Genomic DNA, 115,343 nt, shown 5'->3' on the forward strand with positions numbered 1-115,343 from the left:
GGCGGATGACGCTGATATTCGCGGATTTATTTTTATGATTTTCGTAAACTCGGCGCATGAATCAGACTTTTGCCAAAATTCAGTATTAATACGGTTTCATATTCTGCTCCTGTTAGATAATTTATAATCTAATTCTGTTTTATTGAATGCGGATAAAGGCGGATAACACTGATTTTCGCGGATTTATTTTTATGATTTTCGTAAACCCGGCACATGAATCGGGCTTTTGCCAAAATTCAGTATTAATCCGATTTCATATTCTGCTCCTGTTAGATAATTTATAATCTAATTCTGTTTTATTGAACGCGGATAATGCGGATGACGCTGGTATTCGCGGATTTTATTTTTTATAATTCTCGTAAACTCGGCGCATGAATTGGACTTTTCTTCCAAAATTCAGGACTAATCCGACTTCACATTCTGTTCCTCGCAGATAGTTTATAATCTGATAATGATGTTCTTTTGTTAAGCTTTCTACTGCTTTTAATTCTAAAATTACACTGTCATTTACTATCAGGTCAGCAAAATAGTCCTCAACAATCATGTTTTTATAATAAACCGGAATCCTTTTTTGGGCTTCAACTTTAAAACCGTTGGATTTCAGTTCATAAAAGAGAGCATTTTGATAAACTCTTTCCAAAAAGCCATATCCCAATTCATTATAAACTTCGTAATATAGTTTTAGGATATCTCCAGTCAATTCCTTGTGGAGCAGTTCATTCGTTTCCATAACATTTAAATTTACATGGCTAATATCTTGTATTGTAAAAAATCAAAAAGACATCAAGCAAAACTCAATGTCTTTCTAATAAAGTATAAATGTAAAACTTATTTTTTGATTAATCCCAAATCAACCAAACGTTCGTGCAGGAATTCTCCGGCTGAAATGTCTTCATATAATTTTGGATTTTCTTCATCGATACAGTTTTCAAGGCAGTCCAAACGCATATCGCTTACCGGGTGCATAAAAAACGGAATGGAATAACGGGAAGTTCCCCATAATTCTCTTGGAGGATTGACTACCTGGTGAATAGTAGATTTTAGCTTGTTATTGGTATGTCTTGAAAGCATATCGCCTACATTGATTACCAGTTCGTCTGGTTCTGCAATAGCATCAATCCAGTCGCCATTGTGGTTTTGCACCTGAAGTCCGCGGCCTTGAGCACCCATCAATAAAGTAATCAGGTTAATATCGCCATGTGCTGCGGCACGGATAGCATTTTCCGGCTCTTGCGTAATTGGCGGGTAGTGGATAGGACGTAATATAGAATTTCCTTCTTCAGCATATTTGTCGAAATAGAATTCGTCCAGACCTAAGTGTAATGCCAATGCTCTCAATACATAAATTCCTGTTTTTTCCAGCATCTGGTAGGCTTCTTTTCCTACTTCATTAAATCGAGGTAATTCTTTAACCTCAACATTGTCAGGATATTCTTCAGCCCATCTTGAATTTTTATCTACATACTGGCCAAAGTGCCAGAATTCTTTCAAATCACCTTCTTTTTTCCCTTTAGCGTGTTCTTTTCCAAAGGAAACATAACCACGCTGTCCTCCAATACCAGGGATTTCATAACTGCTTTTGGTTTCTAATGGCAGGGCGAAGAAATTTCTGATTTCGCCATACAGCTCATCTACAAGTTTGTCATCTAAAAAATGACCTTTTAATGCTACGAAGCCTATATCTTCGAAAGCTTTTCCGATTTCATTTACAAATTTTTGTTTACGTTTCGGGTCGTCCGAAAGGAAATCACGCAAGTCAACACTAGGAATATTTTGCATACTCTTTAAAAATATATGTTAATAACTTTGCTAGGCGTCAAGCCTTGTTATCACAAATGTATAGATTATTTTGAGAATTTAATTTCAAAAGTTATTAACAATAGAAAATTCTGTAACATTAAGAGTTTATGCTGTTATTTTTTTATACTTTTGGGCGAGCTAAAAAATTGCGCAAACCTTTTCGTAACTATTATGAATTTCGACAGAAAAAACCTAACCAACGAACAATTATTAGATTTATATAAAAGAATTTTAAAGCCCCGATTGATTGAAGAAAAGATGCTGATTCTTATCCGTCAAGGGAAAGTTTCCAAATGGTTTTCCGGAATCGGGCAGGAGGCAATAGCATGTGGTGTTACTGCTGTTTTGGATAAGGATGAATATATCCTTCCAATGCACAGAAACCTTGGCGTTTTTACAGGAAGAGACATTCCTCTTTACCGATTATTTTCGCAATGGCAGGGAAAGGCCAATGGTTTTACTAAAGGACGCGACCGTTCATTTCACTTCGGAACACAGGAATATAAGATTATAGGAATGATTTCGCATTTGGGTCCTCAGATGGGGATTGCCGATGGAATCGCCCTGGCCAACAAACTAAAAAAGAACGGAAAAGTTACGGCTGTGTTTACGGGAGAAGGCGCTACCAGCGAAGGAGATTTTCATGAAGCTTTGAATATTGCTTCGGTATGGGAATTGCCTGTGATGTTTGTAATTGAAAACAACGGTTACGGACTTTCTACACCAACGAACGAGCAATACCGTTGCGAAAATCTTGCCGATAGAGGCATAGGTTACGGAATGGAGTCGCATATTATTGATGGAAACAATATTTTGGAAGTTTTTACCAAGCTATCAGAACTGAAAGTTTCGATGATTGAAAATCCAAGACCGGTTTTGCTGGAATTTAAAACTTTCAGAATGCGAGGCCATGAAGAGGCCAGTGGCACCAAATATGTACCACAGGAATTAATGGATATGTGGGCTATTAAAGACCCGGTAGATAATTACAGAAAATTTCTTTCAGAAGCGGGAGTGCTTACACAGGAACAAGATGATGAAATCCGTTCTGAAATTAAAAAGGAAATTGATGAGAATTGGGCCATGGTGCAAGCCGAACCTGAAATCACAGCTACTTATGAAGAAGAATTAAATGACGTTTACAAACCATATGATTTTGAAGAAGTTACTCCTTCAGATAAAAAGATAAATATTCGTCTTATTGATGCGATTTCCAATAGCTTGAAACAGTCTATGGAACGCCATGAAAATCTGGTTATCATGGGGCAGGATATTGCCGAATATGGAGGTGCTTTTAAGATTACAGACGGTTTTGTAGCCCAGTTTGGAAAAGAAAGGATTATCAATACACCTATATGTGAAAGTGCCGTGGTATCTGCCGGAATGGGACTTTCAATTAACGGATATAAAGCTATTGTTGAAATGCAGTTTGCTGATTTTGTATCAACAGGTTTTAATCCTATTGTAAACCTTTTGGCTAAATCACACTACCGTTGGCTGGAAAAAGCCGACGTGGTAGTCAGAATGCCTTGCGGTGGAGGTACTCAGGCAGGGCCTTTCCACTCACAGACTAATGAAGCATGGTTTACAAAAACACCGGGATTAAAAGTGGTTTATCCTGCTTTTCCGTATGATGCCAAAGGACTTTTGAATACTTCTATCAATGACCCGAATCCGGTATTGTTTTTTGAACATAAACTATTGTACAGAAGCATTTATCAGGATGTGCCAAAAGATTACTACACGCTTCCACTGGGAAAAGCTTCTTTGCTGAAAGAAGGTAAAGATGTAACAATCATTGCTTTTGGAGCTGCCGTACATTGGGCTTTGGAAACTTTGGCTAAGAATCCGGAAATTTCTGCTGATTTGTTAGATTTAAGAACATTGCAGCCATTAGACACTGAAGCAATTTATGCTTCTGTAAAAAAGACAGGAAAAGCAATTATTCTTCAGGAAGATACGATGTTTGGCGGTGTTGCCAGCGATATTTCTGCCATGATTATGGAAAATTGTTTTGAATATCTTGACGGGCCGGTAAAACGCGTGTCGAGCCTGGATTCTCCAATTCCATTTACGAAAGCATTGGAAGACCAGTTTTTGAGCAGAGGACGTTTTGAAGAAGCTTTGAAAGAGTTGATGGCTTACTAAATTATAGAATAATAGAATTTTAAAAAAATCTCATTCCTTTTAGAATGGGATTTTTTTATGTTTAATAATTTGAAAAATTCAAGATTATGGAAAACCGTAATTTAGTTTTGAAGATTAATTATACAATTGTATAATATAAGAATTGATCTATAATAGAAAATGATATAAAACTTTAGGCTTTGATACGGAAGAGCCGCGATGTTTTATAAAATAGGGAGGGTATATTATATATTGAAAAATTAAAAAATTAGTAAGTGTTTAAAATAAGTTTTAAGTAGATGATAAAAAAAATTGAAATTCAGAATTTTAAAAGTATAATAAATACTACTATTGAAATTACTGATAACATTTTTGTTTTGGCAGGACAAAATGAAGCGGGAAAAAGTTCAATTCTAGAAGCAATTCAAGCTTATGAAGATAAAAGCACAAGTATTGAAAATCTCAATTTTGAAGAACAAGATAAAGGAAATCTTATACAGAAAATTTCTATAACATATATTAATAATAATGATATATTGGAAGGTTTTGAAGAAGAAATTAAAGAGTTGTTGGATGAAAAATACAAAGAGTTTGATTTTGAAAAATTTCCTTTATTAGATAAATTAAAATTTAATAAAATAAAACAATTTACAATTTCTAGAATATTCGATTTAAATAAAGAGCCTGATGATATAGACTATATGAAATCTGAAATAGATAAAAACTCATTGGGTATTATAAAATCTTCAATGGGGTATTATACCATTAAAATTCAAGATGTTGGACAAGTGTACATTAATAAAGATATTCCTTTTCTAGATTTTAAAGAAAAAACAGAAGAAATTATTAATTCATTGTGGAGATGCACACCTATGATAACTCTTTTTAGTGAGTTTAATGATATTTTGCCTGATTCAATTTTGGTTAATGATTTAGAAAATGAAAATGAAGAAGCTAAAGGCTACAATGCTGTACATAAAATACAAGCACTTTTAAAAGAAGATTTTATAAAGCTATCTAAAAAAACTAATGCCCAAAAAAGATCTTCCGTAGATGGTGCGTCAAAGCATATATCTGTGACATTACAAAATGATTGGAAACAGAGGATTGATAATCAAAGTGAGATAAAAATTTTATTTGATTTACAAAATGACTCAAAGGGCCGTCCTATCGTTTTTTTCTATCTAGAATCGAAAGAAGGAGTTTTGCTTGAGCCAAGAAAAAGAAGTAAAGGAATGATATGGTTTCTTTCTTTGTGGCTTGAATTAAAATATAATGAAAATGATAGGCATATGGTATTGTTATTTGATGAACCAGGACTTCATTTGCATGTTAAAGCAAATAGTGACATGTTAAATGTTTTTAAACGTTTGAAAAAAAAAGGACATCAAATCATTTATTCCACACACCTACCATCATTAATTGAAACAGATAAGTTACATAATATTGGTTTAGTTTTAAATACAAATGATAGAGGGACAATAGTTGAAGGACTGACATCATCAAAATTAGATACAACGAATAAAAGGGATGCCTTACAACCAATAGCCGAAGCCATGGGGCTTTATCCTTTAAAAGAATTTTCTGTACTCTCTGAAAAAAATGTATTGCTTGAAGGTATATCAGATTTTTGGTATTTGAGTGCTATGGCAAAAATTTTAAATAAGAATATAAATTATAAGTTTGTGCCGAGTATAGGTATTAAATCGTCAAAAATATTTCCTTTAATTTCTTTTTGTATAGGATATGGATTGAATTGGGTATTAATCATGGACCATGGAGAAAATCCAAAAGCGACAAAGAATGAGTTAAAAGAAGCTATTTTTGGTAATGATGAAGAATTGACAAATAAAAAAATAAAGTTACTTGAATTTAAAGAAATTGAAGATATGTTTACATTGAAAGACTTTCTATTGGTAGATGAAAAGTTTAATATTAATGCGAATAAATTACCTTCAGAAATTATAGGTAGCAGGAAAATAATTTTTTCTAAAGAATTTTTTGAAAAAGTTGATAATAAAAAAATAACAAAATCTAAGCTTGATAAACAGACAATTATGAATTTTGAAGATGTTTTTAATTTTATTGAAAAATCATTTGAAAGCTAGATTTAGAGAAAAGATTTAATGATTTTAGTAGGATTAAAATAAGTTATAAAGTAATAATAAAAGGTGTAGAGAAATCTACACCTTTATTATTTATGATTATTGTTGCTTCTTATTTCAGCTTTATACCCACGCCAATACCTACATTCCATCTTCCATCTGCTGTTGCCGTTTTCGCATTATAATATAGCGGAATCTGTAGGGCTAATTTCCTATAATTGTAGGTAATTCCTATTCCGAGAGTAGGCATTACAAATGAGTTTTTCACTTCCGATTTGTCTTCCTTGAATCTTTGTTCATGAAACGATATAACAAAATACATAGTATAACAATGTATTCATTTAATATTTTTTTGAGTTTGAAATTGCAAATTCAGATTATCTAAAACCACAGGAGAGTTGGGGAATAGTGTGAAAAAAGTCTACACTTTGGGGTTGTTTACAAAATGTTAAATGTCCCTGATTATAGGGGCTTTTCCAAATGGCATGGCACTTGCTAACCGTGTTGTTGTGAGTTCTTTCTTATAACATTCTACGGTTTTCCACAAAAGGAAAATCTTACAAACAGAGAAGAAATCGCCATACACCACCATTAACTAAACTCAATTTTACGACAATGAAAAGCGAAACAATTACTTCAAAAGAATTTTATTCTTCAAAAAAAGAGGTCTGCCAAGAAGAGCAAAGCCTGACAAATTTTATCTTTCAGATAAACAGTCTTGTACTCGAAAAAATGCTCTTTTTTCGTTCTCCGAAAAAAATAAACCTCATGATATTGGCAGGCACGTTCCTATTGATGATTATTGGAACTTATTTAGTATATGAGCTGCAACCGGAGTTTTATCAGTTTAATGTTGAAAGGCTTAATTCTACTATAGGCTTTCCTTTCCTGGTTCTTGCAAGTGCCCTGTTGTTATTTAAGGCAGGTTTTATACTTTATAGTATTTACCTGTATTTTAGATACAAGCCTGTAAAATCGGTTACAGATGAATTATTGCCAACCTGTACGGTAATAGTTCCCGCTTATAACGAAGGTAAACTTGTATGGGATACTTTACTAAGTATAGCGGAAAGCGACTATCCACAGGAAAAACTGCAATTATTGGCAATTGATGATGGAAGCCAGGACGATACGTGGTATTGGATGCAACAGGCCAAAAAGCGTTTAGGAAACCGTTTGTCTATTTACCAACAGCCTGAAAATAAAGGAAAACGTCATGCGCTTTACCGTGGATTTAATATGGGGACAGGAGAAATATTTGTTACGATTGATAGTGATTCTATCGTTAAAACCGATACATTGAGAAATCTTGTGAGTCCTTTTGTGACCAATGAAAATTGCGGTGCAGTTGCAGGAAATGTGAGAGTGCTCAACAATGAAAAAGCCATACTTCCAAAAATGCTTAATGTAAGTTTTGTGATGAGTTTTGAATTTATCCGTTCGGCAGAAAGTAAGGTTGGTACGGTGTTATGTACACCGGGAGCCTTGGCGGCTTATAGAAGCTCAGCCGTATTTGCCTGTTTACCGGAATGGATTAACCAGACTTTTATGGGACAGGCTTCAGATATAGGTGAAGACCGCGCTATGACCAACATGATTCTAAAACAGGGTTATCATGTGCTGTTCCAGAGAAATGCTTATGTGCTTACAAATGTTCCTGAAAAATATGAAGGCTTATCTAAAATGTTTATCAGATGGGGAAGAAGTAATGTGCGTGAAAACCTGATGATGTCGAAATTTGTTTTCAAGAACTTTAGAAAGGAATCGAAAGCAGGGGCAAGATTGATGTTCTTAAATCAGTTTCTGACTCTTGCTATGGCTTATCCATTCCTTTTATTCATGTTGTATTTTATATTAATACATCCGGTACTGTTTTTTAGTTCTACGCTTTTAGGGATATTGATATTTTCGAGCTTTCCGGTGTTCTTTTATGCAAAACGCCATAATTTTTCTGAATCGTTATGGGCGTATTCGTATAGCATTTTATATACGTTTGGATTGTTTTGGATTACACCATATGCTATAGCTACAGCAGGTAAAAGAGGCTGGCTTACGCGCTAATGTATTAAAAATTAAATTTTAACAGCTACTTGAAAAAGTGGCTGTTTTTTTTAATAGTACAATCTAAAATCCAGCAACTTACATGCTGCATAATATTTTTCATGCAATAGTTCTACAATTTCAATTACATTATCTTCATCCTGACAGAAGCTAAAAAAGGCATTGTCTAACGGGTTACTATTTGCTTTGCCGGAGCGTAAACCAAAACCGGAAACAGCTTTGGCTCCGCTAACATCTAAAAAATATTGCGCTTCTTCTTGGTCTAAATCCAAAGATTTGGTATTGGCAAAATGCAGGATTTTCCCTTTCATTTTTCCTTCAAATAGTTCAGCAATTTCTTCAAGGCTGTAGTAATAGTTATTCAGGCAAATAGTATTTCCTTCGCCGGGAACGACTAAATAGATAATTTCATAATTTTTGAAATTATGGTCTTCATACAACAAAGCATTCAGGCTTTCTTCTAATCCTTCTATCGTATCACAGGTTTTGTAAATACTGTCAATGCCTGTTTGAAGAGCCAGTTTTTCTAAACTTTTAAAAGTTGCTGTCGTGCTTTCTGAATCGATATCCGGTACTGCTTCAAGACAGAAGATGAATTTGTCATTATCCATAAAATAGGTGTAGGATATAACAAAGATAGTTTTTTATTTGACGGTTATTAGTTCGTCTTTTTATTTGTTATATATAAATAAAGGTTAAATATCTCGAACAACTGCATGGTTTGTCGTTTTCAGATTCTTTTTATAATAAATGTCCAAATATTTTTAGAGAAAGACAGACAAGCCAGACAATAAAAATATAAGTATTGAAAATGCCGGTAAAAAGATAAAAGAAATTGGTTCTTAATTTATCTTTTCGTTCTTTTTTGAAATATAAAATTCTCAGAAGAATTAATATAGCCCCAAAAATAAGACAAGAGAAAATACTATATATATAAAATATAAATAGTCCTAGACCATGAAATATCAAATCTTTATCAGTGAAATAGTCAAAAAAGCCATACAAAGTCCATATGTTTATCAAGATAAAAGAAAAGATAATGAACTTATAATGTTGTTTGTTTTTAATGTTTTCCATTAGTTAGAGTTTTGTTGATGAACCTATCAAATTTATCCAAAGTTTTATAAAATTTTTAAATAATTCCTTCTCATAAACATTTTCTTATCTTTAAGCCTTAATTTATTTCTTTACTATGAAAAAAACATTCCTCTCGTTAGCTGTTTTGGCTTCTCTTTATTCCTGTAATATGACAGTCAAGACCGATACGGTTGCAGAAGAGTTTTCAGATATTCATTTTGAAAACTATAAAGAACATTTTGTTGATGAGTTATGGAAACTCAATCCGGGCTGGGCTTCTAGCCAGGGTTATCATAAATACGATAGTGTATTGCTGATTCCTGACGATGCCTATGAGCAAAAACAGTTACAGTTTTCTGCCATTCAGCTGGATTCATTAAAAAAATATTCTTTAGAAAATCTGTCAGATAATAACAAGACCGATTACCATATGATTAAAAATCTTCTGGAATCTATTGTTTTTAATATCAAGGAAGTAAAATCAGACGAATGGGACCCTTCTGCCTATAACGTAAGTGGTTCTTTTGCAGAAATGCTGAATGGAAATTACGATTCGCTTGAAGCACGCCTGAAAAACATCAGTCTTAAAATGGATAATATTCCGGCCTATTTTGAAGCGGCGAAGAAGAATATTAAGAATCCTACTCTTGAACATACGCAGTTGGCCATTGCCCAAAATCTGGGTGGTATTTCTGTTTTTGAAACCGACCTCAAAGCTGCTGTTGCAAAAAGCAAATTAGGCAAAGAAGAAAAAGAAGCCATTCTGGCAAAGGTAAAAACATCTGTAAAGGCCATTCAGGACTATGCTGCCTGGTTGCAGAAGCTGGATAATAAATCACCTCGTTCTTTCCGACTTGGAAAAGAACTCTATGCAAAAAAGTTTGATTTTGACATTCAGTCCGGTTATAATGCGGAGCAGATATATCAAAAAGCGATAGAGCAGAAAAAAGAATTGCATGACAAAATGTTTGTTTTGGCCGACAAGCTATGGAGCAAATATTTAGGTAATGCGCCAAAACCTGCCGATAAGCTGGAACTTATCAAACAGGTAATCGACAAAATATCATTACAGCACACCACACCTGAAAAATTCCAATCTGAAATTGAGAAGCAGATTCCTGAACTGACAGCCTACGTCAAGGCCAAAGACCTTATTTATATTGACCCGTCCAAGCCTTTGGTTGTTCGAAAAGAGCCGGATTATATGGCGGGTGTGGCCGGAGCTTCAATCTCAGCACCTGGTCCTTATGACAAAAACGGCAATACCTATTATAATGTTGGAAGCCTTTCCGGTTGGTCTGCGGCTGATGCGGAAAGCTATCTAAGAGAATATAATGACTATATTTTACAGATATTGAATATTCATGAGGCTATTCCTGGGCATTATACTCAATTGGTTTACAGCAATCAATCGCCAAGCCTTATAAAGGCTATTTTAGGAAATGGAGCCATGATTGAAGGTTGGGCAGTTTATACGGAAAGGATGATGTTGGAAAGCGGCTATAAAAATTCAGATGAAATGTGGCTGATGTATTATAAGTGGAATCTGAGAACAATCTGCAATACCATTTTGGACAACAGCGTGCATACCCGAAATATGTCAAAAGAAGAAGGCATTCATCTGCTCACCAAGGAAGCATTCCAGCAGGATGCGGAAGCAGAAGGGAAATGGAAACGCGTAACATTGTCACAAGTACAACTTTGTTCTTATTTTACCGGCTATACAGAAATCTATGATTTTAGAGAACAATTGAAAAAACAGCAAGGCAAGAATTTTAACCTGAAACATTTTCATGAAAAATTCTTAAGCTATGGCAGCGCACCTGTGAAATACATCAAGGAATTGATGCAAAATGAAAAGTAAGCAGCGTTATCTGTCCCTTATCTTTTTGGTTGTTCTTTTTTCGTGTCAAAAAAACAACAAAAAAATAGTAGGCATTCAACCTTATGGAGCATTTCCTAAACAACAGGTTACGCTTATGGCAGAAGTAATTGACAGTTTTTATAATGTAAGAACTGTCATTCTTCCTCATAAGGAGTTATACAAACAAGCCTATGTAAATATAAAATCGCCTCGTTATAGAGCAGACAGTATTATCAGGATACAAAAGCGGAACTTGCCCGATTCTTTGGATTTCGTTGTTGGCCTGACAGTAAAAGATATTTCGACCACAAAGAGAGAAAGTAGTGGAGAAGTTATAAAACCTGCCTCAAAATATACAGATTGGGGTGTGATGGGGCTTGGATTTTGTCCCGGAAAAAGTTGTATTATTTCTACATTTAGGTTGCATCATAAAAATCCGAATGTCCGATTGGAGCGATTAACAAAAATAACCATCCATGAACTCGGACATAATTTAGGGTTGCCGCATTGCAAAAATAAAAAATGCGTAATGACAGATGCTGTTGAAAGTATTGCTACTATTGACAATGAAAGTCTTTCTTTATGTGAGGATTGCAGGCAAGAAATAGGGTTTTAAATATATTATGCTTTGCGGCCCTGCGTCTTTGCGTGAAATAATTGCTCGCAAAGACGCAGGGCCGCAAAGTTTTTTAATATAGACCTATTCGGGAAATCACCTTACTCAAAACTAACGCCTTGTTTTTTAAACTCTTCATAAAGTACGATTCTTGCTTCACTAATGGCTGCTTCAGTTCTATAGATATTGCACCAGAACTGAATTTTTAGCTGGTATTTCGTATCAGAAATAAAGTTGTAAAAAAGCCGGGGCTCTTTTTCAGAATAAATTGTTGGAATCTCTTTGATAGAGCTAACAATTGTTGCTTTTATTTGTTCCTGAGAGATTTCTCCTTGTAATGTAAAACTCATGTCAACTAACTTGGAATTATTAGTATAGGTCCAATTGACGATATTTTGCGACAAAATGTTTCCATTAGGAACAATAACTTCGGCACCATTAGAAGTATCAATTTTAGTGGTTCTCAAACCTATGGTTTTTACTCTTCCGGATTGGGAGCCTACATCAATCACATCACCAATCTGGATGGGCTTGTCAAAAATAAGGATAACACCCGACACAAAATTGTTGACAATATTCTGCAATCCCAAACCAACTCCAACACCCAATGCTCCTAAAACAATAGCAATCTTATCCAAAGGAATTCCGGCGGCAGAAATGGCAAGAAGATAGCCTAAAATAAGGAGCAGAAGCCGTGTAATCAATAGTTTGGAGTGTTGTTTTTTGTTGATGGTTTCTTCGTCTTCATCGTCAATCTCACCAAAAAAGTAAGCCACATATTTCTGGATGATATGGGCAATCCAGACGATTAACAGGAATAACAATATATTACCTACCGTAAAGGAGAAATTACCTATTTTGTTTTGTGTGGTGAGCAGCGATGAGATGGAATCATAAAATATATTGGAAAGATTCAAATTGGAAGCTATGACAATTATCCACAAATAAACAATGAGAAGCATGAATGGTTTTTTGAGGTTTTTTTCAAGATTCCTGAAGTCAAAAATTTTCACAATTCCCCTGCGGATGCGTATGGCATAAATTTGCAGTGTTATCATCTCCAATATAATTTTTAGGAATACGGAAAGGGCTATAACCTGTGTCAATGCAATAACAGCGGCCAGACTTAGCGTATGTGCTAAGGAAACACGGCCAAATACATTAAAAATCACCGCCAATATGTTCAATGTCAGGAACAAGATTTTGGCATATTTTAAAAGACCTTTGATATACATTTCTTCCTGTATGGTTTTCAGATAAGCGAGTCCGAAGCGGATGCTGGCAAGATTGACCAGAATAAAAATACAACGCTGGATTCGGCTTACTTCAAAAAAAAGATCCATAAAGCTGAACATGACAAATAGGGCAACCAGTAAAAGCCAGTTTCGGAAAGCTTTTGAAGACCACACTTTTTTAAACAGTATAGTCAGCGCAATCAGGAGTATCAGGTGTGTAAATTCAATAAAAAGGGCAGGAGCATAGAGGTTAATGGCAATAGCTATATTAAGGATTAACACAATAACCGGTAATATCGCTCCCTGATTCAGATAGCGGAACTGGAAAATTTCCAGCGATTCCATCTGATGTACTCTTTTTAAATACTTTAGGTTAAAACTAATCCACCATAACAATAGTCCACCCAATACCAATAATAGAAAAGTACTGCCAAAGCTGTAACCGAAATAATAAGAAAATGCTTTTTGTTCGGCATTGAATTTTTCATGGAAATAGGTTTGCATTTGCTGCTGATTGTCACCATTGCTGTCCCACAAATGTGGATGTTCATTGCCCAGAAGCGAAACTCCGGATTTGTTCAGTCGTTCGTTAACAAGGATAAGGTCTTTTGAAACCAACATTCTTTTTTCGACGATGCCTTTTTTCCAGTTGTTAAGCGAATCAATATTGGCTCTTAAAAGACTATCTGTTGTAACCCATTTATTTTTTAATTCTTTTAGCTGTGGACGGAATTCTTTGATAAGAAGGCTGTCCCTGATAAGTTTTCTAAAAACTGTATCATTTATAATGGCCTTATTTCCTTTCCGTATTTTGACAATCCTTTCGTCACTTTCGTTTAACCTGGTCCAATAGTTTTCAAATTTTTGCTGCAGTTCTAACAGGATTTTGCCATACATCTGCTGATTGCGGACATTACCGTTATTTTTTGCTCCAAGATTTGAATCAATAAGTTTTAAGGCTTTTTCTGTCTGTTGCATTTCTCCAAGAAGAAATAAAACTCCGGCATCCAGAGCACCCTTACTTTTGGCATTGTCAAGCATTTCGCCTGCTCTTTCAATAGAAACAAGATAGTCGCTGGCAACCAGTTCATCTTCAGCAAACACAGAAGGTTTGTTTTTACTGTCGGTTGGTTGGTTTGTTGCTGTTTTTTCTTTTTCCTGTGCTGTAGCCATTCCTGTCATAAGGAATAAAACAAACAGGAGGAGTAGTGTGGGGTTGTGTGGAAACGATTTAAATAAAGTTTTATTTCTCATGCTAAATACGAAACTAATGATTGTTTTTTGTTTGTATAGAATGGATTCGTTTATTCTAAAATTTCCCGGATTTGTTCCTCTAAATCGGCAAGGTTTTCAAATTTTTTAAATTCGGGTTCTTTCCCCAATGATTCCAGTTCGGCAGTGATTTCCAACAACAATTCTAAAGCGTCTGATTCGTTGCCTTGCTTGTTTTCGTCAAAATCAGTGCCTGCCAGAAGTCCTTCGTTATACATCCCAACACACCATTCTTCAATAAATTCAGATAGTTTTATTTCAGCAGGTCTATATTGTTTCCATTTGTCTTTAGCACAGGCAAGCGCTTTGTTTCGGTCAGACCAAAAACACATCACGGGCATAGGTTTTCCATTTTCATTCTCATAGTTTGTAGAGTCGAGTGTAGCAAACCCTACATTATTTTCAAGTCCGAATACGATTTCTGTCTGGCAGATATTTTTGATGAAATCTTCGTGGCGCTGTTGCAGCTCTAGTACATCCTGAATCATGGTGTGATATTTTGTATATGTAAATGTAGCAATTTTACAGGATTCTAAAACCTGTTGTCTCCGTCTAAAAGATTCCCGATACCACCTAAAATGCTTCCTTCGTCTCTGCTTTTCCCGCCTCCCTGAGGTGCGGCAGCCCAGACTCTTCCTGCAAGTCTGCTAAATGGGAGTGATTGAATGTAGACAATTCCCGGTCCTGTTAGTGTGGCATAAAATAAACCTTCGCCGCCAAAAATAGTATTCTTGATACCGCCAACGAACTGAATATCATAATCAACATTTTGGGTAAATCCAACAATACAGCCGGTATCAACTTTAAGCGTTTCGCCCTGAGCCAGTTCTTTTCGGGCTAATGTTCCTCCGGCATGTACAAATGCCATTCCGTCACCTTCCAGTTTCTGCATGATAAAACCTTCACCACCAAAGAGTCCGCGTCCGAGTTTTCGTGAAAACTCAATACCAACGGTAACACCTTTAGCCGCGCAAAGGAAAGCATCTTTCTGGCAGATAAAACGCCCGCCGTATTCTGTCAGGTCAATAGGTACGATTTTTCCGGGATAAGGAGAGGCAAAACTTACCTTGCGTTTTGCATGATATTGATTGAGAAATACTGTCATAAAAAGGCTTTCTCCTGTAAGAAGTCTTTTTCCGGCAGAAAACAGCTTGCCCATAACGCCCTGGTTTTGGTTGGAACCATCACCAAAAATAGTGTCCATTGCAATGCCATTATCCATCATCATAAAGCTTCCTGCTTCGGCAACTACGGCTTCCTGTGGATCCAGTTCGATTTCCACATATTGCATTTCTTCGCCATAAATCTGATAGTCAATTTCGTGTGATGTCATTTTGTATAGTTTTTTGATTTGATTATTTAATAGGTAGGATTTGCCGTAAAAATGTTACAATTGATTCGTCAAAATTAAAGGTATAAAAAAAGGAGCAAATCAACTTGCTCCTTTTAAATTGTAACTAAAAATTATTTAATACTGATAGCAAAACCACCACCCGGTGCTATTGGCTGCTTCAGTTTGGTCTTTGAGTTTACCTTAACGGTTCGTATGCTATAGCTTTGCGGATTTTTGTCATAGCTGGCCTCTTTTCCGTCGGCATAGATAATAGCCGTAAATGTTTTTCCTTTTGGAAGGTAGTCGAAAGTAACTTCGGCTGTTCTTGGATTTTCATCCGAAATACCACCTACAAACCATTCATTTTTTCCTTTTGCCTTACGTGCAATTGTAATATAATCGCCAGGTTCGGCTTCTAATATATAGGTGTCATCCCAGTCTACAGCCACATCCTTGATAAACTGGAAAGCATCAAGGAATTTGTTATAGGTTTCAGGAAGGTCGGCAGCCATTTGTAACGGACTGTACATCGTAACATACAATGCCAGTTGTTTTGCCAAAGTTGTATGTACAAAAGAATTGTTTTCCGGATTATAAGCACTGATTTTAGTTTGGAAAATGCCCGGTGTATAATCCATAGGTCCGCCCATTAATCGTGTAAATGGCAGGATAGTAGTATGGTCAGGATTATTTCCTCCAAATGATTCGTATTCGGTTCCTCTTGCAGATTCATTACCGATTAAGTTTGGATAAGTTCTGCTTAATCCGGTTGGTCGTACCGCTTCGTGGGCATTTACCATAATTTTATATTCGGCAGCTTTTTTGATGGCATAAAGGTAGTGGTCAATCATGGTTTGGCTGTAATGGAATTCTCCTCTTGGGATAATGTCACCTACATAGCCGCTTTTAACAGAGTTATAGCCATTATCAACCATAAACTGGTAGGCTTTGTCCATATGACGTTCATAATTTGTGACAGAGCCTGATGTTTCATGGTGCATCATCATTTTGACACCTTTTGATGCGGCATAACGGTGAAGTTCCTTTACGTCAAAATCAGGATAAGGCGTCACGAAATCAAAAACATAATCTTTGGATTTTCCAAACCAGTCTTCCCAGCCTTCGTTCCAGCCTTCCACAAGCACGGCATCAAAACCATGCTTGGAAGCAAAATCAATATATTCTTTTACATGGGCTGTGTTGGCAGCATGCTTCCCGTTAGGTTTGGTTTTGGAATAATCGGTTACACCTAATTGTACACTTTCCAAATCAGTATAGGCCCAGGAACTTTTTCCTGTAATCATTTCCCACCAAACGCCTACATATTTCACAGGTTTTATCCAGGAAACATCCTTATATTTTGTAGGTTCGTTCAGGTTAAGGATTAATTTTGATGCCAGTATGTCGGCTGCTTTGTCACTTACCACAATAGTTCTCCATGGCGATTGTGTTGGTGCCTGAAGATAACCTTTGTCTCCAATAGCATCGGGTGTCAGCCACGATTCCAATATCATATTGCTGTCGTCAAGATTAAGCGACATACAGGAGTAATCGACCAATGCTGCTTCGTGGATATTGATATACAATCCGTCCTTGCTTTTCATCATCAATGGCGTTTGCAATCCGGTAGGGGAGAAAGTCGTTTGTGAAGCATTTGGTGTTACAGCTGCCTTCATCTTTCCCCTCACTTCGGAAAGATTTGAAGTTACCGTGCTGTATTCCTGCGTATCATAGTCGCCCGGAAGCCAAAAAGCTTTATGGTCTCCGGCCAGAGCAAACTGTGTTTTCTCTTCTTTGATAACAAAATGGTTTAGGTTTTTCTGTTCCGGAAATTCATATCGGAATCCGAGTCCGTCATTGAACAGACGAAAGCGAATTTTGATAAAGCGTCCGTTTGCAGTTTTCTGGCTCAATGTAACCAAAAGCTCATTATAGTGGTTACGGATGTTTTTTTGTTCCCCAAGAACCGGACTCCATGTTTCATCAAAAGTGTTCTTTTCCGTTTTGTCAATCTGGAAACCATCCAGAAATGAAGTGCCGTTTTTCAGTTCAAGACCTAATTTGCTGGTCTTGATAACTGCTTTTTTCTTGTAAGTCAGTTCATAAGTAGGTTCTCCTTTAGAGGAAAGGCCAAATTTTAATTCAAGATTTTGGTCGGGCGACGTAATCTGTTGGGCATTTATGACACAACATGCCATAAGGAGAAAGGCAGACAGTAGTCTTTTCATAAGATTTTAGTTTGTTAATAATAGTAAATTCTCAAGTCTCTAAAAGCGTTCTTCAAAACTTCCTCACTAAGTATATGATAAACCGAGAGCCTATAGGATAGTATGTTCCTGCCAAAAATACTATAATTTCAAATAAATTGGGGCGTAATAGTGCTGAGTAGCTTATTTTTATCAATCTTGTTCTAAAAGCCGTAAAAAAATGGGCAAAAAGCATTTTTCTAAAATTGTTTTAACAAATACTTAGTGAAGAACTCAAAATAAATCTATAATTTTGAACTTACTTTTTCTGTAGAAATGAGAAAACTGTATTTTATGCTGCTTATTATATTCGGAATCTTCATGATGCCCGAGTCTTCGTACGCCTGCAACAAATCTTCTCAGAAAAAAAACTGCAGTAAGGAAATAACTGCTCACAAAAAACAGAAAGAGAACTGTTGTGATAAAAACAGCACTTCTCATAATTGTAAAGGAAAGTGTAAACATGCTTCCTGTATATGTCCGGTTTCCTGTGTAAATGCAGCTGCTTTTTTTATACTTCCGGAATTTAACAGCAATTTATTTGCCTTAACAGAAAAAAGATTGGGATTTTACCATAAAGAAGCAGGCTTTGCTTCGGGTTTTCATTCCATCTGGCAACCTCCCAAAATAAGCTAATATCCTTTTGTGACAGCCATAAGTCTGTCTAATCGATAACAATAAGCTTAGTAGTATACCTAAAAAATTAATCTAATGAAATCATTATCTAAAATAATGGCAACATTTGCCATGGTATTTGTATTTACTGCCTGTGAGGCACAAATCAAAAACGAGAAAAAAGAAAACGTAAAAATCTATGGTAATTGCAATATGTGCAAAAGCACTATTGAAAAAGCCGGAAATATCAATAAAATAGCCAAAGTCGAATGGAATAAAGATACCAAGATGGCTGCTATTGCCTATGACCAGAAGGCTACCAATCTGGATGCTGTTTTAAAACGCATTGCCCTGGCAGGATATGACAGTGACTCATTCCGAGCTCCCGATGATGTTTATGCAAAACTTCCGGAATGCTGTCAATATGAACGTGCCATAAAGACGACCGCTAAAACGGAAATGGCAAATACCGGACATTCAGGACATGATATGAAGGCAACTGAACAGAAGAACCAGAGTCAGCTGAAAGCTGTTTTTGATAATTATTTTGATGTTAAGGATGCTTTGGTAAAAACGGATGGGAAATTAGCTTCTGAAAAAGCCAAAGGTTTGGTTCAAGCCGTAACTGCAGTAAAGATGAATGAGTTGAATACTGAGGAGCATAATGTCTGGATGAAAGTTCTGAATAACCTGAAAGAGGATGCAGAGCATATTGTAGAAACTACGGATGCAAAACACCAGAGAGACCACTTTATTACCTTGTCAAAAAGCGTGTATGAATTGCTTAAGGTTTCAAAATATGAGGTCCCGGTTTATTATCAATTTTGTCCTATGGCGAATGATGGCAAAGGTGCCAATTGGCTAAGCAAGGAAAATGCAGTTAAGAATCCTTATTATGGTTCGCAGATGCTGACTTGTGGCAAGACAGTTGAAACGATAAAGTAAAAAGTGAAATAATGGATATAAAGAACTATAATCCAGCCAAATTGCTACTGCTGTTAGTTATGCTGACAGCAGGCAGTTTGCATGCACAAAAAGTAGTCCGTTATGACCTTTATGTAAAAGATACTCTGGTAAATTACGCAGGTAAAGAAAAAAGAGCAATTGCTGTCAACGGACAGATTCCGATGCCAACACTTACGTTTACTGAAGGCGATATAGCTGAAATTGTAGTACATAATCAATTAAAAGAAAGTACATCACTGCATTGGCATGGCGTGTTTTTGCCAAACAAGGAAGATGGAGTTCCTTATCTTACGCAGGAGCCTATAGCTCCCGGTGCTGTATATACTTATCGTTTTCCAATCATTCAGAATGGTACGCACTGGTATCATTCGCATTCCGGTTTGCAGGAACAGATTGGAATGTATGGTAATTTTGTGATGAAAAAACGGGAAGACGATAAAACGTTTCGGAAAGGAATAGACGACCTGCCAACGGTTCCTATAATTTTAAGTGAATGGACCAATCTCAATCCGGATAATATTGACAGGATGCTTCATAATGCCAATGATTGGGCTGCGATAAAAAAAGGAGCAACACAATCGTATGTTGAAGCCATAAGAGAAGGCCATTTCAAAACCAAGCTTAAAAACGAATGGAAACGCATGCTTGCCATGGATGTAAGCGACGTTTATTATGATAAAATATTAATCAATGGAGCCAATTCTACCGATTTAAAAAGTTTTGATGGCAAAAAACTTAAAGCAGGCGATAAGGTAAGACTTCGCATTTCAAACGGCGGCGCCTCATCCTATTTCTGGCTTCGCTATGCGGGAGGTAAGATGACTGTAGTGGCCAGTGACGGTAATGATGTTGAACCAATAGAAGTGGATAGATTGATAATTGCAGTATCAGAAACGTATGATGTGGTGGTTACCATACCGGAGGAAGGACTTTCTTATGAGTTTTTAGCCACTACAGAAGACAGGACGCAGTCGGCAAGCTATTTTATTGGGAATGGCGTCAAACAGCTTATTTCTCCGCTTCCCCGGTTAAAATATTTTGATGGAATGAAGATGATGAACGATATGATGAAAATGAACGGCGATTTGGATGATATGGGAATGAACATGAGCCTGAATCAGATGGATATGAATGTAGTGATGTATCCGGAAATTACAGGAGATGCCAAACAAAAGGATACCAAACAAAAAACCGACCACAGTCAGCATGGAATGAACATGGATAATGACCCGAATCGTTATAATGCGAATGCTTTAGCGGATATCGTGACTCTGAATTATGCTATGCTGAAATCGCCTTACAATACGGTTCTGCCAAAAGAAGCCCCGGTAAAGGAATTAAAATTTACCCTTACCGGAAATATGAACCGTTATGTGTGGAGCATGGACAATAAAATTCTTTCGGAAACCGACAAGATTCCAGTTAAAAAGGGAGAAGTATTGCGCATCACTATCTACAATAATTCCATGATGCGCCACCCAATGCACCTGCATGGCTTTGATTTCAGAATAATTAATGGAAAAGGAGAAAACGCACCGCTTAAGAATGTAATGGATATTATGCCGATGGAAACCAATACTATTGAATTTTTAGCCAATGAAGAAGGTGATTGGTTTTTTCACTGCCATATTTTGTACCATATGATGGCTGGGATGAATCGTGTTTTTGCTGTTGGCGATTATGAAAATCCGTATCTCCCAGATAAGGCAAAAGCCTATAAGATGCTGCAAAGAGAAAGTAATATGCCGCATTTTATGGCCCAGAATGATTTTGCAACAAATGGTAATGATGGGGAAGCTATGCTTCAGAACGCGAGATGGTCATTAGGAACGGAGTGGCGATTGGGTTACAACGATATGCATGGGTATGAAGTAGAAACCCATTTGGGCCGCTTTATCGGAAAAATGCAATGGTTTATGCCTTTTATCGGTTTTGACTGGCGTTACAGAAGAATGGGTGAGGATGAACACGAAAAGAACATATTCGGGCAAAAAAACAAGAAAGATAGCCGAAGTGCGGTGAGTTTAGGGTTTGTATACACACTGCCAATGCTCGTGAACTTTCAGGCAGAAGTTTATCATGATGGGATTGCACGATTGCAGTTAATGCGGGAAGATATTCCTATTTCCAAAAGATTGCGTGCCGGTTTTATGGCCAATACTGATTTGGAATATATGGTCGACCTGCGATATGTACTCAATAAAAATATGGGTATCCGTACACATTATGACAGTGATATGGGCTTTGGCGTAGGCTTAGTGCTTAATTATTAATAAATCCAAAATAAAAGGCCTCCAAGATTTTGGAGGCCTTTTTTCTTTATTGCTTATTTTTTCTTAAGCACGAATACTTCTTCAATCTTTTTGCGGTCTTTTTCACTAAGTTTTGCTGTTTTTTTAAGCTTATCAGTGAATTCTGCTACCTCTTCAACAGTGGCCGGACAGCCTAAGTTTTCGCCTTTGGCATTAAAAGAATCGGCTAACAGTTTGCCATTAGCATCATAAATCTGCCAGAAAGGAATACCGCTATTGTCTGCTTTGGATTTTTTCAGGATATCATCGGCCCCCGGATTTTCAAGATGTTTTTTGTCTTTGGATTCCTGCACTACCAAAAACGTAGTTACATAGTTTTTGTCAAAAAATGGCTTGACGGTTTCAGCTTCCATATTGTTTTCCATCTTCTTGCACCATTTGCACCAGGAAGCATGATACATGACGAAAACATTTTTCTTTTCTTTTTTTGCCTGGGTAAATGCTTTTTCAAGGATTTTATCGGCGCTTTCCTGTGCGGACGCTTGAGTTATTGCACCAATAAAAAGCAAACAGAGTAACAGTGATTTTAGTTTCATTGGGTTGAATTGTTTTTAAGAGTTAGCGAAAGTTTATACATAACAAACTTAACGATTCGCTTGCATATTTCAATGTGTGATAATAGTAAATAATTTCTAAATAAATTAGCTGAACAAAAAGTTAAAAACCTTCGGGAGATGTTAAGGATGTCTAACTTTGTGTTTATACAAATCTGAAATAAAAAGATACCGAAAATGGAACAATTACAAGGAAGAAAAGCATTAATAACCGGAGGAAGCCGCGGATTAGGAAAAGCTACGGCTTTAGCTCTTGCAGCCGAAGGTGTTGACATTGCTATTACAGGTAGAAATGAAGAAGCTTTGCTGGAAACTATAGCAGAATTGCAGGCGTATGGTGTAAAGGCAATCTATTCTGTTTTTGATGTAGCCGATTTTGAAGCTGCCAAAAAAGGAATCGCCTATATCCATGAAGCATTTGGTGCTATTGATATACTTATCAATAATGCAGGAACAGCTTCTTTTGGAAGTTTTTTAGAAATGGAACCGGAAAGATGGCAGGAAATCCTAAACGTCAATGTTATGGGCATCTATAATGTGACGCACCAGGTACTTCCGGGAATGATTGCCAGAAATACGGGTGATATTATTAATGTTTCTTCTACGGCCGGGCTTCGAGGTAATGCTAATACAACCGCCTATACGGCATCAAAATTTGCTGTTGCCGGATTTTCGGAAGCATTGATGATGGAAGTAAGAAAGCACAATATCAGGGTTTCAGCCTTAATGCCGAGTACGATTGCTTCTGAAATGTCACTTTCATTGAATCTTACAGATGGTAATCCTGAAAGGGTGCTGCAACCGGAAGATTTTGCTGAATTGGTTGTTGCCCAATTAAAACTGAATAGGAGAGCACTACTCAAGTCTGCTTCGCTTTGGTCTACAAATCCTTAAAATAAAATCCCCTCAATTGAGGGGATTTGTTATTTCTATAAATAGCCTAACAGCCAATAGAGTATAAAAAATAAAATGATGGTTCCAAGGCATCCGCCTCCAAGTTTCTTCGCTCCCCATCCTGCGAGTAGTGTTTTGAAGAATCCGTTCATAGCTTTTGATTTTTATGGTTTACTTAAAGTTAGCTATTTCTTTTCGGGTTCGGTTCAATTTTAAGACAGAATTATTAATATTTTCCGCTAAGTAATTCACCACCAATTGGCACTTTTGTGTCCAATCCCAGCTTTTTCATCATTTCATAAGTTGTACAGATGGCGGCTGTTGTAACTGGAATTCCTATTTCTTTTTCAATCAGGTCTACAGCTTCCAAAGATGGCATTTGTACGCAGGCAGAAGCGACAAGTACATCAACATCTTTTAGATTGAGTCGTTTGTAGATATCTAAAAGATTCATAGGGTTTTGTGCCGCTACTTCTAAATTGTCAGGTATTTCCAAAGCTATAGAATCAACAACTTCAAATCCCTGATGTTCTATATAATCTACAACCAACTGCGTTAGCGGTTTCATATAAGGTGTAATGACGGCTACTTTTTTCGCTCCCAAAACTTTCAATCCGTTGATTAATGCACCGGCACTGGTCACGATTGGAGTAGGGAAGCCGTTCTTTACGGTTTCTTCATGTAGATTTGTCTCGGAAACGCAGTGATAGCCACGTCCCATACTCATAATGGCAACAAGGCAAGCATAACCCATCACGTCTACTTGAGCATCAGAAAGTTCCTGAGCACATTTCAAACTCATTGCGTCCATAGCTTCCAATTCTTCTTTGGTTACTTTTTTCATCCGCATCCTGCTGGAATGGAAAGTGAATCTTTCCGGTGCAATAGTTTCTCTGGAACGGAAGAGGGCCGGTATCTCGGTTTCCATCGTTGTATTGGATGAAGGAACTATCTGGCCTATTTTATATTTTTTCATTTTATTAAGTTATAAAGTCTAAAATTGTAAAGTCGAAAGTCAAACGTTGAAGGTCAAAAGTCTTAAATCTTAAATCAAAAATTATTGAATTTTCTTAATCGTATTCACTAACGTTCCAATTCCTTCTACAGTAGCTTCAACGACATCTCCATCCCACATCCATTCTTGCGGATCTCTTCCGGCGCCTACACCTGCAGGTGTCCCCGTCGCAATGACATCGCCTGCTTCGAGTGTGAAAACAGTACTTAGGTCTTCAATAAGGTCAGGAATTCTGAAAAGCATGTATTTTGTGTTTGAATTTTGCTTTTCAACACCGTTAACTGTCAGCGATAAATTAAGGTTGTGTGGGTCTTCGATTTCATCTTTGGTAACCAGAACAGGTCCCATTGGTGCGAAAGTATCCTGTCCTTTTGAAACAATCCATTGTCCTGCACGACGACAATCCCTGGCGCTGATATCATTGATAACGGTGTAGCCAAAAACATAATCCATAGCATTTTCTTTAGCAATGTATTTTCCTTTTTTGCTGATTATTACTGCCAATTCAACTTCCCAATCCAGTTGTTGCGTCAGTTTTGTGTTGTGAAGGATAGCTTCATCGGTACCAATCACTGCAGTTGGTGGTTTTGAGAAGATAACCGGCTGTTGTGGTAAATCTTTTGACGTATCTAGTGTTCTGGCTGATTCTGCTACATGTTCCGTATAATTCAGTCCAATACCAATAATATTTTTTCTTGGCTTGGTAATTGGAGCCAAAAGCTTTATTTCGTTTAAAGGAAGTGAAGCTGCAGCGATGGCACTTTCTGAAGAGGTTTTCAGAATTTCAGCAATTCTGTTAACTTCTTCCAATCCAAGGTCAATGAGTTCCAACATGGTTTTTGGAAATTCTTCATTGTGTTTGTGTGCAAACGCTTCCAGGTCAAGAACTGTGTCATTGTTGAAAATTCCAAGCTTTGGTTCTGAATTTTTATGCGTGAAAGTAACTAATTTCATTTTTTCGTTATAAGTATGGTTTTATGGTTGTATTTACTTTTCTTTTTTTTGACTTTTAGCTATTAACTATCTGGAATCCTCCGTTTTCTTCATAGGCTCTTTCCTGATATAGCCCTAAAGATTCAATAACCGGAAGGTCGTTAAAAGAGAACAGGCAGGCGTCTTCTGTTTCTGAAAGATTTACGTGTTCATGTACGGCCCACGAAGGAACACAAAAAATATCTCTTTCTTTCCAGTCATAACGTTTTCCGTTAATGACAGAATAGCCTTTGCCCTTGGCACATTGATAGACAAATGAACCGGTGTGTTGGTGTGCTTTTGTATGTTCACCAGCTCTTAGTAATTGCATGGATGCTCCCATGGTCTGCATGACATGGCCTCCGGTAACAGGATTGGAATAATGCATCAATATGCCATCATAAGGTGAGCCATCGTTTACCTGCGCAGCTTCTAATAAGGAAGGATAAACATTCTTCCAGGAATATTTGAATAAAGGAGAATAGGGTTTATCCCATACCTTGTCAGCGGGTAATAATCCTGAACCTCCATAAGTTAGAGGTGAAAAATTAACCGGATACTTTAATTTCTGTTTTCCATCATAAACAGCATAGTCATTAGCTTCCAGCGCATTTACCAAAGGAATATCCAGACCGTCCTGCCAGATACAGGTTTTTCCGCCTTCTGCAACACCATGTTCATGCCATGTGCTGTTGGGTGTAATTACAAAATCATTGACTTCAAATGTAATCTTATTGCCATCAACCACCGTATAGCCACCTTCACCTTCCATAATAAAACGTAGGGCAGAAGCTTTATGACGATGTGCCGATGTGCTTTCTCCCGGACGGGTAACCTGTATTCCGGTATACAACCAGCCAACGGCAGCGCTTACATCCTTTCGCTTGTCATTTACAAGATAAACCACACGGCGCCCGGCTTGTTCCGGAGTCACCAATTCTGATGATTTAAGTACCAGTTCTCTCAGGTTTTCATATTTCCAGAGCATAGGAACAGAGGAAGTACGCGGCTCCCAAGGTTCAATATCATTAGCTACAGTCCATAAGGCGCCGGCTCCCAAAGTTTCTAATTCTTTATAATAGGCCTCAAGTTCGGGAGTATCCTTAACCCGGGCTCTTCCAATTACGTCGTCGTTGAATTTTGATTCCATATTTGTTTGTTTTTCGTCTTCTTTTATCCAACCCTGCCAGGGTTTTGAACTCTGGCAGGGTTATAGAAGAAATTTTTATTCTATTATCAAACCATCAATATCAAACAAATCTTGATTTTGATTATGATACGCTATAAAATTATCTAAATTATAAAAGGCATCAATAACTTCTTTTCTTTTTATTTTGGTTGGTTTCTCAGAAATAATACTTCCGTATGAGGACCATGGATAATCGTTTATATTTTTGCAAAAACCATGATGTACAGGGTTGTTGTGAATGTAATAGATCAGTTTCTGAAAATAATCGTCTGATGTTGTCAATTTCCTGTGAAACGGTTTTTCAAATAAGCTTCCCGTTCTTTTAAAACGTTTGTTTATTGCCTGTGTATATGCATTAAACAGATGCGAGAACTGTTTAGATGCGCTTATTATTCTTGGTTTTTCAACGGTTGAATATTTTAGCTTGCGATTATCAATCTCATTTTGTGGTTTTATATAAACCAAAAGATGGAAATGATTTTTTAGCAGGCACCAGGCATAGGTTTCAGCTACAGGCTCTATATATTTTTCATATAGTCTTAGGAAATGATAATAACAATCAGCATCATAAAACAGATTGATACCATTATTTCCACGATTAAAAATGTGATAGAACTTTTCATGTTCTAATGGCTGTATTTTCATGTTGTATGGCGTTTATTTTTTATTTCGTTTAACCCTGTCAGGGTTCAAAACCCTGGCAGGGTTAAAGTTTATTTTTTAGAAAACTCTTCATGGTTATCTATAAAGGTAATCTTTCTTGTTGGAGCAACATTTACTCTAAGGTCGAAAATATCGAAACGGTTGTAATGTCCCAATATGTCGTGCATTTGTTTTGGCTGGATGCATTTAGACAGGTCAATATCAGCATAGACAATTCCTTCTTCGTCAATTAGCGGCTCACCAACAACTGCCCCATTAGGGCCTATTATGCCAGAGAAAGCGGAGTTTTTTCTGGTAAGTAATTCCTGAACATTGGGTACATCTTCTTTCAAGGCATCCATTATTTCCTGAGAAATTGTAGAACAGGAAACAATCGTAAATAATTTTCCTTCAAAAGAGTGGGCGGCAGCACGTATCTTTATTGCTTCGGCCATATTATAATCGGGTGGAGCAACAGGAAGTGAAATGTAATTGGCTATGTGAATCAATTCGCCTTGCGAAAGTAAAGTAAATCGAGCCAAAGTATTTGTATTTTCTCCACAGGCCAATGTCCCGATTGGACCTATTTCAGTAGGATATACTTTTAAAGAAGAACCATCACCGCTTGTCCATGTAAGTTTTTCAGCCCAGGTAGGTACGAGTTTACGGTGTCTCCCAATAAGTATTCCATTATTGTCTATAATCAGGTTGGTGTTATAAATTTCTCCGTAGCTGTTTCCTCTTTCGTTGATTCCAATTACAACATGCACGTTGTGTTCTTTGGCAGCCTGACATAGCTGTTGTACTTCGGGGCCATCTGTTGTTATGGAGCATTTGTATAAAACTTCATACCACTTACTGCCTTGTACAGGAGTCATAATCCAATTCCAATACGGATAGCCGGCAATAAAAACTTCAGGAAAAGCAACAAGAGAGGCTCCCTTTCCTGCAGCTTCCTTAATGAATGCTATGGCTTTATCTGTCGTGGCCTGTGCATTTAGGAATACCGGGGCGGTTTGTACTGCAGCGGCTTTAAATTTTGGAAATTCCATTTTATTGATGAATTTATGATTTATGATTTACGATTTTGGCTTAAATAGTCTATTATCTATTTTCTGATTTCTGATTTCTGATTTCTGATTTTGAATCTTAGCGTTCAGACAAAAAAGGAGTTATTTTTTGTTTCATGTCTTCAGTAAAAGGTTCAGATTTGATGTTTTCCCTATTGTTACTAATAGCTACATTCACGAGTGTAACTTCGCCTTCAAGACAGGTTTTTCCCTGTTGGTCTTCAAAACGGAATCCGCAAACCATTGAAGCACTGCCCAGATTTTTTACCCATAGATATTTGGTCAAAATTTCTCCCAATCGGGCCGCTTTCCTGAATTGTACTTTTAAATCGACTGTTGGAATACCATTGGTTTCGTGTATGGTAGCAAACGGACGTTCCAAAGCTTCTTCAAACCAATCTTCGACTAAGGCGTTCAGCATTTCGAGAAAACGAGGATAAAAGACTATTCCTGCATAATCAACATGCTGAAAACGTATTTTTTCCTCTTTAATAAAATAATTGCTCATAATTAAAATGGCTTTAAGGTATTTTTAAAAGCTTGCGGCAGCCGCTTTTTTCCAGAAAGAACGGAAATTTTCCGGTACCGTATTTTCATTTAACAAACAGCCATTTTCCAGTTCCGGATAGGTTTCTGCAAATGTCTGAATTTTGGTTCTGTCAACTCTCATGCTGACTACATGTCGGTCAACTTCATCCGGATGGCAGATTCCTGCAGAAGCCATGAGTTCCATAGCGCTTTTAACCGTTTCATGCTGAAAACGAGCTACTCGAATACTCTTTTCTTCGGGTACCAATCCTTTAACGAGTCTCGGGTCTTGAGTAGCGACCCCAGTAGGACATGTATTAGCGTGGCATTCCAAAGCCTGAATACAGCCTAAGGCGAACATCATTCCTCTGGCAGAGTTGCAAAGGTCTGCACCTGTTGCTAATGTCTTGATGATGTCAAAACCTGTAATAATCTTACCGCTGCATATGATTTTAATTTGATTTTTAATACCGAATCCAACGAGACAATCATATACAAAGGCCAATGCGTCTCTTAAAGGCATACCTACGTGATCAGAGTATTCCTGCGGAGCTGCACCGGTACCACCTTCGCCGCCATCAACTGTAATAAAATCAAAATAAGTTTCCGTTTCTACCATGGCTTTACAGATAGCGATAAATTCTGATTTGTTTCCAATACAGATTTTCATGCCAATTGGCTTTCCGCCAGAACCTTTTCGCAGTAGTTTGATGAAATCCATCAATTCCAAAGGTGTTGAAAAAGCAGAGTGCGTAGGAGGCGAAATAATGTCTTTTCCTTTGCTTACCAAACGTATGGCCGCAATTTCATCGGTTACTTTTTCTTTTGGTAATATCCCTCCATGTCCTGGTTTGGCACCTTGAGAGAATTTAATTTCAATCATTTTTACATTATCAAGAACGGCTCTTTTGGCATATTGTTCGTAAGAGAAATTACCATCATCGTCACGGCAACTGAAATAGCCTGTCCCGATATTCCAAACTACATCGCCGCCTTCCAAATGATATGGAGAAAGGCCACCTTCACCAGTGTTATGATAAAATCCGCCTTGTTTGGCACCGGCATTAAGTGCCTGTATCGCGTTACGGCTTAGGGAGCCAAAACTCATGGCGCTGATATTGTATAAACTGGCATCGTAAGGCTTTTCACATTGTGAAGACCCGATTCTGATTCTTGGATTACTATCGACCTTTGAGAAAGGAATAGCCTTGATGCTATGGTTAATCCATTGGTAACCTACTTCGTAGATATCTAACTGGGTACCAAAAGGGTTGGAGTCTGTCTCTTTTTTGCTTCGCTGGTAAACAAGGCTTCTTTCCAAACGGTTGAATGGCTTTCCGTCCAGGTCCTTTTCAATAAAGTATTGGCGAACACCCGGACCCAGAGATTCCAAAAGATAGCGCATTCTTCCAACAAGTGGAAAGTTTCTGCGGATTGTTTTTTTAGACTGGAACATGTCATACAATCCCATGATAATCAAAGGGATGAATATTAGTAATAGGAAGCTGGCTTTCCAGTTGATATAGGTCATTATACCGATAATGGCCAATATCGTGATGCTTAATACTACAAATGCTTTTCTCATTAGTTTTGTTTGTTTTTAAAAGAAATTATCAAGGATAATATTAGTGAATTTTCCTCAATTTCCCTTGCCAAAAGCCTTTAATTTGTATCGTTGGATTTTTCCTGTTTCTGTCTTTGGGAGCTGTTCCAGAAAACGGATTTCTCTTGGGTATTTATAAGGTGCGGCATTTTCTTTAAACCAGTCCTGTAAGCTCCTGACATACTCATCGCAAGCCTTTGATTTATCGGCTAAAACAACATAGGCACATACCAGCATACCGCGGTTTTCATCAGGTAGTCCTACTACTGCACATTCTGATATATCCTCATGTTTCAGCAATACACTTTCAACTTCTATAGCCGCAATGTTGTAACCGGAAGAAATAATCATGTCATCGCCGCGGGCTACAAACCAATAGTAACCATCTTCGTCTTTACGGAAAATGTCACCGGTAAGATTCCAGCCATCCTGTACGTATTCTTTTTGCTTGTCGGTACGGTTCAGGTATTTGCATCCGGTAATTCCTCTTACGGCTAATCTTCCCGGTTCATTGACACCCAATTCATTGCCCTTACGGTCTACGATACGGGCTTCATAACCCCGTATTGGCAATCCTGTAGCACCTTTTTTCATATTCTCTTCGTTAGAAGAAATGAAAATGTGCAGCATTTCTGTTGCCCCAATACCGTCAATAATTTTCAGGCCGGTGGCTTCATACCAATCTTCCCAGACTTTTTCAGGCAAAGTTTCGCCTGCTGATACACATTTGCGTAGTGATGAAATATCGTAGTCTTTGACTTTAGTGGCCAATACTCTCCAGGCTGTTGGGGCCGTGAATACAATAGAAACCTTATGGTTTTGTATGGCTTCCAGTAATAGTTCCGGACTCGGTTTTTCAATCAGGAATGTGGATGCTCCGAAATAAAAAGGGAAAAGAACAAGTCCTCCCAAACCAAAAGTAAAACCCAAAGGCGGACTACCGGTAAAAATATCTTCCGGAACGGGTTGTAAGGAATATTTTGGGAAAGCTTCACAGATAAGGAGTATGTCTTTGTGATAATGCGAGGTCATTTTCGGGTTTCCGGTAGTGCCGGACGTAAAACCAATTAGGGCAACCGAATCTGCTTTTGTTGGGAAATTCTCAAATTCCTTAGGTTTGTTATGCATTAGTGTTTCCAGCTTTGACAGGCTTTGTTCTGTACCGTCAAACGTGATGACCTGTTTGAGAAAAGTAGATTTCACTGAAGCTAATGCTTCTTCCAAACGATAATCGCAAAAAGCATGTGATATTTCGGCACTGTCAATCATGACTTCAAGTTCTTTTTCACGCAGCAAAGGCATTGTTGCGACCACGATACCGCCAGCCTTGAGCACGGCAAACCAGCAAGCCACAAACATTGGATTGTTGGCAGAACGTATCAGTACACGATTGCCTGAAACCAAACCCAAATCGTCAACCAGCACATGTGCAATCTGGTTCGCTTTTTCATATAAATCCTGATATGTCCAGTTTTTTTCAAAAGTGCGCATGGCAATATGATGGCCACGACCTTCTCTGACATGCGAATCCAATAATCTATCTACGCAGTTAAGTGCTTCCGGAAGCTGAAAATCCGGATGATTGTAAATATAATCCGGTTGCAGTTTTTGTGATGGCAGGTGCTTTTGTGCGAAATTATCTTGAAACATTTTTAATTACAATTTTCAAATTATAAACTATCAATTATCAACTATTTTTTATGGCTTTCCGGTTTTAACGCTTTCTTCATTCCTTCCACAGCTTTTCTTTCACTTAATTTATAAGGATAAAGATGTGAGATTCCCGCTTCATAGGCTTTGGGAATATCTCCGGCAGGATATTGTTCATAGGCCTGGGCGTTCCTTACAAAACCTGGGTCGAGTAGGAGTGGTCTTCCCAAAGCAACCAAATCAGCCCTTCTGTTGAGTATGATGGTATTAATTTGGTCGATATCCTGTATGGTTCCGGCAGTAATTACCGGAATTCCTGTAGAGTTTCTTACAGCGTCAGAAAATGGGGTCTGGTACATTCTTCCATAGGCGGGTTTTTGATGACTCACGGTATATCCCGAGGACACGTCAATACAATCGGCTCCGGCTTGTTGAAATGCTTTTGCTATTTCCAACACGTCTTCCGGTGTAATACCGCCATTAGCCCAGTCATTAGCTGAAATCCTTACAGAAATAGGACGGTTTTTATCAAAGTTTTCTCTTACAGCTTTGAATACTTCTAATGGAAATTTTAACCTATTGGTTACGGTTCCGCCATATTCATCCTTGCGGTTATTGGTTAGCGGTGAGAGAAATGAGGCTAACAGGTAGCCATGGTTGGCCTGTAATTCTATCATGTCAAATCCGGCCAGTTCTGCATTTTTTGCTGCATTGCGGAACTGCATAATGACATTCTCCATATCCTGCCTGTCCATTTCTTTTGGCACCGGCATCTTACTGTTGTAAGGTATAGCAGAAGGAGCGAGGAGTTTCCATGGAGTTTCAATTGGTTCATCATGACCTTCCCACGGGCGTTTTACAGCACCTCTTCGACCAGAGTGACCGAGTTGTATTCCTATTTTGCTTTTACTGTTCTGATGAATAAAATCAGTTATTTTTTTCCAGCTATCTATTTGTTGTTGAGAACTTATAAGCGGACAACCTAAAGTAATTTTTCCTTCTTCACTTACAGCAACGGATTCTGTTAAAATAAGTCCTACGCCACCTGTCGCACGGCTACCATAATGCACCAGATGCCAGTCAGAAACCAATCCGTCCTGGGCAGCATATTGCTCCATAGGAGCCATAACTATTCTGTTTTGCAGTTGCATTTGGCGAAGTTGATACGGAGTAAATGCCGGTGGTGTTTTAGTTTCAGTATTACCAATAGATTTATTAAAATCTTTTAGAACGGCATCTGTAAAAGAAGCATCTCTTATAGCAAGATTTTCCAGAGTAACTTTCTTAGAACGAGTCATAACTCCAAAGGCAAAAGGAAGAAAATCCTGTTGGATATGTCTGTCCATATCTTCAAACCATTCTAACGATACCTTGGCTGCATGCTGTATCATTTCCACGCGTTTGCGGCGACTTTGTTCGTACATTTGGAAAGCTTGCGGAATATCTTTTGGATGAGCGGTAATGGCATCGGCCAGGGCAATAGCACATTCCATTGCCAATTTGGTTCCTGAACCAATGGAATAGTGGGCTGTAGCTTTGGCATCGCCAAGGAGCACGATATTATCTTTATGCCAGACTGTATTGGTAATAATCGGAAAATTTCTCCAATGCGAACGATTGGAAATCAGCCCATGTCCGTCCAATTCTTCTTTGAAATGTTCAGAAAGCTTTTGTATGGTGCCTTCTTCATCTTCTGTCACGAAACCTGCTTTTTGCCATGTTTCAGGCGAAGTTTCAAATATCCAGGTGCTTTTTCCTTCCTCATACTGATAGGTGTGGGCTACGATAGGACCATAGGGTGTATTTCGGAAAAAATAAGTAAAAGCATCTAACGGACGGGTAGAGCCCATCCATACAAATTTATTTTTTTGGAGTGAGGAAGTGGTTCCGAAATCTGTAGCCTGCTTGTCGCGAAATAGGCTGTTAATGCCATCGCTGGCTACAATTACATCAGAGTCTTTAAATGCGGACAAATCTTCTACTACATGTTCAAAATGTAAAACAACACCTTCTTCCCGGCATCTTTGCTGCAATAGCTGTAATAATGTTTTTCTGGAACAGCCACAGAATCCATTTCCTGTAATACGTATTTTTTGGCCGTCGCGTGCAATATCCAAATCGTCCCAATAGGCAAACCGGCTTCGAATCAATTCATAGGATTTAGGGTCTCGCGACAGAAATTCACTTAGAGTTTCGTCTGAAAACACTACACCAAAACCAAAAGCATCATCTGCCTTGTTACGTTCATAGACGTCTATTTGAAATTCCGGATTGGCCTTTTTGGCTAGTATAGAAAAGTAGAGTCCTCCGGGACCGCCACCTATTACGGATATTTTCATTTTTATATTTTTTTAACCTACCCTGCCAGGGTTATAAACCCTGGCAGGGTGGGTTTCGTTTTGTTATTGTCTTTTAATTGCGAATATTTCTCCCAGTTTTGAGTAGTTCGATCCGGCGAGCCTTGCTACAGGCTTGTAGTTTTCCATATTAATCTTATGGTCGTCAAGCAATACCTTTTCGTCAAAATGAAACATCACGACCCTACCTATAACAACTGTAGCGCCGCCATATTTGTGTCCTTCAAGAGAATAATGGTGAACAAGCCTGCATTCAAAAGAAATGGGACTTTCCTTGACTCTTGGTGGACTTACTTTAACAGAAGGAACCGGAGTAAGGCCGGCCAGTTCAAATTCATCAATATCTGCGTGTACAGTCTGCGCGGTAGTATTCATGGCCTCAACAATATCTTCTGTAACCAGATTTACAACAAATTCTCCGGTAGCTAACGTATTGGCAAGGGTATCTTTTTTCTGCTGGTTGGAGTGGGCCGTTGCAAACATGACATGTGGTGGGTCGTCTCCAACAACATTAAAAAATGAAAAGGGAGCCAGATTATTAATACCATCTTCGCTTATGGTTGAAATCCATCCGATAGGCCTCGGAATAACAGCTCCGCTGATTAGTTTGTAGATGGCTTTTTGATCGAGTTCGTCAGGATTGAATTCCATTTTATTTGTGTTTGTACAAATTAAAGGAAATTTTTAGAATTATTTTTGAGGGTGTGTATTTTTAAGAGGGTAAAATTAGGAATAGTGTAAAAATAGAGAATTTCAAATTTGAAATTATGAATTTAGATAAATATAGGCTTTTATGTTGTTTTGTATTTTATTTGGTTTTTTTTAACATAAATGTGGAAATCCGTAAGGAAGTATGTTAATTCAATGGTAGTATTGGTAGAAGAAAAAACGGACAAAATATTGTTTTTCTCAGCTCTATTTTTAACCAACTACCACAAAAAAATGAAGCAAAAAGTACTCTTATTATTATTTTTTATTCCCTATTATCTCTTTTCCCAGGAATACATCTACAAAGAATTCGGACTCAATGAAGGTTTGCCCAGTCTGCAGGTTTACAATATATATCAGGACAAAAATGGCATTGTCTGGTTTGCTACTGATAGAGGAGTTGCCAATTACAACGGATATGAAATCAGATCGTTTGGTGTTAAGGACGGACTGTTGTCTAATGTTGTCCTGAGTTTTTATCCGCAAACAAATGGCAGGGTATATTGTTCTACTTTTGACAATACCTTATTTTATTTTGATGCTGATTTTAAAGGTTTCAAACCCTATAAATACAATTCTATCCTTACTAACACATTACGGCATAACCAGACGATACAAAGTGTTTATTTTGATAAAGAAGAAAACCTGCATGTAAGCTCCATTTTTAAATTGGGAAGGCTGGTTATCAATAACAAAGGTGCTATTGTTGAAAACATAAAAAGGAAAGCTTTACCTTCTTTCATAAAGGGAGAGGTTACCTATGTGGTTTACGAAAAACACGATAAAACGTTGTTTTACTATGTCACAGACGATATATCCAAACTAAGTCCGAAGTCGGTAAGTATGTTGAGCAGGGATGGAAAGGTTGAAATTATTGAATTGCCGGATTCAGAGTACTTGGTTTATAGAAATGAAAATGATATATCAGTACGGGATAAAAGCGGAAAGCTGATAACAAAAATTGAGAATAGTTTTCGCCCATTGGTAATAAAAGCGATTGACAGTTCTCATTTTTTTATCGGTTATCTATTTGGAGGCGGTACTATTGTCGATGTAAAAGGCAATGTAACGGCTTCATTTTTAAAAGACCAGTCTGTTACTAATTTTTTGATTGACAGAGAAGGCGGATATTGGTTTACGACTTTATATTCGGGTATATTTTATATCAAAGAGCCTAAGATTCGAATTTTTCGACAGAACAGTATCGATATGCCTATTTATTCTCTTACTAAAAATAGCAATAATGAACTTTTTGTAGGTTATGACAATGGCAGGATTTTAAAAATTGACCGGGATAATAATTCAATTGTCTATACCAATTCAAATAATATGAGACGATCCTTCATGGAGCATGATTCTCATACAGGCTATTCTTTATTGTTTTATCAGGATCAATTTGTCAAAAACAAAAAACAAGTCAAGGTTGAACCTCATCAGGCTTATGTTCTTAAATTTTCGGAACCTGCAGAAAAAGGAGTACTTGTTTCCCAACTTGGAGGAATTTATCAGGTTGATCTGAATGAGAACCAGCCGGAACGATTGATCTCACTTCCTTTCAGGGCGCAAGATGCTTGTTATTGGAAAGACGATATTTATATAGGCTCTCCACAAGGCGTGTATGTTTATACGCCTGAAGGAAAATTAAAAGCACTCAAAAACCAGAACAAGCTTTTTGGCTATAGAATAGACGATATTGATTATAATGAAAAGCGGAACGAACTCTATTTTGCCTCTTTAGGGCAAGGACTTATTATTTACGACAAAACAACCGAAAAAGTAAAAGCCATTACCAGAAAGGATGGCTTATTCAGCGATATTGTCAATGAGGTCCATATAGAAAATGAGAATGAAATCTGGGTGTGTACCAACTCCGGATTAAATAAAATTACTTTTGGTGCCAATGGAAAATTTGAGCTTACTGGTTTAAAAAGCTCCAACGGACTGCTTAATGATGGTATCAGTGATGTGGAAATCATAAACGGCAGGGTTTGGATTGCTTCAAAAAAAGGATTGGCCTATGCGCCAAAAGAATTGTTTGATGCAAGGGAGAACAATACAAATTATCTTTTAAGGGTAAAACAAGTACTTGTAAATGAAAAAGAAAGAGGTCTTGAATCTTTAAATGGCTTGTCTTATGATGAAAATAGGATTGAATTTAATTTTGAAGCGGTTTCATTAAAAAATGAGGGTAGACTGTTGTATAATTACAAATTAGAAGGCCTGGATAAAAAATGGTACAGTACCAAAAACAGAAAGATTACTTTTTCTTCACTACCACACGGAGATTACGTATTTAAGATTGCGGCACAGGACCCGAACATCATGCAGAATGCGGGTTTTCTTGAAATTCCGATACATATAAATGCACCTTTTTGGAAAAAAGCTTGGTTTATTGTACTCTCTGTTGTTGTTGCAGTATGTATTGTTTATTTCTTTTTCAAACTCCGTGTACTTTCTTATAATAAAGATATTTCCAGGGAACTGCTTCGTATTTTGGTCAAAAAAATAAAAAGAAAAGAAAACTATTTTGTCTTTAAAGAAGCAGGAAAAGATATCCGTATAAAAACCGATACGATTTTATATGTAAAATCATCCGGCAATTACATAGAGCTGGTAACTGAAAACAAAACCTATGTTGTACGTTGTAAAATAGGGGATTTTATTGATGTGACACCGGATTCATTAGAATACCTTAGAATTCATCGCTCTTATATTGTAAGGATTGATAAAGTAGACACCAAGTCTAAAACCGAAGTAATTATAAGAGGAGAAAAGCTTCCCGTAAGCGCATCTTATAACGATGCGATTGATAATCTTGTTTTTTGATAAAATAATTCGTCACAAGAAGATAATAATTCGTCCCAGGGCTTTTTTTGTCGGTCACTATTTCGATACCAATACGTCACAAATTACTATAAATAAGCATTTTATGATTTTGTTAAGAATAGTTTTGTCTCAGCTTTAATTCATGACTCAGGCGAATTCCTCCTAAAGATTTTTCCTGTTAAATGAATCATAAGCACAAACGAAACCCAAAACATTCATTAACTTAAATTGTAAAAAAATGAGAAAAAATTTAAAAAGCATTGGGCTGATTTTAGTGTTTATTTGTTCTTTGATTTATGTATCCTGTCACAAAGACGAAGTCTTCAGCGACGAGGAACAGTTGGCTGCCCGCGATACAGGATCTAAAAATGTAAGTTGCAATGGAAAAAGAATTCTACGGTTTAACACGCTGACTGATTTGCAACAGGCACATAGGCAACTATACCAGCAATATGAAAGCAATAATCAGGACGAACAGGTTCTTGCTAATTATGAAACTACCATTAACTTTTATTCATTACGAAAAAAGGCAGAGGATATGGCTGATGGTATTATTCCGGATGACCCTAATTTTGATGAGACAAAATTTACATTCGATCCTATTCTTGAAACATTGCTTAATCAGGATGGAATGATTATTATTGGTGACAGACTCTACATATGGGATACTGGCTGCCTTATTCAGAGTATTCCTTTTTCATGTGCCAATTATGACAATTTATTAGCTTTCTTTAACGCTGCAAGGACAAACTCTACGGATGCCATGCATTCAATTTTTGTGGACTATAACATGCAAAATATAAATACATGCGATGATACAAATTATGATTTTGAAACTATTTCTGAGAACGGGGGAAAGGTAGAACCTAATAGAGTAAAAACAAAAAGTAAAAACGGTTGCGGATATGAAGTAGTTATAAATAGCGATTTCGTTGCTTGCAACGGACAATGGAATACTTTTAAAATTTCTACCCAATTTATTAAGCCAATTGATGCAAATGATCCGCTAAATTTCTTTTATGTTTCAAGTGCTTTTGGAGATTTGAACGGACTAGAAATTAGCAGTTCTTTAGCAGGACCATATAATAATATTCCACTAACCTTTCAAGACCAAAATTATGGCTATCTGGTACCACTCCAAGAAGATTTTTATGTGCGTATACCAGCAGGAGATATCAATATTTTTACGATTAGTATTTTATCTTCAATAGAGCTTTTGCAAGGGAATTCCTGTCCTTCTTTTGATGCAGTAAATATTGATAATAGTTGTCCTTTTACTATAAAAGCCAATAAAAATTATGCTAATTCATCAGAGGCTTCCTGGACTTTTAGCATTACTGTACCGGCAACACCTGGCTGTGAGATTGGTGAAGGTAAAATATTATGGAATTTTGGAGATGGGACAATTGTTACGGGTGGTCTTACAGAAACGCATGTTTATTCCATGCCTTGTAGTATGCAGCATCTAACTGTTACTGCTACTATAGGAGGTCTGGCATGTGGTGTAACCGGCAAATTGCTGACAAAAGACAATATTCCTTATGGTAATCCGTGTATGAGAGAAAATTATAAATTCCCTACATATAAGAGTAATGTAAACGGAAAAAAATTGAAGCTTTCTGCAAAGATGAAAAGGAATGCTTCTGGGAAAACCGCTCTGAAACATGTATTTAAGTGGAGTGTACTTGGTAATAAAACAATTAAAAGCGTCGGGGCTATTTATAACCCGACTGCGAACAATGGCAGCTGTATGGAAGTCAATATAGCTTCTGTGATAGGACCAAAAACAACAAATGGAAAGAAACGCAACAAACAGAAAGAAAGGTTCTCAAGTTATTATCATATCAATGCTATGAATCCTTACAAGGTAATTTTTACGCATTCAAATGGATTTAACCATACGCTTACTGCAGACGATTTATATTGCAGCCAGTAAATTTTGATAAAGCTTTAAAATAAAACCGTCTCAAAATGAGACGGTTTTTATTTTGTGCATGTTATATAGCTTTTTAAAATGCCAATCTTGTCCTTAACACCTCCAATTGTTCATCCGTAAAATCAATATGGGTTACAAAGCGCACTAAATGCTTGCCAAATGATACACAATACACTTCATTTTGCTTCAATTTTTCTACAAAATCTGTAGAAGTAATATTTTGAGGCAATTGCGCCAGAATAATATTTGTGCTTACAGGATAGACTTTCTCAACCCAGGAATTTCCAGCTAACATTTTCCCTATTTCCTTTGCTCTGCGATGGTCATCTTTTAATAAGGCGATGTGATTATCCAGGGCATAAATACCTGCTGCAGCCAATGCTCCGGCTTGTCTCCAGCCGCCACCCATGGCTTTTCGATAACGTCTGGCCTGGTCAATAAAAGATTTTTTACCCAATAGTAATGAACCTACAGGACAACCAAGTCCTTTTGAAAGGCATATAGAAATGCTGTCAAAAGTTTTTCCGTAGTCTAACGGAGTTTGATCGGATTCTATCAGGGCATTGAAGAGTCTTGCCCCGTCTAAATGTAAGATAATGCCATTAGCATGACATACTTCTTTGATTTTTTTGATTTCATTAAAATCATAAATGCTTCCACCTCCTTTATTTACAGTATTTTCAAGAGATACCATTCGTGTAATGGGTTGGTGTACGTCATTGGCATTATTGATGTTTTCTTCTACCATTTTAGCGGTTATCCTTCCCAGATCACCTTCCAAAGGTCTGACAGAAGAGAATGCGTTCATGGCTATACCGCCACCTTCATACAAATAGATGTGGGAAAGTTTATCGCAAATTACCTCATCGCCCGGGCGTGTATGTACTTTTATTGCCAGTTGGTTGGTCATGGTGCCAGTTGGACAAAACAAAGCGGCTTCCATTCCAAACATCTTTGCGGCTTTTTCTTCTAAGGCATTTACTGACGGGTCTTCTCCATAGACATCATCCCCTAAAGGGGCTTTATTCATTGCCTCTTGCATTTGTGGAGTAGGTAGTGTAAGCGTATCGCTTCTTAAATCGATTTTCATTAGGCTGTTATTAATTACTATTTAAATTGTTTTTATTGGCAAGGAACTTTATTGTTTAACAAATACTAAGACTAATTTGTCATCTTTATAAAAATTGAGTGTTTCTTCTGCAACATCAAATCGTAATGTTGTTTCAGAAAGATAGTGTCGCATTTTTGTTTCAGTAGCTGCAGCATCTTTATCTATGCATGCCATTTTTGTTCCGGCTAAAGCTGAAAAAGTAATCTGGTCTTTCACAGTACTAAAAGTACCAAAGAAATTGTTACAACCACTATTTCCGGTTATTTTTTTGCTTTTTGCATCAAATTGAAGCCCTGCTTTTCCATAGTCCTTTCCAACATTATCCATTTGTATCAGTTTCCATTTTTTACCGTCAATAGCAGCCCAAATTTCATCTTCCGTAGGAATCGTAAAAGCCAGGATAACCTTTTTTGTTTTCGGATCCTTAAAATGTACTGCAGTACCTTGTGTGTGGATTTCAAATTTTTTGTTTTCCATAGCAGTTTTAAATTCCTGTTCCAGTTGCATGCTTTCCTGGTCACAAGCCATTAAGGTACCCATTAACAGATTTATTTGTATTTGATTGCCTTTTAGTTGGTAGCCTGCATTGAAACGGTTACAGCCGCTTTTGCCATAAATAGCATTTTTAGCCTTATCGATAGTGAGGTATACTTTGTCCTTATTAATGTTTTTGCCGTTTATCTGGCTTAAAATCATTTTTTTGTCCAGATAGGTTTCGTTGGCAGTTTTGACCTGTTTCTTATTGACCAGTTTTTTTAAGCGATAGGTATAGGCAGAAGCATCAGCAGGAATATTGCCTTGTCTTTTGGTTTTGATCACCTTTAACTTGTATTCATATCCGGGCTGGTAATCAAAACCTTCTATAGTACTGTAAAAATTACTCCATTCTTTGGCCTTACCTTCTTTTACCTGCATACAATTCATGGGAGCGACACCTTCACAAGGAACCGTGTTTTCTTTTATTTTCATTGTAATGGTTTTTTGAGCGAAGGATATCGCACTGATACTAAAGAAAAGTATTGCAAACTGTAATTTCATTTTTTTCATTTTTATAGGATTTATTTTTTATCGCAATGACACAAATTATGCCAACTTTATTTTTGATACATAAAAATTGTTTCTGTTTTATTCTTACTGTGTAATAGGGATTGCATAAAAATAATTTTCCCAATAGGTTGAATTATATCTGTAATACCAATTAGGTTTGTTTTCAATCATTAAATAAATTGTAGCTTTTGTACCGGTTGGTACTCTGATTACGGAACTTCCGGTAATATATCCAATTTCATAAACACCACGACTACTGAGGCCATACATAGGACCGCCATAACAGGTGTTGTTGCCTGCGGGACCTAAATGGCTGAAGTTAGTCTGTGATATTGATGTATTGCTGGTGGTCGATGAGAGGTAGGCTCTTTGCCAAAAAGCGACATTAATACTTACATTTGGGCTGACATCTCTTTTTCTTCCCAGTTCAACAAATGTTAGACCGGTATTTACGATCCAGTCGCCTTCGGTTAAGGTAATACTAAAGCCGGTATAGCGGTAGGGTGTTGCGGTATTGCCATCAGAATATACATTGGTTGCTGTAGCGCTACCTCTTATATTTGGCCTCATCACAGGGTGGTCTACCCATTTTCCGTTGCCTGCGGCATCGCTCAATAATACATGATTTTCATCATGTGCACCATCAGCAATAGTCAGCGCACCCGGTGTACTGCTAACTATATGTAATTTAGTACTTGGTGAAACGGTACCAATCCCAACATTACCCGTAATTTCATCAATGACAAAATCGTCAGTTTGTTCTGCTGTAGGCGCTCCTGTTGCGGGGTTATTATGAGCCGCATCAACATGTAGTGCTCCTTGCGGATTTTTAGTATTTATTCCGGTTTGTTGTGCAAAGTTATTGAGGCTAAAGCCTGTAAGCAATGCTATTAGAAAGATGTGCCGTGTACTCATTTTTTGTTTGTTTAGCTGCCTGAATATTTGGCGTCGGTAATTATATTGTTTTAGTTAATAGGAATAGCATAAAAATAATTTTCCGGGGCATAGGGATCAAACCTGTAATATCCAACAGGCTGGTTCTGTAGTCTCAAATTGATGATACTAATTGGTGAACCTGTAACCTGGATAATTGAACTGCCTGTGACATAACTTCTTCTGTTGGCATCAGTATCTGGAGTAAAGGTTACAGAGCCTGTCAATACGCCTACGTATGAGGTATTAGAACCGCCCGGTCCCAAATGGCTGAAGTTAGTTTGTGTTATCGCACCGGTTAAGGAAGTAGACAAATAAGCATTTTGTATAAATGTAGCACTGCCCAGACTATCAAAAACCAACCCTACATTGACTATCCATTTTCCGGGTTTTAGCGCAATCATTAATGTAGAAAAAACGGGAGGATTTGATGCCCCTGTTGGCGTTACCGGTAAACTGCTCAGAGGAAAAGTACCCAATACAGATGACATTGTAACCGGAGGAGTTACCCAGGTAGCTACACCATTGGCATCTGAAGTGAGTAGTTTGTTGACCCCTTGAGTGCCATCGGTTATAGTTATGGACGGAATGGCCGTTTCATTATTAATATGCAGTTTGGTTATTGGCGAAACAGTTCCAATACCTACATTTCCGGTATTTTCATCAACAATAAAATCATCGGTTTGTTGCGTTGTAGGTGTTCCCGTGGCAGGAGTATTGTTTGCCGGGTCAACATGTAATGCACCCAACGGGGTTTTGGTATTAATGCCCGTTTGTGAAAAACTATGAAGGCTAAGACCGATGAATAGCAAGCATAAGTAAATGTTTAGTGTTTTCATGCCTTTAATGTTTAACAATTGGTAATAAATAGTGCTGTTAAATACTGCTTTTTGAGATTAGTTAACAGGCACTGCATAAAAATAATTTTGTGATGCATTTGTCCTGTAGGTATAGCTAAATCTCTCCAGCATAAGGAAAATGCGCAAGGTCGATGTACCGTTAACCTGTATAATGGAGGTTCCTGATATAAAAGCTGTTTTTGGCGTTGCAGGTGTATAGTTTAAAAAAGCGCCTTGCAATACGCCGGCGAAAGAGGTGTTGTTACCAGCCGGTCCTAAATGGGCAAAACCATTTTGCGCCGGCGCACCGGAGTTATTTGTTGACAGCCACGCATGTCCCCAGCCTTGTATGGTACCCGTAGGCAAATTTTCGAGAGTAATACCTGCATTTACTAACCATCTGCCAGGTTCAAGATCTAAATAGAGACCGGAATATATCGGATTGGTTGATCCGCCATTATTTGTGCCTGTCAGGATTATTGTTTGGGCAGGAGAGGGAAAAGTACCCATTTTTGCATCTTTGGTAACAGCTGGAGTTATCCATGTGCCTGTTCCGTTGATATCACTAACGAATAGTCTGTTGGCAGCCTGTGTGCCGTCCTGGATACGTAGAGCACCAGAGGTAGTGCTTTTAATGTGTAATTTGGTATTAGGTGTTATTGTACCAATACCCACATTGCCACTATTAGTAATAATAAAATCATCTGTTTGTTCCACTGTTGGCAGTCCCAATGTTGGGTTGTTTATAGCAGAATCAACATGTAATATGCCTTGTGGATTTTTAGTATTTATACCTGTTTGCTGTGCAAAGCTATTTAGGCCTATAAACAATAGTGTTAAATAAGCGTTTTGGATGTTCATGTTTTTAGTTTTAACGGTTTAACCATTGAAATTAATTAACAAGTACGGCGTAAAATAAATTGAGTGGCTTCGCAGGGAAATTATACTTTCTATGTAAATGTGTTGTTGTCTGCAAAATTTCAAGGCACAAACAAGTGCATTGGAATTAGTAACAAAATTTAAATACAGGAAGGAATATGACATATTACTTTATGCTCCAGACCCTACTTAAGGATCTGGAATCACTCTTACATTTGATTCTGCGATATCAGAAATAACCTGACATCTATACTATTAACATTGCTTGACAGCAACCTGCCTGATTTTTCTATGCCGTTAAATACGTTAGGCACATAGGAATAAACAGTTAATATAGACTGATATCGGGTTTGACATCTGCATTATCAGCTAGTAATTAAAAAATAGTCTGTTTGTCATGCTTTAGATAAGACCTGGTGGGAGTGTTGTTCGGCCAAATCAGCATACAAGTTTTGGTATTCTTACCTGTTTTGTTAAGCAAAGGTTATATTACCGTTGCTAACGTGTGGAATACTATTTATGTATTCTTTTTTATTATATATTGCAAAACTAACAAATAAATTTTATTTTGGCTTAAGTTAGGGTGTAAAATCCACAATATGTTATAAAATATCGATTAACAGATACTATTAATGGTTGAAGTGCACTTTTCTGGATTTTATTTTTCAAAGACAATAAAAATTCTTTTGCGTAAAAAACTTTGATAATTATTAATTTAACTACTTAAAGCTTTAAAATGTTAGCCTCAGAACTGCAAAAATTTACCGTTATACTATTATTTGGCAGTTTGGTTCTGCAATCATTTATTGTACTTGCCAATCCAATGAATGTGAACAAAAAAGCCAATTTGTTTTTTGGACTATTTCTTTTCCTTTGGTCCAGCTTTTGGTTCTTCGATGTTATTGCCTTATGTGGTTTAAACACAGGATTTGTGTTAACTCAAATCATTTATATTCTGCAGATATTTACGCCGCTATTTCTCTATTTTAGTGTGGTTTTCTTTATCAATCCAAATTATGTTTTCAAAAAGGCTGACCTGGCTTGCCTGATTTTACCGGTTATCTATATTACTTTGATGTTGGATCCGCCTCATAATATAGTATATAGCATGATTCCCATTTCACATAATTTACCCTATATTGCTATTGTTTATTTTAAAATACGCCGTCACCAGAAACGAATAGAAACGATTTCTTCCAATACAGAAAATAGTAGTTTGCAATGGCTGATTAAGATAACTTCTCTATTATTTGTAACCATTATCATTACAGAAGGTTATGAACTCTATAATATCTTTATTGAAAAACGGCAGGAGCATTTGGTAATGGATTTGTTGTTTTTGATAATAGTCTACTTAACATCGTATTATTCATTAAGGCAAAAAGAAATCTATCCGCTGGATGAAGCCCAACGTAAGGAACTATTGGAAATAGAACTAAAAGATGAGGGACAGGAAGAAAAGAAGAAATTACTTTCTGATAATGAACTGGAAAACCTAAAATTGAAATTGACAGACCTGATGGAAACAGAAAAGCCCTATCTGGATGGCGAACTAAACCTGATTAAATTGGCAGGACTTTTAGGTATTAGCGCTCATCAATTGTCCTATTTGATTAATCAGGGATTTGATGAAAATTTTTTCCAATTCGTAAACGGCTACAGAGTAAGACATGCCCAAAAGTTATTATCTGAAAAGAAAAACCAATTTTCTTTATTAGGAATTGCCTATGAATCCGGATTTAATTCCAAAACTTCTTTTAATACCATTTTTAAAAAGATGACACAGCAAACACCTTCGGAATTTAGAAAAGGCTTGAAGTAGTTTTAGTTGATAGTTGATAGTTGAAAGTTGAAAGTCTATAGTTGAAAGTCTATAGTTGAAAAGCAATAATGACTTATTGTGCTCGTTATTGCCTTAAAATCTTTTCCATTGCTTTTCCTTTAGCCAATTCATCTACCAGTTTGTCCAGATAACGAATTTGTTGCATCAGTTTATCTTCGATATCTTCAACACGGTAACCGCAGATGACTCCTGTGATTTTTGAAACGTTAGGGTTGATTTGTGGAGCTTTGGCAAAAAAAGTTTCAAAATCTGTCTTTTGCTCGATTACTTGTTGGAGACTTTTTTTGTCATATCCCGTCAGCCAAAAAATAACAGTGTCTAATTCTTCTTTGGTACGCCCTTTTTTCTCAACTTTTTGAATATAGTGCGGATAAACACTTGCAAAAGACATTTTATATATTCTGGTATTGTTCATTATTAGTTATTTTGAGTTGTATGCAAATTACAAAAATGCCAATAATATATAACTCCATCCTATTTTAAAGTGTTAATTTGTATCTTGCATAAAAGAATAGGAATACGAGATGGTAAAAAAATATGCCCGGTTTTTTATCTTTTTTTATGCTACCATTTGTCAGGCCCAAATGGCAGATACCGTTGCTGTGCAAAAGCCTGAAAAGAGTATAGAAAAATACGACAACCATATTAAACTACGTCTGGGACTTAGCAATAGCTTTAATTCGTTTCGTATAAAAGACAAAACCAGCCATCTGGATTTTACTTTGTCACCCAATCAACGGCTGCGTTCAACACTAACACTAATTTATAAGTTTATTGAAATAGATTTGGGCTATACGCCAGAGTTTCTTCGCTTCAATAAAGATGATGCTCTTAGAGGACATACGAAGTTTTATAATTTTGGAACACGACTCTATTTTGGTTCCTGGATGCAAGAGTTACAATATGTAAAAACGAAAGGGTTTTATATAGACAGGAAAGATATTGGAATAGAAAATAATATACTGTTTCCTCATTTTCGGGTACAAAAGATAGGGGGAAGTACCTCTTATGTCTTTAATCCGGATTTTTCGTTTCGGGCAATTTTTCTACAAAGTGAATGGCAGCAAAAAAGTGCGGGCAGTTTTGTGCCCAGCATGAGCTACTATTTTACGCAAATTAAAAACAACGAACCCAGCAAGGACCATATTTTTGATATCGCTGTTGGCCCTGGATATTATTACAACTGGATTATACGCAACAAATGGCTTGTATCAGCAGGTGCCTATGCGGGATTGGGATTTAATAGCACAAGAACGGTTTACAATGACAATAAACCCGATGAAGTTATAGATGGTCTTTCTTTTCAAACGCAATTTAGGTTAACATTAGGCTATAATACAGAACGTTTTTTTGCCGGAGCCGCTACAAGCCTGAATTCATTTTCGTACAACTCTGATGCCCAAATACATGTGGCAGACCAACAACAGTTCTTGGAATTTTATGTTGGATATCGTTTTAAAGCACCTAAACGTATCAATCGTTTATTTGGGAAAGAATAAGCTGCTGAAAATTGAAATGATTGCATATTGAATGATTTAATAAGGATTCTTTAAATTAACTTTCCAAAAAGTGGGTTTTTATGATTTTTTTAAGATATATTTACGCTTTGTAAATATACCCCCATGAAAAAACTATATTACGCCCTCTTGGTGTTTTGCTTTTGGCAAAGCATGAAGGGTCAAGGGCTATATATTCCCGATGCTAATTTTAAGGCAAAACTGCTGGCTGCTGATGCCAGTAATGAGATTGCCAGGAACAGGCAGGGACAATACTTCCGTATTGATAGTAATGAAAATGGAGAGATTGAAGCTGCAGAAGCTTTGGCAGTTAGTTATATCAATGTATCGTCTTCTTCAATTGCCAATTTAAAGGGGATTGAATATTTTACGGCAATCACTACCTTACTATGCAATGATAACCAATTAAGTTCTGTTCCAACCTCAGATTTACCTTCATTGACATCATTACAATGTGCAAACAACAAAATTGTTTCATTAGACTTATCAGCCTGCTCAAAACTATACAGTCTTTCCTGTGCCAACAACAAACTCGAAAGTCTGGTACTGAATAATCCAGGGCTGAATTTTATTGACTGCCGGCATAACGCTTTGATTTCGCTAAATATAAACAATTCTCCTAACCTGGAGTATCTGTATTGTTCTTATAATTCCCTAACGGATTTGAATCTTTCAGTGAACAGTCGTCTTCGTGATTTGGAATGCTCTTTTAACCGATTGAGTATTCTTAATCTAACCGGACTGGCCAGGCTACGTGATTTGGAATGTCAGAATAATCAACTGGCAATCTTGCAATTAGCCGGAAACTTTGTCAAAAAACTTTATTGCCATAACAACCGATTGGCACAATTGGACCTATCGGCCCAAACAACGTTAGAAGAACTCAATTGCTCTAATAATGTCCTGACTGCTTTAGATTTTACAGGACTTACTAAATTAAAACGGCTGTTGCTGCATAATAATCGATTGGTTTCGCTCAGTAATCTGGTTGACCATCCGGAATTGGTAAGTGTAATTGCAGACAATAATAAACTGTTGTCAATGACAGTTTCCGGTCCGGCAATAACAGAGCTAAGTCTTGCGAACAACCAGTTAGGATATCTAAAGGTTTATGGTTGTCCGGAGCTGGGTATCGGGAGGTTTAACTTTAGAAGTAATCCATTGGCCAGTTTAGATTTACGAGGCTTTGAAGGGCTTGATTCTTTACCATGCAGTAATTACGGACTTAGCAATGCATTAACGGTTCTTGCAGATAAAGAACTAAGGTCGGTTAGTTTTGATGGTAACAGGCTGTCATCTCTGGATATTGCCCAATGTCCGGGTGTTGAAGTGTTGGAGTTTGGTTCCAACCCATTACTTACTTCGCTTTTTATAAAAAACGGAAAGGATAATACGGCTTTTTTTGAGCATTCGTTATCCACTGTGCCCCGTCTTCGCTATATCTGTGCCGATGAAGATGAGATAGATATGATAGAAGCAAGGTTGGCAGCACTGCCAGGTCTTGAATGCGGAGTCAATTCTTATTGCTCTTTTACACCGGGCGGAAATTATAATGCCGTGAAGGGCAGTACAACTTTTGATAATGACATGAATGGCTGTGATGCAGAGGATACTGTTGTTTGCTTTGCCGGTTATAAATTAATTCGTGGAACAACTGAAACGGTATATTTTTCAGATAGGAGCGGGCAATATAATTTGCCACTACTGGATGGTAACACAACCATTATTCCTCTTCTCGCTAACCCGGATTATTTTGATGTTTCGCCACCAAGTATGACGTATTCATTTCCTGACCAATCCTCAGGTTCTTTAGAGCAGCTTTTTTGCCTGAAATCAAAAGGAGAATATCCTGACGTTGAAATCACCTTATTGCCTTTAAATGATGCAGTGCCTGGGAATGTAGCCAATTATGCTATTTCATATAGAAATAAAGGAACCAGAACACAATCCGGAAATATTCAATTGGAATTTGATGCTACAATAATTCACCCTGAAATAACCACATCAACAGCACAGAATCCTGGACGTTTGATATGGTCTTTTTCTAACTTAAAACCTTTTGAGTCACGCACTATTGCACTGCGTTTTATATTGAATAGGCCAACCGATAATCCTTCCCTTAATAGCGGAGACATTCTTAATTATAAAGTTACAATAACTACACCTTCATTAGACGCTGTGCCAGAAGACAATACGATTGTCTTACGACAGAAAGTAGTTAATTCTTTTGACCCTAATGACAAAACCTGTCTTCAGGGACTTTCGGTTTCTTCTTCCATAATTGGGCAATATGTGCATTATATTATACGCTTTGAGAACACCGGCAATTTTGTCGCAAAAGATATTGTAGTAAAAGACCTTATCGATACGGAACGTTTTGATATAAGTACGCTTTCAACCATAGAAAGCAGCCATAATTTTAGTACCAAGATTAGCAATACCAATAAGATTGAATTTGTTTTTAAAGATATCAATCTCCCTTTTTATGACCATATTAATGATGGTTATATCGCTTTTAAAATTAAGACTAAGCCGTCTTTGGCTCCGGGCGATAGTTTTAGCAATGCCGCCGGTATTTATTTTGATTTTAATTTGCCGGTTATGACAGAAAGAGTAACCACCACAATCGAATCGCTTAGTGACAAGGATTATGAATTTTCAAACCGTTTTATGATTTTTCCAAATCCTTCAAGTGATTTCATAACGATTACAAATAAGGATGAAATTCTGATAAAATCTGTGACCGTATATAATATAATGGGGCAACCGGTAAGGACGTTCAGTAGTACTTTCGACACCAAAGTATTGGACATATCTAATCTGGCTTCAGGAAATTATGTTATCAGAATTTATTCAGATGAAGGAACTGCAACGGCTAAGTTTGTAAAATACTAACCAGTCAAAGTAGGGGGAATGTTGTATATTTGTTCGGAAAGGATTTGTCTTTTTCCAATCAATTACCTACTGAACAATGAAAAAATATCCCGCTTTTCTTTTGGTTGCCTGGTGGGCAGCTACCTCTTGCAACATAGCCCATAATACTACTACTGCAAAATTATCACACATCGAAGTTCAGGGCCATCGTGGAGACAGAGGGCATTTTCCTGAAAACAGCCTGGAAGCTTTTCGTAGTGCTATTGACAAAGGCGCTGACGTAATTGAACTTGATGTTGTTATTTCCGGAGATAAAAAGGTGGTGGTTTCTCACGAACCTTTTATGTCTTCTGAATATGTATTGCTCCCTAACGGGATGCCTGTTACCCGTGAAAAGGAAAGGTCTTATAATTTATATCAGATGCCTTATGACAGTATTCGTAAGTTTGATATTGGTTCCAAAGGAAATACGCATTTTCCGGAACAGCAAAAATTCAAAGCCTATAAGCCTTTGTTTTCAGAACTGATTGACGATATGGAAGCGTATACAGCTAAACACAGACCAGGCAAACCTATTCGTTATAATATTGAAATCAAGTCAGGGGCAGACCAATACGACAAATCCCAACCGCAACCGGACGTATTTGTTGCAATGGTGATGGAAATTGTTAAGAAAAAAGAAATACAAAACAGAAGTAATATCCAGTCTTTTGACCCGGCTATACTAAATGCTTTGTATAAAAAATATCCTGATGTGACTATCGCGATTTTAGCGGGCGATAAGGGGCTTGCAAAGAATTTGTCAAAATTGGATTTCAAGCCGCAGATATATAGTCCGCATTACGGACAAGTCAATCAAGCTTTGGTTGATTCAGTCAGGAAACTCAATATGAGATTAATCCCGTGGACTGTAAATGACGAAAAAGACATCGATAAAATGATTGAATTAAAGGTTGATGGCATCATTACAGATTATCCGGAAAAGGTTATTAAAAGACTTTAAATAAAATTAATCAATTATTTTATTTTCAGGAACATAATGTAATTGTATTTGATTTAAAAAAAGTCTAATAAACTTATGTAGCTAATAGATTTAATACTTTGCGACATTGCGTCTTTGCGTGAAAATAATTCTCCTTAGCACAACAAGCATCATTATTTTTCCGCTATTTTTTGATACCAGCACAAAAGCGTTTATTTTTATAACTAAATTAGAAGCTCATAAATTAGCAAGATGTATAAAATACTATCGCTTGACGGAGGCGGAAGCTGGTCATTACTTCAGTTACTCACCTTAAAAGACAGATATCCCGACAAGACTGGCCATGCAATTCTCAAAGAATTTGATATGGTGATTGCTAATTCCGGAGGCAGCATTATTCTTGCGGCTTTGGTAGAAGACTGGCCCTTAGACAAGGCTATTGCACTCTTCAAAGACCAAAAAATCAGAGAAAAAATTTTTAGTAAAAATTCGTTTTGGGAACGTTTTTTTCCCGTAGACTATATCAAAAGTATAGGGCCAAAATACAGTTCCAAAAGAAAAGGAAAGGCGTTTCGCGAACTGTTTACGGAATCTGCCAAAAGACAAATGAACGAACTTCCTGATTTCATTGGCAAACCCGATTTAAAGCTAATCGTCTGTACCTATGACGCCTTAAATAATCGGGCGAAATTTTTCAGGTCATATGGCGGCGGTCCTTATTATGATTCGGTAAAGCTCACACAGGCCATTCACGGTTCTTCAAATGCGCCAATACAATATTTCGATTTTCCGGCCCGTTTCAAAGCAAAGAATTCCGAAGTTTTTTTTGAATTATGGGATGGCGCTTTAGGTGGATTTAATAACCCTATTGCTGCCGGAGTCATTGAAGCCATAAAATCAGGCGTGCCAAGAGATTCTATAACCCTGGTTTCTTTAGGAACTTCCAATAAATCGATGTCGAATGACGATAAAAAGACGTTTTATGACATCAAACAGACAACTATCAAACAGCGCCGAAAAAAATATAAATTCTGGCTGTGGAAGCCGCAATTGCAGTTTTTTAAAATGTCGATTGTAAATCAGGCAAAAACCATATTATATGAACCGCCTGACTGGTCCAACTATGTAGCCTTTATGTTTTTATTTGGAGAAGATTATAAAGAAGGATTAGACGCCGCTGCATTAAAACGGTTTATAAGACTTTCGCCTATGATTCATACCGATAAAAATACGCTTCCCGAAATGGAAGAATTGCTGAATACGCTGTATCGTATGGACATGAATCTGACAAAAGACGAAGAAATCCAAAAACTGGAAGAATGTTATGCGGGCTGGAAAGAAGGTAAAATACCTAACCAGCCTATAGAATACTCAATAACCAGAGAAAATGAGCTGTTGCCAACCTTTGGACACATAAGATATAATGATGGCATAAACGATTGGAAAATTTGAGTTTTATGCATAAACAAAAATAATTGCTTTGACTATCCATGATATATATTGACCGATTGATTGTAATTTTTCTGTTAGGAGGCTTTGCCATGCTAACTATGCTTGTTATTTTCAATCCTTTAAAAGTCAACAGGAAAGCGAATGTATGGCTGGGATTATTTTTGTTTTTGTGGGGAACTTTCTGGATAGATGAAGCTGCCGAGATTTTGGGAATAGCATCCATTGGCAAGCCTTTTTTATTTGTTTTGAATTTTCTGCAGTTTTTTACTCCGTTGACATTTTATTATAGTGCGGTTCATTTTACAAATCCTGCATTTTCTTTTTCCTTAAAAGAATTGAGACATTTACCATTGGCCGCTCTGTTCCTGGCCTTGTTATCGTTATCGTACTTTTATGACAAGGCAGATAAAGACATCCTGAGGGCGTGGTTAACCGTAATTATGCTGGTACAAAGTTTATTCTATGCACTGTATTCCTGTGAGATAATCAACAGGCATCAAAGGAAAATCCAGCAATTTTCTTCAGATACTTACCCAATCAGTCTAAACTGGCTTAAATACATTGCCTATACCATATTGGCTTCCGGAATTATAATCACGGTATACAATATTATATTTATTGCAGAAAGGCCGGGCACTTATCTGAACTTTGCTTTCCTTATAGCAATTTATTTTATAGCCTACTATTCTTTAAAACAGCAGGAAGTGTATCCGGTAGGAACACAACAGGCTGATACTGTTTTTTCATTTCAGGAAGAAAGCAAAACTAATGAAGGCCCAAAAATCAAGCTGCTTGGCAATGAAGAAACCGAACTCATAAAACAACGTTTGTTAGGAGTTATGGAATCTGAAGCTCCTTATCTTGATGGTGATTTGAATTTGATAAAACTCGCACAATTGATGGAAGTAACACCACATCAGCTTTCGTATGTTATCAACACCGGATTTAATGAAAACTTTTTTCAGTTTATCAATAAATACAGAATTGAAAAAGCAAAGGAATTGTTAGCCGATAACAGGAATAATAACCTGTCAATTTTAGGCATTGCCTTTGAATCGGGATTTAATTCCAAGACCTCATTTAATATAACTTTTAAAAAATTTACGGACCTCACACCTTCAGAATTCAGAAAAAAGAGTTCTGATTTATAAATTGGAACTTTTTATTTTTCAACTGCTTATTTTACAGTTGATTATAAAGTGTTCAAAAAGAGTTCGTTTCTATAAATCCAAACATTTTTACAAGGGCAAGAGTATACTTTTGGCATAAAAAGTGAATCATGCTACGAAAAAATGACGAGACAGTTGCATCTGGAAATGAAACCGGTTATGCTGTTGTTACCGGAGCCAGCCAAGGCTTGGGCAGGGCATTTGCCTATGAACTGGCTAAAAATAATATACCGCTGATTTTGATGAGTCTGCCGGGACAGGAACTTTCGGAATTGTCTTCAGAAATTTCAGAACAATATGGTGTAAAGGTATTTTTTTATGAAACCGACCTTTCCGTCAAAAAAAATGTATTGGATTTTGCAGCCTGGGTCAATGCAAACTTTTCAGTATTTATGCTGATAAACAATGCCGGAACAGGCGGAACCCAAAAATTTGATGAGGCCACAGCAGAATATATCAGCAAAATTATTGAGGTAAATGTAATGGCAACCTCATTGCTGACTCATCAATTACTACCCAATCTGAAAAAAAAGGAAAAGGCTTATATCCTAAACGTATCGAGCATGGCAGCATTTTGCCCTATTGGCTACAAAACGGTTTATCCGGCTTCTAAGGCATTCGTACATTCTTTCTCCAGAGGATTGTATGAAGAACTAAAACATACCAGCGTTTTTGTCAGCGTTGTAAATCCGGGTGCTATGAAAACAAGTCCGGAAATCACACGCCGAATCGAAAAACAAGGCTTTTTAGGAAAACTAACGTTACTCAATCCGGATGCTGTAGCAAGATATTGTATCCGCCAACTCCTAAAACGGGATACGGTAATCATGGTTAACCGTATGAGCTGGCTAATGCTTGTCATGCTTCCAATCTGGATAAAACTACCCTTATTGACACGGTCTATAAAAAGAGAGCTAAATCCGCAAGTATGAAAACAGTTTTTATCACGGGAGCGAATGGACTGCTAGGAACAAATTTAGTTCATGAAATGCTGGCACTAGGCTGGCAGGTCAGGGCATTAGTCCGCAACCCTAAAAATTATAAGGGAGAATTACACTCTCATTTGAAATTGGTGAAAGGTGACTTGCAAGAAGACCTATACACACATATGGAAGTATGTGAAGTAGTTATTCATATTGCTGCCGAAACCAGACAGCATCTCTTACGTTATTCAGACTATCAGAAAATAAATTGTGATGCTACTATAAGCCTGTTCCATTCTGCGCTTGTGTCTGGTTCTGTTAAAAAATTTGTTTTTGTAAGTTCTGCAAACACGTTAGGACATGGTGATTTATTTGAATTGGGTTCAGAAGATAAGGCTGTGCGTTATCCGTTTAAAGATTCGTATTATGCCAAAAGCAAACTGGAAGCCGAAAATTTCCTCTTACAAAACAAAGACAGTATGGATGTGATTATTATAAACCCAACATTTATGCTTGGCGCTTATGATACCAAACCCAGTTCCGGTAAAATAATACTGATGGGATGGAAAAAACACATACTGTTTTATCCACCGGGTGGTAAAAACTTTGTGGACGTAAAAGACGTGGCAAGAGGTATTATAGCCGGTACTGAGAAAGGAAAAAACGGAGAAAAATATCTTTTGGCCAATAATAACCTCTCTTATAAGGCATTTTTTGAATTGCTTTGCGAATATTCCAACCAACACCCAATAATGATACCACTGCCTAAATGGTTACTTCATTTGTTAGGTTATAGCGGTAACTGCGCAAGATTCTTCGGATTGGAAACAAGCATAAGCCTGACTAACATGCGTATTCTTTGCCAGAATAATTTCTTTTCAAATAAAAAATCAGTTCAGGAACTTGGAATTAAATACACACCTATAGATGCTGCCATACACGATGCCGTGACTTATTTTAAATCAGAGAATGTTTTGAGGTAATTGCTGTGCAAACATAGCGACTTAGCGTCTTTGCGTGATAAATAACTGACCATAAACTAAATTAATATCGAATTTTATCTAAATTTCTTAGGATAGTTAGGAATATTCAACCCCAAAACAATATTATGTGTAGTAATTTGCACACCATCTTTAGCCTTAATTTTTACAACACCGCTACCGCCACGCTTTTCCTGAGGATATTTTTTAAAATGAGCAGTCAATAATTTGTCATCCTCAAAATTGATTTCATCGGTATAATATTCATTAGCAACATCCGGTTCCTTTATAGAGATATGGATATGTGCCGGCAAAACATCATTTGGATAGGGAGCAGGACGTATCGTTTTGATAGTATATTTTCCGTTTTTATCGGTTTTTACCCAACCCCGAATATGGCCGTGGCGTTTTACTCTTTCATCCATTTTTTGTGTAGGTGAATAATATCCGGCATTATCAGTCTGCCAGTAGTAAATAATAACATTTGGGGCAGGTGTCTTTTGGTCCAATTGAAAAACAGTTCCGCTAACAATCAGCTTTTGGCCCTTTTCATTCCACCCGGGGCTTGTATCTGTAGCATGCAATTCTTTGGGCATTCCTATATACATCAGTTCGCAACCATCACAACCACCGCCAACAATGGGATTGTTTTTAGGGAGTAATTTTTCATTTGCCTTTTGTCCGTTACAACTCATAAACACCAACTGCAAAAAAATCAGTTTAAAGAAAATCCGTTTTTTCATAATCAAATATTTTATGCAAAATGATAATGAAAACAGTTGATTTCCAACTAAAATAGTGTAAGCGGAGTTTATTTTAGGCTAAGCTGATGTGCTGAAAAGTGAAGCTTAAAATTCTTGGCATAATTACGGCTCAACCTCAAAACAGTATCATCTGTAAGGGTAATGTCATAATCACCGTTTTGTCTTGATTGGACAGATATAATCTTATTTACGTTCACCATATATGATTTGTGTATACGTACAAACTGTTTGTTGTCTAATTGTACTTCCAAGGATTTTAAGGTTCCGCTATACAGATGTTTTTTGGAAAGCTGATAAATGTTGACATAAGGAGAATTGGCAGAAAAATAGAATATATCGTTTACTGCCACTACTGTTTTTCTGTTAGTGCTGTCTGAAATTAAAATAGAATTGATATAAGCTTTTTTCTCATTTGAAGGAGATAATGGTGAAGTTTGGATTTTCTGATTCGATAAAGAGAAAGCCATTAGCATAAACCCATAAATAATAATCGTTTTTATCAAATAGGCCGATATGCCAAAATTTAAAGTCTGCCAATACGAAAACGTATGGGAATAGAATATTTTTGAGACAATCCAAATCAAGGCAGGATATGATAACAGATGCAATACAACTGCCCCGCCAATAAGTACTATTTTAATTGCGATTTTATCTTTCTTTTGGGTCAGTTTTAAAAATAATGTCAGCAAAGGAAGAAACAAAATCCAATAGGAACTGAACAGTAACGATTCTGACAGGTAGAACGCGCTGTTTTGGGATAGAGTAGACAGGTAATCTATAAGCACGTTTACAGTGATAAACAAGACTAAACAGGCCGTGAAAACAGTTCTCATTTTCAGCCTGCTGTTAAAAACAGTATGGGTTGCCTGAAGTATCAAAATAGCCCTTATTTATACTTTACAAAATAACTTAAAAGTTAGCAATGGACAATTTTAAAGAATGGATTTTTTCAATTTATCGAAGAAAGACCAACTGTTAAGGTATGCTAAAATCGGTTAAGGTCTAGCAGAAAATGGCTAACTTTAATATGCAACCTGAACGAAACACTTGAAAAAAGGATGCATAACTGATTACTTTAAACTTTAAAATCTAAATTATGAAAAAGGCAAGCCTTATAATTTGCACGATTTGTTTCGCCTTAATTGGCACAAAAAGCCAGGCACAGGAATTTTATATCCGGGGTGGCTTAGGTTTTGTTACCGAATCCGGAAAAACAGAATTTAACAATGCCGACCCGAATGGGCTGACAATGATTCAGCAGTCAACAGATATTACCGTAAATCCTGATGGAACCATGAGGATAAAATCTCTGAATGGAACTTTGGGAGGTGGATTTAAAGGAAATATTACGGCAGGATATATGTTTAATAACTATATAGGAGCCGAAATAGGTTTCAATTACTTTTCAGGATATGATAAAACTATAGGAAAATTAACCAGTCCGCAGCTCCAGTCGGAAGAAGTAGCCTATTTAAGAGGGTTGGACATTATCCCCGCCATTTATATTACCCCGGGTTTGAGCAAATTGAATCCGTACGCAAGAATTGGAGCCATTATACCCACAGCCGGAAAACTTTTTATTGAAACTACGGCCAATCAAACCAATGGTGGCGGTCAGGGAACCGACATTCACGTAGAAGCCAAATCAGAGGTTGAATCGAAATTTAGTGTTGGTTTTGTAGGCGCATTAGGTGTTACCTATCCTGTTGCACCAAGATTGCAGGTTTTTGGCGAAGTAGAGTTTAAAAATTTGAGCATCAAGAGTAAATCGGCAGAAATTACAGAATACAGAACTACGGCGGTTACTAACGGAAATGCCGTATTGGTTCCGGGACAGCAATTGGCAGACCTTCCTGTAAATGAAAAGAAATTCGTTTTTTCTGACAGTTATACACAAGGACCGGCAGACCCTGATTCTCCACGCAGATTGCCAACGCAGTATGTAAATGCCAGTGGAATAGGAGTAAACATAGGTATACGTTATAGTTTCGGAAAATGAAAAAGCTAGTTGCATATTGTATCGTTCTGCTTTTTGCAGGAATACATACAGGACAGGCACAATCTGTTACCGGACGGTGGAAAACCTTTGATGATGAAACCGGAGCTGCCAAGTCTATTGTCGAAATTTATGAAAAGAACGACAAGATTTACGGCAAAGTAGTTGAAATACTTGAAAAAGGAAAAGAAGACAAGACCTGCGAAAAATGCAAAGGCAGTAAAAAAGACAAACCAATAAAAGGATTGGTCATTATTGAAGGATTGTCTAAAAATGACGATACGTGGGAAGGCGGCACTATTTTGGACCCAAAAAACGGGAAAGAATACAAATGCCATATCAATCTTGAAAATAAAGACAAACTAAAAGTCCGCGGTTATATTGGCTTTTCTCTATTGGGAAGAACCCAATATTGGACCCGCGTTGAAAAATAAAAAAAGGCTCCCAAACGGGAGCTTTTTTATGAATGCTTTCTTCTTTTCTTTTTTCTCAAAATAGGAGCAGAAGGATATTTTCGTTTTGGAGTCAGGTTGTTAAAAATTAAGGCAATAAACAACAAAATAAGAGCGCCACTTAGCACAGGGAAGATAACATAACCATATCCAAGTGCTTTTATTTGCGGACCACCGGTAACCGCAATCAATGCCGTTGCACCACCGGGCGGATGCAATGTTTTTGTGATTTGCATCAATACGATAGATAACGAAACGGCAAGGGGAGCAGCTATCCATAAAACATCCGGAACCAGTTTTTGTACCGTAACGCCAATTAGTGCCGAAACGACATGGCCTCCTATCAGATTACGGGGTTGCGCCAATGGACTTTGAATTACACCATAGACCAAAACACAGGAAGCTCCAAAGGAACCTATCAGAAATACAAAATCATTTTCATTGAACGACCCATACTGCAAATAGGCAATGAGTCCCATCCCAACAAATGAACCAATAAATGCCCAAAAATGTTCCCTGAAATCAACAAGCGTTTCTTTATAGAGAACATATTTGGTTTTGCGGTAGGTGCGATGTATCTTTTTGATTGGCATTAGGCGGTTGTTTTGGCAGCGTAAGTATATACGGTATATGGGCAAAGCCTTTGGGCTACATATTTAGAAACTAAAGAAACAACCAATATAGGCCAGAATAAAACATAACTGCCTACTAATCCGCAAACCAAAAACAGGGCAGTGAAAGGCGCGCTTATACTGGCGCTAAGCATTGCGGCCATTCCTATAACCATAAAATTTAATGGAATTACTCCGGCATCAAAGAAACGATTGGACACGAAAGCCAGTAAAAGACCAAGAAGCGCTCCAATAAATATACTTGGAGCAAAAACGCCGCCATCGCCACCAGACGAAAGCGTAACGGAAGTAATAATTGGCTTTAAAACAATACAGGCTGCCAGGGTTAAAAGTACCGAAATGGAAGGAGTTGAACTTGAGTTAGCTATGTTTTCTTTTACGGCATGATAGCCATCACCAAACAATTGTGGGAAAAGAAATAATCCGACTCCAACTACCAATGCCCCAAATACTACCCTGTAATACGGAGTCTTTATTTTTAAAAACCAGGCCTTGATTCGCAATACGCATTTGGTGAGATAAACCGAATTCATACCTGCAATAATTCCTAATAAAATAAAATAAGGAATGGCATGATAGTTCCATGTTGAAATGCCAACGGCAAAGAGAGGCTTTTCATCCATAAAAAATAAAAACAACCACGTCACGCTTATCGCAATAACGGTTGTAAACAGGAATGACCTGGATAATTTTTTTGAAATGACTTCATAAGCAAACAAAAGACCGGCTATTGGACTTGCAAATAAAGCGGCAACACCTGCAGAAACTCCCGCACAGATTAATTCTGTCTTATACCTTTTCAAAAAGCTTTCTTTAGAATGTGCAATGGAACCAACTGCGGCAGAAGCCACGACGGTAGAAACTTCAATTCCTGTAGAACCGCCAAAAGCTACGGTGATTAGTCCGTTAATGAAATGGGAAGGGATTTTATAGGCAGGAAGGCTTTTACCCGGTTTGGTACTTTCAAATACTTCTTTGATTCCTTTGTTTTCCTTGTTCCTAAAAAGATAAATCCGTAAAAAATAAATTACAGAAAGTCCAAAAAACGGAAGTACCAAAAGCAGGAAATTATACTTTTCGGCTTTGCCGAAAAAAACGCCTTCATAATGTTCTGTTACATGTTTTAGTGAAATGGCCAGAAATGAGGCCAAAAAACCAACCAGTACTGCTGCAAGAGCAAGCTTAAGCCATTTTAGTCCAAACAGTTTTTTACGAGTTTGCATCTTATCTTCAGGATTTATGCAAAGATAGTTCATCAATTGGTTTTCTACTTTTAATTTAACTTTTTTAGAGAAGTTTCCGGTTCAAAAAAATTGAGAAAAATAATGGTTGCAGCTACCCATTTAAGGCAATGTTTAGTATATTTACCATCATTCAATCCATCTGTAATTAATACAATTATGAGCTATTACCAAGTCAAGAGTCTGGAACAATATTTCAAACATTATAACAAATCCATAAGAGAGCCCAGAAAATTTTGGGACAAAATTGCTGATGAGAATTTCACCTGGTACCAAAAATGGGATAAGGTTGTTGAATTCGATATGCAAGAGGCTGATGTCAAGTGGTTTTTAAATGCTAAAGTTAATATTACCAAAAACTGTATAGACAGGCATCTGGCCAAAAGAGGAAACAAAACGGCTATTATTTTTGAGCCCAACGACCCAAAAGAAGAAGCACAGCATATTACCTATAATGAACTATACGACAGGGTTGCAAAAATGGCCAATGTTCTTAGAGAACAGGGAATAAAGAAAGGCGACAGAGTATGCATTTATTTGCCTATGATTCCTGAATTGGCTATTGCCGTTTTAGCATGTGCCCGAATAGGAGCAATACACTCAGTTATTTTTGCCGGATTTTCGGCTTCGGCAGTAACTACTAGAGTAAATGATTCGCAATGTAAAATGGTTATCACATCTGATGGCGCCTACAGAGGAAACAAATCAATCGACCTTAAAGGTATTATTGATGAGGCTTTGGAAAAATGCCCTTCTGTAGAAAAAGTCCTGGTTGTTAAAAGAACAAATGCAGAAATCAACATGAAAACAGGCCGCGATTTGTGGTTACAGCCGCTGTTGGAAGCTGCAATTCCGAACAACGTGGCTGAAATTATGGATGCTGAAGACCCATTGTTTATTCTTTATACTTCGGGTTCAACAGGAAAGCCTAAAGGAATGCTCCACACTACAGCAGGTTATATGGTTTTTGCGGCCTATACTTTTAAAAATATATTCAATTACGAAGAAAACGATATCTATTGGTGTACTGCAGACATAGGCTGGATTACCGGACATTCCTATATTTTATACGGTCCGTTGCTAAATGGGGCAACAACCGTAATTTTTGAAGGAGTGCCGTCTTATCCAGATTTTGGAAGATTCTGGGAAGTCATCGACAAACACAAGGTTACCCAATTTTATACGGCTCCAACAGCCATTCGTTCATTAGCAAAAGAAAACAGTGAGTGGGTTGAAAAGTACGACCTGTCAACATTAAAAGTCATTGGCTCTGTAGGAGAACCGATTAATGAAGAAGCATGGCACTGGTATAACAACCACGTGGGTAAAAAAAGATGCCCGATTGTAGATACCTGGTGGCAGACAGAAACCGGAGGAATCATGATTTCACCGCTGCCTTTTATAACACCAACAAAACCAACTTATGCCACTTTTCCTTTACCGGGAATCCAGGCCGTTTTGATGGATGAAAAACGAAATGAAATTGAAGAAAACCAAATTGTAGGAAGCCTTTGCATTAAATTTCCATGGCCGGGAATGGCACGAACCATTTGGGGTGACCACCAACGATTTAAAGAGACTTATTTTACGGCTTTTCCAGGCAAATATTTCACGGGTGATGGCGCATTGCGTGATGAAGTAGGCTATTACAGAATCACGGGTCGTGTAGACGATGTGGTAATTGTTTCCGGACATAATCTGGGAACAGCTCCTATTGAAGATGCTATTAACGAACACCCTGCTGTGGCTGAATCGGCAATTGTTGGTTTTCCTCATGATATTAAAGGAAATGCTTTGTATGGCTTTATTATTCTTAAAGAATATGGCGAATCCAGAGACAGGGCAAATTTGGCAAACGAAATCAACCAGCACATTTCCGGTCATATCGGACCAATTGCTAAGCTGGATAAAATTCAGTTTGTTTCCGGATTGCCAAAAACACGTTCCGGTAAAATTATGAGAAGAATCCTTAGAAAAATTGCAGAGGGTGATTTCTCAAATTTTGGAGATACAACAACGTTATTGAATCCGGAAATTGTTGAGGAAATCAAAAACGGAAGAGTATAAAATTTATTGAGTTGAATTATAAAAACAGCTTCAAGACAAGTGCTTGAAGCTGTTCTTTTTTAGTTCTTAAGATCCAATGTTCTTACGTCTCCGTTAGGAGTTATAATATGATATAATTTTTTGGTTTCTTCTTTTGGTTTTTTCTTTGTCTTGTAAGAAATGCTGAATTCCATTACATATTGAATGCTTACAGCCGGAGAATCAGAATTCATAATCTTGTCAAAAGAATCCGGGTCTATACCGTCATAATAAAAAGTCTTATTTTTCCTTTGTTCTTTTCGTACCAACACCTTATTGGAATTGTAATAATCATTATAAACGGCATCTGAACTTTCAAAGGCAGTAAAGTTTTTATACTGTTTACCCGGTTGGATACTGTAGAAATTTATTAATAGCTGTGGCTCCGATTCAAAATCTCTTTTTCCGTATTTATCATAAATTTTACTTCTGGATTTTAAAACCTCATTAGCTTCTGCCAACATTTCATCATAGATTTTTTCGGTATCGGTTTTTTTATAATCGACTTTGATGATGTTGTAGATTTCATATTCCGAAGCCATATCAATCAGTTTGTCGAACAAGCTGACATCTTTTAGTTTGACAATAATATTCTTTTTTATCTCAAATCCCTTATCTTCCTGGGTTATATTGACCTGATTGGAGTTAGAAGTTGATTTATAGTCATAAATTTTAGTCTGCGAAATAAAATCAACAAAAATCTCTTCTTCCCGGATTCCCGTTTTTTTCAACGCATTTTTGAAACCATCCAAACGCTTATTGATTTTGGCATTGCAGTCTTTTACAGACAATCCTTCTTCGTTTAGCCCCAAAGTGACCACATAGGAATCCGGTTTTACATTGTTTAAAATTGCAATCCTGAAATTAATACCATCTTCTGTATAGTTAACCTTTTCTGCGTTTTGAAATAAGCCCGCATTTTTATAGTTATACGGATTATTCTGATTGTTATACACCTGGTTGGCGCCATGTTGGGCGTAAGCCATACCAAAGAATAAAATACCTGCAATTGTGAATTTTAATTTCATCTTGATTTTTGTTATTGATTAATGATGCAAGATTACGTTGCCATTCTAAATGGAGTCCGGTAAAACCGCTTTCCTTTGGCTGTAACCTTTTTACAGTAGTTTTACAGCAGATTTACAACAGTTTTTTATACCTTTCGGACTACTTTTGAACTCATTTTTGTTGATGACCGAATTAGACTTTTTCCAACTTTTAAAACAGGAAGTGCTTTTGGCTTACCAGAAGCAGTATCCTTATTTTCAAGGAAACTGGAAAAGTTTTTCTTCACAGGATATTCAGAATCTTATCGAATTGGTTGAAGAGAAAACCAGACAGGGAATTAGTGAAAAATGGATTTACACACATCTTAAAGCCGAAAGCAATTCCAAACTGCCAAGAAAAGACATGCTTGATATTTTAAGCCAATTTTCAGGATTTTCAGGTTGGGATGAATTTGTCTTTACCAATAGGGAAGTGGTTATTGGGCAAAAAGAAAACCATTCCCAAAAGAATAAAAGACATTTTGTTGTTATTGGTTTTTTAGCCGTTTTAATAGTTGCTATTCTCTTTTTTGCTTACTCAGGAAAGAAACAGACACAGAAATTGCAACTAAAGAATGAATTTACAAATGATACCATACAGGCAAAAGAAGTAAAAGCCTATACAATTGAGGACGATAAAAAAATTGAAATACCCATTCGTAATTCTGAAATAGAAGTGGCGCTGAAAGATGAAAATGCAAAAGTTGTCATTCAGAGCCCTTATTACAAAAAACAGGAGATAAAAATAAACAAGACTACAGAAAACACTGAAATCTTATTACAACCTGACGATTATGCCATGATGCTCAAAGCCTTTATGAAATCGGATATTAAAGATTGGGAAACACGAAAAATACAGCTCAATAAAATCTTATCGGATAATCTGGAAGTCATTGTTATGCTTAAAAATGATTTGGGAGCCGAATATTTCAATAAAAATGAGTTTTCGGAAAAACTGATTATTCCTACCGAATCTGTAAAGCGAATGCAGATTCTGGAAATTAAAAACAACAATGAAGGAAAAATTGAATTTATAAGAATCAAACAATGATAAAGTATTTTACAGTCATAGTATTTCTTTTTTACAACTGCACTTTTGCACAGCAAGCTAATAATGCTGCCGTAGAAAACAGTATAAAAGCCAACTTTTCTGTAAAAGTACTTGAAGCTTATGAAGAAAATTCTTTTTCAAAGCTGGAAGATTTTTATGAGCTTTTGGAAATGTATTCTGCTAAAAACACTTCCAATACTTTAAAAAAACAGCTTAAAGAAAGGATTGATGCCTTGTGTAAAGAAAACATTTCGGTTTCAGACTTTTTTACTTCAGATAAAATAAGTGTAGACAGATTACTGGAGAAAGTAGCCTCCAAGGAACTCAAATTTGAAGTCAAAAATATCCAGAAAGTAAAGACGTTTGGCAATTACTGGACTGCATCCTATATACTGACCATTCAAAGAGATACGGAAACTTTACAAAAAAATATATCCCAAAGGATTTATTTCTACCCGGAAGCAAAAACGTTTGGAAATAAAAAGAAAGAAGTCTGGAGTCTTTTTTTAGGAGAGATGGAATAGGAATCAGTTTCCCGAAATTACTTTCTGTCTATGCAGGTTTCCCCATTTTTCCATTGCAATTAATACTTCTTCCAAAGTTTTGCTATACTCTGTCAGTGCGTATTGCACTGTGACAGGTTTCGTATTACAGACTTCTCTACTCACAAGACCATTCATTTCCAGTTCTTGAAGCTCTTTTGACAAAATCCGGGGCGAAATTCCGGCTTCTCTGGATAATTCATTAAACCCTCTTTTTCCATTTCTTAAAACAGAAAGAAGGACCAGTTTCCATTTCCCGCCTACCACATCTAATGTATCTCGGATGGCTAGTTTAGCTTTAGCACATCTATCTTCTGCATGTATTTCCATATACTATTCTTTTTGTAACTACTATCCTTTTTGTAACAGATAACAAATGTATAGTAATTCTTTTAAAATTTGTGATAACAATTTAAAAATAAAATAAGATGAAATTATTAAGAGTAATAACCAGTTTCAAAGGAAAGGAATCCATGAGTTTTCAATTGGGAAATGCAATTGTAGAAAAAATTAAAACTCAACACCCGGAAATAGATACTGTTATACGAAATCTAACAAAAGATGAAATCCCACATCTTAACGAACTCCATTTCAATTCATTTATGACACCTGCAGAGAACCTTTCAGCTGAACTGAAGGATGCGATATCTTATTCAAATGATGCTTTAGAAGAACTGTTACCGGCAGATATACTGGTCATAGATGTGCCTATGTATAATTTGAGCATTCCTTCATCACTTAAAGCATGGATAGACCATATCGTTAGGGTTGGTATAACTTTTCGTTATTCAGAAAATGGAGTGGAGGGATTACTGAAGGATAAAAAGGTATTCCTGGCAATAGCAAGCGGAGGAATTTTTTCTGAAGGACCATTAAAGGAATTTGACCTTACTGAAAAATACATGCGAAATGTATTAGGTTTTCTGGGTATTACAGACATAACTGTTTTTAGGGTTGAAGGCTCTGCAATTCCTCAATTTAAGGATGAAGCTTTACCAAAAGCACTGCAGTCTGTAGCCGCCTATAGTTTATAAAGACAGAGACAATTGGGATATAGCTTAGCAGCCTGTCAATTTTCCGACAGAAAATCTTTATCTTTACAAGAGACAAAATTAAGACCAAATAATGAAGAAAATAGGATTTTTATCGTTTGGGCATTGGGCCAATCATCCGGCTTATAAAACGCGTACGGCTAGCGATACGTTACTCCAATCTATTGACCTTGCTGTTGCAGCCGAAGAAATTGGAGTGGATGGTGCTTATTTTCGCGTACATCATTTTGCAGCGCAGTTAGCCTCACCATTTCCTTTACTTTCGGCTATTGGAGCCAAAACAAGTAAGATAGAAATAGGTACGGGAGTCATTGACATGCGTTATGAAAATCCGCTCTATATGGTGGAAGATGCCGGAGCTGCCGACCTGATTTCGGAAGGACGATTGCAATTAGGAATAAGCAGAGGTTCGCCAGAACAGGTTATTGAAGGCTGGCGCTATTTTGGATATGAACCAAAAGAAGGAGAAAATGATGCCGATATGGGGCGCAGTAAGGCCATGGAATTTTTAGAAAGATTGGATGGCGTAGGTTTTGCCCAACCTAATCCAACTCCGATGTTTCCTAATCCGCCGGGTTTACTGCGTTTGGAACCTTACTCAAAAGGATTGCGTGAACGTATTTGGTGGGGAGCCGCTTCCAATGCAACAGCAGTTTGGGCAGCAGAAAACAGAATGCACCTCCAAAGTTCAACCCTGAAATTTGATGAAAGCGGCAAGCCTTTTCATGTACAGCAAGCCGAACAAATCCGATTGTATAAGGAAGCCTGGAAAAAAGCAGGACATCCGGGTGAACCAAGAGTGTCTGTGAGTCGTTCTATCTTTGCTTTGGTAAATGACCAGGACCGACTTTATTTTGGTCAGGAAGCCAATAGAGTAGACCAGATTGGAATGATTGAACCCGGCAGAAATGCCATTTTTGGAAGGAGCTATGCCGCAGAACCGGATAAACTGATAAAAGAATTGGCCGAAGACGAAGCAATTCAGGAAGCCGACACCTTGCTTTTGACTATTCCCAATACATTAGGTGTTGATTACAATGTGCATGTATTGTCATCTATTTTGGAGCATGTGGCACCGGGATTGGGATGGCGGTAGGCTTACCAGTTAAATCTTATATCATTAATACAAAAATAAAATCCCGGCTTATTTAGGCTGGGATTTTTGTTTGGTACAGATTTAAATCTGATAAAATAATATTAATTGCACCTGAATTACTAAATCTGAGGCATTCCCACACTGCTTTATATTGATTGTTACCCCGGATGAAAAAGTAAATTTTTAACTACACGTGCCTACTTAAAAATACTTTTTATTTTCAAATAGTATTTGATTTATATAGTTTTTACTATCATATGATTTTATTTAAATAAATCATTATCAGTTTTTTATGAAAAAATAACTATACACGTGTATATATACGTTGGTTGTTTTTGCTTTTTATTCACCTTGTTTTTTTCCTTTGTAATGACAGCTATTGTCTATTGCCAAAGCATATTTATCCTATGTTATTTGTATAAAGTGGGCAAGGGCTAATAGAGGTTTCTTGCTTAATTAGAACTGTATGGAACTAATAGATTAATGAATGATTTTGAATATGGGACATAATTTAGCAGTTGAAGAGCACCGGATATTAAAGAGTTTTATAAAACAATTCCTGATTGAAAAAAATGACAGTTTGATTCAGAACCATGCCATTGAACTGACTTATATCACCAAATTGCTCAATAGTGTATTTGATACCTGTTTTGATTTTAAGGTCAGTGTTACTGATGTATACAGAATTTTCGAAGAATATGGCTATGTACATTCCATAGCAGGACCCAAACTGTCCATATGGACGGAAACATCTCACATTGAAGCTAACTCATGTGCTATATATATTACTATTTCGCCTATAACAATATTGGAACTTAAAGCTGTTGCTGCCAGCCGTAAAATTGGGTATACAACCGCAGAAATGTTTCAGATAGAGGAAGCACTAGTTAAACTTAGGGCTTTTTGGGCAACTGCTATTTAAAGTACTGTCCCCCACAGTTTTTATTTTTTAGTTCGCCTTTTTTTATACTTACCCCATCAGTCTTATCATCTTGTTGTTTTGAATATTTTTCAAAACAACCTTATTGTTAATTGTTGTTAGAGATTTATAAATAGAACAAACTTAACCTTAAAATATCAGTGATGAACTACAAATTTCTAACCTTATTATTTGCTATGGGAGCCTGTGGGGCTTATGGAGAGGTTGGAATTAGAACCGGAATGTCTGATAATACTATCCGGTTAGAGACCGTTGCTAATAACAAAGGTATTTTGCTTTCTCAGGCAACTCATACCGGCACAATAGCTATTGCAAAAAAAGATAATACCAACGGCCTGTCTGTTTCTGACAAAGTAACTACTTCCGATAATGTAAGGGGGTATGGTTTAGATTATAACCAATTATTGGAAAGCACTGGAAATCTCCAACTATCGCAAAAAGCATTGCGACAGACCGTCATGATATTGATTTTCTTTTTAATATCCTGCACTATTCTGTTATTGCTGCTGTTACGAGCGTATAAAAAAATCAGAAACGATTATAAAAAGAAGGTTGTGTTATGTGAGCTTCTTAAAAATAAAAACAGTTCTTTATCTGAAGCAGATACAATTAAATCTAACCTGGTTTCCATATTGGCTCATGATTTCCGTTCACCTCTTATTTCAATGCTTTATATGATGCGATTGTTAGAAAGAAATTCGGAATTACTTACCAAATCAGAGAAGGAATCTTTTTATCTGGCTATGAGCAACGATATTTCAGTAACGTTGGAAAATTTTGATGCTACCCTGCAATGGATTAAACACCAGCTTGGAGAATTTAAAATCAATTTTGAAACCGTAAATGTCCGTTCGCTGCTTAATGAAGCCATTAGCGGTTACAAGGCACAACTTAATGAAAAAAGTATAACCGTTATTAATAATGTGCCTGAAGGCATTTTAACTACATCTGACCGGGAAATGCTGCAATTCGTAAACAGAAACCTGTTATCGAATGCATTAAAATTTTCTCCCAAGGGCAAAACTATTGCTATAGATGCCCTCAAAACAGGGAAGGAAATTATAATTTCTGTAAAAGATGAAGGACCAGGACTATCCGATAATCAAATGAAAAAACTGTTTTCCATAAGCAGTAAAGGAGGTTCAACACGTGATGGTGCAGGTATTGCACTTTCGTTTAGTAAAGATTTTATAGTAAAACTTGGCGGAAGAATTTGGGCTGAAAACCGCAATACAGGTGGTACCATTTTCAGCTATGGCGTTCCATCCGGCTCAATTAATAGGGAAAGAACCACCGCCAAGATTGTGGCTTAATCATTACAGAAAGAACAAATAAAAAACACTATTCTTTATTTTCCGTTCCTGAAGAAATATCCTTATTTTTTAAATTATCAATAAAATAGGAGGGAGAGATGCCTGTCTCCTTTTTAAATATTGTTGTAAATACCTCTCTTGACGAAAAGCCGCATAATTCAGCAAGATAACTTATTTTATATTCTCTGTGTTTGGGTTCTTCATAAAGTAATTCTACAATATAGTTTATCCTTAAGCCATTGATGTAATTATTAAATGATTTGCCCTTATATTTTTTTATAACTTCAGAAAGATATCGCGTGTTGGTATTCAGATGATTAGCCAACCAGGTAAGGCTAACTTCCTTTTTAATTACATTTTTAGATTTTTCAAATTTTTCCAGTTTCAAGAGTAGGGCATCAGTAGTTTCTTCTATAATAGTAAACGATTTATCTGACGATATCTTACCATAATTTTCTTCTTCAGTAAGTCTGCCTGGTTTTTTTTCTGACTTTAGTTTTTCAATTAAGCTTTCATAGTTTTCATGTAAAATCCTGTTCTTTCTTTTCCCGAATAGCCTTACAATAAAAGCCATAATGACAAGAATACAACCGGAAATAATAACGATTATTGTTGTATGCTTCTTTTTTTCCTGTGAAACGATTTGGTTTACAGGCGCTTCAATACTTGCATTTTGCGCTGCCGTAATACTGTCGTTTATACTTGTATACAATTGCATATACTTTTTTGACAGAGCTTTGTTGTCTAATTCAAGATAGGAGTCTGCCAGCATTTCATAAGACTCTTTTCGCATATAAGGCGAATTAGCTTTTCTTTCTAATTCTAAAGCATTAGTAGCATATTTTATAGTGTTATTATAGTCTTTTTTTGCCTGAAAGAAACGGCCAAAAGAGTTTGATAGTAACACTCTGTTTATGGCCATAAGCTTGTATTTTTTATTATCGTATATGGCTATTGCATCCATAAAATACTTTTCGGCGAGATCTACTCTTTGTGGTTTATGCTGATTTATATAGAACATGCCAATATTGGAGTTAGTACCGGCAAGTATATCATATTTATCATTAAGCTTTGTATCGGGGCTATTGTCATCAATTTGTTTTATTTCTTCTAAACTTTTTTTCAGGTAATGTAAAATGCTATCCTGGGAATAATTGTCGTCCATACGATCAAAATAGGTTATCATATTCCCATAAATGAGTGACGTTTTATAATGACGCGTATTTTTCTGCTGAATTTTTTTTGAAGCTTTTAAGGCAGCCTGGTATTTTTCATAGCTTGGTTTGCTCAATCCCAATTGACCGTGCGCAAGTGCCATCATCCTGTATAAATCTGTGAGTGCTATATAATTTTTGAGTTCCAGTGCAAGGGGTTCCATTTCCCGACTGGTTTCAATCACTTTTTTATAATTATCTTCACGCATATAAAAAACGGTTAACATGCTTCCGCTTTTTAGTAATCCTTCCTTATATCCGATTCGCTTGGAGGCTTCCCTTGCCTTTAGTATAATTTTTAAGCCCTTCTGATTATCAACAAAATCTAAAGTGTATCCCGCATCTTTTAATAATTTGTCGATATCCTCTTTATTTGATTGGGCATTGAGTAGCGAAGAAAACAAGCAGAGAAGGAGTAAGGCCGAAAATATTCTGTTCATAAATTTTTATTTTGTGGGTACTGCAAATTTAATTATTTGTAATATACGTCTTACTATTAAGATTATTTTAATTACTGTATTTAAAAGTCCCGGATGAAAACTTTAATATCGTATTTTATTTTGTAATTTATTAAAAATCATATGTTTATGTATTGTATTTAGTGTGATATATTCCGAAATGATTACACACATGCATGTACTTGCGTAGTTTTTTGGCTTAAAATTGCATTGAATTTCAGGCATTATTTTTAATTACAAACTACTATGGTTTTAGAAAGCATTTCAGGTTTTTATTGCAAATTAATTGAAGTTGGAACCGAAAAGTATACGCAAAAAATGGAAGTGGAACATATTAAATTATGGAATAAAAGTTTCCTTTCGCTCTCGCTTTTATTTTTTGCTATTTCTGTATATGATTTTATTTATATATCATCTTTAATCTCGTATTGCTTCTTTCTTCTGTCTATTCTCTTCTTTTATACGATATTCACAGATTTAAAATTTAATGCCCTTGCCCAAACCTTTACATATCTGTTATTGAGTTTTATTTTTTTTTATATATCTTCTCACATAGGACTGGGGTCGGGAATTTATTTCTATTACATTCCGTTGATTCTATCATTACCTGTTTTTTTTAAAATCAGTAGAAATAAAAAGGCAATAGTATTAATATGCTTTTTCCTTTTTTTCATGATGTTTTTAGATATAAAGACAAATTCAGTTAAACATCCGGTAAACGATATGATTTTTTTCGAATCATTGCTGGGTTCAATTGGACTTGTGTTTTGGCTTGTCTGTTTTATCATAAGAAAACAAGCCATATCCATAAAATATTATAAAAAGAGGGTTGGAATATGGAAAAGAGAAGCAGAAATTGATATAGACAAATTAAAAGAAGTTATAGATATGGCTGTACAGAACAGTAGTCATTTCTTTCCAAAATTTAAAGAACTGTATCCTTATTTCTGCGAAAGGCTGATTGAAATTCAACCTAATGTCGTCGCAAGCGAACAGGAATTCTGTGCCTATATAAAATTGGGTTTTACCACAAAAGAAATAGCTAAGTTTACCAATTCCAGCATTAGAAGCATAGAGGGGAAAAAGTACAGAATCAGGAGAAAATATAATATTAGCGAAAAGGTCGATATTTATGTATGGGCTGCTAATCTATAGAGTTTTGATATTTAATATAATTTGGTTCATCAAACAAATATAAAATCTGCGTAATCATCCTAATCCGTGGCTAAAATACAACTGCACTCGAAGTCAGCCAATCATCTTTATCAAAATAATTAAAAAAAACACCGGCGTAAACCGGTGTTTTAAAAGTAACTGTCTCAAACGAATCTACTTAATAATCATGGTATATTCTCAATTACTTTTTGGGTACAATTAATTATTTATTATTGATTACAGAAAAAACATTCTTCTTGAAATTTCGGTACTGGTAAAAATGTACTTCAATCTTTTCCTTAAAATCGTTATGAGAATTCAGGAAAAAGGTTTCACATTGAAGGTCTTCACATTCTTTCAATACCTCTAATTTTCGGTCATAATTGATTAATTCTTCTTGAATTTCAGAATTCTGAACCTTGAAAACCTTCATCTTTTCCAAGATATTTGAATAAGACTTGTCATTTTTAGCTCCCAATAAATTGGAAAATAAAATGATTTCTTCTTCAATGATAGCCACTTCATCTTTCCAGCGGTCAACATCCCTGTTGATGAAAAACTTTTGCAAGTCATCCTGGTCCTGATGTATCTTGATTACCTCTTTTTTCATGGTCATTATTTTTGTAAAGCGTCCGGTTGTTCTACATTCAGAATTTTTATGGCATTCATTCCGGATGGGAATTGCCACATAATTTCATCTGAAACAGCATAGCCAAATAAGGCCAGTCCCATAGGAGCCAGAATTGACAATCTGTTTTGTGAAATATCGCTTTTTTCGGGTGTAACAATCTGGAAGCTTTTCGGGTCACCAAAAGGCATCTGTACTGTTACTATAGAATTAAACCTTACAATCTCTTCAGGCATGCTTTCCTTGTCCATAATCGTTGCCGATTTAAGCTCATTAGCCAGCTTTTCAATAGAAGCCTTGTAAGTTTTGTCTACATTATGACCTGCATTAGAGATAATCTGTCGCAGCATTTCATATTCTCTTTTCTCGATGATTATTTCTTTCATGATTCACTACAATTAATTAAGGGAAAATACCACGTTGTATATAAGCAGTTTCAATTCTGGAAATAGCCAGAATGTAGGCAGCAGTTCTCCAGTCTACCTGCTTTTCGTTTACGATATTTTGCACTTTTTTGTAGTTTTCAGTAAGTTTCTTTTCGATTTTAGCCATAACTTCATCTAATGGCCATAATTCACCATTACGGTTTTGCAACCACTCAAAGTAGCTACCAATAACACCACCTGAGTTACATAAGATATCCGGGATAATAGTGATTCCTCTTTCCAAAAGAATTCTTTCTCCTTCGTTATCTGTTGGTCCGTTAGCACCTTCTGCTACTACTTTTGCTTTGATATCATAAGCATTTGCAGCAGTAATTTGGTTACCTAAAGCAGCCGGAATTACAAAATCACAGTCTAAAGCGAAGAAATCTTTCGGTTCCATTTCTTTAGCACCTGTGAATCCCTGGATGGAACCTTTTCTTGGTTTTGAATGCTCGTACAAATCATTAACAGAAATTCCATTCTCATTGATAATTGTAGCGTGAGCATCCTGAACAGCCAATAATTTAGCCCCATCTTTTTCCATGAAGTAAGAAACCCAGTAACCTACGTTTCCAAATCCTTGAACGATATATTTTTTACCGGCTAAAGTTTCATTCTTGTTTTCAAAGAAAAGCTTTAGAGTCAGGTAAACACCAAATCCTGTAGCACGGTCACGACCTTCTAATCCACCGGAACCAACAGGTTTTCCTGTTACTACGTGTTTGTTGTTTGACCTTTCAGATGGAGATTTTGTTGACATATAAGTGTCAGCAATCCAAGCCATTGTTTGCTCGTTTGTATTTACGTCCGGAGCAGGAATATCCAATTCCGGACCAATATTATCGCCCAAAGCGAAAGTAAATCTTCTTGTGATTCGCTCTAATTCAGAAAGCGAATAATCTCTTGGATTAATCTGGATACCACCTTTAGCACCGCCATAAGGCAATCCTGCCAATGAAGTTTTCCATGTCATCCACATTGCCAAAGCCTTGGCATCATCTCCGTCCATAGTAGGGTGGAATCTTAAACCACCTTTGTATGGTCCAAGAGCGTTGTTATGCTGAACTCTGTAGCCAGTAAATACTTCTACTTGTCCGTTATCCATCTTCACAGGAAAATGAACAAGGATTTCATTATTCGTAATTGATAAAATCTTCCTGATATCAGGATTCAAATTCATAATGTCAGCAGTTTTATTAAACTGTTCCATTACATTTTCATACATGCTTTTTTTAGCAGGTTCTTTTGCAGTAATCATAATTTTATTGATAGTGTTCGCAGTATATTTTTTTGTTCTCTTTCCAAGCGCAATAATTGTTCCTCTCACAATTAATGCATAATCCTATTTTTACCTGATGTTGCAATATCTCTAAACCGCATGATTTGATACCATTAAAAATATTTTCGGTACAGGCAATAATCGGAATCTGGGGTTGAGGAGATTTCTTAAAGGAAAGCTCCTGTAAATTTTGTGACATAATAACTCTATTCAATTATGGTGACGTGCCATAAAACAAACTGTGTGCCATAGTGTGATACATTTTTAAAAATATTTGATAATCAGTTAATTACTTTTTAAACAATTTTATAATCTAAATAAATACCGGAGAGAAAAGTACCAATCGGGTAAAAACTCCCCAGAGGTCTTAAAGCAGTTTTTGCCTTAATGTTTTTCTGTCTATCTGTAGAATTTCTGCTGCTTTGGTTTTATTGTCGCCAACGGCATGCAGTACTTTTAGTATGTGGTCTTTTTCAATATCTTTTAAGGGCTTTAGGGTTTCTCCTTCGGTAGGTTGTTGGTATTTCAAATAATCCGGAATGTCAACTATATCGATTGCGTAATCACACATAATTATCATTCTCTGTATAATGTTTTCTAATTCTCTCACATTTCCCGGCCACGAATGTCTTAGCAGGATTTCTATTGCCTTGTCAGAAATCGTACAATTCGGTTTTCCGTATTCAATGCCGTATTTTTTTATAAAGGTAGTAATTAAAGGACGGATGTCGTTCTTTCTTTCTCTCAAAGGTTTCGTTTCAATGCTTACTACATTTAACCTGTAATACAAATCTTCGCGAAAGTTTCCTTTTTGTACCATTTCATATAAGTCATTATTGGTGGCAGAAATGACCCTGACGTCTATTTTATGGGCTTTTTGTGAGCCTATTCTTGTGACTTCCTTTTCCTGTAAAACCCTCAACAGTCTGGTTTGCACAGCTAATGGTGCCGTGCCAATCTCGTCTAAAAAGATTGTTCCGCCGTTTGCTGCCTGGAATAAACCAATCTTGCTTTCATTAGCACCTGTAAAGGCGCCCTTTTCATAACCAAATAATTCCGATTCCATCAGGTTTTCAGGAATTCCGCCACAATTCACAGCCACAAAAGGATTTGATGCAAAAGAGCCCTTAAAATGAATGGCTCTGGCAATCAGTTCTTTTCCTGTACCACTTTCACCCTGGATTAAAATGGTGGCTTTATTGTTTTTGACGCGTTCAATAACGTCAACTAAATTTTCAAATTGCTCGGAATCACCAACAATTCCGGCATAGTTTGTTATCTTTTTGTCAGAATCGGGAAGAGTAGGAGAGCTTTTTTTCTTTGAACCTATTTTTCCTTCAAACGAATTCTGTACCGCCTTTTTTAATTCTTCACTGGTAAATGGTTTTACGAGATAATCCAAAGCACCCGATTTTACAGCATTAACAGCCGTATCAACCGAAGGAAACCCCGTAATAACCAGTTTAGGAATTTCAGGAAAATGTTCTTCGGCAAATTTGATTAGCTCAATTCCGTTCAGGCCGGGCATTTGCAAATCCGTAATCAATAAGTCAATGGCTACAACTTTAAGAATATCAATAGCTTCCATTACCGAAGAAGCCTTATAGGTATGGAAATTCTGCGCCTTTAAATTACGCTGTAATAATTCCAGCATATCATAATTGTCATCAACAATCAATATGTTTTCTTTTTTCAGCATTTTTTAGGAGTTTAAAGGGAGCCTTACTTGAAAAATTGTACCTTTTGGTTGGTTGTCCAATGCTATAATGTCGCCTTTATGACTTTTTACTATACCATGCACAACGCTCAATCCTAAGCCGGAACCTTCACCAATGGGTTTTGTAGTAAAGAATGGTTCAAATATTCGTGATTTGATTTCTTCCGGGATACCACTTCCTTCGTCGGCAATCTCAATGTAAAAATTATTGGAATCGTCAGTAACTTTCACCGTAATAGTACTGTTTTGTGGAGCTACGTAAATTGAATTTATAAGAATATTGAACAATACCTGGGTCAATTGGATATTGTCTATCTGGGCTTTTAGTTCCGGATTGTCAAAAATAAGCTCATAAGAAACCTGTGCCTTCTTAAAATTGGGCCCCAGAAGTGATAAGGCCTCAACTACAATAGGTTTAATAGGAACAACCTCCATATTTTGTGGCATTTCACAAGAAAAGAACATCAGTTTTTTGACAATTTCCCTGGAATAAATGGCCGCATTGATGATTTTTGAAACATCCTGAGCTACCTGTCTATCAATATTCTGTTCGTTTATCAATTCGGCAAAACCTAGTATATTTCCGAGTGGTGTATTTAGTTCATGGGCAATTCCGGCTGTTATTTCACCAAGAATTGACAGCCTGTCAATGCGTTCCACACTTCTTTGCAACTGCTTTTCTCTTTCCCGAATATGATTTTTCTCAATATAATTGCCAATTTCAAGGGCAACTTTATCCAACAATTGCTGTTCTTCCTCAATCAGAAAAAAAGCCCCGCTGCTTATTGGATAATGTACTTTGATAAAACCGGCTTCTTTTTCAAAAATAGAAATAGAACTGACCTGAAAAAGGGTATCTTCCGGAAGTTTGGACGTTGTGAAATAAAAGTCATTGCATTGGAGCTCCACTATACTAACATCGCTAAACCGCCAGGCAATTTTCACAATAGTGCAGATTTCCTTTAAGGCAGATTCAGAGCAGTTTGCATTCATGCTCGTGGTCTTTGAAATATCATAAAGACAGCTCAATTCCTTGATGCGTTCCTTAAGTTTTTCTTCTGTTGATATTTCAAGCATTTTTGCCTAATTTATAAAATAGTGGACCGCAAAGTTACTTATTAAATAGAATTGCAAAAAAATATTTGCTTCTTTTTAAGAAAAGTGAAAAAAAACTGGATTTGGGTTATAAACCAAGGCGTTGTTTTAACCTTTGGAATAGGAGTGAAATTGTAAAAGTGTCATTAGAAGCCGTGTGTCTGTCACTCTTCGATATCTTAAAGTAAGCGCCTAATTCATCTAAGCTAAACTGCTTTTCTTCAGGAAGTTGTTTCCATTTCTTAAACATTACTTCAATGTCCAAAGCCTCATTTTTAAGTTTGCCACAATGTAATTTTTCTAAGGCAGTATTAATCATGGCAATATCAAAATGAATCCGGTGTCCTATCAAAACGGCATTGCCTAAATAGTTAATAAAAGCTTCTATGGCTTCACTTTCGGAATGTTTTTCCTCAGGAACTCCTTTTATGATACCTGTTTTTAAGGCTGTTTCAGGAGTAAATTTCTCCTGAAAAATAAGTGCTTCAAAACTATCTTTTACAACAATAGTATTGTTTTCTATAGCTACGGCACCAATAGACAGGATAACATCTTTTTCAGCATCCAGGCCTGTAGTTTCAGTACTAAATGCCACAAATCTTCTGGATTTGTTCTCAAACTTTCCGAGATAATCTTTCCAGAATTGTGGGTAATCTTTATTTATTTTTAGCCAATCCAGCATGATTTATGAAAAATAGGTGAGCTTAAACCTGCTCTTGATTAGTTCCTGAACTTCTTTTATAGGGATAAAGCAATTTTTCAGCTTGACTTTATCAGTTTTTGAAAGCTCTTCCAGATTAATAAATTGTCCGGAGCTGTCATTTTTTAAGCCTTCTACAGTCCTGAATTCGGATAGTGTAAGGAAAGCTTCGGCACAGTTTAGGAACAATTCGGAATTTCTAGGGTCGGCAATTGCCAACTGTTTGAAACGCATATAAGTATTGTTGATTCCTTTTATATTCTGATGCAAAACTAACAAACGCCCGGCATCAATAAGCGGGGTAAGGGCTCTTGTTTTGATGTCAAACATATCTTTATTTTCGCCTTCTTCTTCGACCAGGAATTGGCGAAAGAATCCTAATGGCGGTGGTTTTCTCAAGGCGTCATTGCCCAGATAGTCAAAAAATAATTTGTTTCCTTTCGCATTTTTGAAAATGATTTCCGTAAGGGCTTCTTCGATAGAAGTTTCGCCAAAAGCAATTTCATAGTCAAAGAAAATAGTGTTTATCACTTCACTGTTTTCACCTGGAGTATTAATCCAATTTCCGTATTGTTTAATCCAGTCTGTCAGTGATTTACACCACATCATATTGCTTGAAACAAAACCATCCGGACTTAAGAAATAACCCACCTTTTCAAGGGTAGAAGTTGTTCTTCGGGCCAAACGCAGGAAATAATCTTTTACATCGCGGTATTTGTCCTGTGGCACATCTTCAAAAACCAAAAAGCTATCCTGGTCAGTTAGCAATAACTGTTCTTTTCTGCCCTGGCTGCCAATACTCAACCATGCAAATCGGGCAGGAGGAGAGCCCATTTCAAGAATAGCCAAATCAATAGCACGTCTTGTAATGGCGGTGTTGATTTCTCCTGAAATATTCATGATATGCGAAACCGGAATGTCTTTCGTAATTGAAGTCTGTATCAGTTCTGATAATTTTTCACGAATACGTTTCAAATCTTTAGCTGATTGTGCACGTTTAACTTCCTTAATCAATACACCAGGGTTATTGGCCTGTGCAACCACCAAATCATTTTCAGAAATAATTCCCCTTACAGGAGATTTGTCTGAACCGTCTTCCGTAACGCAGAGATAATCTACATTGTATTTAAGCATATATACCTGAGCTTCAGCAAGAGAAAGGTCTTCAGGTACCGTAACTACAGGTGAAGTCATTATTTTAGCTGCGGTAGTCGAGATTTGGAAGTGACCGGTAGCAATCTTAGAACGTAAATCTTTATCAGTTACGATTCCAATCGGGAAATCATCTTTTGTGATAATGACACTCCCAATCAGCTTGTCGGTCATCATCTGGGCAATATCTCTAACAATAGCTTCAGGAGAAGCTGTTATTGGCTCTTTTGAATACTGGATGGATTGGAAATATTGTATATCGGCCTGTTGTTCCTTATAGATAATATTTTCAGAAATCAGCTTTCCTCTATGTTCTTTGTCATAGGGATTTCGTGTATTGGAGGCAAAGCTCTCCAGCATAAAACTCATTACATCATGATTGGCAAACACATAGGGTTGGAAAATCTGTATCGGAATTGCATAAACAATACTCTCTTCACGGGCTTTTGCCGTCATCAGATAATTGTTTTTGGCAAAAAACGGACGAAGCCCTAAAATATCGCCTTCATCACATTTGTCAATTAAAGTTTCTTCGGCATCAGAAGTTACGGATAACCCAATAGCCCCGGAAGCCACAATGTAAAAGCTATCATGACAGGCATCGCCAATCTGGAAAAGAATCTTACCTTTTTCGAGATAAAGTACCTTAACTTCAGAAGCAATATGCAGTAATTCCTGGTAATTTAAGCTGTTGAAAGGCGGATAGTTCTTGAGAAAATCAACAACCTTCTCCGCAATCGGGTTTTTCATAAAATCTTGTTAGCTAGATGATAAGTAAAAATAAAATTTATTCTGATTCTTTGCAAAAGAAGTTTAAAAATACTTCCACGCTATTTTGCCTGAATTTGTGAAAGAGTAATCAGTACAATAGAACCAAGGGCAAGAACAATTCCGATATAGTTTTTTAAAGTGACTTTCTCTTTAAAAGCGAGAATCCCAACCAAACTGCCCAAAACAATTACACCCAGGTTCATAGCCGCGAAAACGGTGGAAGGATTCTCTGAAAAAGCCTTATGTGCTTTTAAATAAAACAGGATATTTCCAAAGTTTAAAATTCCTAAAAAGGCACCTATAATAATGTTTTTCCATTGTATGGAATTCTTCTTTATAAAAATAGAGTATATCATAAAACACAATGACAATACTAAAGCGCCACAGAATACTATAAATAGGGAAGTGGTGTAAGGAATACTTTTTTCCAGAGCAATCTGCTTAAATAAGATATCAATGATTCCAAACCCTAATAGTACCAACACGGGAAAAATCCATCTGTTTTCCTGGGTGTCTGATTGTTTTTTGGATAGTGTAAGGAAAATTGCCGGAAAGCCAACAATTAACCCCATTAATTTTAAAGTTGAAAAGTTTTCCTTAAAAATAAAATAAGCTGCCAGAATAGGAATAAACAGGGATAGGCGTTGGGCAATATCAGTCTTAACTATACCAATGTGTTTTATAGAAGAAGCCAGTAATAAGAACACAGAAGGCAATAAAATGGCAAGTCCTATATATATTTTCCAGGGCGAACTGCTATTTACCACAGAAACATCAGGCCGGAAGGTAATATAACATAATCCCAACGCCAAAATATAGTTTACAGCTATGACCTGGATAATATCAAATGAATATCTTTTTGAAAATTTAAGAAGCGCTCCTACCGAAACACTGCAAATTATGCTTAAGACTATATAGAACATTTTAAAATCTTTTAACTACAAAAGTAACTGAAAATCGCATTCATTTTTGGTGTTAAAATTCTTAAAAGAATTATAAATAAAAAATCAACAGACATTCACTTGATTATCTTTACTAGCCAAAACATAACAAATTAACAATCAACACAAATCACATGAAACTACAAAAAAGAATCGGAATATTTCTGATGACATTAGTAATGACTACTTTCGCGAATGCCCAGGATAAAAAGGCAAGTCCGGCAGAAACAGTTACCGGAAAAATTAATGGTGCAACAATTACTATTAACTATGGTAGCCCATCCGTAAAAGGAAGAGCTATTTGGGGAGAACTTGTTCCTTTTGGAGAAGTTTGGCGTGCCGGAGCTAACGAGGCTACAACTTTTGAAACCGATAAAGAAATTACCGTTGAAGGTAAAAAATTGCCTGCCGGAAAATATGCTTTCTTTGTAATTCCGGAAAAAGATGCCGCCACCATTATTTTCAACAAAGAGTGGAAACAATGGGGGGCTTATAAAATGGATGCCAAACAGGACCAGTTAAGAGTAAAAGTAACTCCTAAAAAATCAGCTTCAATGACTGAAAAGCTGGTTTATAAAATCAACAAGGACAATATTACCCTAAGTTGGGAAAACTGGGATATCCCTGTAAAAATTAAATAGATTTTCTTCAATACTTAATTTAGATGAAGCACTGTCTGTAAAGGGCAGTGTTTTTTATTTTATGTCAGTTGTGTAGTACTGATTATTTTTTTAAATTTATAGTGTAATAACAATCATAACCATGGCATTTATAGACTATTACAGCGTTTTAGAAGTTGACAAAAAGGCTAGTACTGACGAAATAAAAAAAGCATACCGCAAATTGGCCCGGAAATACCATCCGGATTTAAACCCGAATGATGCTGAGGCCAATAAAAAATTCCAGCAGATTAATGAAGCCAATGAAGTCTTAAGCGACCCTGAAAAAAGAAAAAAGTATGATGCTTATGGTGAAAACTGGCAGCATGCTGAAGAATATGAAAAGGCAAGGCAATCTCAATCACAATCGCAATATTCAGGCAGTTCCTATTCCAATTTTGGAGATGATGCTTCATTTGGCAATGCTGATTTCTCGGATTTTTTTGAATCCATGTTTGGAGGCAGACGAAGTAGTGGCAGGCAAGCCGGTTTCAAAGGACAGGATTACAATGCCGAACTGCATTTGAAACTTCGCGATATTGCCCAAACCCATAAGCAGACCATTACCGTAAACGGGAAAAATTTAAGGATTACGGTCCCGGCAGGTGTAGCAGACGGACAAGTTATAAAACTAAAAGGACATGGAGGTCCGGGAGCCAATAATGGACCGGCAGGGGATTTGTATATTACGTTTAGGATTGAAGAAGATGCGGAATACAAACGACTTAATAACGATTTATACAAAACCGTAAGTTTGGATTTGTTTACGGCAATTTTAGGAGGAGAAATCACCGTTGAAACCTTAGATGGAAAGGTTAAGCTGAAAGTTCCGCCAGAAACCCAGAACGGAACAAAAGTCAGGCTTAAAAACAAAGGCATGGCCGTTTATAAAAAAGAAGGCTCATTTGGTGACCTTATTATAACGTATGACATTAAGATTCCAACCAACTTGACTGAAAAACAAAAAGAAGCTTTTAGGGAATTATCTAAACTTTAAAAAATTAGGAGATGAAAATCGAAAGAATTATTATATCAGATTACTGCAACCATTATAAAATTGAAAGGACATTCATAGATATTCTGGACGAAATGGGAATCATTCCGTTTGAAAACATGAATAACGAAAAATTTATGGATTCTGAAAAATTAGAAGATTTAGACCGTTGCCGGCAATTGTATTATGAACTGCACATCAATCCGGAAGGAATCGATGCGATTTTAAATCTGCTTCAAAAACAAAAAAAACTCCAGCAAGAAATCCAGGATTTAAAAAACCGATTACGATTACACGAATAATTATTTACGCTTTTTAAAATATTTTGGTACGTAGAATAATAAGAAGATAACAAGCAGTATAAATAAATATTCCATTGATATGATTTTGTATGCAAATATAGTTGTGATAAAGGAGAATATTGGTTTAGTTTGGAAAAAGTTTATTTTACATAATATAAATTATAGTTCAAAAAATATACATTTTTAGAACTACAATGTACCTCGCATTATCTTAAATAGCTTTGGTATTTATATGATATGGTTGTTCTTAAGAAAATCCCTTTAATTTTTATTAGAAATTTTTTAAATCAATTTTTTAACTGCTTTTGTTTGATAGAAATATAAATGTAGTCGATTCTTTTTTAAAATTTTTATTCAAAGTCAATACGTTAATTTATCTTTTCCGCTCAAGCATTATGCGTTATTTTCAACTTTATTATTTTTGAGTTAAAGTTTATTGTTTTATAATTTTAAAAAACCGACCAAGCTAAAATGTAATAATTCGTTCGGCTCAAACAGTTTACATTTTTTAACGCTTCGCTACATCCGTTTTATTCACTGGTTTTTATTTGTCTTTAATGGAGTTCATGAATGCTGTGCATTTTTAAACGCTCATTCATCAATGCCAGAGCGTGTGCTTCAATCAAGTTTCTATTTAACATAATGTAGAGAAATTCTGCTTCATATAATGTTTGTATTTATCATAAAACCAACGAATTAAATATTATTTTCTTATGCTATTTTATCTTGATTTGTCCGTTTACAAACCGCAGTTGCTCGAATACTTCGGGATGTACCATTGCTTTGATTTTCTTTCTGAGAAGTCTACTACTTTCGTCTTGGATTCGGGCTAAGAGTTTGGTGTCTAGCGTGTTTGGGTCTTCTTTTTCGACTACTATCCTATTCTGGTATATGGAAATGGTGAGCTTGTCGCCTTCGTTGAATCCGCATTTGCGAACCCATTTGCCAAGGAGCATTATTCGGGATGCGTAGTCGTTTTTGTTGTAGCCTTCACTGTTCATGTAGATGGCGGATACCGTAAGGCGACGCATTTCAATGAGTTGGTCTTTACTTTGGTTTTCTGACTTTTTTTCGGTGTTTTTGGTGTTTTTGGTGCTCATATATGGTGTTTTTTGGAAGTTATTAGGAGTGATTGGTTACCTACGCCATTTGATTTCTCCGTTTTTGAAGCTTAGTTGTTTTACAATGTCGGGACCTAACATTTGAAGGACTCTTTCGCGGACATATTTTTCATGGGCTTTCTGCTCACGTGCCAGTATTTTGGGGTTTATGGTATTGGGTTTTTGCTTTTCTATGACGAGCCTGTTCCGGTAGACACTTACTGTGAGTTTGTCGTTTGGTTTGAATCCGCATTTGTCAATCCATCTGCCCTGTAACTGGACTTTGGAGCAGCATTCGTGCGGGTTGTAATGTCCTTTTATGGGGATGCGATTTACCGTGATGTAACGGGTGTCCAATACTATTTGGTTTTCCTCCTCTTCTGTTAAAACTCTAAAGTTGCACATGATTTGGTGTGTTTTTATGGTTAATATCGTAGAATACGGTTTCCCGTAATTTGGCGTATTTGGATTGGTTTATATTTGTTTCCGTCAGTGTTTTTTATATCATTGTGCAATGATGTTGTGAAGTAAGACAAGGTTTGCGGGATAATCAATTCCGTTTCAGGATGTTTTATTCCGAGAAAAGCATAATTTAGAAACTTCATTTGCCAATAGTTGTTAATTATTTTAACTAAAAACAGTATATTTGAGATTTATGATACATACCGATATGCCAAACAAGAAAATACACCAAGGTCGAAACATAAAGCGTTTCCGTGAAATGCTGGGCATCAAGCAAGACGCCCTAGCCTACGAATTGGGCGAAGACTGGAACCAAAAGAAAATCTCTCTCCTGGAACAAAAAGAATCCGTAGAAAAGGATATTTTAGAACAAGTGGCTAAAATCCTAAAAGTGCCTACCGAGGCTATTGAGAATTTTGATGAAGATTCGGCTATAAATATTATATCAAATACCTTTCAAGAAGGCTCGGTTGCAAATAATTCAGGTTCTTTAAATTATACGTTTAATCCTCTTGACAAAGTCATGGAACTTTTTGAACGATTACTTGCAAGTGAACGAGAGAAGGTTGAATTGATGAAGGAGATTTTGAGTAAAATAAAGTAGCTATTATGTCACAAAGTTATAAATCTAAGTTTGAAGCTTTAGAAAGCAAAGCTCATTATAAAATTATAGCTACCAAGATATCAAAAGAAATGACCGATTTAAGGTCAAAAATTGAAAACTCATCTACTACTTCTCGCAGATGGGTTTGGGAACTTATTCAAAATGCTAAAGATGTGGCGTTTCCTGAAGGAGTAAATATCAGAATTAGTAATCTAAAGTTACCTACTCCACAATTAACTTTTGAACATGACGGTCGTCCTTTTAATGCAGATAATATTAGGTTCTTGATTGAACAAATATCATCGAAGGAACGAGAAAAAGATGAAAAAGGAAAACAGAAGAATACAGGAAAGTTTGGAACAGGTTTTCTAACTACACATATGCTATCTGAAATAGTAACGGTAAATGGTGTAGCTAAAGAGCCTGAGTTAGACTATCGCCAATTTGAATTTCAATTAGATAGATCCGCTTATGAATTAAATGATATTATTAGTGCCGTAGAAAAAGCAAAAGAAGATATACAAGACCTTGATAATTTTCCTATTTATGATGAATACAATAAAGATGATTTCAATACAACATTTACCTATCCATTAAATGATGATTTAAGTCTAGATATAGCCCAAAAAGGATTAGATGATTTGGAAAATTGTTTGCCTTTTGCATTATGTTTTGTTGATGAAATACAAAGTGTTGAACATGCAAGCAAGGGGTTATTTTATTATAAATATGATACAGTCAAAAAGAATGAAAATATACATATTATAGTTATCGCTGTTGAAGATGAACATGAAAAAGTTGAAAAATTAAAGATTGTAAAACTTTCAGATGGTTTTACAAGTATCGCTATACCTATTGAAATTATTTCTGATCGTATACTTATAAAGCCGATCAGTTCAAATGTACCCAAATTATTTTGCGATTTTCCTTTGATAGGATCGGAAGATTTTCCATTCCCAACTATTATTAATAATCCTAACTTTAATCCCACTGATCCACGAGATGGAGTTTATCTAACAGAAACAGATAAAAGAGATAACCCTCTCATAACAGAAAATAAATCGATTATTGACGATGCTGTAAAACTATATTTCAAATTGTTAGAGTTTGCAATATCAGAAAATTGGGGAAATTTACATTTACTAGCCAATGTAACGACATTTCGTAATTCTCCTGACTGGTTTTCAGACAAATGGCATGAAAATAATGTATTAAATCCTATTAGGAATAGACTATTAAAAGCAAAAATTGTACAGACTGCAAACGGAGAATTAGCTTCAATACTTAGTAGTGATAATACACCTTTTATATGGTTTCCTTTTGCAAGTACAAAAGAAATAAGAGAAGAAATATGGCAATTAGCCAATAAATGGTTTCCAAATCGTTTGCCTGTAAAACAACATGTTGAACTATGGAATAGATTAATTTGGAAAGAATGTGGAAAATTAACTTTAGACCAATTTGCGTTCTTTGTTGAAAACAAAAGTAAAATAGAAGAGCTTCAAAAAAAACTGATAAATACTAATGCTGTTGCTTGGCTTAATGATTTTTATAAATTACTTCAATTAGATGATAAGGAGTTCCATACTATTATTGATAAAAGAAGTATTGTGCCTAATCAAAATGATGATTTTGTAAAACTTAGCCAGTTGGATAAAGAATTAGGAGATATAAATGAACTGTTTAAAGATATTCTCAAACTTCTAGGAAATGATATCCGTAGAACTATAGCGAAAAAAAATATCAAATTAGATTTTAAACACGAAATCGATCAATCATATATTATACGCGAAATTACAATCGAAGTAAATGAAAAAGCTAATGATAGAGGAATTGCTAAAGATTATCGTGAAGCATTTAACTTATTGTTGATATATTTTCGAGATTATCCAGGTACCGCAGAAGATCAATTTCCTACAATTTATAAGAAAAAGCATCTTTTATATGATGATGATGAAATTCTTAATAATATTGATAAGGCTGAGCAACTTGATAAGTTGTTGGATGAATTTAATGTCACAAGTGCGGCAGATTTAAAAGAATTACTTTCTAAAAATTCATCAAATGAAAATAAATTTGGAGAATTATTACCACTTACTCAAGAAATAATTCTAAGTATGGGCATAACTTCAATTGAAGAATGGACTAAAGCTCTTGAAGATAGAGATTTAAAAGCTCTTTTCTCTCATGATTCAGTGCCTTCACATGATATGTTTGTCTATGCTCAGTCACATATTGCTAGAGCAAAAAAGGCTGTAATTGATCATTTAGCTACTTTACCAGATTATGACTTATCAGAAATGGATGACGAAACAGCACCAACGATATTAGCTGGAATTTATAAGCATGGTCAGCAAATTAGTATTGTTGTACGACCAGCTTACAATTTCGAAGTAATAATATATTACGGGTCTGAAAAAAATATTTTAGATTATGAATCCTCTGAATTGTGGATAGAGGATCCAATAGAAGTGCGTAGAATATCACTTGGTCATATTTTAAAAACAGCTCAAATAAGAAAATTCCCAGTATAAGTATGGATCCTGATGAAAAAATATTTAAATTAATAGGACAGCCTGAAGGAGAACAAATTGAATATAAAGCTGTTTTGCCCCCTGCTAAAAGCGTAGGCCAACTTATAGCTGCATTCGCCAATACTAAAGGAGGCACAATAGTTCTTGGTGTTACTGATAGAAATAATAAGATTGAAACAATAGGTTTGAGTGAAGATTTTAGGGCTAATTCTATCGTACATAAAGCTATTGATCTTCTAAGTCCTAAACCTTTAATTCAATATTTCTACTCCACTCATAAAGGAAAACGCATATATGTAATTGAAGTACAAAAATCCTCTGAAGAAATATCAATAGAAGGGAAAATCTTTAAAAGAGATGGGGTGTCCATAGTAGCCAAAAATCTTCCTAATGAAGTAATTCAATCAAGTGCACTCCCTAATATTATTTCATTAAACCAAAAACTAAAAACTAGTCAGTGTACTGAAGCATTATCCAAATTCCTTGAGCATTATCAAAGTGTATTAAAGATTATCTCTGACCTAGACTCAGTTCTATATCCGGTTTCATCCTCTACTCCAACAAATAAAGCCGAAGGAAAAATTCTTATTAGAATATTGTTCTCGTCATGTGCTGATAATTTTGAAACTTACTTATCAGATCTGTTATATGAGATCTATTTAGCCAAGCCTGAATCACTAAAATCAGAAGAATCAGTAACGATTAAAGAAGTTTTAGATTGTTCAGATATTCAAGAATTTATTAATTACTTCGCTAAAAAGAAGTTAAGTAAGTTGAAAAGAGGAAGTGTTAAAGCATTTTTATCAGAAAACACTCAAATTGATAGCTTAAAAGTAATTGATAAGATTGAAGAAAAAAAAATAGAAAAGCTTCTTCAAATAAGACATTTATACGCTCACAATAATGGTCGGTCAGATGAAAAATTCATTAAATATTTCCCGGAATATAAGGTAAATGAATTACACGAAATGTCAATTGATACTATAATTGAATATTTAGATTATTTAAGTTCCATAGCTGCTCAAATTGATAAAGCTGCTATGTTGAAATTTAACCTGAATAATAACCCTTCATCTATTATGTAAGATTTCAATTAGTAACACCTATTAAAAGTTAAAAATAATGAGTGATTTACCGTACAGAATAAGACCAAAAAATGAAGCAACAGGGATGAGAGTTGTTGCTCAATATGTGCAAGAATTTTGGGAATGCGGTTGGCAACCTTTTGATGCAAGAAATGATAAAGGTATTGATGGTATTATTTTTATGAAAAGAAAAAATAGTGATCTAGGCGTAAAAGTTAATGTTCAGGTAAAATGTGGTTCAGGATATATTTCAAGTGAAAATGAAAATGAACTGAAAATTTCAATTGATGATGAAAAAGGGCTAATTAATCATATAGAATATTGGAGTACACAAATAGACCCTGCTGTTCTCGTTTATGTAAATCCTTTTATTCAGGTATTAGATAGCAATGGAGAGGCTAAAAAAGATAAAAAAGGAAAAACCATTTGGAAAGAAAATAGACTAACCCCAAAGGCATGGTGGGTTGACTTAAAAAGTAGTACTTTAAGAGTACCAGATACTCAAACATTAATATCCATACCAAAAAAAAATACATTTGGAGAACATAGTAAAGGTAGTTTTTTAAAACTTATAAAACCTCTTTTATCTAATTATCATTTACCTGTAATTATTCCAAATCTTGAAAGTAAGAACTTACTGAATTCTATGAAATTAAAAGAAGATGCAAGAAAGTTTTTTACGGGTTGGAAAAATGGTAATACAATTAATTGTAAGGCTCTTAATAAGAATATTAGAGTATCAAAGACTGTATGGAATCATATTTTGTCTTCTAAAAGAGGAAAAGAAAGACGAGTTAATTCTCTCAAATTACTTGGAATTGCAAAGCAAATAATTGAAGAAGTTGAGGAAGGTAAATATTTTCTGCTCAATCAAGAAGAATATCCAACTAAAAATGAAATAGAACAAAAATTTGGAATTCGGGCGAGATATGACAATAAACAAATGGGGGAACAAGTGGTACAAGTAATAATACTTAGAAAGCTTAATACACTAAATAGAAAAGAAAGACTTTGGTTTTATAGTGTTCATTACAGAAGATAGATGCATTACCCTTGTTTAATTCACCTTTATGACGGTTAAACGCTTAAAATAAACGTTAAAATAGTCAGCAATACACCTATCTAACACAAATATATAAAAAATGAATAAGTAGACAAATAATAGTCTTTTATAGATAAACATTTTTTAAAGAGATAATATATTCTAATTCGGTTGAGTTCCCTACTCTATTTTATGACGGGTTTGCGTGAGGGATAGCAGCGAAAAGCCCACAGCGAGGTACGAGCGAGGACCTGTAGCGGATAGCCCGACCCGTAGGGTCACGTCCAAAGGAAAATCTTTTTTAAAGTTGCAGTCGGTGACTTTAAAGAAACTTAATCTCATGCATAATCTCACTATAACTTTCATTACAAACAACATTTTCACTACCAAAGCAAATTATAGCTTTTCCGTTTTCATCTTCACAGATATGCCTGATCTTATCAATAAAAACCAGACAGCGTTTCCCGTTAGCTGTTGTAACAGTAATATGTTTCTCCATAGTTTTGATTAAGTTATCCAGGTATTAAACAGTATTAAAGAGGCAATAAAAAATGTTCCAAAACCAATGCCTACTAACTTTAGATTATCATTCAAGGTATTTCTGTTTTTTCTGAAAATTATCGAATGACCGATAATAAAAAGAATCCAGATCATGATTGCCAGAAGAATAAAGAATCCGCAATATAGATTAGTCAGGTCATAGCCTCCACCGCCAATACTTGGATAGCTTTGTTTTGTTAATGGAACGCTGGCAATAAGAAGTATTGGAACAATTAACAATGCTAATTTTATAAAAAAGCTTTTTTTCTGCATAGGATTGAAAACAAATTTAGCCTCCTTGGACAAGCTTTTCTAATAGCAAATCCAAATTCACCGAAGCAAATCCGGAACTATGGTCAGAAAGTCCGTAAGGAATAATCAGGTCGTTGTTGTGTATGATGGAACCACAGGAATAAACAACGTTGGGAACATAACCTTCGCGTTCATCGGGATTGGGCATAATGAGCGGTTCTTTTAAGCGGCCTATTTCTATTTCTGGATTGTCAATATCTAATAATGAGGCGCCAATACAATAGCGTCGCATTGGTCCAACGGCATGGGTTATGATAAGCCAGCCGTATTTGGTTTCTATAGGTGAACCGCAGTTTCCTATCTGTACCAATTCCCATGGGTATTCCGGACTTTGTATTTTTATGGGTTTTTCCCAGATATTGATATGGTCGGAATACATTAAATAATTATTCCAGCCATCAATACGGGAAAGCATGGCATATTTCCCATTAATTTTTCTGGGAAATAAAGCCAGGTTCTTGTTTTTTGCTCCAGAACCGTTTAACGGACTTGTTTTGAAATCATAGAAATCATAGGTCTGAAGCAGTTTTGGCATGATGTGATTTCCATCATAAGCAGTATATGTACAGTAATAAATTACTTTTCCGTTTTCTTTTACAAATCTGACAAAGCGGGCGTCTTCTATCCCGTTGCTTTCAAAATCTGAAATGGGGAAAATAACCCTGTCGCTGATATCGGTATCCTTTGAAAAACTTATTTTTCGATAACTGTCAGATAACGCCAAAATCATATTGTATTGCGTGATTATCTTTTCGTCTTTTGTTTTCTCTTTGGCTTCAATAACCACTTTTTTGAGGCTGTCATAATCAAAACGTTCGCCCAGTTTTTCGTCTACAGCTTTTAAAAAATCATCATTAATATCTGCTTCCTGTGCTTTTTTGAGGAAAAGCTTTTTGTTATAGACCATGTTATGGACTTTTTCAGCTTCATCAATATAATTTCCGGCAGGAATTACAGTTATATTTCCATGCTTATCTATCATGGCACGTCTGAAAACTACTGAAGAAACATGCCCCTCTCCCACTGCCCTAAAGCTAATCAGTACCCGAAGTTGGCCTTCTTCAAGATTAGTCTGGTCAGGATCGGGAACAATTGACGGATTGAAAAAAGCTGCCGATTCTATGGAATATTCATGCGTAAAATAAGAACCAATGAGCAGTTTGGTGTAATCGTCAAGTTTTTCATAATTACCGCCTGCTTTCTCAATATAAGCTTTTACCCTGTCGCAATGTTTTAATAGCTTTTTGGTAATATTTCTATGACGTTTTGAAAAATCCTGTAACAGTGGAGAAATTAATCCAAAAACGGTTTCATTATCCAGTAGTAATAGCTTTTTAAGGAGTTCAACAGCACGTTCTTCGCCATTGAAAAAATACCGGGCAATGACACGTCCGGAATCGGGATATACTTTTATGGGTTTTCGTTCAACAGACAATCTCATGGGCATTGTTTTAAAAAATTTTCGATGAAATGTAAGAGTATCCTGTTTTTGGATGAAAAAATCTTATCCCTAAAATACGATTTTTAATTTATACGAAAAACACCTAAAATGCTAAAATTAACCCAAAACAAAAGCTCAAGAAGGCATTTGCAGTCAAAATTTTATAAGTTGCAGCCTTTATTTTTTATATAAGAGCTATAAAACTTAAAAGTTTTTTAATTTTAGCATGAATTTTGCAGAAACTGTTTATCAAAAAGTATCCATGAAATCTGTTGCTTTACTCTTTATTGTTTTTTTTACTGCTCAGATGTATGCTCAGGTTGACTACAACAAGTCGATTTCAATACCTTCTGCCAATACAAACAGTACGATGTCAATACCCTCTACAGAGTCGAATACTACTGTAGATCCAAATTTTGGTTTTACAATTCCCAAGTCACTTCCAAAGTCAGATAAATATAAAGTTGGCGGAACCGATACGGTCAATTTCGGTCAGGGAAGCGAGCAATTTGCGAATCCAGGTGATAAATACACCAAAGAGTTAAATAAAAAAAGTGGCGGTGAATCTCAGGTTGCTGTAAAAGGAAACCAGTATTTTGGTGATTTTAAAAATAATGGTGAATATGTAAATATAGTATTCCGCGACCACGGAGCTCCGGATGGCGACATGATAAAAATTTCGGTAAATGATGTTGTGGTAGTAGCTTCGGTTACATTAACTACTGATTTCAGAACCTTAAAACTACCTTTAAAACCGGGCTTTAACAGAGTTGATTTTGAAGCACTGAATCAGGGAACATCAGGACCTAATACGGCTGAATTTCATGTATTTGATGATAAAGGAAACCTTGTTGTAGCCAATCGCTGGAATCTGGCAACCGGTTTTAAAGCAACAGCTATTATTGTAAAAGAATAGCTAGCTATTGGCCAGCCATTCCCTCTTTAGCATAGCATATTGGAACTCGCTTCCCCAATTTCCTTTAAAAAAGATATTCTCTATAAAATGCCCTTCCCTACGAAATTTTAAACTTTCTAAAAGACTTATTGAAGCAATATTTTCTGCATCTACCGTTTCAACTATCCTGTGTATGTTTTTAACGGCAAAAAGAAAATCCATAATCCCGGAAAAGGCTTCTTTTGCATAACCTTTTTGCTGGTGCAGGTGAGAAATTGTCATTCCAACTTCAGCAATGCGCTCGTCAAAAGCGTCTAGTTTTATAGCACAATCTCCTATCAATCTTCCGGTTTCTTTGCTTTCAATGGCATATTGTACCCACTCACCTCTTTTCCCAAATAATTTATTTTCCTGCTTGGCTATAAATTCGGAAGCCTGTTCGCGTGTCATTACATCAAAACCCTGGTATTTCGTAACCTCAGGATTGGATCTGTATATGTGAAAATCATCCAGGTCATTTTGAGTAAGGTGCCTGATGTGCAATCGTTCAGTATGTATTGATAAAGTTTCCATTCTTAAAAATTTTCGTCCAAAGATAAAAAAGCTTTTCCCAAATTTTCAATAATATCAGAAGCTATAAAAGCTTGGTATCCGAGCGATTTTGAGCCAATGTCTGCTGTTAGTCCGTGAATATATACGCCAAGTATTGCAGCATCTTCCGGCGTATATCCCTGAGCTAATAAGCCAACTATAATTCCTGAAAGCGTATCACCGCTTCCGGCTGTCGCTAAGGCCTGATTTCCTGTTGAGTTGGTATAGATTACATTACCGGAAATTATTTGCGTTGGGGCGCCTTTTATGACAATTATCCATTTTTTTGATTCGGTCAACCTAGCTGCCTTTTCAATCATCTCTTCTTCAGAACTCCAATCTCCAATAAGTCTTTGCAATTCTTTCCTGTGAGGAGTCAATATTGTCTGTTCCGAAACAAAATCAAACAGTTCTTTGTTTTTTGAAAGTATGTTGATTCCATCGGCGTCAATCAATAGCGGTTTGTTGTTATTCTTTAAGAATTTTATAAATGCTTTTTGGGTTGTTTCGTGTTGGCCAATACCCATGCCTATTGCAATAGCATTGGGAATAATCTCAAATTCTATTTCTGAAATATAAGCTTCTTCCTTATCAGTAATAACCATTGCTTCCGGAAATGAAGTCTGAATACTGGTATAGCCGCACTTTGGAATTAAAGCTGTTACCAAGCCACAACCTGATTTTAAACTTGCTTTTGATGCTAAGATAATGGAACCTATTTTCCCATAGCTTCCACCAATAATTAGCGTATGCCCTTGTGTTCCCTTATGGGCCTGGACTGAGACAGGTTTGTAACGTTTGAGGATTTCGTGTTTATTAATAAGTAGGGCCTCCATCTGTGAATCACATTTAAAAAGATTTAATAAGCAATAAAGATAGTAATACCTGTTCAATTTATACTGCGGTTAAGAGAAAGTCATTACCGGCGAAGCAAAATTGAGAAAAACAGACCTGAAAAATATTTTTCTATTGTACTGAGTGTTAATACATTTTAATTTTTATGTAAAAAAAAGATAAAAAAACTTACGAAATAGTTGTAATTTATAGAATGATAAGCTACATTTGCAACCGCAAAAAAGGATAAGTTCTTACGAATTTATTAAGGAGAGGTGCCGGAGTGGTAACGGAGCAGATTGCTAATCTGTCGACGAGCAATCGTCGCCAGGGTTCGAGTCCCTGTCTCTCCGCTTTTTTTTCGGGGTGTAGCGTAGCCCGGTTATCGCGCCTGCTTTGGGAGCAGGAGGCCGCAGGTTCGAATCCTGCCACCCCGACGGTATTGAAATAATGGACGCATAGCTCAGCTGGATAGAGCACCTGCCTTCTAAGCAGGCGGTCGAAGGTTCGAATCCTTCTGCGTTCACAAGCCCAGACCCCTAGTATTCTAGGGGTCTGCTTGTTTTCAGTGTTTTTCGTATTTCCTTTTTTTCTATATTTACCTGTAGATTTCAGTAGATATTAATAGAAAATCGAAGTTTTTTCGAATACGGGAAATTATGACAATCGAACTAAAACTTATCACCTCGCAGCCGGAAAAAAAGGGCGGCTTCCCCCTCGTTTTTATGATATCCCATTCCAAGGACGGAAAGGAGAAAAAGAAACAGGTACTTGTCGGAAGGTGCCATCCGGAACATTTCCTCCAGGACGAGAAAAACATTTCAAGGAGGCATCCGGATTACGATATCCTCGAACCGGTCATAAAGGAATACAAGGAACGAGCCAAAAGGATCGTGGCAAACCGCATAGGAGATGTGGATACCGCACTGAAGATGATGTTGGATTCCATCTCAGGAAGGCAGGGAAAGGATTTCTACGAGTTTTCCGCAGAGCTCACGGCCACGATGACCAAGATTGCCAATGCCGTGCTAAAACGCAACATGAAGGACGGAAATAAAAAGCTTGGCAACGTGAAGGTTTACGAAAATGCGGTTGCACAGCTCAAGGCCGTGCACCCTGTCCTCAGGTTCGGGGATATCACATACAGGGCGCTCCTTGAGTTCAGGCAGTACCAGGAAGCCCTTGGCAATAGCAAGTCTACAATAAACCATTACCTCAGGACAATACGGGCCATCTACTACAACGGCTGCAAGAGCTTGGAGATAAAGAGGGATGACAATCCCTTCTCCGGGATATTTGCAGGCCTTGCGGTAAAGAGCTATTCCAACAAGAAAAAGTATATCGACAAGGATTCCCTGCTCAGGTTGGAAAGGCTGGAGCTTACCGGTGCCCCTGCCCGCTCCCGCGACTTCTGGCTGCTGCAGTTCTATTTCGGAGGTTCGGACCTTATCGACATCTACTTTCTTGAAAAGCGCCAGCTGCGTAAGAACCGTGTGTATTTTACCAGGTCGAAGACCTCGACCGACCTTATGATTGACTTGGCCGTACACCCCAAGGCAAAGGCCATTATTGACAGGTACGTTTCCGATGAGGGTGTATACCTTTTCCCGTGGAGAAAAGACAAGGAAGGTTACGAGACGTTCAGGCGCAACCTGAGCTCAGATCTGAAGAAGGTCCAGGAAGATGCCGGAATCGATGTCCTGCCGACCGGCGGCATTTTAGGCATAAAGGTGGCCAGGCACACATTCCAGAACCTGGCTAAAATAAAAAGGCTGGAGCCGGACCTTATACGGGAACTTGTCGGGCACGAGCGTGACGATGTAGACAATTTCTACAAGGACCGCTACGACATGCAGACCAGGGACAACGGACTGTTTGAGGTAATCAGCTCATTCGACTGTACTACTGAGATATTTCCTTATGAAATATGTTAGCCGATAAAATACAAATCAATTCCAATTTCTGACAAAAAATATTCCAACTTTTACATAAGAAATATTCCGTTTAGCAGTTTTCACAGTTAACGGTAATCAGGTCGCTCCAGCGGCTGGTATAGGAAGGCGACAGTCTTTCCCTTCTCATTTTCCATTTACGTTTCAGGCTTTGGCTTCCTAGCCTTATTTTGGTGTCGCCAATTTTCCTGTTAAGCCTGTCTACGATATTAAGTATGTCCTGGTGCTTGGGATTCTCACCTCCGAAAATCTTCATCTGGAAACTGTCTGCAGGCGTTATTGCATGTACGATTACACCAGCCTTCTTATAATGGATTCCGGGCTTGTATATCATATCCATAGCCAATATTGCGATCCTGTTGATTTCAAAAGTCGAATTGGTCGGAAATTCGGTCTTTATCCTGATTGTCTTTACATACTGTGGCAGATCTTCCCTAAATGGATTCGACATAAGGAACACATCGATTGCGTTTGTATGAAGCTTATCATTTCGAAGCTTTTCGGCAACCGTGCCGGCAAATGTAGAAATCCTTTCCCTGAGGTCCTGCCTGTCCGTCAGCATACCGGCAAAGCTTCGCGTGCAGGCTATGTTCTGTTTAGGCTTCTTTTCCTCAAAGTCGATGCTGCTGATTCCCATAAGGTCATGCTTCAGCCTCAGACCTACCACCGTCATGTTGCTGCGAACCCATTCATCGGACATCAGCGTGAATTCATAAGCGGTTTTTATATTCAGTGCCAGGAGCCTTTTTGCGTGCCTCCTTCCTATTCCCCATACATCACCAATCCCTACCCACTTGAGGGCCTTGAGGCGCTTTTCTTCCGTATCTATGACGTAGGCATTTCCCGTGCGTTCCGGAAACTTCTTGGCAATCCTGTTCGCAATCTTTGCCAGTGCCTTTGTCGAAGCGATTCCTACCGATACCGGTATGCCGGTACATTTACGCACACGCTTATGGATGGACTTGCCGTATTCGTGCAGGTCATAATTCTCAAACCCTATAAACTTCAGGAAGGCCTCGTCTATGGAATACACTTCCATATCGGGCGTAAATTCAGAAAGTATAGACATTACCCTTTTCGACATGTCGCCGTATAAGGCATAGTTACTGGAAAAAACATGGATATTGTTTTTCTCAAATACTTCCTTGTATTCATGTGCCGGCGCACCCATCGGGACAAAAGGCTTGCACTCGTTGGAACGCGCGATTACGCAGCCGTCGTTATTGGAAAGCACGGCAATCGGCTTGCCGTTCAGGGACGGGTCGAAAACCCGCTGGCAACTCGCATAGAAGTTATTGCAGTCGATAAGGGCAAACATTATCTGAAAGTCTTTATTACGTTGATTACTATTCCCCAAATAATAAGCTCGTTTTCGGCCGTCACCTTGATAGGCGCATACTGTTCGTTCTGCGCAACCAGCCACACGACTTCCTTCTCTATCATTATGGTCTTTACCGTAAATTCACCGTCCAGGTAGCATACCGCAATGTCTCCGTTTTTAGGCTCCAGGGATTTATCAATTACCATAATATCTCCATTTGAAATGCCGGCATCTTTCATGGAATTTCCCTTTACCTTGGCGTAAAAGGTCGAACCGGGGTGCTTGATAAAGGTTGCATTGAAATCCAGTTCGTTTTCCAGGAAATCCTCTGCCGGGGATGGAAACCCGGCAGATACACCGCCTTCAACAAAAGGCAAACTTATTGCCGTATCTGTATTGGCCGAATAGAACTCCAGTACATCATTTTCATGCATCTTTACGACCTTCATATTAGCTTAGTTTCTGCAAAGCTATTTAAAATGATGTAATTGATTTTTATATTTCACATGGATTAACATCTGTTGTAAGATTGTGTTTACATCTTTATATAAAATTATTAATTTGGTTTATAAGCCAAGCATAATTAAACAGTATATGATTAGAAGCAGTGCAATTAATCTGAATATTATATATTGACCATATAATAGCTTGTAAATCAGATTCAGTATCATGCATTAAGCTGAATGAGCCAATTTCAGAATTATAAACTTCTTGTTTTTTTGTTTTTTTATCTAATAATTCCATTTCAATCCCTACTTTCATAATATAATATTTACCAGCAACATGAATAATGTTAGGTCTTCGTGAAATTGGAATATTTGGATTTTCTAGATAATATTCATCACAGTGCTTTAGCAATGTTTCGCCATTCAGGCCATCTGAAGCATAAATAATTTTATAAGGCCAGTCCTCATAATCTTTTATATTAACAAATCCAGTTATTCTTTTCTCTAATGATTCAGTTGGCGGAATAGACGCAATACCATCTAGAGCATCATATAACTGTTTTTTATCCAGTTTTGATTTAACTGACACTATAGCCAAGGTCCCTTCAACAGGACTAAATGTTTTTCCGCTTCCATCTTTATTATTAAAATCAAATCGTGGAGTAGTATCTGTATTAATAATAATATCTAGCTGTTTTGATTCTTGACCATTTTTATGAAAAAGAAACCCTCCGAACATAACATTACATTTTGAAGGAAGATGCTGCTTAAGAAACTCAGCATAAATCCTTTCTCTTGAAACACCTATATCGGTACTATTTGGAAATATTGTGGAAGTACCAGCTTCTTGCCTGAGTACTTTCCCAACCTGTAGATAATAGTCTTTTAAACGAATATAAAAATTCTCTGCCATGATATTTTTTTTTGTAAAAATAACATTTTACAATAGCATGAATAAAAAAAGGCGTCTAATTATACGCCTTATGATATATAACTAAAAAAGTTAGTACGTTATCTTATTCTCCAATAACAAAAAACACAAACCGGAAGAATGAGAAGCAAAAACCACCATGGGTTAAAACCTCTTTTTACATCAGCACTCTTAACTACAGTTTCAGAAGATTTTTCATCAGCTTCTTTTAAATCGGCTGAGGCTTCAAAAGAAGATCCTGAAGTCAAAACAGATTTGTCAGTAACTTTTGAATCTTCTGTTTTTTTTGATTCTTCCTTTTTTGATTTCTCAATCACTTCTGCGTTTTCCCATGTCGTTGTTTTTGTATTTCCGTTTACCGTTTCGGTTTTCTTCATAGGCTTGGCAGGATCTACGGGTTTCATGTGATTTTCTTTTTCTTCACTTTTACTTTGTGTAGCAATCGATTTGTTTTCGCTGATATCGTTTTCAACTTTTGAATTTTCAGCAGCTTTTACATCTGCTTGAAGTTCTATATTTGATTTTGATTCATCTTTCGTCTTAGACTTGTTTGTTTTTCTGGAACCACAAGCAGAAAACATCAATGAAATTATAAGCATCAGAATAACATAGCCTAATTTATCACGTTTTTTAGCTGACAAAGATTGCCAAGTAAAGCCTCGTTTTTCAAAGTGCGGCATGTCCTTAAATGTTTTCCAGTTACCACCCCATTCCCATCCATATTGAGCGAAAATCTTCACTACTTCATACCAATCTGCAATTCCGTCATTATCCCAATCCTTAGCCGTATCCCATGATGCTTCTTTCCCATCGATAATCAGGCAAATGTCAACTGCAAATCCATAATTATGGATTGACTGGCCGGCCTTAGCATTGGTCACTTTCTTACCTGGATTCGTTCTGCCTTGAGCATAAAGCGCATCCTGTTCCGGATTTGTTCTCAATCCCTGAGTTATCCTAACTTTTGCCCGACCGGTTAACGCCTTATCGCATTCGTCAATGATATTTGTTACCTCACACCTCACGGAAGGATGAAGCAGCTCAATTCTCTGTTTTGTTACATTATCCATAATTATTCATCTATTTCTGATTTGACTTTCTTATAGAACCCGATCATTCTCTTTATCTGACTCCATAAATTGAACCCGCATTTCGGCAGGTTTTCATGGAATATCGAAAAACCCTCATTCAGGCAGAATACTATCAGCACGATAGTCGCATACTCGAACTCCGCTTCCGAAATCCTTTCATATTTGAAATTCTTAAGCATAAGGATCTCCTGGAACTTAATCATCATATAAGGCAGGCCAATATATACGATAGCCTTCCAGAACATCTTTTTAAACTTCTCACTGCTGAATCCCTCGCCTTTTCCAAAAAACCATCGCTCCTCAGGTTCTGACTTTTTCCATTCGAAATACGATGCGCAGAGTCCGGATCCAAGATCCGCCAAGAACATCCAAAACAGTACCCAGGCAACGTTCTCAAAATCAACCACGAGTTTTGTTACAACCACTGTCGGAACGACAGCAAGAGTAGTAACCAACGGTTTTTTCAGGAACATTGCCAGAAGGGTAAATTTTGGCAGCGCCATGTTGATTATCTCGCGCATCATTTGCCTTTTGGTGTTTTGGCCGGCCTTGAATAGGTCTCCGTAGGGATTATTTCCTGGATAAGGGTATTGCACTCGGCCACAAGCCTGTCATACTCCGTCTTGATTTCGACGGGAATCGGAATACCTTCCATAATAAAGTGCCTCATAGGCTTCCTGCATAGGTCTTCGAGCAGCACGTCGTATTCCCGCTTGATGGCGTCAACTTCCGGCTGAAGGTACTCCAGGATCTCTGCAGGCGTTGCCGCCTCAAACCATTTCTCACCGTCCCATTCCGGACGGTATATCTTGCCCGGTCCGGGAAGGACATCCGTAAGCTCCCATATTGCCGCAAGGGCGGGATTGTTGGTAAGGAAATCCTCACCATAGAGGCCACCGTACATGTAGCCGTCGATAATTCTCGCTTTCATAACACTTCTTCGATTTCGATTAGTAATAGGTTGTAACGCAGCGCACCGGTCGCCACGTTGTTATTGAAAAGGAATGCGGAAATCCTGGCACCCTTGGCAAGCATGGTGGCCGTGTCGATTTCCGATCCGGTAAAGTCAAAGTTCTCGCCGCCCGTCGTTGACGCTATGGTCTTGGAACCTACCGTAAAGTTGGCAGAGGTGGAAGATCCGGCCGGAATCCAGGAATGCACGTTTATGGTTATCGGCGTGCCGATCGTTCCTGATGCCCACCTGATGGACTTGACCTTGCAGTTGAAAGGGATGATATCCCCTGATGCCCGCCCCTCGCCAAGTGTCCTGGTGGTGTTGTTATAGGTTGAGTCCGTAGTCATTACAAGCTGCAGCAGGTTGGAGCTTTCCCTGGTGGATACGAACCACTGGCTTGAAGCTGCAAGGCTCGTGGTTGCAAACCCTAGCCTAATGAACGCCGTCCTTTTTACCTTAAGGTCTCCCGATCCCAGGATACTCTCGCCGTTTACGGTCTTGATGTTGGTACCGGACACCAGCTGTGCCTGTTTGGTATCGGCGTAGGCCTTTGCCTCCGCAAGATCGCTGTGGCCGATGTACTGGAGCTCCCAGCTTCCGTCCGTTTTCGGATACCATTCGAAACAGATGATCTCCCCGGGCTTTGCCACAAGGTCCGTACCGCCCGGAAAGGACATCTGGAAGACCGTGCCGGTAAGGTGCTTGAGGGTCATGCTTATCGCCTGCATGTTCTTTATCTTGAAAGGTTTGCCAGGCCATAGGTTTTCCGGCTTGTGCACGTTTACGCCCTCAAAGGACGTATTGGCACCCGTAAACCTGATACCGCCAAGGTTCGGCAGGATGCTCAGGGTTGTCCTTCCCGAACCGGAAAAGACGATTTCGGCAAAATTCCTCTGGGAAACGTAGCCCTCACCCACGACCGGCTCCGACCCGTCGTCGATATCCGTTCCGTTTATGAAATAGGGCTTTACCTCTATCGCGTTTGCGGAATCCGTAATGTCGGGAGGATTGACCACGCCTGCAGATTCCGTACCTACGACAAGCTCAAAACCCGACGGGCGTACTATAAGCAGGTCTATCCTCTTGAATCCCGGAGAAGCGTCCGCAACCGTAAATATGTAAGGCAGCGCGTTCGTATAGTCGATTCCGGATATGCTCCACTCGGCTCCAGCCGGTACGGTGTACACGTTCCCTTCATTTGTTATGGTTCCTATAGAAATGATGCCGTTGAACTTGGAATACAGTTCCTGGAAGTTGGAATTTATCTTTGCCCCTCCCACCTGCAGGTTGTCTGCCGAAGGGTCGAAGGGCGCCGTTCCTATATTGATTGTCTCTCTCATGTCTTAGCTGCTGAATTTTACGTTTGCATGGCTCCATAGGATGCCGGTGTTGCTGTAGCGGACGAACTGCCCGGAATTGTCATCGAACCTCCTGGGCCTGAATATTATGATATGTATGGTGTTGTTTGTCATGGCTGTATTACCTGGCCTTCGCCGTCATAGTCTATTATGTACCTTTCCGGTGCGGTTTCCGGCTTGAAGAAGCCGACCCTGCAGTCAGTATTGTTCGTTATGGTAAATGCCCCTCCGTCCCCGGTAAGCGATATCCCGATTTCGGAAAGCGAGACAAGGTCCGCAGGATCGAAGGCGGTATTGTACCAGACCGGTATCTCCCTGAAGCTGTTGGTACCGAATCCGGGTATCTCGAACCTTGCCATAAGGACGGTCCCGTCCGGTATGGCAGGCATCGGCTTTACGATATCCGCGGCATCCCTTATATAGGAATCCGTCAGGTCGAAATCCTTGCCTGACAGGCGGACCACAAACACGTAAGCGCCGTCCTCGAAGGTATACGTGCACGCATCCGAAAGCTTGTAGAGCGCCGCAAGGGTGGCGGTGTCCATGTCGTTTACGGAAATTGAGCTTTCCTTCAGTTCCGCATAGGAGTTTTCAATCTCTATTTCCATAGGCACGGAATCCGATATCTTTTTGGCGATATCGTCCGCATCGTTCCTTTCCAGGAAGGTTATCTTCATTATGCTAGCCATAGGTTATGTCTGTTATCTGGTTTACGGAATATTCTTTTGCGTTCATCTGCGTCTTGCCTCCGGTAAGGTCCAGCTCCAGGCGGGTAGGAAGGAACTTCCTGTCCTGCCCGTCGAAGTAAAGCGAATAGACCTGGTCCGGGAACATCAGCCCCAGCAGGCCGGTCTCAAGGTTCAGTACCGGATCCTTTCGGGTACAGTGGTAGGCGTTGGCCACTGTCCGGGGATAGGTTTCCTCCCATCCGTCAAGACCGAACACCTTCCAGAATTCCCGCTTCGAGTAGTCCTCCTCGGTAAAGTCGGACAGGTGTATCTTCAGCTGGTCGCCGGCCCCTGCCACAGGAAGCCTTTTGTAGTCTTTCGGTATCCTTGGCCTTCCCTGCCAGTCGGTAAGGCTGTACAGGAACCTGCCGGCCTGCTCGTTCCTTACGTACAGGCTGTAGAAGTGCTCTTTTGTGCCGTCCGCCCTCTCAAGGTATACGGCCTTGGTATTGCCCTTGTCGAACAGGTAGGCGGAAATATCCTCGGGAATCTGCATTTTCCTGAAGCTGAGCATCAGGTTGTTCAGTGGCGGGAAAACCTGGTAGAAGGCCGCATCCTCCTGGAATACCATAGGGATATCCCTTGAGGTCTGCCCGATCCTGTCTCCCAGTCTAAAGCTGTTGGGTACGGCAAAATTCACAGAACAGGTAATCGGAAGGTCCAAACCCATTGTCTGGGTATAATTTATATTTCTTTTAGCAGAAATATTTTCAGACTCAACACCCCCTTCTACGACACTTATTTTAAGCACCTTTGGCATTACCTCGAAATATTGATAACCGAACTCCCCGCCAAATCCTTCATTAATAGGCGCAAGCATTCTAAAAGTTAGGTAACCATCTGTCGATACGGAAAATTCCCGTTTAATTTTAAAGGTTACCTTATAAACAATACTTCCCATTCTACCCTGATTAGTCACGTAGGAATCATAAATTCTTTCATCGTATTTGTTTTGTCCAAATGTTGGAGACGAGGGTCTGTTACTCCTTATTTCTTCACCGTTAAGCAGTATCTGAAACATTACCTGTGAATCAAAATCACCCCTTGAAAGTTGACCCATAAACTGGTCAGGAACAACACCTAAGCCATGTCCTATACGTAGTACCGACTCGAACTCGAACTCGTACACCCTTCCCGGACTTACATAGGGCTTTACGGGACACTCGTAATAGTTTGTAAGCGATTCCGCCTCTGAAACCACATATAGTGTATAGATATTCTTCTTTTTAAACGAAAATTCCTCTGTAGGTTTCATCAGGTCCAGATATGTAGCACCAATTTTCTTCCATTGGTTGAAATAGGTTGTTGTGGGTGTTGTCCTGTCAAAGGCATCGTTATTATATCCGGCAAAGAATGAGTTCCTGATTAGTACGTCGTCTGGAAATTGATTTTTCTGCTCATCATAAGAAAAATCTACATCCACTGTCTTGAACGGGGTTATGGAGGTAAGGTTCGGGCTTTCGGCCTGCATTTCGAAATCTACCTGCTGCCTTGAGGCGGTTCCCGTGCCGAGATACGCCCCGTCCGGACCGAAAACCTGTACAGGTCCCTCAAGTTCGCCCCTTCTGGTAAACCCCTCTATCTGCCATTCGCCTCTATAACTCCTTAATGAAAGACACTGCGATATCAGGATGGATTCCAATATCTTGTAGGCGTCCGAAGGTTTGCCATCCTTAAAGAACGGTTCCAGGTTGACGATTATATTCTTCCAGGCTATAAGAGGCGAAGCGTTCACAAGGGAAGGTCTTACTGTTATTCTCTGTTCCAGCCCCGTCATCTTCAGGAGCATCGAGATGATTTCCGGAAGAGTATAGCGCGCATAGTACATCCACGGATCGAGGTATTTTCCCTTAAGGGTCGATACCATGTCCACAGCCGTAAAGCTTACGAAGAACACGCCGTTCCTGTAAGGCTCCTTGTACTGGTCCGGAAGCAGGAAGCCCTGCCAAACCAATTGCTGCTCCCCATCCGGATCCGTATTGGTCAGCCTTACCCTGTAACGGTTCTCATCACCCGTAAACAGGTGCGAGAACTTCGCATCGGAAGCATCATTTACAAGCAGGTTGAAGTCAAGTGTGGAAGCCATAAGTGGCTCGTATATGTCGTCACCACCGTCATACCGAAGCATTGGCGCGTTGGCCTGGGTCATTTCTTCCACCAGCGGCCTGTCGTTTTCATAGGTGTCGATTATCTCTAAGGAAAGCGAACCCACCGTAAAGGGCTGCAGGATTTCCACAGGCGTATCCGAAACGGCAACCAGCTCAATATGCAGCCATGACCTGGTGATATAGTTTAGGTTCAGGGACGACGGCTCATAGAAGTTAAGGTATATGTCGCCGGATTCCATGCTCCACCACGTTACGGTATCGGAAAAGCTTTCCGACAGCCTTGCAAACAGCCTTGAGACAGTATCGGCAAGCGTCGGTCCGATCTGCACGCCGGCAAGACCTGAGGATGCTCCGGGAACGAATACGATGGAATTGTTCCGAAAGTATACCCCGTCACTGGTAAATACCGTGAAGGTCATTACCTGGTAGGGATTTGGCTGCGAAAGGAGCTGTATTTTTAACCTCTGTGCCATTACTTGATCCTATTATTACGTTTTGCAACCCTATCTAAGATTAATTCAAGATCACTTCCGTTGATCTTAAAAGCCCCATCTAGTACAATATTCACATTTGTACCGGCAGGCTCAATAAGATCCATAAGATTTTTTTGCTGTGGTTTATTTAGCACCAGCTCACCACTATTTAAACGGGCCAAAATCTTATCCCCATAATAAGAATTACCTCCTACCACTCCACCTGTTTCAAATTTTGGAATTGCCGCAAACGCAGATAATACACCTGCTATAGCAGTTGCTATAAATGCCGGTTGGGTAAAGATTGCTGCAGGACCAGTAGCTGCAGCAGACTTTGTTGCATTAGCTACAGATGTCGCAATCGATTGTGCAAGCATCATAGAAATAAGCTTAACAGTCGTTTCAAGCAATACTTTTAAAAAACCTTGCATACCAGTAGCTGCTAAACCTAAAGCTTCGGTTATCCTACCTCCCAAACCTTCAAAAGCAGTACTAAATGCCTCAGCAATCATTGTAGCTTTTTCTCTTAATTGCTGAGCTGCATTTTCAGTAGTTTCTTTCATCTTTAACATTTTAGCCTCCCAATCTTCCATTTCTTTTGCGGTAGTTGCAAAAGGATCTCCTTCCAATAGATCAATTTTTATTTTCAAAGCGCTTATTTTAGCAGCATACATTTCTGCCTGTAACGCGGTTACACCGAAACGGTTCTTTTCCTCTTCAAGACGCGATATCTGCTTTTGGAAATCATCAATTGAACCGGCAAGCTCTTCGGTCTTGAATCCTGAAACATTAACAGCTTCTAGCGTTTGTCTTTTTCCGCTTATCTTGTCGATAGCTTTCTGGTAGGCGTCGATTTTGGTCTGGGCATTTGCAAAGGCCGAATTGCTTTCCGCTACGGTATTCTGTATTTCTTTCTGTTCGGTTATAAGCTTCTCGTAGTATTCTATCGTTTTTTTGACTGCCGCAGCGGTTCCTTCCTGCCCAGTTATTTGATCCGCATCTGCACTCGCCATCTCGTCAAGCGCCGCAATCTGTTTCTGGATAGCGTCGGTTTCGGACTTTCTTATGGCTATAAGCTTGGCGTAGTGTTCCCTAAGGGATGCGGCACTTTCGCCTGTCAGGTTTATTTTCTTTATATACGCCTCCAATTCCTTCTCGTTCCGAATCAGGTTCTGCTCAAACCCTAGAAGGTCGGCTGATATCCAGTCAAAAATACTCTGCGAGGATCCTCCCGCTGTCAGGTTCTGCATTTCCTTCTCAACCTTTTGGTTATAGAGTTCCTGCTTTTTGGTAGCGATCGACTGCTGGAACGCCTTTTTCTCAAGCATGGCATTGTAAGCTTCTATAGCCTTGGTCGTCTTGTCGGTATTTATATTTTCCAGGCTTATATTGCCAAGCATCTCGGGAGATATCCTGTTTATCTTTTCGATGGCACTGATCCTTTCCGATTTGCTCCTGTTCTCGTCCTTCGCTATCTTTACAAGGGTATCCATTTCGGTGACTTCCTTAGCTATGGACTTTGCGGCGTTCTGGTTTATTTCATCCAAAAGTTTAGCCTTGCTGACAGTCGTATCGGCTGCACGGTTATAGGCCACGAATCCCGCAACCACAAGGGCAATTCCTGCAGCTATCGCAGTAAGGGGATTAGCCGCAATGAAAGTCGAGAAGCTTTTCATGGCTGTCTTTACGGTCTCGAATCCCGCTGCCATCTTCGGTACCATTGCCGTAACGGTACCTACAGCATAGAGCAGCGGACCGATTGCGGCAGTTATGCCCGCAACGGCCACAATCACGGTCTTTGAAGTATCGCTCAGCCCGCTGAACCTCTTTATCATCGAATTGACCTGGGTGATTACCTTTGTGAATGCCGGAAGGATTACCTGCCCGAACTGTGCCCCGAGCTGCTTGAGGCTCTCCTGGAAGATCCTCATTTGGTTGGCGGCCCCTCCTCCCGTTCTTGCAAAGTCTCCCTGCGCATTGGTGGTCTGCGCCATCACGTAGGCGTAGCGAAGCTCAACCTTCTGGGCCTGGGTCATGTCCTTGATTTTCGTACGGATCCCTTTCGAATAGGCGAACTGCTGCAGGTTGGCCTCGGTCATCACGATACCAAGCATCTTGAGGCTTTCGGTCTCCCCGGTAAACACGCCGTTAAGGGCAGTCGTAGCCTGGTCGATTCCGATGTTCTTAAATGATGCGAGGTCGCCGGCAAGCCCCACAAGGGAAGTGGAAAGGTCCGCCGCCTTGTCGGTCGGCAGCCCCATAGATGTCGCCATGTCCCCGAAAAGGGCGGCCATATCAAGGGCCGAACCTTCGGCAATTCCGAAAGCTTCTAAGGAGTTTTTTGAAAAGGCCTTTACCTGGTCCGATGCCCCCTTGAAGGCAACGTCCACCTTGTTGACACTTTCCTCATAATCGGAACCATACTTGATTGCCGCCGCACCCATTGCGGCCAGGGGAACGGATAATGCAAGCGACATCTTCTTGCCAACCTCCTGCATATCCTTCCCGGCTTTCTCGACCATCCTTTTTACATTCTGCAGTTCCGTAGAGAACTGCTGCTGGTTCGCCCTGAAGGCTACGTTTATCTGAGCCAGTGATGCCATATCATTACATTTAAAGTAATGCTAAAAGTAATGGCATGCAGGTAATTGGAAAGGTACAAATTGTACCTTTTTTAAATAAAAAAAGCCACATCATAATGTGGCTTTTCCCTTATCAATCTTTTCCCAGAATTCCTTCTGTTTCTGTACGGCTTCCTCCTCCTTCACAAGGTCGATCTCTGTCTCGTCCTTCTCCCAGGGGAACTGCAGCACGTCCTGGGGCGTGGCGTTCTTCTTTTTCATGTACGGTGAGGAGAAGCTGAACATCATCATCCTTGTGGTTTCCCACTGCAGGCGGTAGTCCTCCAGCCTCCTTCTCTGTATTCCCTGGGCGGCGTTGGCAAATTCCCTGGGCGTCATCCCGTAAAGGTCAAGAATACCGATACCGAGTTCGGCAGAAAGCCGCTCAAGATCGTCCCAGTCTAGTTCGGCAGATCCGGCTTCGCCCTCACCGCTTTTTTCTTTCCCAACCCCCCTTCATTACTGTCGGATTTAGGTAATGATTCCATAAAATGAGCTACAATTGTCGAAATAAGGCTCGGATCCTTTAGCAACTCATCCCCAAAATCATCACCATCGAAAGCATTAATTTCTTCCAGGCTACCATTTGCATAAACCGCAGACCTCGCAAGGTCAATAAACATCTCCATATCATTCAATGTTATATCACCTCCTGTACCGACAGAAGAAAACTTTACGATGATATCTGTCAGTCCCGGAACCCCCCAAGTCTCGGCCAGGTGCCGGAAGCACCCGTACCCGAACTTAAGGAAGTAGGTCCTGTTCCCGATTTTTATCTCCAGCCTCTTCATTACGAAACGATGCCTTTAGTCAGGTTGCCGTTACCCTTGAAGGAGAAGTCCCCTGAAACCGAGTTTCCGACCTCTGCCGTTATATTGCAGCTCTCCACGTACACCTTGCCGCTGAGTACAAAATCCCCAGCGGTATCCGTAGTGAACTCGATGTCAATCTCCGTACCCGCTAGCTGCAGGGAAAGGATATCCATAAAGTCGCTCTGGGTCGTGGACGATGCCGGCTTGTCCGCGACAAGGGCATTGGTCGTGATGGACCATTCGTAATTGGACGGTGTCGAAACCGTTCCGTCCGTATCTTTGGTGGCGATCCCCTCGAGGGTCGTTGTCACCGAAACCGCGCAGCTTGTTGCGTGGTATAGCGTCTTCCCCTCAAAGCGGAAACGCACATTTTTTCCTTTGTAGATCTGACCTGCTGCCATCTTTACTGTGTTTTAAGATTAATAGTTCCTATAAATGAGTAGTCCTCCTCCGCCACGTCGACGGAAGAATCGGTCCACCCGTATTTGTCTTCCAATAGCGGCCTGAGCATGTCGCAGAAGCCCGCGCACTCGTCGTAGGCGTTCGGCCCGAAATAGGCGCTCAGGGTGATCTCGTAGCTGTCGGAATCCTTCGAGCCCGGAAATGCCCTCACCCCGTATATAGCAAACGGGAACGGCGTGTCACTGTCGGAGACCAGGGGAAAAAGCCTGGTACCCATCACGGCCGTAAATTCCGGGAGCGATGTGAGGTATTCGAATAGTTCTATTCCTGTCTGCTTCATGTCACCTGCTTAATGCGTCAATCCTTCTCTGTATGTACCTGGCCACCTTCTTTTCGGATTCGGCCGTTACCTGCCCCCTTGTCTGTTCGAAGGCCCGTTTCATGTAGAAGCTTCCCTCTACCCTTTTCCGTGCGCCGGAAACGTTCCTGGCGGCACCTGCCTTCCTGGACCTCTTGAAGCCCTTACGGTAGACGTTGTGGCCCGCTTCCACCATGTGGCCGTACCAGCCGTCGTTGGTTCCCCTTACGCGGGGGCCTACATATACCGTGGGATTTTCGGCGGACTTTCCTTTCCTTCCGGTAATCGTGCCTATGGACTTCTTGAGGTTTCCGGGACTGATAATCCTTTTCCTTGCCGTATGCCTTCTGGACGATACGGGTGCGGCGGCCTTTGCGGCACGCACGGTAGCCCCTGCGGTGCTGCGTAGCAGGCCGAGTATCTCCCGGCGCTTGCCCCTGTCCTCCGACAGCTCCTGTATCTTCCTTACCAGTTCCGGGAAGCCTTCCACGTCCAGGCCGAACATTGCATTACTCATAAACCGTAACGTTTAGCCTCATGTGGCGTTTCCTTCCCAGTTCCTCAACATGGACGATCCTGTACCTGGTGTCCCGATCGATAAGGACATAGTCCTTGCCGTTCCTTCGCACGTCAGAATTCCAGCGCATGACGTAGGCGAGGTCCGCACCGTGCATCACCTTTCCTTCAAGTTCCTCGCCGCCACGTCCTTCCTCCAGCGCCGCCCAGCTCCGGCAGACAAGCTCGTCCTCCGTCTTCTGGGCACCGGTATCGCTCTGCGTCTTTACCGTCTTCTTGATATCCACAAGGCGGTCCATCTTTCCTATGTAGGGATTCGCTACTGCCATTTCCTGTACTGCCTCATAAGTGATGCGCTGGCCGAATTGTATCCTATCTCCCCGCGGTCCTCACGCCTCTCGTAGGAGTCGCCTACCATCAGGTGGATTGCCTGTTTAATGGGCTTGGGACAGTCGGAAGCTGAAAATCCCCTTTTTATCGTTACCTTAACGGCATCATCCCTTACGGAAAGTGCCGGAAGCGGATCCCTAAATTTGAGTTCCTGTGCTTCAAGACCGTGCTTTCTGAGAGAATAGGATTCCTCCGAAAGAGTTTCCATCGAATCGTCGCCATCAGGATAGTACTCCACCTTTTCCACCGTATCGTTGAGCGATGCCGCAAAGATTACGGACTCGAATCCAGGAATGACTATGACAAGTCTCTGGCTTCCCACAGCCTTTCCGATGTATCCTTCCGCATTGGCCTGTGCCGACCCGATATAGGTCTCTATAAGGTCGTCCTCTTCCGTAAAATCCGCATCTACCTTCAGGTGCTTCTTGGCCTGTGCCAGTGTCACCACAAGGTTGTCCGGATCCTGTATCGTCTCGATGCTTGTTATCATGTTCCTATCTTTTTTCCGAACCTGCCGCAGCCTTGTCTGCAGCGTTCTCAGGCGTTTCCGCCTTTACCTTCCCGGCCTTGTTTTCTGCCGGCTCGGCATAGCCGCTCTCGATGAGCTCGTCTGCCTGCTTGGCCTCAAATTCCGCCACGTCCCCGATATTGTACCCCAGGCCGTAAAGGCCTGTGGGTGACAGTATGAACCTTACCTTTTTCATGGTCCGTATGGTTTAGGCTGTGATCCAGTCCTTAACGACAGAGAATGCCTTCGGATGGCGCAGCATCATGTCCAGGAACGTATTTGCCGTGATTTCCACGTAGCCTTCCTTCTTTCTCGACTTGTCATCGATTGACAGGTCAAGGAATGCCCACTGCCCGATGATAAGCTGGCTGAAATCCCCGAAGATACCAGCCGAAAGTCCCGTTCCCGTCCCTTTTGTAAGGTTGGAAGGTACAAGGTTGCTGGTTTCCACGTTATAGCCGTTAACCGTTCCGTCAACGCCCATAATGTAGTTCAGGTCGCCTGCCTGGTGTTTGGTCACTTTCAGTTTCCCTCTTGTAACAGGGTTGATTAGGTAGCCCATTCTTGCAGAGTTGGCGTTGGCAACAAAGACCTTCGTTTCCATGTCAACGATCTGTGCCCATGTAGGCGCAAGCCCGTTGGTATCTCCTGCAATAGTATTAATCCCCGAAGTATTCAGGATACCCAGCGGCTGGTCGTTGGACCCGCTGCCGTTGATACCGGCAATGTCAATCGCGTTTGCGATTGCGGCACGGATTTCCTCGATTGTGAACATTTCCAGGTCGATTGCAGACTGGGCAAGGTTCTGCAATGAGATCAGCGTGCTTACGGCAAGCCTTTTCGGACTCATCGTTTTCGATCCGTAGGCATTTTTGGTATTGCCCACGGCGTCTACCTCGCCCTCCCATGTTGCGGTGATGCCTCCGTCATTGGTAGGAAACTTAAGGTTGCCCTGAAGGCCCGTAAGGAACCTGGCACCCAGTTTTTCGAGTACCGGGCTTGGACGGAGGAATTCGATAGGCGACTGAAGTTCCGTAGGCACCAGGTTGGCACCGTAGGCTCCCGAATCCTGGGTCACGGTCTGCCCGTCCGCCCTTCTCTCCGGCATCGGGATTGCAACACCCGAAATGCTCACTCCGGCCTCTGCTGCCCTTTTTGAGGTTTCCTGGTGGATCTCAAGCTCGACACCGTCAAGTTTTCCGTTAGGCATCTGGGAGCGGATTGCCTTGTGCAGCGAATAGCGCTTTTTCATTTCATCATGTTCCCTTTTCTCCCCGTTTCCAAGATCGGTTACCGATGGTGCGCCTCCGGCCATAGATCGGATGTTTTCCTCAAATGCCTCGGCATCCCTGATCTTTTCGTTCAGGGCATCGATCTGGCCCTGCAGGTTTCTGAATTCTACCGACTCTTCTGCCGTAAAATCCCTTGTCTCCTTTTCCGCAAGCTCGTGCATGCGTTTTTGGGCATTAATTAGTTCTGCCCTCTGCTTGATTAATTCGGCGGATTTTTTCATCTCTGTAAGTTTTCGTTAATAATTATCTGGGCTTCGCGTAGCGATACCGTCTTTTCATCTCCGGGATCATCCGTCCTGGTCTCAATATCTTTTGCCATTTCCGTAAGGAATGCCTCATGTGATCTTTTTGCCACCGTCGTGTCGGTATAGGCAGGATAGGTTACCGGAGAAACATCGTATAGCCTTTCCAGCTTCACGATCTGCCTCAGGTCCATTTCCCCCTCCACCTGTGTCCATTTGGTCTCCTTGGGCCTGAAGGCGAAGGACGACTGCGTAACGTCCCCCTGCTCGATTGCGTCCTGAAGGTCGCGGGCGAACTGCCTGTCCGGGGTGGTATACCTGTAAAGCAGCCCCTTACCGTCCAGTACAAGTTCCAGGGTTCCCTTTCCCTTGTTTGAACGGGCAAGTATAAAATTTGGATCATGGTTGAAAAGGCAGCGCACGTCATCGTCAAGCACCTCGTCGAATGCTCCCGGAAGGATCTCTTCCCTGTACCAGTCGGCAATAACTGTCGGTGAATTGAAAAGTGCCGCGTAGCCCTCCACCACATTCAGCTCCTGCTCATCCGCCCTCTTTTCTACCCGGAATTCGGATCCGGCAAAATAGCGGCGCTCGGCACCCTCGTAGGCCCTTATATAGTCTTTTTCCTTGCTCATTGTTCTAGCTGTTTTAGGTTTGCGTCAATCTGTTCCATCGTAAGCGTATTTGCAGGCGTAAGCGGGTCGTCAAGTCCCGGAAGCGAATTGAGCTCTTCCAGGGAGCGTACCTCGTTCCTTGTGGCCCATCCGAAATTGATAGCCTTTGCGTAGTAGTTTGCACGGCTGTTCGAATCGGCACGCAGAAGCACGTTCATGTTGCCCTTGATAAAGTATCCCTGCTGCTTTTCCGATTCCGTATATAGCTTCTTGGCAAACTCCTGCTCGAAGTTTGTCACGTGCGGAAGCATGGTATCTGTCGAGTAGTCGATGGTCTGCTGCTCTATGTTATTGTTGGTGGATGCCTGCATCGACTTGATCTTGTGCAGGGCTATGTTGAACCAGCGTGCGATATCCTCAACACCGAAGCGCGCCATTTCGATAATCTGCGCTTCCTGAGGGGTAATTGTGATCGGCTTGAATTTTAGGCCGTCATCCAGCACCACGACCCTGTCGGGTCCTGCCGCCTGCATGGCGTTCTTCCATCCCTCGATTATCTTGCCCTTGCCTTCTGTTACGGCCTTTTCGGTTTCCACAACCCCGGTACGTACCCCCTTGTTGGCAATGGACGTTGCGGAAAACTCCTGCACCTCGAGTGCCATTCCCATCTGGATGGCCGCATAGGATATCACCGAAATACCGACAATACCGTTAAGTGAGAAGCCCTTGAAGTGTAGCACCTCGTCAGCCAATAACCGTGTGCCATCCTTGATGATATACACGAGCTTTCCGTCGGCATTCCTGATATCGGCAACATCGTCCCAGGGAATGTACTTGAGTTTCTGGTTTCCGGACCTTTCGGTCTTTATCCTGAAAAGGGCATTCCCCCTGAGAAGCACCGAAACGGTAGCAAGCTTTTTGAACACGAAGGCGGTCATGTAGCCGTCGGAACCGTCAGGTTCT

At 38.3% G+C, this 115,343-nt stretch carries 105 protein-coding genes, 3 tRNA genes and 1 pseudogene (1 of these 109 running past the window's edge); 40 read left to right on the plus strand and 69 right to left on the minus strand.

The genetic code is table 11. The features are described from left to right. Nucleotides 1–340 precede the first annotated feature (340 nt). Together ASG38_RS16030 and ASG38_RS16035 are read right to left on the minus strand one after the other, a co-directional pair. Nucleotides 341–730, minus strand: coding sequence for a GxxExxY protein (locus tag ASG38_RS16030; RefSeq protein WP_056073435.1), 390 nt, complete (start codon nucleotides 728–730; stop codon nucleotides 341–343). Between the two features lie 98 nt (nucleotides 731–828). Then, a complete protein-coding gene (locus tag ASG38_RS16035; RefSeq protein WP_056073437.1) occupies nucleotides 829–1,779 on the minus strand; it encodes an isopenicillin N synthase family oxygenase in 951 nt (316 codons plus the stop codon). Nucleotides 1,780–1,971: 192 nt separating this feature from the next. Between ASG38_RS16035 and ASG38_RS16040 the strand changes: the two genes are divergently transcribed. After that, nucleotides 1,972–3,948 (plus strand): thiamine pyrophosphate-dependent enzyme, encoded by a 1,977-nt coding sequence (locus tag ASG38_RS16040; protein ID WP_056073439.1) that lies wholly within the window; start codon nucleotides 1,972–1,974, stop codon nucleotides 3,946–3,948. A gap of 278 nt (nucleotides 3,949–4,226) precedes the next feature. Further along, nucleotides 4,227–6,035, plus strand: coding sequence for an ATP-dependent endonuclease (locus ASG38_RS16045; protein ID WP_056073441.1), 1,809 nt, complete (start codon nucleotides 4,227–4,229; stop codon nucleotides 6,033–6,035). 109 nt (nucleotides 6,036–6,144) lie between these two features. Here ASG38_RS16045 and ASG38_RS16050 read toward each other — a convergent pair whose 3' ends face one another. Next, nucleotides 6,145–6,354 carry a hypothetical protein gene (locus ASG38_RS16050; RefSeq protein ID WP_056073443.1) on the minus strand — a complete coding sequence of 70 codons (210 nt, stop codon included), beginning with the start codon at nucleotides 6,352–6,354 and terminating at the stop codon, nucleotides 6,145–6,147. A gap of 293 nt (nucleotides 6,355–6,647) precedes the next feature. On the opposite strand from ASG38_RS16050, the gene ASG38_RS16055 reads away from it, so the two are divergent. After that, entirely contained in the window at nucleotides 6,648–8,093 is a 1,446-nt protein-coding gene (locus ASG38_RS16055; protein ID WP_056073445.1) for a glycosyltransferase family 2 protein, read from the plus strand. A gap of 50 nt (nucleotides 8,094–8,143) precedes the next feature. On the opposite strand, the gene ASG38_RS16060 is transcribed toward ASG38_RS16055, so the two are convergent. After that, complete coding sequence (locus tag ASG38_RS16060; RefSeq protein WP_056073447.1) at nucleotides 8,144–8,704, minus strand: DUF6642 family protein; 561 nt, start codon at nucleotides 8,702–8,704, stop codon at nucleotides 8,144–8,146. 581 nt (nucleotides 8,705–9,285) lie between these two features. Here ASG38_RS16060 and ASG38_RS16070 point away from each other — a divergent pair. Beyond that, nucleotides 9,286–11,034 carry a DUF885 domain-containing protein gene (locus tag ASG38_RS16070; RefSeq protein WP_056073450.1) on the plus strand — a complete coding sequence of 583 codons (1,749 nt, stop codon included), beginning with the start codon at nucleotides 9,286–9,288 and terminating at the stop codon, nucleotides 11,032–11,034. Beyond that, complete coding sequence (locus tag ASG38_RS16075) at nucleotides 11,024–11,650, plus strand: matrixin family metalloprotease (RefSeq protein WP_056073452.1); 627 nt, start codon at nucleotides 11,024–11,026, stop codon at nucleotides 11,648–11,650. Before ASG38_RS16070 ends, ASG38_RS16075 begins: the two co-directional genes overlap by 11 nt. Before the next feature lie 101 nt (nucleotides 11,651–11,751). On the opposite strand, the gene ASG38_RS16080 is transcribed toward ASG38_RS16075, so the two are convergent. The 4 genes from ASG38_RS16080 to ASG38_RS16095 form a co-directional block, all read right to left on the minus strand. Next, a complete protein-coding gene (locus ASG38_RS16080; protein WP_082482247.1) occupies nucleotides 11,752–14,139 on the minus strand; it encodes a mechanosensitive ion channel family protein in 2,388 nt (795 codons plus the stop codon). Between the two features lie 50 nt (nucleotides 14,140–14,189). Beyond that, a complete protein-coding gene (locus ASG38_RS16085) occupies nucleotides 14,190–14,645 on the minus strand; it encodes a DUF2750 domain-containing protein (RefSeq protein ID WP_056073454.1) in 456 nt (151 codons plus the stop codon). 44 nt (nucleotides 14,646–14,689) lie between these two features. Then, nucleotides 14,690–15,490: a TIGR00266 family protein gene (locus ASG38_RS16090; RefSeq protein ID WP_056073456.1), complete on the minus strand. Its 801-nt coding sequence runs from the start codon at nucleotides 15,488–15,490 to the stop codon at nucleotides 14,690–14,692. A 131-nt stretch (nucleotides 15,491–15,621) separates the two neighbouring features. Beyond that, nucleotides 15,622–17,718: a glycoside hydrolase family 97 protein gene (locus ASG38_RS16095; protein ID WP_056073458.1), complete on the minus strand. Its 2,097-nt coding sequence runs from the start codon at nucleotides 17,716–17,718 to the stop codon at nucleotides 15,622–15,624. A 729-nt stretch (nucleotides 17,719–18,447) separates the two neighbouring features. Between ASG38_RS16095 and ASG38_RS16105 the strand changes: the two genes are divergently transcribed. Together ASG38_RS16105 and ASG38_RS16110 are read left to right on the plus strand one after the other, a co-directional pair. Then, on the plus strand, nucleotides 18,448–19,296 hold the full coding sequence (locus ASG38_RS16105) for a DUF3347 domain-containing protein (RefSeq protein WP_056073463.1): 849 nt from the start codon (nucleotides 18,448–18,450) through the stop codon (nucleotides 19,294–19,296). A gap of 11 nt (nucleotides 19,297–19,307) precedes the next feature. Continuing rightward, on the plus strand, nucleotides 19,308–21,590 hold the full coding sequence (locus ASG38_RS16110) for a multicopper oxidase family protein (protein WP_056073465.1): 2,283 nt from the start codon (nucleotides 19,308–19,310) through the stop codon (nucleotides 21,588–21,590). 53 nt (nucleotides 21,591–21,643) lie between these two features. On the opposite strand, the gene ASG38_RS16115 is transcribed toward ASG38_RS16110, so the two are convergent. Then, complete coding sequence (locus ASG38_RS16115; protein WP_056073467.1) at nucleotides 21,644–22,165, minus strand: thioredoxin family protein; 522 nt, start codon at nucleotides 22,163–22,165, stop codon at nucleotides 21,644–21,646. Between the two features lie 195 nt (nucleotides 22,166–22,360). Between ASG38_RS16115 and ASG38_RS16120 the strand changes: the two genes are divergently transcribed. Next, nucleotides 22,361–23,077, plus strand: coding sequence for a 3-ketoacyl-ACP reductase (locus ASG38_RS16120; protein ID WP_056073469.1), 717 nt, complete (start codon nucleotides 22,361–22,363; stop codon nucleotides 23,075–23,077). Between the two features lie 226 nt (nucleotides 23,078–23,303). Here the strand turns inward: ASG38_RS16120 and ASG38_RS16125 are convergent, their stop codons facing one another. The 10 genes from ASG38_RS16125 to ASG38_RS16170 all read right to left on the minus strand — a co-directional run bounded on the left by ASG38_RS16125 (nucleotide 23,304) and on the right by ASG38_RS16170 (nucleotide 34,754). Further along, entirely contained in the window at nucleotides 23,304–24,053 is a 750-nt protein-coding gene (locus ASG38_RS16125; protein WP_056073471.1) for an Asp/Glu racemase, read from the minus strand. An 81-nt stretch (nucleotides 24,054–24,134) separates the two neighbouring features. Beyond that, a complete protein-coding gene (locus ASG38_RS16130) occupies nucleotides 24,135–25,046 on the minus strand; it encodes a fumarylacetoacetate hydrolase family protein (RefSeq protein WP_056073473.1) in 912 nt (303 codons plus the stop codon). Between the two features lie 55 nt (nucleotides 25,047–25,101). Then, nucleotides 25,102–26,214, minus strand: coding sequence for a cupin domain-containing protein (locus tag ASG38_RS16135; protein WP_056073475.1), 1,113 nt, complete (start codon nucleotides 26,212–26,214; stop codon nucleotides 25,102–25,104). Nucleotides 26,215–26,289: 75 nt separating this feature from the next. Next, nucleotides 26,290–26,898: a hypothetical protein gene (locus ASG38_RS16140; protein ID WP_056073477.1), complete on the minus strand. Its 609-nt coding sequence runs from the start codon at nucleotides 26,896–26,898 to the stop codon at nucleotides 26,290–26,292. A 68-nt stretch (nucleotides 26,899–26,966) separates the two neighbouring features. After that, on the minus strand, nucleotides 26,967–27,947 hold the full coding sequence (locus tag ASG38_RS16145) for a carbon-nitrogen hydrolase family protein (protein WP_056073479.1): 981 nt from the start codon (nucleotides 27,945–27,947) through the stop codon (nucleotides 26,967–26,969). Between the two features lie 97 nt (nucleotides 27,948–28,044). After that, nucleotides 28,045–28,473, minus strand: coding sequence for a thioesterase family protein (locus ASG38_RS16150; protein WP_056073481.1), 429 nt, complete (start codon nucleotides 28,471–28,473; stop codon nucleotides 28,045–28,047). A gap of 24 nt (nucleotides 28,474–28,497) precedes the next feature. Beyond that, on the minus strand, nucleotides 28,498–30,078 hold the full coding sequence (locus ASG38_RS16155; RefSeq protein WP_056073483.1) for an FMN-binding glutamate synthase family protein: 1,581 nt from the start codon (nucleotides 30,076–30,078) through the stop codon (nucleotides 28,498–28,500). A gap of 54 nt (nucleotides 30,079–30,132) precedes the next feature. Then, complete coding sequence (locus ASG38_RS16160; RefSeq protein ID WP_056073485.1) at nucleotides 30,133–31,746, minus strand: AMP-binding protein; 1,614 nt, start codon at nucleotides 31,744–31,746, stop codon at nucleotides 30,133–30,135. A gap of 41 nt (nucleotides 31,747–31,787) precedes the next feature. Beyond that, nucleotides 31,788–34,085, minus strand: coding sequence for an FAD-dependent monooxygenase (locus tag ASG38_RS16165; RefSeq protein ID WP_056073487.1), 2,298 nt, complete (start codon nucleotides 34,083–34,085; stop codon nucleotides 31,788–31,790). Between the two features lie 63 nt (nucleotides 34,086–34,148). Next, the gene (locus ASG38_RS16170; RefSeq protein ID WP_056073489.1) at nucleotides 34,149–34,754 is read right to left on the minus strand and encodes a flavin reductase family protein; all 606 of its coding nucleotides are present in this window, start codon (nucleotides 34,752–34,754) and stop codon (nucleotides 34,149–34,151) included. A gap of 291 nt (nucleotides 34,755–35,045) precedes the next feature. On the opposite strand from ASG38_RS16170, the gene ASG38_RS16175 reads away from it, so the two are divergent. Both ASG38_RS16175 and ASG38_RS16180 read left to right on the plus strand, forming a co-directional pair. Beyond that, nucleotides 35,046–37,637, plus strand: coding sequence for a LytTR family transcriptional regulator DNA-binding domain-containing protein (locus ASG38_RS16175; RefSeq protein WP_162239712.1), 2,592 nt, complete (start codon nucleotides 35,046–35,048; stop codon nucleotides 37,635–37,637). A 238-nt stretch (nucleotides 37,638–37,875) separates the two neighbouring features. Further along, nucleotides 37,876–39,573, plus strand: coding sequence for a hypothetical protein (locus tag ASG38_RS16180; RefSeq protein WP_056073493.1), 1,698 nt, complete (start codon nucleotides 37,876–37,878; stop codon nucleotides 39,571–39,573). Nucleotides 39,574–39,646: 73 nt separating this feature from the next. Here ASG38_RS16180 and ASG38_RS16185 read toward each other — a convergent pair whose 3' ends face one another. The 5 genes from ASG38_RS16185 to ASG38_RS16205 all read right to left on the minus strand — a co-directional run bounded on the left by ASG38_RS16185 (nucleotide 39,647) and on the right by ASG38_RS16205 (nucleotide 44,364). Then, nucleotides 39,647–40,663: a low specificity L-threonine aldolase gene (locus ASG38_RS16185; RefSeq protein WP_056073495.1), complete on the minus strand. Its 1,017-nt coding sequence runs from the start codon at nucleotides 40,661–40,663 to the stop codon at nucleotides 39,647–39,649. 48 nt (nucleotides 40,664–40,711) lie between these two features. After that, on the minus strand, nucleotides 40,712–41,722 hold the full coding sequence (locus ASG38_RS16190; RefSeq protein WP_162239713.1) for an META domain-containing protein: 1,011 nt from the start codon (nucleotides 41,720–41,722) through the stop codon (nucleotides 40,712–40,714). Nucleotides 41,723–41,815: 93 nt separating this feature from the next. Next, nucleotides 41,816–42,646, minus strand: a complete 831-nt coding sequence (locus ASG38_RS16195) for a hypothetical protein (protein WP_157486195.1) — start codon at nucleotides 42,644–42,646, stop codon at nucleotides 41,816–41,818. Nucleotides 42,647–42,696: 50 nt separating this feature from the next. Further along, a complete protein-coding gene (locus ASG38_RS16200) occupies nucleotides 42,697–43,503 on the minus strand; it encodes a hypothetical protein (RefSeq protein WP_157486196.1) in 807 nt (268 codons plus the stop codon). A 57-nt stretch (nucleotides 43,504–43,560) separates the two neighbouring features. Then, a complete protein-coding gene (locus ASG38_RS16205; RefSeq protein ID WP_056073502.1) occupies nucleotides 43,561–44,364 on the minus strand; it encodes a hypothetical protein in 804 nt (267 codons plus the stop codon). 754 nt (nucleotides 44,365–45,118) lie between these two features. Between ASG38_RS16205 and ASG38_RS16210 the strand changes: the two genes are divergently transcribed. Next, complete coding sequence (locus ASG38_RS16210; RefSeq protein ID WP_056073504.1) at nucleotides 45,119–46,204, plus strand: AraC family transcriptional regulator; 1,086 nt, start codon at nucleotides 45,119–45,121, stop codon at nucleotides 46,202–46,204. Nucleotides 46,205–46,289: 85 nt separating this feature from the next. Here ASG38_RS16210 and ASG38_RS16215 read toward each other — a convergent pair whose 3' ends face one another. Then, the gene (locus ASG38_RS16215; RefSeq protein WP_056073506.1) at nucleotides 46,290–46,640 is read right to left on the minus strand and encodes a DUF2200 domain-containing protein; all 351 of its coding nucleotides are present in this window, start codon (nucleotides 46,638–46,640) and stop codon (nucleotides 46,290–46,292) included. 169 nt (nucleotides 46,641–46,809) lie between these two features. Here ASG38_RS16215 and ASG38_RS16220 point away from each other — a divergent pair, with 169 nt between their 5' ends. From ASG38_RS16220 to ASG38_RS16250, 7 genes are all read left to right on the plus strand, one after another. After that, complete coding sequence (locus ASG38_RS16220; RefSeq protein WP_162239714.1) at nucleotides 46,810–47,724, plus strand: DUF4421 family protein; 915 nt, start codon at nucleotides 46,810–46,812, stop codon at nucleotides 47,722–47,724. Between the two features lie 171 nt (nucleotides 47,725–47,895). After that, nucleotides 47,896–50,637 (plus strand): T9SS type A sorting domain-containing protein, encoded by a 2,742-nt coding sequence (locus ASG38_RS16225; RefSeq protein WP_056073511.1) that lies wholly within the window; start codon nucleotides 47,896–47,898, stop codon nucleotides 50,635–50,637. Nucleotides 50,638–50,713: 76 nt separating this feature from the next. Then, nucleotides 50,714–51,619: a glycerophosphodiester phosphodiesterase family protein gene (locus tag ASG38_RS16230; RefSeq protein WP_056073512.1), complete on the plus strand. Its 906-nt coding sequence runs from the start codon at nucleotides 50,714–50,716 to the stop codon at nucleotides 51,617–51,619. Nucleotides 51,620–51,850: 231 nt separating this feature from the next. Next, nucleotides 51,851–53,050, plus strand: coding sequence for a patatin-like phospholipase family protein (locus ASG38_RS16235; RefSeq protein ID WP_056073514.1), 1,200 nt, complete (start codon nucleotides 51,851–51,853; stop codon nucleotides 53,048–53,050). Nucleotides 53,051–53,088: 38 nt separating this feature from the next. Next, nucleotides 53,089–54,201 (plus strand): helix-turn-helix domain-containing protein, encoded by a 1,113-nt coding sequence (locus tag ASG38_RS16240; RefSeq protein ID WP_056073516.1) that lies wholly within the window; start codon nucleotides 53,089–53,091, stop codon nucleotides 54,199–54,201. Between the two features lie 128 nt (nucleotides 54,202–54,329). After that, on the plus strand, nucleotides 54,330–55,151 hold the full coding sequence (locus ASG38_RS16245) for an SDR family oxidoreductase (RefSeq protein WP_056073518.1): 822 nt from the start codon (nucleotides 54,330–54,332) through the stop codon (nucleotides 55,149–55,151). Then, on the plus strand, nucleotides 55,148–56,125 hold the full coding sequence (locus ASG38_RS16250; RefSeq protein WP_056073520.1) for an NAD-dependent epimerase/dehydratase family protein: 978 nt from the start codon (nucleotides 55,148–55,150) through the stop codon (nucleotides 56,123–56,125). Before ASG38_RS16245 ends, ASG38_RS16250 begins: the two co-directional genes overlap by 4 nt. A 74-nt stretch (nucleotides 56,126–56,199) precedes the next feature. Here ASG38_RS16250 and ASG38_RS16255 read toward each other — a convergent pair whose 3' ends face one another. Both ASG38_RS16255 and ASG38_RS16260 read right to left on the minus strand, forming a co-directional pair. Then, a complete protein-coding gene (locus tag ASG38_RS16255) occupies nucleotides 56,200–56,865 on the minus strand; it encodes a hypothetical protein (RefSeq protein WP_082482249.1) in 666 nt (221 codons plus the stop codon). A 68-nt stretch (nucleotides 56,866–56,933) separates the two neighbouring features. Continuing rightward, entirely contained in the window at nucleotides 56,934–57,719 is a 786-nt protein-coding gene (locus tag ASG38_RS16260) for a LytTR family DNA-binding domain-containing protein (RefSeq protein ID WP_056073777.1), read from the minus strand. 263 nt (nucleotides 57,720–57,982) lie between these two features. Here ASG38_RS16260 and ASG38_RS16265 point away from each other — a divergent pair, with 263 nt between their 5' ends. Both ASG38_RS16265 and ASG38_RS16270 read left to right on the plus strand, forming a co-directional pair. Next, entirely contained in the window at nucleotides 57,983–58,885 is a 903-nt protein-coding gene (locus tag ASG38_RS16265; RefSeq protein ID WP_056073522.1) for an outer membrane beta-barrel protein, read from the plus strand. Further along, nucleotides 58,882–59,316 (plus strand): DUF2147 domain-containing protein, encoded by a 435-nt coding sequence (locus ASG38_RS16270; protein WP_056073524.1) that lies wholly within the window; start codon nucleotides 58,882–58,884, stop codon nucleotides 59,314–59,316. The genes ASG38_RS16265 and ASG38_RS16270 overlap by 4 nt, the downstream gene beginning before the upstream one ends. A 26-nt stretch (nucleotides 59,317–59,342) precedes the next feature. Here ASG38_RS16270 and ASG38_RS16275 read toward each other — a convergent pair whose 3' ends face one another. Then, on the minus strand, nucleotides 59,343–59,927 hold the full coding sequence (locus tag ASG38_RS16275; RefSeq protein WP_056073526.1) for an HPP family protein: 585 nt from the start codon (nucleotides 59,925–59,927) through the stop codon (nucleotides 59,343–59,345). Next, nucleotides 59,927–61,189 (minus strand): chloride channel protein, encoded by a 1,263-nt coding sequence (locus ASG38_RS16280; RefSeq protein ID WP_056073528.1) that lies wholly within the window; start codon nucleotides 61,187–61,189, stop codon nucleotides 59,927–59,929. Before ASG38_RS16280 ends, ASG38_RS16275 begins: the two co-directional genes overlap by 1 nt. Nucleotides 61,190–61,366: 177 nt before the next feature. On the opposite strand from ASG38_RS16280, the gene acs reads away from it, so the two are divergent. Further along, the gene (gene acs, locus ASG38_RS16285; protein ID WP_056073530.1) at nucleotides 61,367–63,274 is read left to right on the plus strand and encodes an acetate--CoA ligase; all 1,908 of its coding nucleotides are present in this window, start codon (nucleotides 61,367–61,369) and stop codon (nucleotides 63,272–63,274) included. A 59-nt stretch (nucleotides 63,275–63,333) separates the two neighbouring features. Here the strand turns inward: acs and ASG38_RS16290 are convergent, their stop codons facing one another. Then, on the minus strand, nucleotides 63,334–64,320 hold the full coding sequence (locus tag ASG38_RS16290; protein WP_056073532.1) for an SIMPL domain-containing protein: 987 nt from the start codon (nucleotides 64,318–64,320) through the stop codon (nucleotides 63,334–63,336). Between the two features lie 163 nt (nucleotides 64,321–64,483). On the opposite strand from ASG38_RS16290, the gene ASG38_RS16295 reads away from it, so the two are divergent. Beyond that, on the plus strand, nucleotides 64,484–65,389 hold the full coding sequence (locus ASG38_RS16295) for a hypothetical protein (RefSeq protein WP_056073534.1): 906 nt from the start codon (nucleotides 64,484–64,486) through the stop codon (nucleotides 65,387–65,389). Next, nucleotides 65,386–65,913: a hypothetical protein gene (locus ASG38_RS16300; RefSeq protein WP_056073536.1), complete on the plus strand. Its 528-nt coding sequence runs from the start codon at nucleotides 65,386–65,388 to the stop codon at nucleotides 65,911–65,913. The genes ASG38_RS16295 and ASG38_RS16300 overlap by 4 nt, the downstream gene beginning before the upstream one ends. Before the next feature lie 3 nt (nucleotides 65,914–65,916). On the opposite strand, the gene ASG38_RS16305 is transcribed toward ASG38_RS16300, so the two are convergent. After that, complete coding sequence (locus ASG38_RS16305; protein ID WP_056073538.1) at nucleotides 65,917–66,261, minus strand: helix-turn-helix domain-containing protein; 345 nt, start codon at nucleotides 66,259–66,261, stop codon at nucleotides 65,917–65,919. A gap of 98 nt (nucleotides 66,262–66,359) precedes the next feature. Here ASG38_RS16305 and ASG38_RS16310 point away from each other — a divergent pair, with 98 nt between their 5' ends. From ASG38_RS16310 to ASG38_RS16325, 4 genes are all read left to right on the plus strand, one after another. Beyond that, the gene (locus tag ASG38_RS16310; protein ID WP_056073540.1) at nucleotides 66,360–66,965 is read left to right on the plus strand and encodes an FMN-dependent NADH-azoreductase; all 606 of its coding nucleotides are present in this window, start codon (nucleotides 66,360–66,362) and stop codon (nucleotides 66,963–66,965) included. A gap of 91 nt (nucleotides 66,966–67,056) precedes the next feature. Continuing rightward, nucleotides 67,057–68,079 carry an LLM class flavin-dependent oxidoreductase gene (locus ASG38_RS16315; protein ID WP_056073542.1) on the plus strand — a complete coding sequence of 341 codons (1,023 nt, stop codon included), beginning with the start codon at nucleotides 67,057–67,059 and terminating at the stop codon, nucleotides 68,077–68,079. Nucleotides 68,080–68,578: 499 nt separating this feature from the next. Then, the gene (locus tag ASG38_RS16320; RefSeq protein ID WP_056073544.1) at nucleotides 68,579–69,001 is read left to right on the plus strand and encodes a hypothetical protein; all 423 of its coding nucleotides are present in this window, start codon (nucleotides 68,579–68,581) and stop codon (nucleotides 68,999–69,001) included. Nucleotides 69,002–69,162: 161 nt separating this feature from the next. Beyond that, nucleotides 69,163–70,332 (plus strand): sensor histidine kinase KdpD, encoded by a 1,170-nt coding sequence (locus tag ASG38_RS16325; RefSeq protein ID WP_056073546.1) that lies wholly within the window; start codon nucleotides 69,163–69,165, stop codon nucleotides 70,330–70,332. Nucleotides 70,333–70,360: 28 nt separating this feature from the next. Here the strand turns inward: ASG38_RS16325 and ASG38_RS16330 are convergent, their stop codons facing one another. Beyond that, nucleotides 70,361–71,986: an AraC family transcriptional regulator gene (locus ASG38_RS16330; RefSeq protein ID WP_056073548.1), complete on the minus strand. Its 1,626-nt coding sequence runs from the start codon at nucleotides 71,984–71,986 to the stop codon at nucleotides 70,361–70,363. Nucleotides 71,987–72,727: 741 nt separating this feature from the next. Here ASG38_RS16330 and ASG38_RS17775 point away from each other — a divergent pair. Next, nucleotides 72,728–73,159 carry a LuxR C-terminal-related transcriptional regulator gene (locus tag ASG38_RS17775; RefSeq protein ID WP_157486197.1) on the plus strand — a complete coding sequence of 144 codons (432 nt, stop codon included), beginning with the start codon at nucleotides 72,728–72,730 and terminating at the stop codon, nucleotides 73,157–73,159. A gap of 223 nt (nucleotides 73,160–73,382) precedes the next feature. Here the strand turns inward: ASG38_RS17775 and ASG38_RS16340 are convergent, their stop codons facing one another. From ASG38_RS16340 to ASG38_RS16375, 8 genes are all read right to left on the minus strand, one after another. Next, a complete protein-coding gene (locus ASG38_RS16340; RefSeq protein ID WP_143395045.1) occupies nucleotides 73,383–73,769 on the minus strand; it encodes a hypothetical protein in 387 nt (128 codons plus the stop codon). 5 nt (nucleotides 73,770–73,774) lie between these two features. Beyond that, nucleotides 73,775–74,173, minus strand: coding sequence for a GreA/GreB family elongation factor (locus ASG38_RS16345; RefSeq protein ID WP_056073554.1), 399 nt, complete (start codon nucleotides 74,171–74,173; stop codon nucleotides 73,775–73,777). Nucleotides 74,174–74,189: 16 nt separating this feature from the next. Continuing rightward, nucleotides 74,190–75,470, minus strand: coding sequence for a Glu/Leu/Phe/Val dehydrogenase (locus tag ASG38_RS16350; protein ID WP_056073779.1), 1,281 nt, complete (start codon nucleotides 75,468–75,470; stop codon nucleotides 74,190–74,192). A 388-nt stretch (nucleotides 75,471–75,858) separates the two neighbouring features. Further along, nucleotides 75,859–77,190, minus strand: coding sequence for a sigma-54 dependent transcriptional regulator (locus ASG38_RS16355; protein WP_056073555.1), 1,332 nt, complete (start codon nucleotides 77,188–77,190; stop codon nucleotides 75,859–75,861). Nucleotides 77,191–77,193: 3 nt separating this feature from the next. Further along, nucleotides 77,194–78,285 carry a sensor histidine kinase gene (locus ASG38_RS16360; RefSeq protein ID WP_056073557.1) on the minus strand — a complete coding sequence of 364 codons (1,092 nt, stop codon included), beginning with the start codon at nucleotides 78,283–78,285 and terminating at the stop codon, nucleotides 77,194–77,196. A gap of 106 nt (nucleotides 78,286–78,391) precedes the next feature. Next, on the minus strand, nucleotides 78,392–78,985 hold the full coding sequence (locus tag ASG38_RS16365) for a PolC-type DNA polymerase III (protein WP_056073559.1): 594 nt from the start codon (nucleotides 78,983–78,985) through the stop codon (nucleotides 78,392–78,394). A 3-nt stretch (nucleotides 78,986–78,988) separates the two neighbouring features. Continuing rightward, on the minus strand, nucleotides 78,989–80,905 hold the full coding sequence (locus ASG38_RS16370) for a DUF294 nucleotidyltransferase-like domain-containing protein (protein ID WP_056073560.1): 1,917 nt from the start codon (nucleotides 80,903–80,905) through the stop codon (nucleotides 78,989–78,991). 80 nt (nucleotides 80,906–80,985) lie between these two features. Further along, nucleotides 80,986–81,849 (minus strand): DMT family transporter, encoded by an 864-nt coding sequence (locus ASG38_RS16375; protein ID WP_056073563.1) that lies wholly within the window; start codon nucleotides 81,847–81,849, stop codon nucleotides 80,986–80,988. 152 nt (nucleotides 81,850–82,001) lie between these two features. Between ASG38_RS16375 and ASG38_RS16380 the strand changes: the two genes are divergently transcribed. The 3 genes from ASG38_RS16380 to ASG38_RS16390 all read left to right on the plus strand — a co-directional run bounded on the left by ASG38_RS16380 (nucleotide 82,002) and on the right by ASG38_RS16390 (nucleotide 83,822). Then, nucleotides 82,002–82,508: a DUF2911 domain-containing protein gene (locus tag ASG38_RS16380; RefSeq protein ID WP_056073565.1), complete on the plus strand. Its 507-nt coding sequence runs from the start codon at nucleotides 82,002–82,004 to the stop codon at nucleotides 82,506–82,508. Between the two features lie 121 nt (nucleotides 82,509–82,629). Continuing rightward, a complete protein-coding gene (locus tag ASG38_RS16385; protein ID WP_056073567.1) occupies nucleotides 82,630–83,523 on the plus strand; it encodes a DnaJ C-terminal domain-containing protein in 894 nt (297 codons plus the stop codon). A gap of 11 nt (nucleotides 83,524–83,534) precedes the next feature. After that, nucleotides 83,535–83,822: a chaperone modulator CbpM gene (locus ASG38_RS16390; RefSeq protein WP_056073570.1), complete on the plus strand. Its 288-nt coding sequence runs from the start codon at nucleotides 83,535–83,537 to the stop codon at nucleotides 83,820–83,822. Nucleotides 83,823–84,538: 716 nt separating this feature from the next. Here the strand turns inward: ASG38_RS16390 and ASG38_RS16395 are convergent. Genes ASG38_RS16395 through ASG38_RS16405 form a run of 3 tightly spaced genes read right to left on the minus strand, consistent with a single transcriptional unit; the run spans nucleotide 84,539 to nucleotide 85,527 of the window. After that, complete coding sequence (locus tag ASG38_RS16395; RefSeq protein ID WP_056073572.1) at nucleotides 84,539–84,922, minus strand: SymE family type I addiction module toxin; 384 nt, start codon at nucleotides 84,920–84,922, stop codon at nucleotides 84,539–84,541. 36 nt (nucleotides 84,923–84,958) lie between these two features. After that, nucleotides 84,959–85,327 (minus strand): SymE family type I addiction module toxin, encoded by a 369-nt coding sequence (locus ASG38_RS16400; RefSeq protein ID WP_056073574.1) that lies wholly within the window; start codon nucleotides 85,325–85,327, stop codon nucleotides 84,959–84,961. A 20-nt stretch (nucleotides 85,328–85,347) separates the two neighbouring features. Next, nucleotides 85,348–85,527, minus strand: coding sequence for a hypothetical protein (locus tag ASG38_RS16405; protein ID WP_056073576.1), 180 nt, complete (start codon nucleotides 85,525–85,527; stop codon nucleotides 85,348–85,350). Nucleotides 85,528–85,577: 50 nt separating this feature from the next. Between ASG38_RS16405 and ASG38_RS16410 the strand changes: the two genes are divergently transcribed. The 4 genes from ASG38_RS16410 to ASG38_RS16425 are packed head-to-tail and all read left to right on the plus strand — an operon-like array spanning nucleotide 85,578 to nucleotide 90,649. Next, nucleotides 85,578–85,988 carry a helix-turn-helix domain-containing protein gene (locus ASG38_RS16410; protein WP_056073578.1) on the plus strand — a complete coding sequence of 137 codons (411 nt, stop codon included), beginning with the start codon at nucleotides 85,578–85,580 and terminating at the stop codon, nucleotides 85,986–85,988. A gap of 5 nt (nucleotides 85,989–85,993) precedes the next feature. Next, complete coding sequence (locus ASG38_RS16415; protein ID WP_056073579.1) at nucleotides 85,994–88,522, plus strand: sacsin N-terminal ATP-binding-like domain-containing protein; 2,529 nt, start codon at nucleotides 85,994–85,996, stop codon at nucleotides 88,520–88,522. Nucleotides 88,523–88,524: 2 nt separating this feature from the next. Next, nucleotides 88,525–89,607, plus strand: a complete 1,083-nt coding sequence (locus ASG38_RS16420) for a helix-turn-helix domain-containing protein (RefSeq protein ID WP_056073582.1) — start codon at nucleotides 88,525–88,527, stop codon at nucleotides 89,605–89,607. 37 nt (nucleotides 89,608–89,644) lie between these two features. Next, complete coding sequence (locus ASG38_RS16425; protein WP_056073583.1) at nucleotides 89,645–90,649, plus strand: DUF4365 domain-containing protein; 1,005 nt, start codon at nucleotides 89,645–89,647, stop codon at nucleotides 90,647–90,649. Between the two features lie 322 nt (nucleotides 90,650–90,971). On the opposite strand, the gene ASG38_RS17780 is transcribed toward ASG38_RS16425, so the two are convergent. The 3 genes from ASG38_RS17780 to ASG38_RS16435 are packed head-to-tail and all read right to left on the minus strand — an operon-like array spanning nucleotide 90,972 to nucleotide 92,942. Next, nucleotides 90,972–91,148, minus strand: a complete 177-nt coding sequence (locus tag ASG38_RS17780) for a hypothetical protein (RefSeq protein ID WP_157486198.1) — start codon at nucleotides 91,146–91,148, stop codon at nucleotides 90,972–90,974. An 8-nt stretch (nucleotides 91,149–91,156) separates the two neighbouring features. Beyond that, entirely contained in the window at nucleotides 91,157–91,462 is a 306-nt protein-coding gene (locus ASG38_RS16430; protein WP_157486199.1) for a hypothetical protein, read from the minus strand. A 16-nt stretch (nucleotides 91,463–91,478) separates the two neighbouring features. Further along, complete coding sequence (locus tag ASG38_RS16435; protein WP_056073587.1) at nucleotides 91,479–92,942, minus strand: glycoside hydrolase family 130 protein; 1,464 nt, start codon at nucleotides 92,940–92,942, stop codon at nucleotides 91,479–91,481. A gap of 226 nt (nucleotides 92,943–93,168) precedes the next feature. On the opposite strand from ASG38_RS16435, the gene ASG38_RS16440 reads away from it, so the two are divergent. Beyond that, nucleotides 93,169–93,858, plus strand: coding sequence for a hypothetical protein (locus tag ASG38_RS16440; RefSeq protein WP_056073589.1), 690 nt, complete (start codon nucleotides 93,169–93,171; stop codon nucleotides 93,856–93,858). On the opposite strand, the gene ASG38_RS16445 is transcribed toward ASG38_RS16440, so the two are convergent. Together ASG38_RS16445 and ASG38_RS16450 are read right to left on the minus strand one after the other, a co-directional pair. Then, a complete protein-coding gene (locus tag ASG38_RS16445; protein WP_056073591.1) occupies nucleotides 93,859–94,410 on the minus strand; it encodes a GNAT family N-acetyltransferase in 552 nt (183 codons plus the stop codon). Between the two features lie 2 nt (nucleotides 94,411–94,412). Further along, complete coding sequence (locus ASG38_RS16450; protein WP_056073594.1) at nucleotides 94,413–95,264, minus strand: NAD(P)H-hydrate dehydratase; 852 nt, start codon at nucleotides 95,262–95,264, stop codon at nucleotides 94,413–94,415. Nucleotides 95,265–95,531: 267 nt separating this feature from the next. On the opposite strand from ASG38_RS16450, the gene ASG38_RS16455 reads away from it, so the two are divergent. The 4 genes from ASG38_RS16455 to ASG38_RS16470 all read left to right on the plus strand — a co-directional run bounded on the left by ASG38_RS16455 (nucleotide 95,532) and on the right by ASG38_RS16470 (nucleotide 97,196). Next, nucleotides 95,532–95,615 (plus strand) — tRNA-Ser (locus ASG38_RS16455). Nucleotides 95,616–95,624: 9 nt separating this feature from the next. After that, nucleotides 95,625–95,699, plus strand: a tRNA-Pro gene (locus tag ASG38_RS16460). Nucleotides 95,700–95,714: 15 nt separating this feature from the next. Next, a tRNA-Arg gene (locus tag ASG38_RS16465) sits at nucleotides 95,715–95,788 on the plus strand. A gap of 133 nt (nucleotides 95,789–95,921) precedes the next feature. Then, on the plus strand, nucleotides 95,922–97,196 hold the full coding sequence (locus tag ASG38_RS16470) for a phage integrase SAM-like domain-containing protein (RefSeq protein WP_056073595.1): 1,275 nt from the start codon (nucleotides 95,922–95,924) through the stop codon (nucleotides 97,194–97,196). 70 nt (nucleotides 97,197–97,266) lie between these two features. On the opposite strand, the gene ASG38_RS16475 is transcribed toward ASG38_RS16470, so the two are convergent. The 21 genes and pseudogenes from ASG38_RS16475 to ASG38_RS16575 all read right to left on the minus strand — a co-directional run. After that, nucleotides 97,267–98,532, minus strand: a complete 1,266-nt coding sequence (locus tag ASG38_RS16475; RefSeq protein ID WP_056073598.1) for a Y-family DNA polymerase — start codon at nucleotides 98,530–98,532, stop codon at nucleotides 97,267–97,269. After that, nucleotides 98,532–98,984, minus strand: coding sequence for a LexA family transcriptional regulator (locus ASG38_RS16480; protein WP_200937047.1), 453 nt, complete (start codon nucleotides 98,982–98,984; stop codon nucleotides 98,532–98,534). Before ASG38_RS16480 ends, ASG38_RS16475 begins: the two co-directional genes overlap by 1 nt. A 94-nt stretch (nucleotides 98,985–99,078) precedes the next feature. Next, complete coding sequence (locus tag ASG38_RS16485; RefSeq protein ID WP_056073603.1) at nucleotides 99,079–99,894, minus strand: DUF6602 domain-containing protein; 816 nt, start codon at nucleotides 99,892–99,894, stop codon at nucleotides 99,079–99,081. 617 nt (nucleotides 99,895–100,511) lie between these two features. Then, a pseudogene (locus ASG38_RS18345) lies at nucleotides 100,512–100,982 on the minus strand (M15 family metallopeptidase); the annotation flags it as partial. A 2-nt stretch (nucleotides 100,983–100,984) separates the two neighbouring features. Continuing rightward, entirely contained in the window at nucleotides 100,985–101,524 is a 540-nt protein-coding gene (locus ASG38_RS16495) for a phage holin family protein (RefSeq protein ID WP_162239715.1), read from the minus strand. Then, nucleotides 101,524–101,934: a hypothetical protein gene (locus ASG38_RS16500; RefSeq protein ID WP_056073606.1), complete on the minus strand. Its 411-nt coding sequence runs from the start codon at nucleotides 101,932–101,934 to the stop codon at nucleotides 101,524–101,526. Before ASG38_RS16500 ends, ASG38_RS16495 begins: the two co-directional genes overlap by 1 nt. Next, nucleotides 101,931–103,298, minus strand: coding sequence for a hypothetical protein (locus ASG38_RS16505; RefSeq protein ID WP_056073608.1), 1,368 nt, complete (start codon nucleotides 103,296–103,298; stop codon nucleotides 101,931–101,933). Before ASG38_RS16505 ends, ASG38_RS16500 begins: the two co-directional genes overlap by 4 nt. 128 nt (nucleotides 103,299–103,426) lie before the next feature. Continuing rightward, a complete protein-coding gene (locus ASG38_RS16510) occupies nucleotides 103,427–104,005 on the minus strand; it encodes a hypothetical protein (RefSeq protein ID WP_157486200.1) in 579 nt (192 codons plus the stop codon). Beyond that, the gene (locus tag ASG38_RS16515) at nucleotides 103,998–106,625 is read right to left on the minus strand and encodes a hypothetical protein (protein WP_056073612.1); all 2,628 of its coding nucleotides are present in this window, start codon (nucleotides 106,623–106,625) and stop codon (nucleotides 103,998–104,000) included. The genes ASG38_RS16510 and ASG38_RS16515 overlap by 8 nt, the downstream gene beginning before the upstream one ends. After that, a complete protein-coding gene (locus tag ASG38_RS16520; protein ID WP_056073615.1) occupies nucleotides 106,625–109,228 on the minus strand; it encodes a hypothetical protein in 2,604 nt (867 codons plus the stop codon). The genes ASG38_RS16515 and ASG38_RS16520 overlap by 1 nt, the downstream gene beginning before the upstream one ends. Nucleotides 109,229–109,318: 90 nt before the next feature. After that, on the minus strand, nucleotides 109,319–109,585 hold the full coding sequence (locus ASG38_RS16525) for a hypothetical protein (protein ID WP_056073616.1): 267 nt from the start codon (nucleotides 109,583–109,585) through the stop codon (nucleotides 109,319–109,321). A gap of 62 nt (nucleotides 109,586–109,647) precedes the next feature. Further along, a complete protein-coding gene (locus ASG38_RS16530; protein ID WP_056073618.1) occupies nucleotides 109,648–110,037 on the minus strand; it encodes a hypothetical protein in 390 nt (129 codons plus the stop codon). Continuing rightward, entirely contained in the window at nucleotides 110,037–110,459 is a 423-nt protein-coding gene (locus ASG38_RS16535; RefSeq protein ID WP_056073620.1) for a phage tail tube protein, read from the minus strand. Before ASG38_RS16535 ends, ASG38_RS16530 begins: the two co-directional genes overlap by 1 nt. A gap of 2 nt (nucleotides 110,460–110,461) precedes the next feature. Next, nucleotides 110,462–110,800: a hypothetical protein gene (locus tag ASG38_RS16540; RefSeq protein WP_056073622.1), complete on the minus strand. Its 339-nt coding sequence runs from the start codon at nucleotides 110,798–110,800 to the stop codon at nucleotides 110,462–110,464. Between the two features lies 1 nt (nucleotide 110,801). Then, nucleotides 110,802–111,335, minus strand: a complete 534-nt coding sequence (locus tag ASG38_RS16545) for an HK97 gp10 family phage protein (protein ID WP_157486201.1) — start codon at nucleotides 111,333–111,335, stop codon at nucleotides 110,802–110,804. Further along, nucleotides 111,328–111,663: a head-tail adaptor protein gene (locus ASG38_RS16550; RefSeq protein ID WP_056073627.1), complete on the minus strand. Its 336-nt coding sequence runs from the start codon at nucleotides 111,661–111,663 to the stop codon at nucleotides 111,328–111,330. Before ASG38_RS16550 ends, ASG38_RS16545 begins: the two co-directional genes overlap by 8 nt. Continuing rightward, nucleotides 111,654–112,214 (minus strand): head-tail connector protein, encoded by a 561-nt coding sequence (locus ASG38_RS16555; RefSeq protein ID WP_056073629.1) that lies wholly within the window; start codon nucleotides 112,212–112,214, stop codon nucleotides 111,654–111,656. The genes ASG38_RS16550 and ASG38_RS16555 overlap by 10 nt, the downstream gene beginning before the upstream one ends. A 4-nt stretch (nucleotides 112,215–112,218) precedes the next feature. Next, complete coding sequence (locus ASG38_RS16560) at nucleotides 112,219–112,428, minus strand: hypothetical protein (protein WP_056073631.1); 210 nt, start codon at nucleotides 112,426–112,428, stop codon at nucleotides 112,219–112,221. A gap of 12 nt (nucleotides 112,429–112,440) precedes the next feature. Then, nucleotides 112,441–113,745 carry a phage major capsid protein gene (locus ASG38_RS16565; RefSeq protein ID WP_056073633.1) on the minus strand — a complete coding sequence of 435 codons (1,305 nt, stop codon included), beginning with the start codon at nucleotides 113,743–113,745 and terminating at the stop codon, nucleotides 112,441–112,443. Continuing rightward, nucleotides 113,742–114,401 (minus strand): HK97 family phage prohead protease, encoded by a 660-nt coding sequence (locus tag ASG38_RS16570; RefSeq protein WP_056073635.1) that lies wholly within the window; start codon nucleotides 114,399–114,401, stop codon nucleotides 113,742–113,744. Before ASG38_RS16570 ends, ASG38_RS16565 begins: the two co-directional genes overlap by 4 nt. Continuing rightward, on the minus strand, nucleotides 114,398–115,343 hold the 3' portion of the coding sequence (locus ASG38_RS16575; RefSeq protein ID WP_056073636.1) for a phage portal protein. It continues 278 nt past the right edge of the window; 946 of the gene's 1,224 nt are visible here — the last part of the coding sequence; its start codon lies beyond the right edge, outside the window; it ends in the stop codon at nucleotides 114,398–114,400. Before ASG38_RS16575 ends, ASG38_RS16570 begins: the two co-directional genes overlap by 4 nt.

It is taken from the genome of Flavobacterium sp. Leaf359, assembly GCF_001423985.1.
In the GTDB taxonomy this organism is placed as follows: Bacteria; Bacteroidota; Bacteroidia; order Flavobacteriales; family Flavobacteriaceae; genus Flavobacterium; species Flavobacterium lindanitolerans.

Excerpts from the sequence above, each read along its gene's own strand:
- ASG38_RS16315 (WP_056073542.1), top strand. The coding sequence starts at position 67,057 with ATGAAGAAAATAGGATTTTTATCGTTTGGGCATTGGGCCAATCATCCG.
- ASG38_RS16240 (WP_056073516.1), top strand. The coding sequence starts at position 53,089 with ATGATATATATTGACCGATTGATTGTAATTTTTCTGTTAGGAGGCTTT.
- ASG38_RS16390 (WP_056073570.1), top strand. The coding sequence starts at position 83,535 with ATGAAAATCGAAAGAATTATTATATCAGATTACTGCAACCATTATAAA.
- ASG38_RS16320 (WP_056073544.1), top strand. The coding sequence starts at position 68,579 with ATGGGACATAATTTAGCAGTTGAAGAGCACCGGATATTAAAGAGTTTT.
- ASG38_RS16050 (WP_056073443.1), bottom strand. The coding sequence starts at position 6,354 with ATGTATTTTGTTATATCGTTTCATGAACAAAGATTCAAGGAAGACAAA.
- ASG38_RS16355 (WP_056073555.1), bottom strand. The coding sequence starts at position 77,190 with ATGCTGAAAAAAGAAAACATATTGATTGTTGATGACAATTATGATATG.
- ASG38_RS16180 (WP_056073493.1), top strand. The coding sequence starts at position 37,876 with ATGAGAAAAAATTTAAAAAGCATTGGGCTGATTTTAGTGTTTATTTGT.
- ASG38_RS16235 (WP_056073514.1), top strand. The coding sequence starts at position 51,851 with ATGTATAAAATACTATCGCTTGACGGAGGCGGAAGCTGGTCATTACTT.
- ASG38_RS16445 (WP_056073591.1), bottom strand. The coding sequence starts at position 94,410 with ATGGAAACTTTATCAATACATACTGAACGATTGCACATCAGGCACCTT.
- ASG38_RS16555 (WP_056073629.1), bottom strand. The coding sequence starts at position 112,214 with ATGATAACAAGCATCGAGACGATACAGGATCCGGACAACCTTGTGGTG.
- ASG38_RS16310 (WP_056073540.1), top strand. The coding sequence starts at position 66,360 with ATGAAATTATTAAGAGTAATAACCAGTTTCAAAGGAAAGGAATCCATG.
- ASG38_RS16570 (WP_056073635.1), bottom strand. The coding sequence starts at position 114,401 with ATGAGCAAGGAAAAAGACTATATAAGGGCCTACGAGGGTGCCGAGCGC.
- ASG38_RS16035 (WP_056073437.1), bottom strand. The coding sequence starts at position 1,779 with ATGCAAAATATTCCTAGTGTTGACTTGCGTGATTTCCTTTCGGACGAC.
- ASG38_RS16195 (WP_157486195.1), bottom strand. The coding sequence starts at position 42,646 with ATGAGTACACGGCACATCTTTCTAATAGCATTGCTTACAGGCTTTAGC.
- ASG38_RS16450 (WP_056073594.1), bottom strand. The coding sequence starts at position 95,264 with ATGGAGGCCCTACTTATTAATAAACACGAAATCCTCAAACGTTACAAA.
- ASG38_RS16420 (WP_056073582.1), top strand. The coding sequence starts at position 88,525 with ATGGATCCTGATGAAAAAATATTTAAATTAATAGGACAGCCTGAAGGA.
- ASG38_RS16155 (WP_056073483.1), bottom strand. The coding sequence starts at position 30,078 with ATGAGAAAAGCATTTGTAGTATTAAGCATCACGATATTGGCCATTATC.
- ASG38_RS16185 (WP_056073495.1), bottom strand. The coding sequence starts at position 40,663 with ATGAAAATCGATTTAAGAAGCGATACGCTTACACTACCTACTCCACAA.
- ASG38_RS16505 (WP_056073608.1), bottom strand. The coding sequence starts at position 103,298 with ATGAGAGAGACAATCAATATAGGAACGGCGCCCTTCGACCCTTCGGCA.
- ASG38_RS16485 (WP_056073603.1), bottom strand. The coding sequence starts at position 99,894 with ATGGCAGAGAATTTTTATATTCGTTTAAAAGACTATTATCTACAGGTT.
- ASG38_RS16230 (WP_056073512.1), top strand. The coding sequence starts at position 50,714 with ATGAAAAAATATCCCGCTTTTCTTTTGGTTGCCTGGTGGGCAGCTACC.
- ASG38_RS16205 (WP_056073502.1), bottom strand. The coding sequence starts at position 44,364 with ATGAACATCCAAAACGCTTATTTAACACTATTGTTTATAGGCCTAAAT.
- ASG38_RS16080 (WP_082482247.1), bottom strand. The coding sequence starts at position 14,139 with ATGAGAAATAAAACTTTATTTAAATCGTTTCCACACAACCCCACACTA.
- ASG38_RS16170 (WP_056073489.1), bottom strand. The coding sequence starts at position 34,754 with ATGGAATTCAATCCTGACGAACTCGATCAAAAAGCCATCTACAAACTA.
- ASG38_RS16210 (WP_056073504.1), top strand. The coding sequence starts at position 45,119 with ATGTTAGCCTCAGAACTGCAAAAATTTACCGTTATACTATTATTTGGC.
- ASG38_RS16415 (WP_056073579.1), top strand. The coding sequence starts at position 85,994 with ATGTCACAAAGTTATAAATCTAAGTTTGAAGCTTTAGAAAGCAAAGCT.
- ASG38_RS16245 (WP_056073518.1), top strand. The coding sequence starts at position 54,330 with ATGCTACGAAAAAATGACGAGACAGTTGCATCTGGAAATGAAACCGGT.
- ASG38_RS16280 (WP_056073528.1), bottom strand. The coding sequence starts at position 61,189 with ATGCAAACTCGTAAAAAACTGTTTGGACTAAAATGGCTTAAGCTTGCT.
- ASG38_RS16500 (WP_056073606.1), bottom strand. The coding sequence starts at position 101,934 with ATGAAAGCGAGAATTATCGACGGCTACATGTACGGTGGCCTCTATGGT.
- ASG38_RS16410 (WP_056073578.1), top strand. The coding sequence starts at position 85,578 with ATGATACATACCGATATGCCAAACAAGAAAATACACCAAGGTCGAAAC.
- ASG38_RS16030 (WP_056073435.1), bottom strand. The coding sequence starts at position 730 with ATGGAAACGAATGAACTGCTCCACAAGGAATTGACTGGAGATATCCTA.
- ASG38_RS16060 (WP_056073447.1), bottom strand. The coding sequence starts at position 8,704 with ATGGATAATGACAAATTCATCTTCTGTCTTGAAGCAGTACCGGATATC.
- ASG38_RS16110 (WP_056073465.1), top strand. The coding sequence starts at position 19,308 with ATGGATATAAAGAACTATAATCCAGCCAAATTGCTACTGCTGTTAGTT.
- ASG38_RS16350 (WP_056073779.1), bottom strand. The coding sequence starts at position 75,470 with ATGATTACTGCAAAAGAACCTGCTAAAAAAAGCATGTATGAAAATGTA.
- ASG38_RS16380 (WP_056073565.1), top strand. The coding sequence starts at position 82,002 with ATGAAACTACAAAAAAGAATCGGAATATTTCTGATGACATTAGTAATG.
- ASG38_RS16295 (WP_056073534.1), top strand. The coding sequence starts at position 64,484 with ATGACCGAATTAGACTTTTTCCAACTTTTAAAACAGGAAGTGCTTTTG.
- ASG38_RS16290 (WP_056073532.1), bottom strand. The coding sequence starts at position 64,320 with ATGAAATTAAAATTCACAATTGCAGGTATTTTATTCTTTGGTATGGCT.
- ASG38_RS16530 (WP_056073618.1), bottom strand. The coding sequence starts at position 110,037 with ATGAAGAGGCTGGAGATAAAAATCGGGAACAGGACCTACTTCCTTAAG.
- ASG38_RS16430 (WP_157486199.1), bottom strand. The coding sequence starts at position 91,462 with ATGCAGAAAAAAAGCTTTTTTATAAAATTAGCATTGTTAATTGTTCCA.
- ASG38_RS16550 (WP_056073627.1), bottom strand. The coding sequence starts at position 111,663 with ATGGCAGTAGCGAATCCCTACATAGGAAAGATGGACCGCCTTGTGGAT.
- ASG38_RS16125 (WP_056073471.1), bottom strand. The coding sequence starts at position 24,053 with ATGAAAAAATATAAAATAGGCCAGATAGTTCCTTCATCCAATACAACG.
- ASG38_RS16405 (WP_056073576.1), bottom strand. The coding sequence starts at position 85,527 with ATGAAGTTTCTAAATTATGCTTTTCTCGGAATAAAACATCCTGAAACG.
- ASG38_RS16565 (WP_056073633.1), bottom strand. The coding sequence starts at position 113,745 with ATGAAAAAATCCGCCGAATTAATCAAGCAGAGGGCAGAACTAATTAAT.
- ASG38_RS16440 (WP_056073589.1), top strand. The coding sequence starts at position 93,169 with ATGAATTTTGCAGAAACTGTTTATCAAAAAGTATCCATGAAATCTGTT.
- ASG38_RS16340 (WP_143395045.1), bottom strand. The coding sequence starts at position 73,769 with ATGAAAAAAGAGGTAATCAAGATACATCAGGACCAGGATGACTTGCAA.
- ASG38_RS16130 (WP_056073473.1), bottom strand. The coding sequence starts at position 25,046 with ATGAAATTAGTTACTTTCACGCATAAAAATTCAGAACCAAAGCTTGGA.
- ASG38_RS16260 (WP_056073777.1), bottom strand. The coding sequence starts at position 57,719 with ATGAGAACTGTTTTCACGGCCTGTTTAGTCTTGTTTATCACTGTAAAC.
- ASG38_RS16400 (WP_056073574.1), bottom strand. The coding sequence starts at position 85,327 with ATGTGCAACTTTAGAGTTTTAACAGAAGAGGAGGAAAACCAAATAGTA.
- ASG38_RS16365 (WP_056073559.1), bottom strand. The coding sequence starts at position 78,985 with ATGCTGGATTGGCTAAAAATAAATAAAGATTACCCACAATTCTGGAAA.
- ASG38_RS16545 (WP_157486201.1), bottom strand. The coding sequence starts at position 111,335 with ATGAGTAATGCAATGTTCGGCCTGGACGTGGAAGGCTTCCCGGAACTG.
- ASG38_RS16055 (WP_056073445.1), top strand. The coding sequence starts at position 6,648 with ATGAAAAGCGAAACAATTACTTCAAAAGAATTTTATTCTTCAAAAAAA.
- ASG38_RS16220 (WP_162239714.1), top strand. The coding sequence starts at position 46,810 with ATGGCAGATACCGTTGCTGTGCAAAAGCCTGAAAAGAGTATAGAAAAA.
- ASG38_RS16165 (WP_056073487.1), bottom strand. The coding sequence starts at position 34,085 with ATGAAAATATCCGTAATAGGTGGCGGTCCCGGAGGACTCTACTTTTCT.
- ASG38_RS16075 (WP_056073452.1), top strand. The coding sequence starts at position 11,024 with ATGAAAAGTAAGCAGCGTTATCTGTCCCTTATCTTTTTGGTTGTTCTT.
- ASG38_RS16040 (WP_056073439.1), top strand. The coding sequence starts at position 1,972 with ATGAATTTCGACAGAAAAAACCTAACCAACGAACAATTATTAGATTTA.
- ASG38_RS16265 (WP_056073522.1), top strand. The coding sequence starts at position 57,983 with ATGAAAAAGGCAAGCCTTATAATTTGCACGATTTGTTTCGCCTTAATT.
- ASG38_RS16370 (WP_056073560.1), bottom strand. The coding sequence starts at position 80,905 with ATGAAAAACCCGATTGCGGAGAAGGTTGTTGATTTTCTCAAGAACTAT.
- ASG38_RS16375 (WP_056073563.1), bottom strand. The coding sequence starts at position 81,849 with ATGTTCTATATAGTCTTAAGCATAATTTGCAGTGTTTCGGTAGGAGCG.
- ASG38_RS16150 (WP_056073481.1), bottom strand. The coding sequence starts at position 28,473 with ATGAGCAATTATTTTATTAAAGAGGAAAAAATACGTTTTCAGCATGTT.
- acs (WP_056073530.1), top strand. The coding sequence starts at position 61,367 with ATGAGCTATTACCAAGTCAAGAGTCTGGAACAATATTTCAAACATTAT.
- ASG38_RS16535 (WP_056073620.1), bottom strand. The coding sequence starts at position 110,459 with ATGGCAGCAGGTCAGATCTACAAAGGAAAAAATGTGCGTTTCCGCTTT.
- ASG38_RS16215 (WP_056073506.1), bottom strand. The coding sequence starts at position 46,640 with ATGAACAATACCAGAATATATAAAATGTCTTTTGCAAGTGTTTATCCG.
- ASG38_RS16160 (WP_056073485.1), bottom strand. The coding sequence starts at position 31,746 with ATGTTTCAAGATAATTTCGCACAAAAGCACCTGCCATCACAAAAACTG.
- ASG38_RS16140 (WP_056073477.1), bottom strand. The coding sequence starts at position 26,898 with ATGAAAATACAGCCATTAGAACATGAAAAGTTCTATCACATTTTTAAT.
- ASG38_RS16300 (WP_056073536.1), top strand. The coding sequence starts at position 65,386 with ATGATAAAGTATTTTACAGTCATAGTATTTCTTTTTTACAACTGCACT.
- ASG38_RS16560 (WP_056073631.1), bottom strand. The coding sequence starts at position 112,428 with ATGAAAAAGGTAAGGTTCATACTGTCACCCACAGGCCTTTACGGCCTG.
- ASG38_RS17780 (WP_157486198.1), bottom strand. The coding sequence starts at position 91,148 with ATGGAGAAACATATTACTGTTACAACAGCTAACGGGAAACGCTGTCTG.
- ASG38_RS16305 (WP_056073538.1), bottom strand. The coding sequence starts at position 66,261 with ATGGAAATACATGCAGAAGATAGATGTGCTAAAGCTAAACTAGCCATC.
- ASG38_RS16200 (WP_157486196.1), bottom strand. The coding sequence starts at position 43,503 with ATGAAAACACTAAACATTTACTTATGCTTGCTATTCATCGGTCTTAGC.
- ASG38_RS16325 (WP_056073546.1), top strand. The coding sequence starts at position 69,163 with ATGAACTACAAATTTCTAACCTTATTATTTGCTATGGGAGCCTGTGGG.
- ASG38_RS16120 (WP_056073469.1), top strand. The coding sequence starts at position 22,361 with ATGGAACAATTACAAGGAAGAAAAGCATTAATAACCGGAGGAAGCCGC.
- ASG38_RS16395 (WP_056073572.1), bottom strand. The coding sequence starts at position 84,922 with ATGAGCACCAAAAACACCAAAAACACCGAAAAAAAGTCAGAAAACCAA.
- ASG38_RS16435 (WP_056073587.1), bottom strand. The coding sequence starts at position 92,942 with ATGAGATTGTCTGTTGAACGAAAACCCATAAAAGTATATCCCGATTCC.
- ASG38_RS16070 (WP_056073450.1), top strand. The coding sequence starts at position 9,286 with ATGAAAAAAACATTCCTCTCGTTAGCTGTTTTGGCTTCTCTTTATTCC.
- ASG38_RS16250 (WP_056073520.1), top strand. The coding sequence starts at position 55,148 with ATGAAAACAGTTTTTATCACGGGAGCGAATGGACTGCTAGGAACAAAT.
- ASG38_RS16225 (WP_056073511.1), top strand. The coding sequence starts at position 47,896 with ATGAAGGGTCAAGGGCTATATATTCCCGATGCTAATTTTAAGGCAAAA.
- ASG38_RS16425 (WP_056073583.1), top strand. The coding sequence starts at position 89,645 with ATGAGTGATTTACCGTACAGAATAAGACCAAAAAATGAAGCAACAGGG.
- ASG38_RS17775 (WP_157486197.1), top strand. The coding sequence starts at position 72,728 with ATGATTTTTTTCGAATCATTGCTGGGTTCAATTGGACTTGTGTTTTGG.
- ASG38_RS16495 (WP_162239715.1), bottom strand. The coding sequence starts at position 101,524 with ATGCGCGAGATAATCAACATGGCGCTGCCAAAATTTACCCTTCTGGCA.
- ASG38_RS16275 (WP_056073526.1), bottom strand. The coding sequence starts at position 59,927 with ATGCCAATCAAAAAGATACATCGCACCTACCGCAAAACCAAATATGTT.
- ASG38_RS16385 (WP_056073567.1), top strand. The coding sequence starts at position 82,630 with ATGGCATTTATAGACTATTACAGCGTTTTAGAAGTTGACAAAAAGGCT.
- ASG38_RS16475 (WP_056073598.1), bottom strand. The coding sequence starts at position 98,532 with ATGTTTGCCCTTATCGACTGCAATAACTTCTATGCGAGTTGCCAGCGG.
- ASG38_RS16190 (WP_162239713.1), bottom strand. The coding sequence starts at position 41,722 with ATGAAATTACAGTTTGCAATACTTTTCTTTAGTATCAGTGCGATATCC.
- ASG38_RS16515 (WP_056073612.1), bottom strand. The coding sequence starts at position 106,625 with ATGGCACAGAGGTTAAAAATACAGCTCCTTTCGCAGCCAAATCCCTAC.
- ASG38_RS16105 (WP_056073463.1), top strand. The coding sequence starts at position 18,448 with ATGAAATCATTATCTAAAATAATGGCAACATTTGCCATGGTATTTGTA.
- ASG38_RS16510 (WP_157486200.1), bottom strand. The coding sequence starts at position 104,005 with ATGGCTAGCATAATGAAGATAACCTTCCTGGAAAGGAACGATGCGGAC.
- ASG38_RS16090 (WP_056073456.1), bottom strand. The coding sequence starts at position 15,490 with ATGACATCACACGAAATTGACTATCAGATTTATGGCGAAGAAATGCAA.
- ASG38_RS16115 (WP_056073467.1), bottom strand. The coding sequence starts at position 22,165 with ATGAAACTAAAATCACTGTTACTCTGTTTGCTTTTTATTGGTGCAATA.
- ASG38_RS16175 (WP_162239712.1), top strand. The coding sequence starts at position 35,046 with ATGAAGCAAAAAGTACTCTTATTATTATTTTTTATTCCCTATTATCTC.
- ASG38_RS16255 (WP_082482249.1), bottom strand. The coding sequence starts at position 56,865 with ATGAAAAAACGGATTTTCTTTAAACTGATTTTTTTGCAGTTGGTGTTT.
- ASG38_RS16345 (WP_056073554.1), bottom strand. The coding sequence starts at position 74,173 with ATGAAAGAAATAATCATCGAGAAAAGAGAATATGAAATGCTGCGACAG.
- ASG38_RS16330 (WP_056073548.1), bottom strand. The coding sequence starts at position 71,986 with ATGAACAGAATATTTTCGGCCTTACTCCTTCTCTGCTTGTTTTCTTCG.
- ASG38_RS16270 (WP_056073524.1), top strand. The coding sequence starts at position 58,882 with ATGAAAAAGCTAGTTGCATATTGTATCGTTCTGCTTTTTGCAGGAATA.
- ASG38_RS16540 (WP_056073622.1), bottom strand. The coding sequence starts at position 110,800 with ATGAAGCAGACAGGAATAGAACTATTCGAATACCTCACATCGCTCCCG.
- ASG38_RS16480 (WP_200937047.1), bottom strand. The coding sequence starts at position 98,984 with ATGAAGGTCGTAAAGATGCATGAAAATGATGTACTGGAGTTCTATTCG.
- ASG38_RS16085 (WP_056073454.1), bottom strand. The coding sequence starts at position 14,645 with ATGATTCAGGATGTACTAGAGCTGCAACAGCGCCACGAAGATTTCATC.
- ASG38_RS16135 (WP_056073475.1), bottom strand. The coding sequence starts at position 26,214 with ATGGAATCAAAATTCAACGACGACGTAATTGGAAGAGCCCGGGTTAAG.
- ASG38_RS16360 (WP_056073557.1), bottom strand. The coding sequence starts at position 78,285 with ATGCTTGAAATATCAACAGAAGAAAAACTTAAGGAACGCATCAAGGAA.
- ASG38_RS16520 (WP_056073615.1), bottom strand. The coding sequence starts at position 109,228 with ATGGCATCACTGGCTCAGATAAACGTAGCCTTCAGGGCGAACCAGCAG.
- ASG38_RS16095 (WP_056073458.1), bottom strand. The coding sequence starts at position 17,718 with ATGAAAAGACTACTGTCTGCCTTTCTCCTTATGGCATGTTGTGTCATA.
- ASG38_RS16470 (WP_056073595.1), top strand. The coding sequence starts at position 95,922 with ATGACAATCGAACTAAAACTTATCACCTCGCAGCCGGAAAAAAAGGGC.
- ASG38_RS16045 (WP_056073441.1), top strand. The coding sequence starts at position 4,227 with ATGATAAAAAAAATTGAAATTCAGAATTTTAAAAGTATAATAAATACT.
- ASG38_RS16525 (WP_056073616.1), bottom strand. The coding sequence starts at position 109,585 with ATGACGCCCAGGGAATTTGCCAACGCCGCCCAGGGAATACAGAGAAGG.
- ASG38_RS16145 (WP_056073479.1), bottom strand. The coding sequence starts at position 27,947 with ATGGAATTTCCAAAATTTAAAGCCGCTGCAGTACAAACCGCCCCGGTA.